The 113,500-nt window shown below is 64.3% G+C and carries 102 protein-coding genes, 1 tRNA gene and 6 pseudogenes (2 of these 109 running past the window's edge); 65 read left to right on the top strand and 44 right to left on the bottom strand.

The features are described from left to right. On the top strand, positions 1–152 hold the 3' portion of the coding sequence (locus J4G43_RS07040; protein ID WP_225004703.1) for a hypothetical protein. 367 nt of this gene lie to the left of the window's left edge; 152 of the gene's 519 nt are visible here — the last part of the coding sequence; its start codon lies beyond the left edge, outside the window; the stop codon is at positions 150–152. Here the strand turns inward: J4G43_RS07040 and istB are convergent. Together istB and istA are read right to left on the bottom strand one after the other, a co-directional pair. Then, a complete protein-coding gene (istB, locus tag J4G43_RS07045; protein ID WP_038952109.1) occupies positions 149–916 on the bottom strand; it encodes an IS21-like element IS1631 family helper ATPase IstB in 768 nt (255 codons plus the stop codon). The two genes, J4G43_RS07040 and istB, sit on opposite strands and share 4 nt — an antisense overlap. A gap of 4 nt (positions 917–920) precedes the next feature. Beyond that, entirely contained in the window at positions 921–2,678 is a 1,758-nt protein-coding gene (gene istA / locus J4G43_RS07050; RefSeq protein WP_100214066.1) for an IS21-like element IS1631 family transposase, read from the bottom strand. A 106-nt stretch (positions 2,679–2,784) separates the two neighbouring features. Between istA and J4G43_RS07055 the strand changes: the two are divergent. Next, positions 2,785–2,934: pseudogene (locus J4G43_RS07055) on the top strand (hypothetical protein); the annotation flags it as partial. A gap of 264 nt (positions 2,935–3,198) precedes the next feature. Here J4G43_RS07055 and J4G43_RS07060 read toward each other — a convergent pair. Then, a complete protein-coding gene (locus J4G43_RS07060) occupies positions 3,199–4,290 on the bottom strand; it encodes a TRAP transporter substrate-binding protein (protein ID WP_208084349.1) in 1,092 nt (363 codons plus the stop codon). 329 nt (positions 4,291–4,619) lie between these two features. Then, positions 4,620–5,711 carry a TRAP transporter substrate-binding protein gene (locus tag J4G43_RS07065; protein WP_208084350.1) on the bottom strand — a complete coding sequence of 364 codons (1,092 nt, stop codon included), beginning with the start codon at positions 5,709–5,711 and terminating at the stop codon, positions 4,620–4,622. Positions 5,712–6,003: 292 nt separating this feature from the next. Here J4G43_RS07065 and J4G43_RS07070 point away from each other — a divergent pair, with 292 nt between their 5' ends. The 6 genes from J4G43_RS07070 (at position 6,004) to J4G43_RS07095 (ending at position 10,258) form a co-directional block, all read left to right on the top strand. Next, positions 6,004–6,789: an NAD-dependent epimerase/dehydratase family protein gene (locus J4G43_RS07070; RefSeq protein ID WP_225004705.1), complete on the top strand. Its 786-nt coding sequence runs from the start codon at positions 6,004–6,006 to the stop codon at positions 6,787–6,789. An 84-nt stretch (positions 6,790–6,873) separates the two neighbouring features. Further along, entirely contained in the window at positions 6,874–7,296 is a 423-nt protein-coding gene (tnpA, locus tag J4G43_RS55875; RefSeq protein WP_018273743.1) for an IS66-like element accessory protein TnpA, read from the top strand. Then, positions 7,293–7,649, top strand: coding sequence for an IS66 family insertion sequence element accessory protein TnpB (tnpB, locus tag J4G43_RS07080; RefSeq protein ID WP_018273742.1), 357 nt, complete (start codon positions 7,293–7,295; stop codon positions 7,647–7,649). The genes tnpA and tnpB overlap by 4 nt, the downstream gene beginning before the upstream one ends. A 50-nt stretch (positions 7,650–7,699) precedes the next feature. After that, complete coding sequence (gene tnpC / locus J4G43_RS07085; protein WP_035681142.1) at positions 7,700–9,250, top strand: IS66 family transposase; 1,551 nt, start codon at positions 7,700–7,702, stop codon at positions 9,248–9,250. Further along, positions 9,247–9,897, top strand: coding sequence for a UPF0149 family protein (locus J4G43_RS07090; protein WP_063712394.1), 651 nt, complete (start codon positions 9,247–9,249; stop codon positions 9,895–9,897). The genes tnpC and J4G43_RS07090 overlap by 4 nt, the downstream gene beginning before the upstream one ends. A 64-nt stretch (positions 9,898–9,961) precedes the next feature. Continuing rightward, on the top strand, positions 9,962–10,258 hold the full coding sequence (locus tag J4G43_RS07095) for a hypothetical protein (RefSeq protein ID WP_225004707.1): 297 nt from the start codon (positions 9,962–9,964) through the stop codon (positions 10,256–10,258). A gap of 204 nt (positions 10,259–10,462) precedes the next feature. On the opposite strand, the gene J4G43_RS07100 is transcribed toward J4G43_RS07095, so the two are convergent. The 7 genes from J4G43_RS07100 to J4G43_RS07130 all read right to left on the bottom strand — a co-directional run bounded on the left by J4G43_RS07100 (position 10,463) and on the right by J4G43_RS07130 (position 17,084). Then, on the bottom strand, positions 10,463–10,840 hold the full coding sequence (locus tag J4G43_RS07100) for a hypothetical protein (RefSeq protein WP_208084351.1): 378 nt from the start codon (positions 10,838–10,840) through the stop codon (positions 10,463–10,465). A gap of 75 nt (positions 10,841–10,915) precedes the next feature. Next, positions 10,916–11,110, bottom strand: coding sequence for a hypothetical protein (locus J4G43_RS07105; RefSeq protein WP_208084352.1), 195 nt, complete (start codon positions 11,108–11,110; stop codon positions 10,916–10,918). 436 nt (positions 11,111–11,546) lie between these two features. Beyond that, positions 11,547–12,854, bottom strand: a complete 1,308-nt coding sequence (locus J4G43_RS07110) for an NAD(P)H-dependent oxidoreductase (RefSeq protein ID WP_208084353.1) — start codon at positions 12,852–12,854, stop codon at positions 11,547–11,549. A gap of 142 nt (positions 12,855–12,996) precedes the next feature. Then, positions 12,997–13,797 carry a phytanoyl-CoA dioxygenase family protein gene (locus J4G43_RS07115; protein WP_208084354.1) on the bottom strand — a complete coding sequence of 267 codons (801 nt, stop codon included), beginning with the start codon at positions 13,795–13,797 and terminating at the stop codon, positions 12,997–12,999. 141 nt (positions 13,798–13,938) lie between these two features. Then, a complete protein-coding gene (locus J4G43_RS07120) occupies positions 13,939–14,616 on the bottom strand; it encodes a GntR family transcriptional regulator (RefSeq protein WP_208084355.1) in 678 nt (225 codons plus the stop codon). 264 nt (positions 14,617–14,880) lie between these two features. Then, positions 14,881–16,137, bottom strand: coding sequence for a M20/M25/M40 family metallo-hydrolase (locus tag J4G43_RS07125; protein WP_208084356.1), 1,257 nt, complete (start codon positions 16,135–16,137; stop codon positions 14,881–14,883). An 89-nt stretch (positions 16,138–16,226) separates the two neighbouring features. Then, entirely contained in the window at positions 16,227–17,084 is an 858-nt protein-coding gene (locus J4G43_RS07130) for a sigma-70 family RNA polymerase sigma factor (protein WP_208084357.1), read from the bottom strand. 99 nt (positions 17,085–17,183) lie between these two features. Here J4G43_RS07130 and J4G43_RS07135 point away from each other — a divergent pair, with 99 nt between their 5' ends. Further along, positions 17,184–17,639, top strand: a complete 456-nt coding sequence (locus J4G43_RS07135; protein WP_208089258.1) for a carboxymuconolactone decarboxylase family protein — start codon at positions 17,184–17,186, stop codon at positions 17,637–17,639. 169 nt (positions 17,640–17,808) lie between these two features. Here J4G43_RS07135 and J4G43_RS07140 read toward each other — a convergent pair whose 3' ends face one another. Both J4G43_RS07140 and J4G43_RS07145 read right to left on the bottom strand, forming a co-directional pair. Continuing rightward, entirely contained in the window at positions 17,809–18,621 is an 813-nt protein-coding gene (locus J4G43_RS07140; RefSeq protein ID WP_208084358.1) for an alpha/beta fold hydrolase, read from the bottom strand. Positions 18,622–18,623: 2 nt separating this feature from the next. Beyond that, a complete protein-coding gene (locus tag J4G43_RS07145) occupies positions 18,624–19,442 on the bottom strand; it encodes an alpha/beta fold hydrolase (RefSeq protein ID WP_208084359.1) in 819 nt (272 codons plus the stop codon). 138 nt (positions 19,443–19,580) lie between these two features. On the opposite strand from J4G43_RS07145, the gene J4G43_RS07150 reads away from it, so the two are divergent. Further along, complete coding sequence (locus tag J4G43_RS07150; RefSeq protein WP_063985757.1) at positions 19,581–20,123, top strand: methylated-DNA--[protein]-cysteine S-methyltransferase; 543 nt, start codon at positions 19,581–19,583, stop codon at positions 20,121–20,123. A 113-nt stretch (positions 20,124–20,236) separates the two neighbouring features. On the opposite strand, the gene J4G43_RS07155 is transcribed toward J4G43_RS07150, so the two are convergent. Both J4G43_RS07155 and J4G43_RS07160 read right to left on the bottom strand, forming a co-directional pair. Further along, complete coding sequence (locus J4G43_RS07155) at positions 20,237–21,781, bottom strand: acyl-CoA synthetase (protein ID WP_208084360.1); 1,545 nt, start codon at positions 21,779–21,781, stop codon at positions 20,237–20,239. A gap of 177 nt (positions 21,782–21,958) precedes the next feature. Next, positions 21,959–23,131, bottom strand: a complete 1,173-nt coding sequence (locus J4G43_RS07160) for an acetyl-CoA C-acetyltransferase (RefSeq protein WP_063985755.1) — start codon at positions 23,129–23,131, stop codon at positions 21,959–21,961. Between the two features lie 237 nt (positions 23,132–23,368). Between J4G43_RS07160 and J4G43_RS07165 the strand changes: the two genes are divergently transcribed. The 8 genes from J4G43_RS07165 (at position 23,369) to J4G43_RS07200 (ending at position 32,577) form a co-directional block, all read left to right on the top strand. Beyond that, the gene (locus tag J4G43_RS07165; protein WP_231143663.1) at positions 23,369–23,947 is read left to right on the top strand and encodes a TetR family transcriptional regulator; all 579 of its coding nucleotides are present in this window, start codon (positions 23,369–23,371) and stop codon (positions 23,945–23,947) included. A 55-nt stretch (positions 23,948–24,002) separates the two neighbouring features. Next, positions 24,003–24,761 carry an SDR family NAD(P)-dependent oxidoreductase gene (locus J4G43_RS07170; protein WP_166082383.1) on the top strand — a complete coding sequence of 253 codons (759 nt, stop codon included), beginning with the start codon at positions 24,003–24,005 and terminating at the stop codon, positions 24,759–24,761. 235 nt (positions 24,762–24,996) lie between these two features. Beyond that, positions 24,997–25,803 carry an enoyl-CoA hydratase/isomerase family protein gene (locus J4G43_RS07175; protein ID WP_208084361.1) on the top strand — a complete coding sequence of 269 codons (807 nt, stop codon included), beginning with the start codon at positions 24,997–24,999 and terminating at the stop codon, positions 25,801–25,803. Between the two features lie 44 nt (positions 25,804–25,847). Next, on the top strand, positions 25,848–27,719 hold the full coding sequence (locus tag J4G43_RS07180; RefSeq protein ID WP_208084362.1) for an AMP-binding protein: 1,872 nt from the start codon (positions 25,848–25,850) through the stop codon (positions 27,717–27,719). 158 nt (positions 27,720–27,877) lie between these two features. Further along, positions 27,878–29,005, top strand: coding sequence for an acyl-CoA dehydrogenase family protein (locus J4G43_RS07185; RefSeq protein WP_208084363.1), 1,128 nt, complete (start codon positions 27,878–27,880; stop codon positions 29,003–29,005). Between the two features lie 119 nt (positions 29,006–29,124). Then, positions 29,125–30,369, top strand: a complete 1,245-nt coding sequence (locus tag J4G43_RS07190) for an acyl-CoA dehydrogenase (RefSeq protein WP_208084364.1) — start codon at positions 29,125–29,127, stop codon at positions 30,367–30,369. Positions 30,370–30,494: 125 nt separating this feature from the next. Further along, positions 30,495–31,739: an acyl-CoA dehydrogenase gene (locus J4G43_RS07195; protein WP_208084365.1), complete on the top strand. Its 1,245-nt coding sequence runs from the start codon at positions 30,495–30,497 to the stop codon at positions 31,737–31,739. A 136-nt stretch (positions 31,740–31,875) separates the two neighbouring features. Next, on the top strand, positions 31,876–32,577 hold the full coding sequence (locus tag J4G43_RS07200; protein WP_208084366.1) for a nitroreductase: 702 nt from the start codon (positions 31,876–31,878) through the stop codon (positions 32,575–32,577). Between the two features lie 97 nt (positions 32,578–32,674). Here the strand turns inward: J4G43_RS07200 and J4G43_RS07205 are convergent, their stop codons facing one another. Both J4G43_RS07205 and J4G43_RS07210 read right to left on the bottom strand, forming a co-directional pair. Then, positions 32,675–33,223: a sigma-70 family RNA polymerase sigma factor gene (locus J4G43_RS07205; RefSeq protein WP_014491704.1), complete on the bottom strand. Its 549-nt coding sequence runs from the start codon at positions 33,221–33,223 to the stop codon at positions 32,675–32,677. Continuing rightward, a complete protein-coding gene (locus J4G43_RS07210; RefSeq protein ID WP_063986724.1) occupies positions 33,223–33,453 on the bottom strand; it encodes a NepR family anti-sigma factor in 231 nt (76 codons plus the stop codon). The genes J4G43_RS07205 and J4G43_RS07210 overlap by 1 nt, the downstream gene beginning before the upstream one ends. A 221-nt stretch (positions 33,454–33,674) precedes the next feature. Between J4G43_RS07210 and J4G43_RS07215 the strand changes: the two genes are divergently transcribed. Then, a complete protein-coding gene (locus J4G43_RS07215) occupies positions 33,675–34,481 on the top strand; it encodes a response regulator (protein WP_014491706.1) in 807 nt (268 codons plus the stop codon). Positions 34,482–34,548: 67 nt separating this feature from the next. Here J4G43_RS07215 and J4G43_RS07220 read toward each other — a convergent pair whose 3' ends face one another. Further along, entirely contained in the window at positions 34,549–34,965 is a 417-nt protein-coding gene (locus J4G43_RS07220) for a TonB family protein (protein WP_225004709.1), read from the bottom strand. A 46-nt stretch (positions 34,966–35,011) separates the two neighbouring features. Then, complete coding sequence (locus tag J4G43_RS07225; protein WP_208084368.1) at positions 35,012–35,551, bottom strand: energy transducer TonB family protein; 540 nt, start codon at positions 35,549–35,551, stop codon at positions 35,012–35,014. Positions 35,552–35,612: 61 nt separating this feature from the next. On the opposite strand from J4G43_RS07225, the gene J4G43_RS07230 reads away from it, so the two are divergent. The 5 genes from J4G43_RS07230 to J4G43_RS07250 all read left to right on the top strand — a co-directional run bounded on the left by J4G43_RS07230 (position 35,613) and on the right by J4G43_RS07250 (position 39,640). Further along, positions 35,613–36,227 (top strand): nuclear transport factor 2 family protein, encoded by a 615-nt coding sequence (locus J4G43_RS07230; RefSeq protein WP_208084369.1) that lies wholly within the window; start codon positions 35,613–35,615, stop codon positions 36,225–36,227. A 264-nt stretch (positions 36,228–36,491) separates the two neighbouring features. After that, positions 36,492–36,917, top strand: coding sequence for a hypothetical protein (locus J4G43_RS07235; protein ID WP_071909388.1), 426 nt, complete (start codon positions 36,492–36,494; stop codon positions 36,915–36,917). 136 nt (positions 36,918–37,053) lie between these two features. After that, positions 37,054–38,931: a molecular chaperone HtpG gene (gene htpG / locus J4G43_RS07240; RefSeq protein ID WP_208084370.1), complete on the top strand. Its 1,878-nt coding sequence runs from the start codon at positions 37,054–37,056 to the stop codon at positions 38,929–38,931. A 127-nt stretch (positions 38,932–39,058) separates the two neighbouring features. After that, positions 39,059–39,337: a DUF3551 domain-containing protein gene (locus J4G43_RS07245; protein ID WP_063985742.1), complete on the top strand. Its 279-nt coding sequence runs from the start codon at positions 39,059–39,061 to the stop codon at positions 39,335–39,337. Between the two features lie 33 nt (positions 39,338–39,370). Further along, a complete protein-coding gene (locus J4G43_RS07250; protein ID WP_208084371.1) occupies positions 39,371–39,640 on the top strand; it encodes a DUF3551 domain-containing protein in 270 nt (89 codons plus the stop codon). A 44-nt stretch (positions 39,641–39,684) separates the two neighbouring features. On the opposite strand, the gene J4G43_RS07255 is transcribed toward J4G43_RS07250, so the two are convergent. Continuing rightward, positions 39,685–40,380: an SGNH/GDSL hydrolase family protein gene (locus J4G43_RS07255; RefSeq protein ID WP_208084372.1), complete on the bottom strand. Its 696-nt coding sequence runs from the start codon at positions 40,378–40,380 to the stop codon at positions 39,685–39,687. Between the two features lie 284 nt (positions 40,381–40,664). Here J4G43_RS07255 and J4G43_RS07260 point away from each other — a divergent pair, with 284 nt between their 5' ends. The 5 genes from J4G43_RS07260 to J4G43_RS07280 all read left to right on the top strand — a co-directional run bounded on the left by J4G43_RS07260 (position 40,665) and on the right by J4G43_RS07280 (position 45,292). Beyond that, positions 40,665–42,479: a long-chain-acyl-CoA synthetase gene (locus tag J4G43_RS07260; protein WP_208084373.1), complete on the top strand. Its 1,815-nt coding sequence runs from the start codon at positions 40,665–40,667 to the stop codon at positions 42,477–42,479. 148 nt (positions 42,480–42,627) lie between these two features. Next, on the top strand, positions 42,628–42,873 hold the full coding sequence (locus J4G43_RS07265) for an acyl carrier protein (protein WP_014491754.1): 246 nt from the start codon (positions 42,628–42,630) through the stop codon (positions 42,871–42,873). Next, positions 42,860–44,242 (top strand): class I adenylate-forming enzyme family protein, encoded by a 1,383-nt coding sequence (locus tag J4G43_RS07270; protein WP_208084374.1) that lies wholly within the window; start codon positions 42,860–42,862, stop codon positions 44,240–44,242. The genes J4G43_RS07265 and J4G43_RS07270 overlap by 14 nt, the downstream gene beginning before the upstream one ends. Then, positions 44,235–44,957, top strand: coding sequence for an SDR family NAD(P)-dependent oxidoreductase (locus J4G43_RS07275; protein WP_208084375.1), 723 nt, complete (start codon positions 44,235–44,237; stop codon positions 44,955–44,957). The genes J4G43_RS07270 and J4G43_RS07275 overlap by 8 nt, the downstream gene beginning before the upstream one ends. Before the next feature lie 125 nt (positions 44,958–45,082). Further along, on the top strand, positions 45,083–45,292 hold the full coding sequence (locus J4G43_RS07280; RefSeq protein WP_155794867.1) for a hypothetical protein: 210 nt from the start codon (positions 45,083–45,085) through the stop codon (positions 45,290–45,292). Between the two features lie 13 nt (positions 45,293–45,305). Here the strand turns inward: J4G43_RS07280 and J4G43_RS07285 are convergent, their stop codons facing one another. Further along, positions 45,306–45,683 (bottom strand): hypothetical protein, encoded by a 378-nt coding sequence (locus tag J4G43_RS07285; protein WP_208084376.1) that lies wholly within the window; start codon positions 45,681–45,683, stop codon positions 45,306–45,308. Positions 45,684–45,906: 223 nt separating this feature from the next. Between J4G43_RS07285 and J4G43_RS07290 the strand changes: the two genes are divergently transcribed. Continuing rightward, positions 45,907–47,052 carry a DUF3095 domain-containing protein gene (locus J4G43_RS07290; RefSeq protein WP_208084377.1) on the top strand — a complete coding sequence of 382 codons (1,146 nt, stop codon included), beginning with the start codon at positions 45,907–45,909 and terminating at the stop codon, positions 47,050–47,052. 150 nt (positions 47,053–47,202) lie between these two features. Here the strand turns inward: J4G43_RS07290 and J4G43_RS07295 are convergent, their stop codons facing one another. The 3 genes from J4G43_RS07295 to J4G43_RS07305 form a co-directional block, all read right to left on the bottom strand. Continuing rightward, entirely contained in the window at positions 47,203–47,637 is a 435-nt protein-coding gene (locus J4G43_RS07295) for a DUF2147 domain-containing protein (protein ID WP_085398981.1), read from the bottom strand. A gap of 106 nt (positions 47,638–47,743) precedes the next feature. After that, positions 47,744–49,129 carry an MATE family efflux transporter gene (locus tag J4G43_RS07300; protein ID WP_208084378.1) on the bottom strand — a complete coding sequence of 462 codons (1,386 nt, stop codon included), beginning with the start codon at positions 49,127–49,129 and terminating at the stop codon, positions 47,744–47,746. Between the two features lie 82 nt (positions 49,130–49,211). Further along, complete coding sequence (locus J4G43_RS07305; protein ID WP_208084379.1) at positions 49,212–49,739, bottom strand: GNAT family N-acetyltransferase; 528 nt, start codon at positions 49,737–49,739, stop codon at positions 49,212–49,214. 232 nt (positions 49,740–49,971) lie between these two features. On the opposite strand from J4G43_RS07305, the gene J4G43_RS07310 reads away from it, so the two are divergent. The 14 genes and pseudogenes from J4G43_RS07310 (at position 49,972) to J4G43_RS07375 (ending at position 66,108) form a co-directional block, all read left to right on the top strand. Beyond that, positions 49,972–50,568, top strand: a complete 597-nt coding sequence (locus J4G43_RS07310; protein WP_063985730.1) for a superoxide dismutase — start codon at positions 49,972–49,974, stop codon at positions 50,566–50,568. Between the two features lie 206 nt (positions 50,569–50,774). Continuing rightward, positions 50,775–51,386 carry a permease gene (locus tag J4G43_RS07315; RefSeq protein ID WP_208084380.1) on the top strand — a complete coding sequence of 204 codons (612 nt, stop codon included), beginning with the start codon at positions 50,775–50,777 and terminating at the stop codon, positions 51,384–51,386. After that, positions 51,383–51,883 (top strand): hypothetical protein, encoded by a 501-nt coding sequence (locus J4G43_RS07320; protein WP_208084381.1) that lies wholly within the window; start codon positions 51,383–51,385, stop codon positions 51,881–51,883. The genes J4G43_RS07315 and J4G43_RS07320 overlap by 4 nt, the downstream gene beginning before the upstream one ends. Positions 51,884–51,927: 44 nt before the next feature. Next, positions 51,928–52,176 (top strand): hypothetical protein, encoded by a 249-nt coding sequence (locus tag J4G43_RS07325; RefSeq protein WP_208084382.1) that lies wholly within the window; start codon positions 51,928–51,930, stop codon positions 52,174–52,176. Between the two features lie 2 nt (positions 52,177–52,178). Continuing rightward, positions 52,179–52,931: a metal ABC transporter ATP-binding protein gene (locus J4G43_RS07330; protein WP_071909401.1), complete on the top strand. Its 753-nt coding sequence runs from the start codon at positions 52,179–52,181 to the stop codon at positions 52,929–52,931. Positions 52,932–52,937: 6 nt separating this feature from the next. Then, complete coding sequence (locus tag J4G43_RS07335) at positions 52,938–53,807, top strand: metal ABC transporter permease (protein WP_071909402.1); 870 nt, start codon at positions 52,938–52,940, stop codon at positions 53,805–53,807. Positions 53,808–53,809: 2 nt separating this feature from the next. Continuing rightward, a complete protein-coding gene (locus J4G43_RS07340) occupies positions 53,810–54,673 on the top strand; it encodes a metal ABC transporter solute-binding protein, Zn/Mn family (protein WP_208084383.1) in 864 nt (287 codons plus the stop codon). A 54-nt stretch (positions 54,674–54,727) separates the two neighbouring features. Further along, entirely contained in the window at positions 54,728–55,771 is a 1,044-nt protein-coding gene (locus tag J4G43_RS07345) for a CobW family GTP-binding protein (RefSeq protein WP_014491771.1), read from the top strand. Next, a complete protein-coding gene (locus J4G43_RS07350; RefSeq protein WP_208084384.1) occupies positions 55,771–56,790 on the top strand; it encodes a WD40 repeat domain-containing protein in 1,020 nt (339 codons plus the stop codon). The genes J4G43_RS07345 and J4G43_RS07350 overlap by 1 nt, the downstream gene beginning before the upstream one ends. 211 nt (positions 56,791–57,001) lie before the next feature. Beyond that, entirely contained in the window at positions 57,002–60,544 is a 3,543-nt protein-coding gene (locus J4G43_RS07355; protein WP_208084385.1) for an FG-GAP-like repeat-containing protein, read from the top strand. Between the two features lie 321 nt (positions 60,545–60,865). Beyond that, the gene (locus tag J4G43_RS07360; RefSeq protein ID WP_208084386.1) at positions 60,866–64,015 is read left to right on the top strand and encodes an FG-GAP-like repeat-containing protein; all 3,150 of its coding nucleotides are present in this window, start codon (positions 60,866–60,868) and stop codon (positions 64,013–64,015) included. A gap of 108 nt (positions 64,016–64,123) precedes the next feature. Then, a pseudogene (locus J4G43_RS07365) lies at positions 64,124–64,839 on the top strand (MgtC/SapB family protein). A gap of 101 nt (positions 64,840–64,940) precedes the next feature. After that, positions 64,941–65,273: a hypothetical protein gene (locus J4G43_RS07370; RefSeq protein WP_208089259.1), complete on the top strand. Its 333-nt coding sequence runs from the start codon at positions 64,941–64,943 to the stop codon at positions 65,271–65,273. 94 nt (positions 65,274–65,367) lie between these two features. After that, positions 65,368–66,108 carry an acetoacetate decarboxylase gene (locus tag J4G43_RS07375; RefSeq protein WP_063985719.1) on the top strand — a complete coding sequence of 247 codons (741 nt, stop codon included), beginning with the start codon at positions 65,368–65,370 and terminating at the stop codon, positions 66,106–66,108. Positions 66,109–66,171: 63 nt separating this feature from the next. Here J4G43_RS07375 and J4G43_RS07380 read toward each other — a convergent pair whose 3' ends face one another. The 5 genes and pseudogenes from J4G43_RS07380 to J4G43_RS07400 form a co-directional block, all read right to left on the bottom strand. Further along, positions 66,172–67,614, bottom strand: a complete 1,443-nt coding sequence (locus tag J4G43_RS07380; RefSeq protein WP_208084387.1) for a homospermidine synthase — start codon at positions 67,612–67,614, stop codon at positions 66,172–66,174. Between the two features lie 66 nt (positions 67,615–67,680). After that, positions 67,681–68,063: pseudogene (locus J4G43_RS07385) on the bottom strand (RidA family protein). A 135-nt stretch (positions 68,064–68,198) separates the two neighbouring features. Next, positions 68,199–68,786 (bottom strand): GNAT family N-acetyltransferase, encoded by a 588-nt coding sequence (locus J4G43_RS07390; protein ID WP_208084388.1) that lies wholly within the window; start codon positions 68,784–68,786, stop codon positions 68,199–68,201. A gap of 145 nt (positions 68,787–68,931) precedes the next feature. Further along, positions 68,932–70,074: a type III PLP-dependent enzyme gene (locus J4G43_RS07395; RefSeq protein WP_063985715.1), complete on the bottom strand. Its 1,143-nt coding sequence runs from the start codon at positions 70,072–70,074 to the stop codon at positions 68,932–68,934. Between the two features lie 674 nt (positions 70,075–70,748). Beyond that, complete coding sequence (locus J4G43_RS07400) at positions 70,749–71,003, bottom strand: hypothetical protein (RefSeq protein WP_041954176.1); 255 nt, start codon at positions 71,001–71,003, stop codon at positions 70,749–70,751. Between the two features lie 137 nt (positions 71,004–71,140). On the opposite strand from J4G43_RS07400, the gene J4G43_RS07405 reads away from it, so the two are divergent. The 4 genes from J4G43_RS07405 to J4G43_RS07420 all read left to right on the top strand — a co-directional run bounded on the left by J4G43_RS07405 (position 71,141) and on the right by J4G43_RS07420 (position 75,647). After that, complete coding sequence (locus tag J4G43_RS07405) at positions 71,141–73,222, top strand: M3 family metallopeptidase (RefSeq protein ID WP_208084389.1); 2,082 nt, start codon at positions 71,141–71,143, stop codon at positions 73,220–73,222. Further along, positions 73,222–73,860, top strand: coding sequence for a DUF1007 family protein (locus J4G43_RS07410; RefSeq protein WP_208084390.1), 639 nt, complete (start codon positions 73,222–73,224; stop codon positions 73,858–73,860). Before J4G43_RS07405 ends, J4G43_RS07410 begins: the two co-directional genes overlap by 1 nt. Then, the gene (locus tag J4G43_RS07415) at positions 73,857–74,987 is read left to right on the top strand and encodes a nickel/cobalt transporter (RefSeq protein ID WP_208084391.1); all 1,131 of its coding nucleotides are present in this window, start codon (positions 73,857–73,859) and stop codon (positions 74,985–74,987) included. Before J4G43_RS07410 ends, J4G43_RS07415 begins: the two co-directional genes overlap by 4 nt. Positions 74,988–75,209: 222 nt before the next feature. Continuing rightward, positions 75,210–75,647, top strand: coding sequence for an acyl-CoA thioesterase (locus J4G43_RS07420; protein ID WP_208084392.1), 438 nt, complete (start codon positions 75,210–75,212; stop codon positions 75,645–75,647). A gap of 7 nt (positions 75,648–75,654) precedes the next feature. Here J4G43_RS07420 and J4G43_RS07425 read toward each other — a convergent pair whose 3' ends face one another. Then, positions 75,655–76,053, bottom strand: coding sequence for an MAPEG family protein (locus J4G43_RS07425; protein WP_063985710.1), 399 nt, complete (start codon positions 76,051–76,053; stop codon positions 75,655–75,657). An 82-nt stretch (positions 76,054–76,135) separates the two neighbouring features. On the opposite strand from J4G43_RS07425, the gene hemH reads away from it, so the two are divergent. The 5 genes from hemH to J4G43_RS07450 all read left to right on the top strand — a co-directional run bounded on the left by hemH (position 76,136) and on the right by J4G43_RS07450 (position 80,550). Then, positions 76,136–77,173: a ferrochelatase gene (gene hemH, locus J4G43_RS07430; RefSeq protein WP_085398394.1), complete on the top strand. Its 1,038-nt coding sequence runs from the start codon at positions 76,136–76,138 to the stop codon at positions 77,171–77,173. Between the two features lie 11 nt (positions 77,174–77,184). Further along, positions 77,185–78,162, top strand: coding sequence for an ABC transporter substrate-binding protein (locus J4G43_RS07435; RefSeq protein WP_208084393.1), 978 nt, complete (start codon positions 77,185–77,187; stop codon positions 78,160–78,162). Positions 78,163–78,238: 76 nt separating this feature from the next. After that, positions 78,239–78,796, top strand: coding sequence for a hypothetical protein (locus J4G43_RS07440; protein WP_225004714.1), 558 nt, complete (start codon positions 78,239–78,241; stop codon positions 78,794–78,796). A 193-nt stretch (positions 78,797–78,989) separates the two neighbouring features. Further along, entirely contained in the window at positions 78,990–79,994 is a 1,005-nt protein-coding gene (locus tag J4G43_RS07445; RefSeq protein ID WP_071909416.1) for an SPFH domain-containing protein, read from the top strand. Between the two features lie 112 nt (positions 79,995–80,106). Then, complete coding sequence (locus J4G43_RS07450) at positions 80,107–80,550, top strand: NfeD family protein (RefSeq protein ID WP_028148102.1); 444 nt, start codon at positions 80,107–80,109, stop codon at positions 80,548–80,550. 187 nt (positions 80,551–80,737) lie between these two features. Here J4G43_RS07450 and J4G43_RS07455 read toward each other — a convergent pair whose 3' ends face one another. Further along, positions 80,738–81,064: a winged helix-turn-helix transcriptional regulator gene (locus J4G43_RS07455; protein ID WP_208084394.1), complete on the bottom strand. Its 327-nt coding sequence runs from the start codon at positions 81,062–81,064 to the stop codon at positions 80,738–80,740. A 71-nt stretch (positions 81,065–81,135) separates the two neighbouring features. Between J4G43_RS07455 and J4G43_RS07460 the strand changes: the two genes are divergently transcribed. After that, positions 81,136–81,690 (top strand): carboxymuconolactone decarboxylase family protein, encoded by a 555-nt coding sequence (locus J4G43_RS07460; protein ID WP_208084395.1) that lies wholly within the window; start codon positions 81,136–81,138, stop codon positions 81,688–81,690. A gap of 157 nt (positions 81,691–81,847) precedes the next feature. Here J4G43_RS07460 and J4G43_RS07465 read toward each other — a convergent pair whose 3' ends face one another. Next, entirely contained in the window at positions 81,848–82,855 is a 1,008-nt protein-coding gene (locus J4G43_RS07465; RefSeq protein WP_208084396.1) for a KpsF/GutQ family sugar-phosphate isomerase, read from the bottom strand. Positions 82,856–83,046: 191 nt separating this feature from the next. Between J4G43_RS07465 and J4G43_RS07470 the strand changes: the two genes are divergently transcribed. Further along, positions 83,047–84,789, top strand: a complete 1,743-nt coding sequence (locus tag J4G43_RS07470) for an outer membrane beta-barrel protein (RefSeq protein WP_208084397.1) — start codon at positions 83,047–83,049, stop codon at positions 84,787–84,789. A 211-nt stretch (positions 84,790–85,000) separates the two neighbouring features. Here J4G43_RS07470 and J4G43_RS07475 read toward each other — a convergent pair whose 3' ends face one another. Beyond that, entirely contained in the window at positions 85,001–86,452 is a 1,452-nt protein-coding gene (locus tag J4G43_RS07475) for a glutamate synthase subunit beta (RefSeq protein WP_208084398.1), read from the bottom strand. Between the two features lie 163 nt (positions 86,453–86,615). Further along, a complete protein-coding gene (gene gltB, locus J4G43_RS07480) occupies positions 86,616–91,349 on the bottom strand; it encodes a glutamate synthase large subunit (RefSeq protein WP_208084399.1) in 4,734 nt (1,577 codons plus the stop codon). A gap of 491 nt (positions 91,350–91,840) precedes the next feature. Between gltB and J4G43_RS07485 the strand changes: the two genes are divergently transcribed. Then, complete coding sequence (locus tag J4G43_RS07485; protein WP_208084400.1) at positions 91,841–92,614, top strand: hypothetical protein; 774 nt, start codon at positions 91,841–91,843, stop codon at positions 92,612–92,614. A gap of 246 nt (positions 92,615–92,860) precedes the next feature. Here the strand turns inward: J4G43_RS07485 and J4G43_RS07490 are convergent, their stop codons facing one another. After that, positions 92,861–93,631 carry an alpha/beta fold hydrolase gene (locus J4G43_RS07490; RefSeq protein WP_208089260.1) on the bottom strand — a complete coding sequence of 257 codons (771 nt, stop codon included), beginning with the start codon at positions 93,629–93,631 and terminating at the stop codon, positions 92,861–92,863. A 155-nt stretch (positions 93,632–93,786) separates the two neighbouring features. Further along, positions 93,787–94,251 carry an Hsp20 family protein gene (locus tag J4G43_RS07495; protein ID WP_208084401.1) on the bottom strand — a complete coding sequence of 155 codons (465 nt, stop codon included), beginning with the start codon at positions 94,249–94,251 and terminating at the stop codon, positions 93,787–93,789. 207 nt (positions 94,252–94,458) lie between these two features. Between J4G43_RS07495 and J4G43_RS07500 the strand changes: the two genes are divergently transcribed. Beyond that, positions 94,459–95,406: an alpha/beta fold hydrolase gene (locus tag J4G43_RS07500; protein ID WP_028148092.1), complete on the top strand. Its 948-nt coding sequence runs from the start codon at positions 94,459–94,461 to the stop codon at positions 95,404–95,406. A gap of 145 nt (positions 95,407–95,551) precedes the next feature. On the opposite strand, the gene J4G43_RS07505 is transcribed toward J4G43_RS07500, so the two are convergent. After that, positions 95,552–98,362 (bottom strand): di-heme-cytochrome C peroxidase, encoded by a 2,811-nt coding sequence (locus J4G43_RS07505; RefSeq protein ID WP_208084402.1) that lies wholly within the window; start codon positions 98,360–98,362, stop codon positions 95,552–95,554. Between the two features lie 190 nt (positions 98,363–98,552). Continuing rightward, positions 98,553–100,348 (bottom strand): annotated as a pseudogene (locus J4G43_RS07510) (adenylate/guanylate cyclase domain-containing protein). A gap of 214 nt (positions 100,349–100,562) precedes the next feature. On the opposite strand from J4G43_RS07510, the gene J4G43_RS07515 reads away from it, so the two are divergent. Continuing rightward, complete coding sequence (locus J4G43_RS07515) at positions 100,563–101,195, top strand: LysE family translocator (RefSeq protein WP_071909427.1); 633 nt, start codon at positions 100,563–100,565, stop codon at positions 101,193–101,195. Between the two features lie 66 nt (positions 101,196–101,261). Further along, positions 101,262–101,672 carry a GFA family protein gene (locus tag J4G43_RS07520; RefSeq protein WP_208084403.1) on the top strand — a complete coding sequence of 137 codons (411 nt, stop codon included), beginning with the start codon at positions 101,262–101,264 and terminating at the stop codon, positions 101,670–101,672. Between the two features lie 3 nt (positions 101,673–101,675). On the opposite strand, the gene J4G43_RS07525 is transcribed toward J4G43_RS07520, so the two are convergent. Next, positions 101,676–102,428, bottom strand: coding sequence for a sulfite exporter TauE/SafE family protein (locus J4G43_RS07525; RefSeq protein ID WP_028148087.1), 753 nt, complete (start codon positions 102,426–102,428; stop codon positions 101,676–101,678). Positions 102,429–102,520: 92 nt separating this feature from the next. On the opposite strand from J4G43_RS07525, the gene J4G43_RS07530 reads away from it, so the two are divergent. Continuing rightward, positions 102,521–103,411 carry a LysR substrate-binding domain-containing protein gene (locus J4G43_RS07530; RefSeq protein WP_166349072.1) on the top strand — a complete coding sequence of 297 codons (891 nt, stop codon included), beginning with the start codon at positions 102,521–102,523 and terminating at the stop codon, positions 103,409–103,411. A gap of 222 nt (positions 103,412–103,633) precedes the next feature. Here the strand turns inward: J4G43_RS07530 and J4G43_RS07535 are convergent, their stop codons facing one another. From J4G43_RS07535 to J4G43_RS07545, 3 genes are all read right to left on the bottom strand, one after another. Beyond that, the gene (locus J4G43_RS07535) at positions 103,634–104,599 is read right to left on the bottom strand and encodes a Bug family tripartite tricarboxylate transporter substrate binding protein (RefSeq protein WP_208084404.1); all 966 of its coding nucleotides are present in this window, start codon (positions 104,597–104,599) and stop codon (positions 103,634–103,636) included. Between the two features lie 33 nt (positions 104,600–104,632). Beyond that, a complete protein-coding gene (gene hisN, locus J4G43_RS07540; protein WP_014491808.1) occupies positions 104,633–105,415 on the bottom strand; it encodes a histidinol-phosphatase in 783 nt (260 codons plus the stop codon). A 547-nt stretch (positions 105,416–105,962) separates the two neighbouring features. Then, on the bottom strand, positions 105,963–106,853 hold the full coding sequence (locus J4G43_RS07545; protein WP_071909430.1) for an N-formylglutamate amidohydrolase: 891 nt from the start codon (positions 106,851–106,853) through the stop codon (positions 105,963–105,965). A gap of 329 nt (positions 106,854–107,182) precedes the next feature. On the opposite strand from J4G43_RS07545, the gene cpdR reads away from it, so the two are divergent. Both cpdR and J4G43_RS07555 read left to right on the top strand, forming a co-directional pair. Further along, positions 107,183–107,542 carry a cell cycle two-component system response regulator CpdR gene (cpdR, locus tag J4G43_RS07550; RefSeq protein ID WP_208084405.1) on the top strand — a complete coding sequence of 120 codons (360 nt, stop codon included), beginning with the start codon at positions 107,183–107,185 and terminating at the stop codon, positions 107,540–107,542. Positions 107,543–107,615: 73 nt separating this feature from the next. After that, a tRNA-Val gene (locus J4G43_RS07555) sits at positions 107,616–107,690 on the top strand. A 458-nt stretch (positions 107,691–108,148) separates the two neighbouring features. Here the strand turns inward: J4G43_RS07555 and J4G43_RS07560 are convergent. Next, positions 108,149–109,772, bottom strand: a pseudogene (locus J4G43_RS07560) (recombinase family protein). Next, a pseudogene (locus tag J4G43_RS07565) lies at positions 109,769–109,972 on the bottom strand (DUF2924 domain-containing protein); the annotation flags it as partial. The pseudogenes J4G43_RS07565 and J4G43_RS07560, both read right to left, overlap by 4 nt. 246 nt (positions 109,973–110,218) lie before the next feature. Here J4G43_RS07565 and J4G43_RS07570 point away from each other — a divergent pair. The 3 genes in view from J4G43_RS07570 to J4G43_RS07580 are tightly spaced (at most 3 nt apart) and all read left to right on the top strand, a layout consistent with a single transcriptional unit that may run on beyond the window. Next, positions 110,219–111,148, top strand: a complete 930-nt coding sequence (locus J4G43_RS07570) for a hypothetical protein (protein ID WP_208084406.1) — start codon at positions 110,219–110,221, stop codon at positions 111,146–111,148. 2 nt (positions 111,149–111,150) lie between these two features. Continuing rightward, entirely contained in the window at positions 111,151–111,819 is a 669-nt protein-coding gene (locus J4G43_RS07575; protein WP_208084407.1) for a trypsin-like peptidase domain-containing protein, read from the top strand. Between the two features lie 3 nt (positions 111,820–111,822). Further along, positions 111,823–113,500: the 5' portion of a trypsin-like serine peptidase gene (locus J4G43_RS07580; RefSeq protein ID WP_208084408.1), read on the top strand. The gene runs 356 nt beyond the window's last position; the window shows 1,678 of its 2,034 coding nt (coding positions 1–1,678); it begins with the start codon at positions 111,823–111,825; its stop codon lies beyond the right edge, outside the window.

Genomic DNA, 113,500 nt, shown 5'->3' on the forward strand with positions numbered 1-113,500 from the left:
AGAAATATGTCGGCACCGAAGCCGTCATCAAGGCGCAGATCGCGCAGGTCCAGGCCGACAAGAAGATGCCGGCCCCCGCGGGTCACTTCAAATTCCTCCGGGTGTGGTCAGTCAAATTCCTCCACCCGCGAGGCAGGACAAGGGACTGTTAGTTTGAGTTTGTTTCCCGGGCAAGAGCTTCAGCGGCTTCTTTGAGCCGATAGCTGCGTCCGTCGAACTCAAGCAGATGGCAATGATGCATAAGGCGATCGAGGATCGTCGTGCTCATAGTGTTGTCCCCAAGGTATGCCCCCCAATCCTGCACGACGCGATTGGAGGTGACGATGACGCTGCGGCGCAGTTTGTAACGCTGATGGATCAGGGTCTGCAGCAAAGTGCCGGCGTCGTCGGGGATGGCGCGTGCGAGGAATAGATCGTCCAGCACGAGGAGATCGCAGTCGATGATGGTTCGCAGCCGGACCTCGCGTTGTGCCGGAGAGTTCAGGGCGTAGCGGTGGAAGAAGTCGTCGGTCTCAAGATACTGGACCTTGTGGCTTTGCAGGATCGCCTGATAGGCAATCGCCTTGGCGATGTGCGACTTCCCGGTGCCAGGTTTGCCAACAAGCAGAGCGTTCTCGCCAGCGGCAATGAACGCCAGGGTGTGGAGCTGGAAGCAGGTCTGACGTGGCAGTTTGGGATTGAAGGACCAGTCGAACTCGGCGAGCGTCAGCTTTTCGTCGAGCCCGGATTGCTGGTATCGCCGCTCGATAAGACGGGACTGACGACGGTCCAGTTCATCCTGCAGGATAAGGGAGAAGGTCTCGAGGAAGGGCTGGTTGGCGCCCTGCGCCTGGAGCACGCGCGTCTGCAGCGTGTCGCGGACACCCGACAGGCGCAGCTGTCGTAGGCAACGCTCAATTTCCGGCATGGTCATCATGTGGCTAGGTCTCCAGTTTAAGGTGAGAAGGTGCAGCGGGAGCGCTCGTGGCGCCGGAGTTGGCCGGGGTTGCGCAGGCGACACGAGCGCGGATTGCCGTGGCGTGATCGTCGTGAGCCTCGGCCTGCCGACCATTGTCGTCGGCGTCGCGCCGCACAGCGCGGCTGAAGAGGTCGCCGTATTCCGCGGGGGTACGGATCAGCGGATGATCCTGGGTGAGCGGCGATGCCGGCTGTGGCGTCACTCCAACCTGCTCGATCGCCTGTTCGAACAACCGCTCGACGGTCGCACGCACGTGCTTGTAGCGGTAGATGCGGTTGTCGATGGCGTGCGCGCAGGCCTGCTCGACCAGCCGCGCCGGATACTTCCGGCCCAGCCCGACAATGCCCCACATCGCGCGCTGTCCGGGGCGCCCTTCGGTGTCGAACACCTGCTGGCACAAGGCCCTGGTCTGCGGTCCGATGCGCTCGGCGCTCGCCAGCAGCACGGCGGTTTGCCGCGACGGGTTGAACGGCCGTTCGCTGGTCGGCAGGACGACAGAACCGGGGTGCGCCATCCGGGAATGAACACGCAGCAGCGCACGGGTGTGGCGATCACGGATCTCGATCGTGGTGGTGTAGATGCGCACGACGACCTGGCTGCCGATCGGCGCGGGCCGCGCGGCGTAATAGCTGTTGTCGACGCGTACGGTGGTGTCGTCGCAGACAGTCCGGACGACTTCGGTGAAGATGCGGAAGGGAGCGACAGGCAGCGGCCGCAGGTGCGGCTTCTCTTCCTGGAACATCGCCTCGACCTGACGGCGCGTGCTGCCGTGGATGCGTTTGGAAGCCCAGTTCTCCTCCCAGTGCCTCAAGAACTCGTTTTGCGCCTCCAGCGTCTCGAAGCGCCGTCCGGCCAGCGCAGTGCCCTGGGTATGTTGAATCGCATTCTCGACGCATCCTTTCCGATTTGGATCGGCCACGCGCGCGGGATCGGCGACCACGGCGTAATGAGCCAGCATCGCGCTGTAAATCGGGTTGAGCTGGGGCTCGTACAAATCCGGCTTGAGGACGCCTTCCTTCAGGTTGTCGAGCACGACATAGCTGGGGACCCCGCCAAAATACCGGAACGCCTCTTCGTGGAGCTGCGCCCAGACTTGTTGGCTGGACTTCCAGACTACCCGCCGGAAGCTGCGCCGCGAGTAGCGTAGCGTCATCACGAACAGGCGGGGACGACGGTACCGCCCGCTCTTCGGATCAACCGTCGGCGCGCCCTCGCCATAGTCGACCTGAGCTTCCTCGCCGGGGAGGAACTCAAGACGATCAAACTGCTCAGGATCAGCGTGCCGCAACCGGCGCACAAACCGCTTGACACTCTGGTAGCTGGACGGAAAGCCAAATTGATCAACCAGGTCCTGGTAAATCGCCTGCGCGTTCCGCTTCAGCCGGACCTGTTCTTCGATCCACGTCCGATGCGCTTCGCAAGCCGAACGGGCCAGGCTGCTGGTGACCGTCGCTTCCGATGTCCCAAAAGCCGGTGGTCGGGGTGGAGGAATTTGGCCGTCCGCGCTCACCGAGCCGGTGGTCACTTCCCCGGGGGAATTTGCCTCCGCACCGGCCCGCAGCGCCTGATAACGCCGGATCGTCTTGCGATCGACACCCGTCAGCCGGTGAATCTCGCGCTGGCTGGTGTTGCGATCAAGTAATGTAAGTACGGTGCTTTGCAGATGTCGCTTCAAGACGTTCAACTCCCCGGCCCCTTGCTGGCTAAAGGGGTCGAACATAAACGTCCTGCCTGACCGGCTACTGCTGTTCAGCGGCGCTGACGGCGATCATCAGGTGGGGGAGTTTCAAGTGACCATACCCGGGGGATTTTGACCGACCCACGGGGTGCCGGCCAAGGACAAGAAGGAAGCGCTCGATGAGCTCAACGAAGCGCTGAAGACGCCGGCGCCGCAGGTCGAGAACAAGGCCAACATCGATCTGGTCGGCAAGTACTACGACAAGCTGGTTGCCGCGCTGGGTGACGATCAGAACTGAGCGCTATTACGGCAAGCGCCCGCCACACTCACAGCTGTCATGCCCCGGCTTGACCGGGGCATCCAGTACGCCGCGGCCGATGTGGCGAGAGCGAGCCCTCCAATATGGGCCTCTGGAGTACTGGATCGCCCGGTCAAGCCGGGCGATGACAGCTTTGGTGTGGTTCGGGCTCTCGCCTTATCGCGCTCTTGATCCCGAAACAAAAAGCCCCGGAGACATCTCCGGGGCTGTCGTCGTTTGTGGCGCTGCGCTTCGCTTAACGCCTCACGTCCGCGTCCGCATCCGCATCATGAAGCTGTCGTAGCTGAGCTCTGCCACCTGCATCCAGGCGAGCGACTCGTTCCTGAAGGCCGACAGGCTCGTGTACATCTTGTTGAAGTGCGGATTGGTCTTGCTGAGATCGGCGTAGATCTCGTTGGCGGCGTTGTAGCAAGCCTCGAGCACTTCCTGCGGGAACGGCTTCAGGATCGCGCCGGCCACCAGCAGACGCTTCAGCGCCGGCGGGTTGACGTAGTCGTATTTGCCGGTGACCCAGGTGAAGGTGTCGCGTGACGCCATCTCGACCACGGACTGATAGTGCTTCGGCAGCGCGTTCCACTTGTCGCGATTTATGACGTTGTGGCCCTGGCCGGTGCCTTCCCACCAGCCCGGATAATAATAGTATTTCGCGACCTTCACGAAGCCGAGCTTCTCGTCGTCATAGGGCCCGACCCATTCGGCGGCGTCGATCGTGCCCTTCTCCAGCGCCGGATAGATGTCGCCGCCCGCGATCTGCTGCGGCACGCCGCCGACCTTGGCGATGATCGTGCCGGCGAAGCCGCCGACGCGGAATTTCAGTCCCCTGAAATCATCCATCGACTTGATCTCCTTCCGGAACCAGCCGCCCATCTGGGCGCCGGTCGAGCCGGTGGGAATGCCGACCGTGTTGTATTCCTTCAGCAGGTCGTTGAGCATTTCCGTGCCGCCGCCGAACAGCAGCCAGGAGATATGCGCCCGCGTGTTCAGTCCGAACGGCAGCGAGGTGCCGAACGTGAAGGCGGGGTTCTTGCCCCAGTAATAATACAGCGCCGTGTTGCCCATCTCGACCGTGCCGTTCGACACCGCGTCGAGCACCTGCAGGCCCGGCACGATCTCGCCGGACGCGAACGGCTGGATCTGGAATTTGTTATCTGTGGCCTCGGCCACGCGCTTGCAGAAATATTCGCAGCCGCCATAGAGCGTATCGAGCGCCTTGGGCCAGCTCGCGGCGAGCCGCCATCTCACTTCCGGCGAAGATTGCGCGATGGCCGGCGCAGCAACCGCTGTGCTCGCCGCCAGGCCAGCGCCTGTCACTTTCAGAAATTCACGACGTTTCATGCGTATCCCTCCGTTGTGCCGATTGCTCGACTAAGGGAACGATCTTCGTGTCGTCTTTTGCTTCGCCGAGAACCGAGCTTGTCTTTGGTGAAGGTGTGAGCGTGTCCGACGGCCCTTCAGGGCTCTTTGTGGATCCCGTACGTTGCGGTTCCGGCCATCAGGATGACCGGTCGCTTTGCGATAATCAAGCGTCGTCGGAACGCTCGCAGTTGCGAAGCCGATTGGGACAACCAGGTTTGGTCCGAAACCAGAACCAAAGCACGTAAAACCCGGAGATGGCAGCATCTCCGGGGCTTCTCCGTCTTTAGTCGTGTGAGCCGCTCAGCGCCTCACGTCTTGGTCCGCATCCGCGCCATGAAACTGTCGTAGCTCAGCTCGGCCACCTGCGTCCAAGGCAACGAGTCATTCTTGAACGCGGTCATGCTCGCATGCATCTTGCCGAAATGCGGATTGGTCTTGGACAGGTCCGCATAGATTTCGTTGGCGGTGTTGTAGCACGCCTCGAGCACTTCCTGCGGGAAGCCCTTGAGGATCGCACCGTTCACGATCAGCCGCTTCAGCGCCGGAGCATTCACCGCATCGTACTTGCCGGTGATCCAGGTGAAGGTGTCGCGTGACGCCGCGTCGATCGCCGCCTGGTAGTGCTTGGGCAGCGCGTTCCACTTCTCGATGTTCATGATGTTGTGGCCCTGGCTCGTGCCTTCCCACCAGCCGGGATAGTAGTAGTACTTCGCGACCTTGGCGAAGCCGAGCTTCTCGTCGTCATAGGGACCGACCCACTCGGCCGCGTCGATGGTGCCCTTCTCCAGCGCCGGATAGATGTCGCCGCCGGCGAGTTGCTGCGGCACGCAGCCGAGCTTGGCGAGGATCGTGCCGGCGAAGCCGCCGATGCGCATCTTCAGGCCCTTGAGGTCGTCGACCGTCTTGATCTCCTTCCTGAACCAGCCGCCCATCTGCGCGCCGGTCGATCCGGTCGGGATGCCGTAGACGTTGTGCTCTTTCAGGAGGTCGTTGACGAGATCCTGTCCGCCGCCCCACAGCAGCCAGGAAATCTGCTGGCGCGTGTTCAAGCCGAACGGGAGGGCGGTTGCGAACGTGAATGCGGGGTTCTTGCCCCAATAGTAATAAAGCGCGGTATTGCCGATCTCGACCGTGCCGTTCGACACGGCGTCGAGCACCTGCAGGCCCGGGACGATCTCGCCCGCCGCAAAAGGCTGGATCTGGAATTTGTTGTCGGTAATGTCGGCGACCTGCTTGCAGAAATATTCGCAGCCGCCATAGAGCGTATCGAGGGCTTTCGGCCAGCTCGTGGCGTAGCGCCACCTGACCTCGGGCGACGACTGCGCGATCGCGGGCGCAGCCACTGCTGTGCTCGCGGCCAGGCCGACGCCTGTCACCTTCAGAAAATCACGACGTTTCATGCGCATCCCTTCCATTGCGTCGATGCATCGACCAGGGAACGATCTTGCTGTCGTCTTGTCTTCGTCGAGGATCGACGTTCTCTTGTTGAGATTTGTTTGAGCGTTTCCGAATGGCCCTGATGGGCTCTTGTTGCTGGAAGCCGAGCGTTGCGGTTCCGTCAGCAAGGATGACCGGACGCCCTGCGATAATCAAGCCTGATGCCTTCCTCGCAAGTGCGAACGCGGGCCAGACGCAAGTCGGAACCATCAGCGATCTGCTACGCGATTAGGCAATAACAAGGGAGGCTCGCGCATGACGGGCAAAAAGGTCGTGGTCGCTGGGGCAACCGGTCTCGTCGGCAACGCCGCGTTGCGACACTTCGGCACATCCGAGCCTTCAGAAGTTGTGGCGCTGTCGCGACGCAAGCCGCGCCACCTCTACGGCGCCCGCCACGTCCCGATCGACCTTACCAGCGAAGCCGATTGCCGCCGTGCCGCGGCCGAGCTTCAGGGCGCCACCCATTTGATCTACGCCGCGCTCTACGAGGCGCCACAGCTCGTCGATGGTTGGCGCGATCCGCAGCAGATCAAGACCAATGATCTGATGTTGCGCAATTTGATGGCCGCGCTCGAGCCGATGGCGCCAGACCTCAAGCATGTCGCCTTGCTGCAAGGCACCAAAGCCTATGGCGTTCACGTCCGCCCCTTGACGGTGCCGGCGCGCGAAGGCCGCTCCGAGATGTACGAGCAGCCCAACTTTTATTGGGCGCAGGAAAATTTCCTGCGCGAGCTCCAGGCCGGGAAAGCCTGGCACTGGAGCATCTTGCGCCCCGTTCTGATCGTCGGCCTCGCCATGGGGGGCGCCATGGATCTGATCCCGCCGCTCGGCGTCTATGCCGCGATGCTGCGCGAGCAGGGCAGGCCGCTCGATTTTCCCGGCGGCGCCGCGCGGGTGGCGCAGGCCGTCGACGTCGATCTCCTCGCGCGCGCGATCGCCTGGTCGGGCGAGGCCAAGGCGGCACAGAACGAAGCCTTCAACGTCACCAATGGCGATGTCTTCACCTGGGAAAACATCTGGCCCGCGGTGGCCGACGGATAGCGGTACGACGACCCCACCTCGTTTAGGTGGACGGGATGAGCGAGACTCGCGCGTGGATTTGACAACGCGAGGGACGCTCGTTCCATGCATCAAGACAGACATCAAGACGGGCATGATGCCGCCTCCTATCAGCGGATCGAGGTGATCACAGGGGAGAGGCGACGGCGCAGTTGGAGCGATGCGGAGAAGGCGCGGATCGTGGCCGAGAGTGCCGATCCGGAGACGAGCATTTCCGAGGTGGCTCGACGCAACGGGGTGAACCGGGGACTGCTCAGTGTGTGGCGGCGCCAGGCGCGGCTCGCGTCGAGCGAAGCGCCGCAGTTCGTGCAAGTCAGGCTCGAGGCCGCCGTCGAGGCGCAGCCGAACGCGATCGATAAGGCGCATGTTCTGACGGATCCGGCCGAGCGGATCGAGGTGATGATCGCGGGCGCGACGGTGCGCGTGCCCGTCGGCGTCGACGCCGCGACGCTGGAGCGCGTGCTGGCGGCGGTGAGATCGACGCGATGATCTCTTTCGGTCCAATGGTCCGTGTGTTCGTCGCGACGCAGCCGATTGACTTTCGTAAAGGCGTTCATGGCCTTGTCGCGCTGGTAGCGGAGGGATTAGGCGGCAAGCCCTACAGCGGTGACGTTTATGTCTTCCGATCGAAGCGATCGGATCGTTTGAAGCTACTGGTTTTTGACGGCTCGGGAATGGTTCTAGCGACGAAGTGGCTGGAGAATGGGGGCTTTGCCTGGCCACCTGTTCGCGAGGGTACGATGCCGGTGACGGGGGCGCAACTGGCGATGCTGATTGAAGGTCTTGCGGAGTGGTCGCGTGTGGTCCCGAAGGTGACGAAGCGGCCGACGAAGGTTGCCTGAAGCGTCTTGTTTTGCTGGCGATTGCGAGTGCGTTCGTGTAGCTCTGCGATATGGCGCTTCGCCCCGAAGATCTCCCCTCTGACCCTGCGGCTCTTGCCGAGATGGTGCTGGCTTTCGAAGGCGAGAACGATGATCTGCGCGCAGAGATCGCCACGTTGAAGAGCCTGATCTTCGGCGCACGATCGGAGCGCGCGGCGATCGTCTGCGCCGAACAGATCGCGTTTGATCTGGAACGGACCGCCGGCTCACAGCTCCCGGCCAATGACGACAAACCGGACGCGCCGCGGCCGGAGCGGCGCAAAGCGAAGCGCAACATCGGCGCGCTGCCGGCGCATCTGCCTCGGGTCGAGCGGGTGATCGAGCCGGCGTCCACGCTGTGCCCGTGCTGCACGGGTCAGATGCATCGGATCGGCGAGGAGAGCAGCGAAGCGCTCGATCGGGTTCCCGCGTGGCTGCGTGTGCTCCGCACGATCCGTCCAAAATACGCCTGCCGCTCCTGTGAGGGCCCGATTGTCCAGGCCCCGGCACCGGCGCGGCTCGTCGAGGGCGGCATGGCAACGACGGCGCTGATCGCGCATATCGCCGCGGCCAAATATGCCTGGCAATCGACGCTCTATCGCCAGACGCAGATCCTGGCGGGTCAGGGTGTCGTCGTCGACCGTCAGACGCTGGCGCGCTGGATGGGGAGCGCGGCGTGGCTGGTCAGGGGCCTCTACGATCTGCAACTGAAGACTATGCACGGCTTCGAGCGGCTGTTCTGCGACGAGACGCCGATGCCAGTGCTCGATCCGGGACGCGGCCGCACGAGGATCTGCCAGTTCTGGGCGCACGCGACGGACGATCGGGCGTGGAAGGGGCCGGCGCCGCCGGCGGTCGCCTACGTGTTCGCAGGTGGTCGCGGCAAAAAGGAGATCGTGGCGCAGTTAGCCGGCTTCGAAGGCGTGCTGCAAGTCGACGGCTATGCCGCCTACGCCTCGCTGGCGGGCGATGCGATGATGTCGGGCCAGATCCAGCTGGCGTATTGTCTCGTTCACGCGCGCCGCAACTTCGTGAGGGTGCACAAGACGACGAACTCACCCTTCGCCGCGGAGGTCATCGAGCGCATTGCGGCCGTCTACGCGATCGAGGAGAGGATCCGCGGTCTCGATGCTGGGGAACGCCGCGCGACGCGACAGGCCGAGACGAAGCCGCTGATGGAGGCGTTGAGGGCCCGTCTGATCGCGGTGAAGGACGGGATCTCCCGCCGCTCGACGCTCATCAAGGCGATCGACTACATGCTCGAACGCTGGCAGGGCCTGACGACGTTCCTGGATGACGGGCGGCTCGAGCCGGACACCAACACGGTCGAACGATCGATCAGGCCAATTGCGATCGGAAAAAAGAACTCGTTGTTCAGTGGTGACGAAGGCGGGGGCGAGACCTGGGCGATACTCGCTTCGCTTCTTAACACAGCGAAATTGAATGGCCTCGACCCCGAGGCGTATCTCGTCGACGTTCTCGATCGCATGGTGAGCGGCGCCACGAAGACCAACCAGCTTCACGAACTTCTGGCCTGGAACTGGAAGGCCGCACGCGAAGCCGAAAAGCGGGCCGTGGCATGACGAAGCCGAAGCAAGGGCGGGGAACGCGAAAAGCACGCAAGACGACGATGGCGGACTATGCCATGTCGTTCGAACGGCTCGGGCAATGGATCAGCAAGCGCGCCAGGTCGCCGACGCTTCGGCATCCGCGGGCGACGTCGCTCTCCATGCTCGATGGCGCGGTGGCCGCGGTCGTCGCCGGGCCGGTCTCGATGGCGTCCGAGGAATGGGTGTGCCCGCTCCTCGGCGTAGATCCCGACGCCTTCAATCACGACACCGAGGAGTTCTCGGCAATCGCCGCCACGCTGATGCGCCACAACGCTATCAGCGAGACGCTGTCGACGAGACCGGAGAGCTTCGAGCCGCTGTTCGTGCGATCACCGGACGGCGAAGTCGACCCGCAGCCCTGGTGCATGGGCTTCTACGCCGTCATGAAGCTTCGGCTTCTCGTCTGGTCGCGGCTTCTCCCCCCGAATGGAACCGAACACCTTATGCTGCGGCCGATCTTGGTCCATTGCATCGACGACGCCGGTCGACCCTTGCTACCCCCGGCCCGGCGCACGCTGGGAACGCAGCCCATCATCCAAAACGCCTGGCGCAACATTCCAGCAACCGTCGAGGCCCTCCGGCAGTTCTGGATGCCTATACGCTTCAAGCGCGGTGCGTAGGCCGTCCGCACCAAGTCCGTGGCTCCGTGGGCCTCTCGTACCGTTTACGGCCGACGCGCTGGAGATGAAGCCCGGCAAGCCGATCCCGCTATCGCTCGCCAAGGAGTTTCCCAATTGGGTCTCTTCTTGGGACGCGTTGCGACGCAAGCATGACCTGGTGTCGCCGGACCTCGCCGACTTCGTCGGCCTGTCGTTCCAATACGCCGATTACAGCATGCGCTACGGCCAGACCGAGTCCGGTCCGCCCTCGATCGTCTCGACCGTGAAGATCAACCGCGCCGGCTTCACCGAGATGATGGACACCGAGGACATGTTCCGGAAGTGGTTCAAGCAAGCCAAAGATAGCCGGCTGCTTCCATAGAGATCGTTACTACGAAGGCCCGCCGCCCGCTCGAAGCACTGGTGACGGTACGCGACCTCGATCCGGAGATCGGGGTCGTTCGTACACCCAGTCGTGCACCCACCGCGCGATCTGGATGCTAATTCTCGGCGAGAGCCACAAGCCAGCACAAAACAGGCGGCCCCTTTGGGGCCGCCTGAGCTGTTTAACGTCAGAGCAGATGACCTACTGGCAGAGATGCTGGAGGCCGTCGCTACCCTTGAAATAGGTGCCGGGCCGGCAGACGATGCCGTTGCGGGCAGCATACGTACTCCAGCTGCCGTTCCAGCCCATCTCGCCGTACGACATGCCGGGCGACATGGCGTAGGAATTGCCCCAGTTGCCGACAGTCGCGTCCGCCGCTGCCGGCTGGCGATATGCCGTTCGCCGAGTTGATGGCCGAACCCGATAGTCGGGGGTGGTCCCCGTTCCAAGACCCGTGCAGCTGGCGAATTCAGCTTGGCATGCGTCCGGATTGGAGTTGTACCACTGCGCCTGTACAGCAGAGCTGGACAGGGCAGATGCCACAACAACGACCGCACCAACAATTTTCAGATTTATCATGGATTGCTCCTTACGGTTGGACCGTGGTGCAAGATGCCACGTGTGTCAGTACCCGTTTTTTTTGCGCGCAAAACATCAAATCGACGTGACACGTTGGGCGAGCACGAACAGAACGAGCATCCCGGTGTCATCCTTCGCGACCATCCTGACACTGCTCGGCCCGGCCATTGGCTTCTCGGGGCTATCAATCGCTGTGACCAGCGCAAGAATTTCGAGGAGGCCGAAGCCAAGGCCATCGTGGTCGAAGAGGACGCAACCTGCTGCGATCATGAGTCCGCATATGGTTGGACATGGCGCGGGCTGCGGCCGATGCCGGCTTTTGATCGAGAAGCCGAACTCATGGTTCAACATTCACCGCTTTGGCATAGCTACACTTCATCTATAATTCTCTCCCGTGGATCAGCTACAGGAGGCAAGAATGAAGCGATCAATTGCCTTGTCAGCGTCACTAATTATTGGCTTCTCAATTGGAAGCAATGCAGGCGCGAGTGCTGCAACTTACTGCCGACACGTTGGCTATCCCGCCAATTGTGGCGTTCGGACCGGCGTCATAGTCGCGCCAACCCGTGATGTTCGCGGATTGCCACCATCAATTGATGCGGGCCCGAGCGGCGTTATAAGGCAGGACTTGTTCGCAAGGAATAATCCGAACAATTTGCGATCGGATTGGCCCAGTCCACCCGCTCAACCGGGGCAGTTCTAGCCGCTATTTCGCGAATGCCGTCTCCATTGCCTTTCGCGTCTTGATCGTCTCGTTGTTAGCGTCGAACTCGACGTCGCTCCAGCGCACGATCTCGCCATGGGCGACGTCGTGCTTCAGCTTCAGGCGATGTGCGAGACCGATCGGTAGGGCGCCTGCCTTCAGGCTCGCGGCCGCCGGCACCAGCTTGCCCCACACGGTGTAGCCGCCTTCGCCGTCCAGCATCTCGCCGGCGCGCAGATTGCGCTTGGCCACGGCGGCAACGTCGCCGCGGAAGCCATAGGGCTGGCCGGTCGGCTCGCCCCGCAGCGCCGCCGACAGGATCGAGATGTTCAGCTCGAGCCCGATCAGATGGTACGGCTTGTACATCGCCGCAAAGCGTCCGCTGCCGTCGGTCTTCAGGCCGTATTGCCTGAAGCAATCAGCGGCATAGTCGTTCGGCGCCTCCAGCACGACATAGACGCCCCAGCGCAAATCGCGAAACACCGGCCGGCCGTCGCGCTCGAGTGACGACACCACCTCCACCACGCCCGACCGTTCCAGCACGCCGCCCTTGTCGCTGGGGCGCATGACATGCGGCAAATCGTCGACGCCACAGGGCGGAAACAGCAAGCCGCTCGCGGGCACGTCGAGCCCGCAGGCATTGGCGATAGCCGCCATCTCGATCGCCGATTTGGTGCCGTCGAGGAAGGAGTTGAACATCTGTGGGTTCATGCCGGCCGACTGCGCTTCGCCCGCGGTCAGGCCGTAATGCTGCCAGACGCCGTCGGGCGTCACGTCGTGATAGGCCGGCAGATACTTCGTGCCCTTGCCGGCCGCGACCACGCGAAAACCGGTGGCGCGCGCCCAGTCGACCATCTCGGCCGTCAGCGCCGGCTGGTCGCCATAAGCGAGCGAATAGACCACGCCCGCCTTCCGTGCTTCCTCGGCGAGCAGCGGGCCCGCCAGCACGTCGGCCTCGACATTGACCATCACGATATGCTTGCCCGCCGCGATCGCAGCGCGCGCGTGCCTGATGCCGACGGCGGGATTGCCGGTCGCTTCAACGACGACATCCATCGCGCCGCCCGCAATGGCGCGTGCGCCATCATCGGTGAAGACGGTGGCCGCGATCCGCTCGGCGCTCCAGCCCACCGTGCGGCACGCTTCACGGGCACGGTCGCGATCGATATCGACGATGATGGGCACCTCCAACCCCGGCGTGTGCGGCACCTGCGCCAGAAACATCGAGCCGAACTTGCCGGCACCGATCAGCGCGACACGGACAGGCTTGCCGGCGGACGCGCGGGCCTGGAGGAGGCGGAAGAGGTTCATGGGGGATGTCCTGAGTGCAACAATCAAATCTCGTCATTCCGGGGCGACGCGCAGCGTCGAGCCCGGAATCCATAACCACGATCGGGAGTATGGATTCCGGGCTCGCGCCCAAGAAGGCGCGCCCCGGAATGACAGTGAGAACTTACTCCGCAGCTTGCCGCGGTGCCCGTGCCAGCCGCACCAGCGCATCATCGTCCACCGTCTTGATCGGCGCAAAATCGCGATGCGCGATGTACTCAGGGCGCGTCGGTGTGCGGATGTAGTTCGAGACCGCGTTCAGCGTCAGGTACACGATCTTGCGCGGGTAGGGCGTGATGTTGCCGGCCGAGCCGTGCACGAGATTGCCGTGGAACATCAGCATGCCGCCCGGCTTGCCTGTGGGCGCAACGATGCCGCCCTGCTTGACCAGCCGCGTCACGGTCTCTTCGTCCAGCGTCCACAGCGGGTAGGACGTCGTCGAGAGATCATGGGAGGCCTGGAGGTCGCCGGCGTTCTGGCTGCGCGGCACCAGCATCAGGGGGCCGTTGATCGGCATCACCTCGTCGAGGAAGATCGCGATGTTCATCGCACGCGGCTCCGGCATGCCGTCGTCGCGCTTCCAGGTGCCGTAATCCTGGTGCCATTGCCAGACGTCGCCGGTGAAGGCCGATTTCGCGTTGATCTTGAACTGGTGCATGTAGACCGGCTCGCCGAACAATTGCTCGACCGGGTCGATCATGCGCGGATGCGCGCCCAGGATGCGGAATGCCTCGTTGTAGAGATGCGCGGCAAAGGCCGTGCGCGGCGCGCCGCTCTTCTCGCGCCAGACCTCGGGCCGATTGGCGTCATAGATGCCGACCGCCTCGCGCGCGAGGAAGTCGACCTCCTCCTGGCTGAACAATTCGGGGAGGAACAGCCAGCCCTCGCGATGGAAGAACTCCAATTGCTCCTGAGACAGTTTCATGGGTCGTCCTCCTATTTTGTTTATTTGTTTTCTCTCGTCATGGCCGGGCTTGACCCGGCCATCCACGTCTTTGCTCCACGTTCGCGAGAAGAACGTGGATGCCCGGGACAAGCCCGGGCATGACGGCGGGCGCGCAAATGGCTACGCCGCCGCCTCGTTCGTCGCCCTCAATTTTTCCTCGGTCATCCGCCCCGCCGTCTGCGCATGGGCCAGCGCCGCGCGCTCGGCGGCTTTCGCATCGCCTGCGAGAATGTGTCCGGCAATCGTCGCGTGCTCGGCCCATGCGCTGCCGCGATAATCGAGCTCGGAGAGCACCGTCGCCATCGAGCGGCGCATATGCGGCCATTGCGGCGCGATCGTCTCCTCGATCACGGGATTGCCCGCGAGCTGATAGATCGCGCGGTGAAAATCGACGTCGAGCACGATCAGCTCGGCGAGCGAAGTCTTGCGGTCGATGCGGCGTCCGGCGGCGAGGGCTGCGTCCAACCGCGCGCGTCCCGCCGCGTCGCTTGCGGCGCGCTGAGCGGCGAGCCGCGCGGCCAGCGCGTCGATGGCGCCTCGCACCTCGTAGAGCTGGCGGATGCGCGAGGGGTCGAGCTGGGTGACTTCAAAACCGCGACGGCCGCTCTCGGCGACGAGACCCTGCCGGTGCAGCAGATGCAGCGCATGCGACACCGGTTGGCGCGACACGCCGAGCTTGTTGGCGAGTTCGTTCTGCCGGATGCGCTGGCCGGGTTGAAGCGTGCGGTCGGAGATCGCCTCCAGGATCCGCGCATAGACCTGGTCGATCAGGTTCGGGAGCGGGTCGAGAGGGATCACGCCGGCAGCTCCGAGACATAAAAGGGAATACGGAATTCCGTATTCGAAGGTATCGCAGGAGGGGGAGGGCGTCAAGGCGGGCCTCAGGCTGCCGTTTCTGGACTCGCTAAGCCATTGATATCGCTAGGACCGTCTACTGTGCATGGGGTTGTTTCCGCCAAAATGGCCCACACCCTCGTGCCCGGGACGCAGCGCAGCGCTCCTTCAGCGGTGCGCTGCAGAGCCGGGGCCCATCCCGCCGGGATTGAGCCGGGACACGAGAACCTATTTCTTCTTGCCCTGCTCGATCAGCGTCCGGCTCATCAGATAGAGCCGCGGCACGATCGAGTTGGTGTCGATGAATTCGTCCCGGGCGTGATAGCCGAAGCCGGCGAGGCCAAAGCTCTCGACCACGACCGCCTTGCCGCTGCGGTTGGCATAGCCGGCGTCAGTGGCGCCGCCGGTCATCTCGGCGATGTCGAGCTTGCGGTCGATCTCGGCATAGATCGCCTGCCCCTCCTGCGCGAGCGCGCGGCCGCGATCGCTGGCGACGAAGGGCGGGCGGCCCGCCGTGATCGTCACCGTGGTCTCGGTGTCGGGCACGAACTTGTCCTTCACCTTCGCGTCGAGCGCCGCCTGCAATTTGGCGATGCCATCGGGGATGGTGAGGCGGATGTCGGCGCCGGCCTCGGCCTTTTCCGGAATCTGGTTGCGCACCGTGCCGGCCTGCGCCGTGGTCCAGTTGAGCTGCGTGCCCGGGATCGACTTCGCCACGTCCTTCGTCTGCTGCAATTGGTGCGCGAGCTCGATCAGCGCGTTGCGGCCGAGATCAGGCGCGGCGCCGGCATGCGAGGCGCGGCCCTTCACCTCCATCTTCGCCGTCGCAGTGCCGCTCGCGCCCAGCAGCAGCCCGTCATTCTTGGCGATCGGCGCGGCGACCGTGGGTTCGCAGGAGAGCACGACGTCGTGCTGGTCGGCGAGCTCTGCAATGATCTCGCCCGACCCGATCGAGCCGACCTCTTCATCCGGATTGAAGGCCACGGTAAGCTTGGCGTAGTCCTGCCAGCCGGCGTCCTTCAGGATCTTGAGCGCATGCAGGACCACGGCGATGCCGCCCTTGTCGTCGGCGATGCCGGGGCCGTAGATGCGGTTGCCATCGATACGGTACGGCTCGCTTGCGAGGATGCCGCGCTGATAGACCGTGTCCATATGCGCGATCAGCATCAGCTTGCGCGACCCGGTGCCCTGGAAGGTGGCGATCACCATGTCGGCGCCGGTACCCGCGGTGGTCTTGCGCCGCTCGATGGTGGCGCCCAGCGCCTTCAGGCGCGCCTCGGTGAAGTCGGCCATCTTCTTCAGGCCCTCGGCATCGCTGCTGCCGCTCTCGATCATCACCATGTCGTGCAGGGTCTCGATCAGCGGCGCCTTCTCCTGCTCGGCCGCGGCCTTGAGCTTCTCGTCGGCGGCCGCAAGCGCGATGGTGCTGCCGGCGGCGAGGCCGAGCAGGGACAAGACGAGCAGGGGAATGAAGCGGGCTGTCATGGAAATCGTCCTTTCGCGTCTTGAGCGCCGTCACCGCGCGCGATTGCGCGGAAAGCCTAGCATCCGGAAAGACGCGATGCCACGTCCCGCTAGCGCTCCAGCACCTCCACCTCCATCGTTGCGATCTGGTCCGCGTCGGCCACCGCCTCGATCCCCGCGATCCGGTCGCCGTTGAACGTCACGCGCAGCGCGATGCGCAGACGTCCGCCGAAGATGACAGCGACGCCGATCTCGCCATCGACCAGCGCCGTCCGCGCAGCCTGGGCACGGCCCTTGTAGAGCTGCGCGACCGCATCCGCGCCGCGGATCTCCGGCAGCGTGCCGAGCCGCATCGCGGCGTCGTCGGCGCGGAACACGACGTCGGGATCGAGCACGGCCAGCAGGCCCTCGAAATTGCCCTCGCGCGAAGCCCTGAGGAAGGCATCGACGATCGCGCGCTGGTGCGAGATGTCCGCCTCGGGCACCGGCGCACCCTGGACGCGCCGACGTGCGCGGCTCGCAAGCTGCCGTGAGGCGTCGACCGAGCGTCCGACGATCGGCGCGATCTCCTCGAAGGGGACTGCGAACATGTCGTGCAGCACGAAGGCCAGCCGCTCCGCCGGCTGCAATGTCTCGAGCACGACGAGAAGGGCCGCGCCGACGGAATCGGCCATCTCCGCCTCGCGCTCCCGCGTCTCGTCGACCGGCTCGGGCACGTGCGGGCCCATCGGGTCCTCGCGGCGCGATTTGCGCGCGCGCAGCATGTCGAGGCAGATGCGCGCGACCACGGTGGTCAGCCAGCCGCGCAGGTTCGCGACATCGGACGTGTCGTAGCGGCTGACCCGCAGCCAGGCCTCCTGCACGGCGTCGTCGACCTCGGCGCTGGAACCCAGCATCCGGTAGGCGACCGCACGCAAATGGTCCCTGCTGGCCTCGAACTGGCGGCTGAGAAAATTTTCTTCGCTCATCGGTCACATTCCCTCGTGGTCATCCGTCATCCCCATGACGAAGCCAATCCGGCCGATGTGACCGGAACCGTCGAAATTTTCAAACGGAGACGCAAGATGATGCACGCCCGCATGAACCACCCGGTCATGGTCCTGCCGGAGGCCATGAATGTCCTTCAGTCCCTTGGCAATTTGACCAAGCAGGGCCTGCCGGAAAAACTCCTCGAACTGGTGCACCTGCGCGCCAGCCAGATCAATGGCTGCAGCGTCTGCGTCGACATGCATCCCAAGATCGCCCGCAAAGCTGGCGAGACCGACGAGCGCCTGTTTGCCGTGTCGGCCTGGCGCGATGCGCCCTATTTCAGCGACGCCGAGCGCGCCGCGCTGGCGCTGACCGAAGCCGTCACGCGTCTCGCCGATCGCGAAGACCCCGTGCCGGATGCGATCTGGAACGAGGCCGCCAAGCATTTTGACGAGCGCGAGCTCGCAACTCTGATCCTCTCGATCGCGACCATCAACGTCTGGAACCGGCTGAATGCGACGATCAAGATGCCGGTGGGTGTCTGGAAGGTGTGAGTTTCTGTGCCCTCTCCCCTTGCGGGAGAGGGCAGCGCCGCTGGGAGACACGAACTCACTTGGGTGAGGGGTATTTCTCCGCAGACTCATTTGCAGATGTGATCCTTCTCCCACATCCGCCTTCGCCTGAAGGCTTCGGCGGACAAGAGAGGGAAAGGAAAAAAGAAAGCTACTCCGCCAGAAACCTGTTCACGACCTCGCCGAACTCAAGCGGCGCCTGCTCGAACATCCAGTGGCCGGCATTCGGGATCACGGCCGTCCTGCTGCCCGCGATGTGCTCGGCCAGTACGCGCCACATCACCGACAGGCTGCCGGTCGTGGCGCCGCCGCCGATCAGCAGCGTCGGCGTCCTGATCGCCTGCGCATCAGCGAGCGTGTAGGGCCGGCGCTGCTCGTTGATCTGGCCGAGGAAGGTGAGCGTGTTGTCGCGCAGCTGTTGCTTGGCCGCCGCCGGCACGCGCCGCCACGAGCCGTCGCCTTCGATGCCCTCGTAGAAATTCTGCAGTGCGCCGTCGATGTCGCCGGCGCGGATCATCTCGACCGATCTTATCGTCTTCGCAGCGAGCGGCGGGTGCGCGGGCGTGCCTTCGGGCACCGGCAGGCTGGCGTCGAGATCGCCGCCCGGCTCGGCCAGCACCAGCTTGCGCAGCAGGTCAGGCCGCGCTTGCGCGACACGAAACGCGATATGGCCGCCGCGCGAATGGCCCATCAGGTCGACCGGCCCGGGTTTGACCTGCTCGATGAAGGCGATCGTGTCCGCGACGTGCTGCGCCATCTTGTAGTCGTCGCCGACGGCGTCCCAATGCTCGGGGAAGAAGTGCCGCAGGCTGACCGAGATGACGCGATGGGACTTCGACAGCGGGCCGAGCACTGAATACCAGGTGCGGAAATCACCCAACGTGCCATGCACGCAGACCAGCGGCGGGCCGTCGCCGACTTCGAGATAGGCCATGTCGTAACCGTTGACGCGAAAGCTCTGCATGATCAGCTCGCCAGGAAATCCAGAACCAGTTCGGAGTATTTTTGCGGCGCCTGCTCGAACATCGGATGCGTTGCGTTCGGGATGATCGCCGTCTTCGAATAGGGCACGTGCGCAGCCAGCGCATGCAGCACCTTTGGCAGCAGGCCTTTGGTCCGCGCACCCAGGATGAACAGCGTCGGCATCCTGATCGATTCCGCATCCGCCTTCGAGAAGGGCGGTCGGTTGTCGCGGACCTGCCCGATCAGGGTATAGGCGTTGTCGCGCAGATTCTGCTTCACCATCGCCGGCAGCCGCGGCCAGGTGCCGGCTCCCTCCAGCGTGTCCACGAAGACCGCGAGGCCGCCATCGACATCGCCGGCCGCGATTTTCTCGGCCGAGGCGGTGAACCGCGCCAGCAGCGGCGAGGGGCCACCGACGTAATCGGGATCGAGGCTCGCATCGAGCTCGCCGCCGGGTTCGGCCAGGATCAGCCGCCGCAACAGGTCGGGGCGCGCCTGCGCTACGCGGAAGCAGATGTGTCCGCCGCGGGAATGGCCCATCAGATCGACCGGGCCGAGGTCGAGCTTCTCGATGAAGGCGATGACGTCCTGGACATGCTGGGCGATCGAATAGGTGTCGCCGACGCCGTCCCAGCGGTCGGGGAAGAAGTGCCGCAAGCTGACGGCGATCACCCGATGCCGCTGCGTCAGCGGTCCGAGCAAGCAGCCCCAGACGCGGAAGTCATTGAGCGAACCATGCACGCAGACCAGCGGCGGCCGGCTCCTGTCTTCGCCCACGTCGAGATAGGGCATGTCGTATCCGTTGACGTGGAGGCTTTGCATTCGGGGCTCGCGGGAGGGGGCAGGAACTCCTGTGCAAGATTCCCGGAAACCGGGTGGATCGCAACTATTTCCAAGCCTAGATTTGGGCATGGATCACAATGGGGGCATGCGATAAGGACGCAAGCCAGGAACCAAGCCATGACCGATCAGCATTTTGCCCTGTTCGACACCAGGATCGGCCTCTGTGCCATCGCCTGGGGCCCGCGTGGTATCAACGGCACGCAGCTGCCCATGGGCGGGGAGGAGAAGATCCGCACCCGCATCAGCCAGCGCCATGCCGACGCCACCGAGGCCGAACCGACCGCCGAGGTGCGAGAGGCGATCGACCGCATCACAAAACTGCTCGCGGGCGAGCCGGATGATCTCACCGACATTCCGCTCGATCTCGACGGCGTGCCCGACTTCAACCGCGGCGTCTACGAGATCGCCCGTGCTATCCCGCCCGGCAAGACCATCACCTATGGCGATATCGCCAAGCAGCTCGGCGGCGTCCAGCTGTCGCGCGATGTCGGTCAGGCGCTCGGCCGCAACCCGTGCCCGATCGTCGTGCCCTGCCATCGCGTGCTGGCTGCCGGCAACAAGCCCGGCGGCTTCTCGGCCAATGGCGGCGTGGTGACGAAGCTGAAGATGCTGGAGATCGAAGGCGCGCTGGTGAACCACACGCCGAGTTTGTTTGATTGAGAGGGCTAGTGCGGGAAGCGTAGGGTGGATTAGCCGAAGGCGTAAACCACCACTTTTGGTCCGGCGCGAGAAGAGGTGGATTACGCTTCGCTAATCCACCCTACGAATCGCCCTTAGATCTTCGCCGCCGTCTTCGGCCAGTACCGGTCGCGCAAATGCCGCTTCACCAGCTTGCCCGTCGGCGTGCGCGGCAGCTCGGCTTCGAAATCGATCGAGCGCGGGCATTTGATCGCCGAGAGACGCGTCTTGCAGTAGGCGATCAGGTCGGCTTCGAGCGCCTTGCCGGCGCGGCTCATGTCGTGCGGCTGCACCACCGCCTTCACCTCTTCGCCCATCTCCTCGTTCGGCACGCCGAACACGGCGACGTCGGCGATATCAGGGTGAGTGATGAGCACGTCCTCGGTCTCCTGCGGGTAGATGTTCACCCCGCCGGAGATGATCATGTAGGACTTGCGGTCGGTGAGGAACAGAAAACCGTCCTTGTCGAGGTAGCCGACGTCGCCGAGCGTCGACCATCCCTTGGCGTTGTAGGCCTTCTTCGTCTTCTCGGGATCGTTGTGATAGGTGAAAACAGGCGCATCGGCGAAATAGACCGTGCCGATCTCGCCCACCGGCTGCTCCTCGTCGTTCTCGTCCAGGATCTTGATCTTGCCGACCACGGCGCGGCCGACGCTGCCGCGATGCTCCAGCCATTGCTGCGAATTGCAGACGGTGACGCCGTTGCCTTCCGAGCCGGCGTAATACTCGATCAGGATCGGCCCCCACCATTCGATCATCTTTGCCTTGACGTCCACGGGGCAGGGGGCAGCGGCGTGGATCGCGCCCTTGAGCGTAGAGACATTGTACTTGGTGCGGACGTCATCCGGCAGCTTCAGCATGCGCACGAACATGGTCGGCACGAGTTGCGACTGCGTGACCTTGTACTTCTCGACCAGCTTGAGGAAATCCTCGGCGTCAAAGTGTTCCATGATGATGGAGGTGCCGCCGAGCACGATCGCCATCATGTTGAAGCGCAGCGGGGCCGCGTGATAGAGCGGCGCCGGCGAGAGATAGGTGCTCTCCGCATTCATGCCGCACATGTCGGCGCAGAGGACGCGCAGGAAGGCGTTCGGCACGTCGATCTTGTTGCCTTCGAAGGCCCTCTTGATGCCCTTCGGTCGGCCGGTGGTGCCGGACGAATACAGCATGTCGTAGCCGGCGACCTCGTCCGCAATCGGCGTTGTCGGCTGTGCCGACGCTTCCTTGTCGTAGGAGCGGAAGCCGGGCTGGGGTTCGTCGACCATGTAGAAGATCGGCTCGCCTGCGGTCCCCTTGATCAGGGCCCTGATCTGGTCGGCGCATTTCGGCGTGGTGATCACGACCTTGGCGCCGCAATCGCCGATGATGTAGTCGATCTCGTCCTGCTTCAGATAGCGGCTGATGGCGGTGTAATAGAGCCCGCTGCGTTGCGCGGCCCAGCAGATCTCCATGAACGCGAGACGGTTTTCCATCAAGAGCGCGATGTGGTCGCCGGCCTTCAGGCCGAGCGAGCGGAACAGGTTTGCGCCCTGGTTCGAGAGCTCGTCGAGCTCGCGATAGGTGATCGCCTTGCCGGTCCCGGCCATCTGGTAGGCGATCTTGTCGGGCGTGGTTTTGGCGTAGACGGACGGATGGGTCATAAGCGTAGGTCCCAAGGCACACGAGATGTCGTCCCGGCGAAAGCCGGGACCCATAACCACAGGGCGTCGTTTGGCAGAGGATTGTCGTTCGGTACTGCGACCAACCACAATCGATAGATTTCGCGGTATGCGTCCCGGCTTTCGCCGGGACGACACCGTTAGTGTGGCAGCAGCAGCTTACAGCCGCTCCACGATCGTTACATTCGCCATGCCGCCGCCTTCGCACATAGTCTGCAGGCCATAGCGCTTGCCGCGCTGGTGCAGGGCGTGGACCAGTGTGGTCATCAACTTGGTGCCGGAGCCGCCGAGCGGATGACCGAGCGCGATGGCGCCGCCATTGACGTTGAGGCGGGCTGGATCGGCGCCGGTGGTCTTGAGCCAGCCGGTCGGCACCGAGGCGAAGGCCTCGTTGACCTCGAACAGGTCGATGTCGTCGATCGTCATGCCGGCCTTCTCCAGCGCGCGCTTGGTGGCGTGCAGCGGAGCATCGAGCATGATGACGGGATCGCCGCCGGTCATGGTCATGTGATGGATGCGCGCCAGCGGTGTGAGTCCGAGCTGCTTGAGGCCGCGCTCGTTCACCACCATGACACCGGAGGCGCCGTCGCAGATCTGGCTGGCGCTCGCCGCCGTCAGCTTGCCGTTCTCGGCAATCAGCTTGACGCCCTTGATGCCGTCGAGCGTGGCGTCGAAGCGGATGCCTTCGTCGATGTGATGGGTGTCCTTGCTGCCGTCGGCGCGGGTGATCTCGAGCGGCACGATCTCCTTCTTGAAGTGGCCGGCTTGCGTCGCTGCGATCGCGCGCTGATGGCTGTTGTAGGAGTATTCGTCGAGATCATTCTTCGACAGGCCGTACTTCTCGGCCATCATCTCCGCGCCGGTGAACTGGCTGAACACGATGTTCGGATATTTGTGCTCGATGCCCGGGCTCTTGTAATTGCCAAAGCCGTTCTTGGCCGGGAGCTGCGAGGACAGGCCCATCGGCACGCGCGTCATCGATTCCACGCCGGCGGCGATCACCACATCCATCGTGCCGGACATCACGGCCTGCGCTGCGAAGTGCAGCGCCTGCTGCGAGGAGCCGCACTGCCGATCGATCGAGGTGCCCGGAACGCTCTCCGGCAGCTTTGAGGCCATGATCGCGTTGCGCGCGACGTTGTTGGACTGCTCACCGACCTGCATCACGCAACCCATGATCACGTCCTCGACCAGGGCGGGATCGACCTTGGTGCGATCGACCAGCTCGTCCAGCACCTTCGCAGCGAGATCGGCCGGATGCCAGCCGGCGAGGCGGCCCCCCTTGCGCCCGCCCGCGGTACGCGCAGCGGCGACGATGTAAGCCTCGGCCATGTCGGTCTCTCCCTGGATTGTTCTCTATCGAGTTGGATTGTCGGCGCGGATTTAATGGGCGCGATATCGTTTAGTCAATCGATCAATTAACTCTTGTGATGAGGCGCTGCTTCGGCTTATCTGCGGCCGCTTCAAGCGGCGAGAACAGGGAATTCCGTGACTACCAGCGTACCGAACAGGCTCCCGAGCGGAAAGAATTCCACGGCAGAGAAATTGCTCGTGGCCGCGAGCGACCTGATGATCGAACGCTCGTCGATCGAGATCTCGCTGTCCGACATCGCCCAGAAGTCGGGCGCCAATGCCGCGCTGGTCAAATATCATTTCGGCAACAAGGACGGCCTCTTGCTGGCGCTGCTCGCGCGCGATGCCGCGACCGAGATGTCCAATCTGGAATATCTGCTGGCGCAACCGATCACATCGACGGCGAAGCTGAAGCTGCATATCGCCGGCATCATCCGCGCCTATTACCGGTTCCCCTACATGAACCGGCTGATTCATTATCTGCTGCATGAGACCAATGCCGGCTCTGCCGACGAAGTCTCAAAATTCTTCGTCGCGCCGCTGCTGGACTTCCACCGGCGCCTGCTCACTGAGGGCGTCAGCCGCGGCGAGTTCCGCGCCACCGATCCGGTGCTGTTCTACACCAGCCTGATCGGCGCCTGCGATCACCTGTTCTTTGGCCGGCACGCGATGTCTCGCGCGACCGGCGTCGGTCCGGTCACCGATGACGTCTGCCGGCAATACATCAAGCACATGGAAACGCTGATCTGCGGTGGCATCCTCACGCAAGCCGAGGAAGCTGCCGCGGCCGGATAATCCGGCCGAGACGTACAAGTCTAGAGAAGAAACGCCCAAGGAAAGGTAGCCTGTCATGGAATTGAAAGACGTAGCCGTTCTCATCACCGGTGGTGGTTCGGGTCTTGGTGAAGCGACCGCGCGCGCCATGGCCGCCAAGGGCGCCAAGATTGGTGTGATCGATCAGAACAAGGACAATGCAGAGAAGGTCGCTGCCGAAGTGAAGGGCGTCGCGCTTCATGCCGACGTCACCAGCGAGGAGCAGATCAAGGCAGCAATCGCGAAGGCGGAAGCCGCGCACGGCGTCGCGCGCGTGCTGATGAACTGCGCCGGCATCGGCGGCTCTCAGCGCATCGTCGGCCGCGACGGCATCTATCCGCTCGAAAAGTTTGCGCGCATCATCAACGTCAATCTGATCGGCACCTTCAACTGCCTGCGTCTGTTCGCCGAGCGCCTAGTCACGATCGAGCCCGTCGGAGAAGAGCGCGGCGTCATCATCAACACGGCTTCGGTTGCTGCCTACGAAGGCCAGATCGGCCAGATCGCCTATTCGGCCTCGAAGGGCGGCGTTGTCGGCCTGACACTGCCGGCCGCGCGCGACCTCGCCAGCCAGAAGATCCGCGTCAACACCATCGCGCCCGGCCTGTTCTTCACGCCGTTGCTGATGGGTCTGAACGAGGAAGCGCGCAAGAGCCTTGGCGCCCAGGTGCCGCATCCCTCGCGCCTCGGCGATGCCAAGGAATACGGCTCGCTCGCGGTGCACATCGTCGAGAACGCGATGCTCAACGGCGAGACCATCCGTCTCGACGGCGCCATCCGCATGGCTCCGCGGTAGTAGATGCGCTCTTCCTTCTCCCCCTGTGGGAGAAGGTGGCATAGGCGGCCTTTGGCCGCCGTCCTTAAAAGGACGCCGATGCTTCGCATCGGCTATGGCGCCGGATGAGGGGTCTCTATCCGCGGAGACAGACCCCTCACCCAAGCGAGTTCTTGGTCAGCGACGTACATGCCCTCTCCCACAAGGGGAGAGGGCGCAATAACCGCCAATCAAAGAGCGGATGCAGGAGCGCCCCATGTCCCAACCGCTGCTGATCGAGCACAACGATGGCGTCGATACGGTGACGCTCAATCGCCCTGAAAGCCTCAATGCCCTCGATCCCGCGCTGATCGATGCGCTCAACGTCTATTTCCAGGGCCTCCAGCGCAACCGCGACACCCGCGTCGTCGTGCTGCGCGGTGCCGGCAAGAATTTTTGCGCCGGCCTCGACCTCAAGGCCGCGATGGCCCGCCGCGCCGGGCAGCAGGAACTACCCGGCGTCACCGAGTCGCTCGACTCGCAGCGCCGCATCGCCGACATCGTGATGCTGATGCGGCGTTGTCCGCAGCCGATCATCGCTCTGGTGCAGGGCGCGGCGGCCGGTGGCGGGTTTGCGCTGGCGCTGGCCTCCGATATCCGCATCGCGACCAAGTCGGCGCGCATGAACTGTGCCTTCATCAAGCTCGGCCTTGGCGGCTGCGACATCGGCACCAGCTACTTTCTGCCGCGGCTCGTCGGCGTCTCAGTCGCATCCGAGCTGATCCTGACCGGACGCTTCATCGGCGCCGAGCGTGCGCTCGCGGTTGGGCTCGTGTCCGAGGTCGTCGATGAAGATAAGCTCGATGCTGCTGCTGCGCCCTACGTCGATGCGATGATGACGGCCTCGCCCGTGGGGCTGCGCCTGTCAAAAGAATGTCTCAACATGAGCGTCGATGCGGGATCGCTGGAAACCGTTATCGCGATAGAGGACCGCAACCAGGTCCTGTGCAGCCGCTCCGAGGAATTTTCGGAAGGCATCAGGGCCTTCCTTGAGAAGCGAAAGCCTGTCTATATCAAGCGCTGAAACGAGAACGATCCGCAAAGGACGATAATTCCGGGAGACGCAAAATGAGTGGAAGTGCGGCGGCCGTAATGACGAAGCCCGCCTTTCGCAAGGTCGAGTGGCTCGCGCGCGATATCAACGTCGAGCGCCGCGACGACGGCACGGTGGTGCTGAAGTCGCGCATTCCGCTGCAAGCCTACGAGACCCATCTTCCGGCCTCGCTGGCGAAATGGGCGAGGCAAGCGCCCGAGCGCATCTGGCTCGCGCAGCGCGGCGGAGCGAACCGCGAATGGCGCAAGGTCTCCTACGGCGAGGCCAAGCGCACCGTGGATGCGCTGACGCAGGCGCTGCTCAATCTCAAGCTCGAGGGACGCCCGGTCACGATCCTCTCCGGCAATTCGATCGAGCACGCGCTGATGACGCAGGCCGCGATGCAGGCGCGCTCGCCGGCGGCCCCGGTGTCGCCGGCCTACTCCTTGATGAGCCATGATCACGTCAAGCTGAAATATCTGTTCGACCTGATCAAGCCGGCCGTGGTGATGGTGCAGGACGGTCCGACCTTCGAGAAGGCGCTGAACGCGCTCGACCTCACCGGCGTCACCGTCGTTCACGTCGTGCGTCCCTGCGACGGCATCAAGAGCGTCAGCTTTGCCGAGCTCGCGGCAACGTCCGTGACCGCCGATGTCGAAGCATCGATCGCGAAGATCACGCCGCAGACCGTGGGCAAGCTGTTGTTCACCTCCGGCTCGACCGGCATGCCCAAGGCGGTCATCAATACGCAAGAGATGATGTGCGCCAATGCGGCGATGATGATGCAGGTGCGACCGCGCGATCCCGGCGGTCCGATCTCGACCATGCTGGACTGGATGCCATGGAACCACACCATGGGCGGCAATGCGGCGTTTCATCCGGTCCTGGTTGACGGCGGCACCCTCTATATCGATGACGGCCGGCCGATGCCGGGCCAGTTCGAGGAGACGCTGCGCAATCTGCGCGAGATCTCGCCGACCTATTATGCCAACGTGCCGGCGGGCTATGCCGCACTCGCGGCGGCCATGGAGAAGGACGATGCGCTGTGCCGCTCGTTTTTCAAGAACCTGTCGATCATGGCCTATGGCGGCGCGCGGCTGCCTGACGATCTCTATGAGCGCATGCAGGCCCTCGCCGTGAAGACGACCGGCGAGCGCATCGTGTTCTACGCCGGCTGGGGCTCGACCGAGACGGCGCCGACCTCGACCGGCACCTATTGGGACACCGAGCGCGTCGGCCTGATCGGCCTGCCGTTCCCCGGCGTCGAATTGAAGATGGTGCCGTGCGGCTCGAAATTCGAATTGCGCCTGCGCGGCGTCAACGTCACGCCCGGCTACTTTGGTCAGCCCGACCTGACGAAGAAGATGTTCGACGAGGAAGGCTTTTACTGCATCGGCGATGCCGGCATTTTTGTTGACGATGCCGATCCGGTGAAGGGCATCATCTTCGCCGGCCGCGTCGTGGAGGACTTCAAGCTCACCACCGGGACCTTCGTGCATGTCGGTTCGCTGCGCACCGATGCGATTGCGGCGGCGACGCCTGTGGTGCATGACGCGCTAGTTGCCGGGCAGGATCAATGCTCGATCGGTCTGCTGGCGTGGCCCAATCTGCACGCCTGTCGCCAGCTCGTCGGCAATGCCGATTTGAGCTTCGAGGATGCTGTAAAACATCCCGAGGTGATCGCCTGCTTCAGACGTGGCCTCGAAGCACACAACACGGAATGTGGCGGCGCTAGCAGCCGCGCTATCGCGCGCGCGATGCTGATGGTCGAGCCGCCCTCGATCGACGGCAACGAGCTCACCGACAAGGGCTACATCAACCAGCGTGCCGGCCTGGAGCGCCGTGCCGCGCTGGTGAAGCGGCTCTATGCGGACAAGCCGGATCAGGACGTGATCGTGCTGCGATGAATGCGCAACTCTCTCAACTCGTCATTCCGGGATGGCCCGAAGGGCCAGGCCCGGAATCCATAACCCCGGCTGGTGGATATGGATTCCGGGCTCGCGCTCCGCGCGCCCCGGAATGACGGCGCAGATAAATGACAACGAATAAGCAGAGGTAGTCCGCCATGAACTTCGATTTCTCCGACGACCAGAAACAGCTCCGCGACCAGGCGCGCAAATTCCTCACCGAAAAATGCTCGCCCAAGGCGGTGCGCGTCGTGCTCGACGGCAAGGTTCCTTACGACAAGGAGCTGTGGAAGGGGCTCGCCGAGATGGGTTTTCTCGGCGTCGCAATCCCGGAAGAATATGGCGGTGCGGGCGCGGGCCATCTCGAGCTCTGCGTGATCGCGGAAGAGATAGGCCGGGCGAATGCGCCGGTGCCGTTCTCCTCGACGGTGTATCTTGCCGCCGAAGCGCTGCTGATCGCGGGCAGTGATGCCCAGAAGAAGAAGTGGCTGCCGGCGATTGCCTCGGGCGAGGCGATCGGCACGCTGGCGCTGTTCGAGGGCAAGGGCAATCCGTCGCCGAAGAACGTCAAGCTCACCGCTGCGAATGGCGTGCTCAACGGCGTCAAGAGGCCGGTCGCGGATGGTGCGATCGCCGACTTCGCTGTCGTCGCCGCGCGCACCGGATCGAGCGGTCGCGACGGCGACATCTCGCTGTTCCTCGTCGACCTCAAGGCCGGTGGCGTCGAGGTGAAGAGCCTCACCAATCTCGATCCGACCCGCGGACAGGCCGAGATCACGTTTAAGGATTGCAAGGCCGAGCCGCTGGGAGCTGCGGGTGAAGGCTGGAGCATTTTGACCCAGGTGCTCGATCGCGCGGCGGTGCTGTGCGCATTCGAGCAGGTCGGCGGCTCCGACCGCGCGCTCGAAATGGGCCGCGACTACGCCCTCGACCGCATCGCCTTCGGCCGCCAGATCGGCTCGTTCCAGGCGGTCAAGCATATGCTGGCCGACATGTATGTCTCGGCGACGCTGGCGCGCTCCAACAGCTATTACGGCGCCTGGGCGCTCTCGACTAACGCGGCTGAGCTGCCGGAAGCGGCAGCCGCCGCACGCATCAGCGCGACGCAGGCGTTCCAGCACTGCGCCAAGAACAACATCCAGGTTCACGGCGGCATGGGCTTCACCTGGGAGTTCGACTGCCACATGTACTACCGCCGCGCCAACGCCATGGCGCTGGGGCTCGGCAGCCTGTCCTATTGGGAAGACCAGTTGATCGACCGCATGCGGAAGAAGAACGCGGCGTAACGACAGGTGATTTGTAGGATGGGTAGAGCGTAGCGAAACCCATCATGACGCGGGTGGTCTGACAGATGGGTTTCGCTTCGCTCTACCCATCCTACGACGCCGGCGAAGGATGACAGACCATGAATTTCGACGACACCCCGCAGGAAGCCGAATTCCGCGCCACCGCCCGCGCCTGGATCGGCGCGAACGCGCCCAGGCAATACGAGGAGGATCTGCGCAAATCCTCGCTCGGCCGCACCCAGCTCAAGAACGCCAATATTCTCGAGGTCGCCAAGGCCTGGCAGAAGAAGAAGGCCGATGCCGGCTGGGCCTGCCTGCACTGGCCGAAGGAGTATGGCGGGCGCGGCTCGTCGCCGATCGAGCGCGTGATCTGGCAGCAGGAAGAGGGGCCGTTCGGCCAGCTGTCCCGCATGTTCATCATCGGCCACGGCATGTGCGGGCCGACCATGATGGCGTTCGCGCGCGAGGAGCATAAGCGCACCTACCTCCCGCCGCTCGCCTCCGGCGAAAAAGTCTGGTGCCAGCTGTTCTCCGAGCCGGCCGGCGGCTCCGACGTCGCTGGGCTGCGCACGCGCGCGGAAAAGGATGGCGACGACTGGGTGATCAACGGCCAGAAGATCTGGACGTCGGGGGCGCATTATTCCGACTACGGCATCCTGCTCACGCGCACCGATCCGACCGTGCCCAAGCACAAGGGTCTGACCATGTTCTTCCTGGACATGAAGAGCCCGGGCGTCGAGGTGCGGCCGATCAAGCAGGCGAGCGGCGCCTCCGACTTCAACGAGGTCTATTTCACCAATGTCCGCATTCCCGACCATCAGCGCCTCGGCGAGGTCGGTGACGGCTGGAACGTCTCGCTGACCACGCTGATGAACGAGCGCAGCGCGATCGGCGCGGCCGTCTCGACCGGTTTCCCGGAGCTGTTCGAGTATTGCTCCAGCCTGATGCTCGACGATGGCCCGGCGATCGAGGATCGCGCGGTGCGTTCGAAGCTTGCGAACTGGGCGGCGAAGGCGAGCGGGCTGAAGTACACCAGCATGCGCGCGATCTCGGCGCTGTCGAAGGGCGAGCGCCCGGGTCCGGAGAATTCCATCGGCAAGCTGGTGGCGGGCTCGATGATCCAGGACGTCGCGACCTACGCGCTGGACCTGCAGGGCGCGAGCGGCGTGATCAGCGGCGAGGATGCCGAACTCGCCGGCCGTTTCCAGGCGATGCTGTTACGCGCGCCCGGCACGCGCGTCGAAGGCGGCACCGACGAGATCATGCGCAACATCATCGCCGAGCGGGTGCTAGGCCTGCCCGGCGATATCCGGGTCGACAAGGACGTGCCGTTCAACAAGATCCCGACGAAGGGAAGAGGTTAGAATCGTAGGGTGGGCAAAGGCGCGTCGCGCCGTGCTCACCAATTCTTTGTCGAGAACGAGGGAAGGTGGTGGGCACGCTTCGCTTTGCCCACCCTACGCACCGAGCAAGAATTGAGAGGTTCGCCATGAATTTCGACGACACCCCGCAGGAAGCCGCTTTCCGCGAGACTGCGCGCAAATGGGTCGAGGCCAATGCGCCTAGGGAGTTGCATGCCGAGCTGTCAAAATCCTCGCTCGGCCGCATCCGGCTGGCCAATCATGACATCGTCGATGTCGGCAAGGCCTGGCAGAAGAAGAAGTTCGAGGGCAATTGGGCCTGCCTGCATTGGCCGAAGGAATATGGCGGCCGTGACGCCACGCCGATCGAGAAGGTGATCTGGCAGCAGGAAGAAGGCGTCTACGGCAAGCTGACGCAGCCGTTCCAGATCGGCGAGGGCATGTGCGGCCCGACCGTGATGGCTTTTGGCAGCGAGGACGCCAAGCGCCGCCATCTGCCGAAGCTCGCCTCCGGCGAGGAGATCTGGTGCCAGCTGTTCTCCGAGCCGTCCGCCGGCTCCGACGTCGCGGGCCTGCGCACGCGCGCGGAGAAGAAGGGCGACAATTGGGTCGTCAATGGCCAGAAGATCTGGACCTCGGGCGCGCATTATTCCGACTTCGGTCTTTTGATCGCGCGGACCGATCCGAATGTGCCCAAGCACAAGGGTCTCACCATGTTCTTCCTGGACATGAAGAGCCCGGGCGTCGAAGTGCGGCCGATCAAGCAGGCCAACGGCATGCAGGAGTTCAACGAGGTCTATTTCACCGATGTGGTGATCCCCGACAGCCAGCGCCTCGGCGCCGTCGGCGAGGGCTGGAGCGTGTCGCTGACGACGCTGATGAACGAGCGGATGTCGATCGGCTCGCGGCTTGCGACCGGCGTCCCTGAAATGTTCGAGTTCTGCTCCAATCTGATGCTGGAGGACGGGCTCGCCATCGACGATCCCGCCGTGCGCTCGAAACTCGCGAGCTGGGCGGTGAAGTCGAGCGGGCTGAAATACACCAGCTACCGCGCGATCTCGGCGCTCTCGAAGGGCGATCGCCCGGGGCCGGAGAATTCGATCGGCAAGCTCGTCTCGGGCATGATGCTCCAGGACATCGCGACCTACGCCATGGATCTTCAGGGCGCGGCTGGTGTTCTCACCGGCGCCGACGAGGAGACGGTGCAGGGCCAGTTCCAGCAGATGCTGCTGTCCTCACCCTCGATGCGCATCGCCGGCGGCACCGACGAGATCTTGCGCAACATCATTGCCGAGCGCGTGCTGGGATTGCCGGGCGACATTCGCGTCGACAAGGACGTGCCGTATAACAAGATCCCGACCAAGGGTCGGTGATCCAGCCTCTCGCTGTATCGCGTAGGGTGGGCAAAGCGAAGCGTGCCCACCATATGCAGATGCGCCGGGGCAAGTCTGTCGGTGGGCACGGCGCTATCGCGCCTTTGCCCACCCTACGAGGAGCGCGAGCTAATTCATGGATGCAAAAGTGAGCCAGACCCAAGACCGCATCGGCGTGCTCGAAGAGCTCCTCAACGAGCGCTACTCCGTCCGCGCCTTCTTGGCCAAGGAGGTCGACCGCGCGACCATCGAGCATGTGCTCGCCACCGCGCAGCGCACCGCGTCCTGGTGCAACAGCCAGCCCTGGCAGGTCATCATCGCCAGTGGCGCGGCCAAGGAGCGCTTCCGCCAGGCGATCTACCAGGAAGCATCAGGCGGATTGGGTGACGATTACGACTTCACGCCACCTCGCGAATATGTCGGTGTCTATCTCGAGCGCCGCCGCGAGAGCGGTTTTCAGCTCTACAACACGCTCGGCATCGCGCGCGGCGACAGAGGCGCCTACGCAAAACAGGCGCTGGAGAACTACAATTTCTTCGGCGCGCCGCATGTTGCGATCATTCACACCAACGAGCCGCTCGGCATCTACGGTGCGATCGATTGCGGCGCCTATGTCTCGAATTTCATGCTGGCCGCGCAGGCGCTCGGGCTCGGCACCATTCCGCAGGCGGCGCTCGCGCGCCATTCCGGGCTGATCCGCCGCCACTTCAATCTGCCCGACGACCGCCGCGTCGTCTGCGGCATCTCGTTCGGCTATGCCGACGACGCCGACAAGGTCAACAGCTACCGCACCTCGCGCGCGAGCGTCGCCGACACCGCCACGTTTGCGGACGAATGATCCCGTCTCGCGCGCGCCATCCGGCTTTCACGCACGCGCAAAGGCGGCCGCAGAAACGGCCGCCTTCACATTCGTCGCGGTCCGGTTGACGCGGCCGTTATCCGCCGCTGCCGCCGATCACGGCGCGCACGGTCTCGTCGGGCCCGAAGTCCTCGGCGCCATCGACATAAAGCAGCGCAGCGAGCTTCGAGCGCGCGCGATTGACGCGGCTTTTGATCGTACCGACTGCACAGCCGCAGATCGAGGCTGCGTCCTCATAGGAGAAGCCGGAGGCGCCGACCAGGATCAAGGCCTCGCGCTGGTCCTGCGGAAGCTTCTCGAGCGCGCCGCGGAACTCCTCGAACTCGAGATGCGCGTTCTGCGACGGCTGCGTCTTCAGCGTCTTGGCATAGTTGCCCTCGGCATCCTCCACCTCCCGCCGCCGCTTGCGATAGTCGGACCGGAACAGGTTGCGCAGGATCGTGAACAGCCATGCCGGCAGGTTTGAGCCGGGCTGGAACGAGTCGATGTTGGCGAGCGCACGCAGAAGCGTTTCCTGCACCAGATCGTCGGCGCGGTCGGCATTGCCGCTCAGCGAGATCGCGAACGCGCGCAGACTTGGCACGGCCGCGAGGATGTCGTCACGAAGGGAGTCCGTGAGAGGCATTAATCCCTCCCATTGTTGTCGTTGGAGCCCCTGTCAGGTTCCACTTGGGGTGCGCCTCCCGGCGCATCAAGCTTCTTGATCAGTTCCGCGAACCGGTCCGGAACCCCCTGCCGCACCACGTCGTCGTACATGGCGCGCAGCTGGTGGCCGATCCGGGACTGAATCTCCGGAGTGAGGCCTCCCTTGCCGGGGGTCGTGCTTTTGCTGGCTTGAGACTTGAGATCTTTCATGACCTGTTCCACGTTTCCCCGAGTTAAGTAACTGTAAAATCGAGAAGTTCTCTCAACCGGGAGCCGTTCCCTGAATAGGCACAATTCCAGGTTCGACAAAAAGTTCCCAGATAAGCGGAACTTTTCTTGGCGTGAGGCGTAGACAGCCCAGCAGGGGAACCCGGGCCTCCCCGCTTGTTGCGTGGTTCGTCAAGGTCGGCCCGAAGAAGAATGGAGTGGGGATGTCCCGTTCGCAGCTTGTTGCTGAACACTTGCCGTTGTTGCGCCGGTACGCGCGCGCCCTGACGGGCAGCCAGGCCTCCGGTGACGCCTATGTCGCAGCCATGTTGGAAGCGATGCTCGGAGATCCGTCCGTGCTCGACGAGAGCCACGGTCCGCGCGCCGGCCTGTTCCGGCTGTTCACCCAGATATGGAATTCGGTCTCCGTCAACGACGATGCCGAGGTGACGACCTTGCCGATGCCGCCGGAGCGGCGGCTGTCGAACATCACGCCGCTGCCGCGGCAGGCATTCCTGCTGCTCTCGCTCGAAGGATTCTCGGAAGAGGAAGTCGGCTACATCCTCGGCACCGACGTCGCCGAGACGCGGCGGCTTGCCGATGCCGCAGGACGCGAGATGGCGGCCGAGATTGCGACCGACGTGCTGATCATCGAGGACGAGACCTTCATCGCCATGGACCTCGAGAGCTTGGTGAAGAATCTCGGTCACAATGTCGTCGGCGTCGCGCGCACCCATGCCGATGCGGTGGCGCTGGCCAAGAACAAGCGGCCGGGCCTGATCCTCGCCGACATCCAGCTTGCCGACGGCTCGTCGGGCCTGGACGCCGTCAACGAGCTGCTCCGCACCTTCGAAGTGCCGGTGGTATTCATCACCGCCTATCCGGAGCGCTTCCTGACCGGCGAGCGCCCTGAGCCCGCGTTCCTGATCTCAAAGCCGTTCCAGCCCGCGATGGTGTCGGCGGTGGCGAGCCAGGCGCTGTTCTTCCAGCGCAACTCGCGCAATCGCGCGCCGAAGGCGCCCGCGGCGTAAGCCAGCTTGAGGGAGAATTCGACACGGCGCGTCGAAAGACGCGCCGTTTTTGTTACCGATACCCTGTTCAACAGCCCCGGCAGACGCTGTTGACCTTGGCCTTTACCTTGGCTTCGTCCGCCCATGCTCCGCCCATCGGCGGCGCCCCGTCATACCTGATGAGGACGGTCATTCTCTGCAGGTCGTCCTTCGCCGCAGCGGGCGGTTTTGGGAACGGCACGGACCGCTCAACCATGGCGAGCGTCGCGGCATCCAGCGGCGCGAAGCCCGTGCTTTCCACCAAAGTATTCGAGATCAATTTACCTGACCGATCGATCACGAACGTGACACCGGCATCGGCTCTCTGACCGATTGCCTCCGGAGGAAACACCCTGTTGCGCCAGACATGCTCGGTGACCGTCTTGCGCCAGGCGGCAATGGTATCGGATTCCGCTACGGCAGGCACTGACGCGCCCAGCGCCAATCCGAAGAGGCCGGCGATCAAGAGATGTTTGATCTGCATCTTTTACCGCGCGCGTGCCCGGGATGTCTCAGCAGCCGCGGCAGATGCTGCGCAGCGTGGAATTCAATCGGGCGTCGTCCTTGTCCGACCTCGGCGCTTTTGCATTCTCTTTGGCCTGGTCCTCGATCCAGGACTGAAGCCTTTTTTCGTTCTCGGGCGATGGCTGCGGGTAGCCCCTGAAGACAATAGGCACGATGAATCCAAGCATGTCTTCCTTCACCTCGGGAGGAGGCTCGGGGAATGGCGCGGCACGCTCGACGATCGCCAAGGCTGCGGCATCGAGCGGCGGGGAGCCGGTGCTCTCAATCAGCACTCGAGAGATCAATTTGCCGGACCGGTCGATGGCAACCCTAACCTTGGCCTCGCCCGTTTGACCTGTCGCCTCGGGCGGAAACACTTTGTTGCTCTCTATGTGCGCTGCCAGTCTTTGTATCCAAGCCTTGGCGGCGGGTTTGTCCGCATACGAGGAGGTTGGCACAAGGATTGTTGCTCGTATCACGCTTGCGCGGCTGTGGGCAATCGAAGGGCCGCGAAGCTTCGCGTGCTTGACGGCAACCAAATTGCCCATTTGATACGTCGGGCCGATGACACCCCCATCGCAGCTTCAAGCCGTCAGGAGATTTCGCATCATGGACCAGCAACTCCTCGACCGCCTCGCCATCCGCGACCTCGTCGAGAACTGGGCGGTGTGGCGCGACGCCGGCGACTGGGAGCGTTTCGCCACGGTCTGGCATGACGAGGGCTGGATGTCCGCCACCTGGTTTCAGGGGCCGGCGCGGGATTTCATGCGGGTCAGTCAGGAGGGGTTTGCCAAGGGCGTGCGCATCCTGCATTTCCTCGGCGGCACCAGCATTGATCTCGCAGGCGCGCGCGCCATTGCGCAAACCAAGATGACGATCTCGCAGCGTGCCCTGGTGCATGACGTGCTCTGCGACGTCGTCTGCACCGGACGCTTCTACGATTTCCTGGAGAAGCGGCATGACCAATCAGGTATTAGCCAATGGGGCATCGTCCGCCGCCAGCCGATCTACGAGAAGGACCGGATCGATCCGGTCGATCCCGCCGCAACACTTCGCCTCGACCAACAGGCGCTCGCCGCACTGCCCGAAGGCTACCGTCACCTCGCCTACATGCAGGAGCTGATCGGCTACAAGGTCAAGCGCGACATGCCGGGCCTGATCGGCACTGAAGTCGAGAAGCTCTATGGCGAGGGGCGGGACTGGCTCGCGGGGAAGCCGAAGTGAGGCTCAGACAAAAGTAAGGCGCGACTGGCATCACCACAGTCGCGCCCTACGTCGCCGGCTTATGGGGCAGGGGGGAATAGCCGGCTGTTGAGACGACTCTCGGGCCTGAGAGTCGTTCCAGGCGGGTGAAAATTTTTTTGTGCGGCCTTTTTATGCGGCCTGCGGTGAATTTCGCACACGGTTAAGTGATCTTAACAGCTGAGAACTGCCGGTCCTCCCATCGCGTTGTTCCCGCGATCGCCATGGGGCGAGGGATCGACAGCCATGTTGCAGATGCAAAAGGTATTTTTGGGTGTTGTCGCGATTGCCGCGACGCTTGGTGCCGTCCAGGTCGGTGCCGTCCAGCTGGCCTCTGGCCATGATCTGGCCGACCGCTGGCAGGCGGTCGCCGACAGGCCCACGCAAGATGCGGGTCACAACGTCAACCGTTCCGGCAAGGCCGACCGGTTCGCCGACGTCAAGCAGGCCCCGGTTCCCACCCGCACCGTGTCGATGCGGCTGAACGATCTGGCCGAGACGTCGGTGCTGCTGCGGGTCCGCGCGGTCATCGAGACCGGCAACGCCAAGCCGCCGGTGCTGCTCCAGAACCGGAAGCAGGGTCCCAAGAGGCCGACGATTGCCTGCGAGCCGATGGTCAGCTCCCTGACCGAGGTCGCAAAGCTGCTCCAGCCCGGCCGCTGTGTGACCTGATTCGTCTTCGCCGCCCTTGGCCGCCACGGACAAATCGCCTTCCCGCCGGGAGGGCGATAGTTCACGTCCACTTGATCCCCTATCCCCTCGCGTTATATCCCGGGTTTCTTTCCCCTTTGATTGACCGGGTAAACGCATGACGACGTCAGATACGGCCACGCATACGCAGCCTTTCCAGGCCGAGGTTTCCGAGCTTTTGCACCTCATGGTGCACTCCGTCTATTCCGAGACCGACATCTTCCTGCGCGAGCTCGTCTCCAACGCATCGGACGCCTGCGACAAACTGCGCTATGAAGCCATCGCCAGCCCGGCGCTGCTGGGCGAGGGCGACGCGCTCAAGATCCGGATCATCCCCAACAAGACGGCCGGAACGCTCACGATCGCCGACAACGGCATCGGCATGGAGCGCCAGGAGCTGATCGACCATCTCGGCACCATTGCCCGCTCCGGCACCAAGGCGTTCGTCTCGAAGCTGAAGGAGGCCAAGGACGGCCTCGGCCTGATCGGCCAGTTCGGGGTCGGCTTCTATTCCGCCTTCATGGTCGCCGAGAAGATCGTCGTCGTCAGCCGGCGTGCCGGCGAGAGCGACATGTGGAGCTGGACGTCCTCCGGCGGCTCCGGCTTCGAGATCGCGCGCGCAAGCGATGAGGACGCGGCGCGCGTGGCGCGCGGCACCGAGATCGTCCTGCACCTGAAGGACGACGCGAAGAAGTATCTCGAGACCTACGAGATCGAGCGCATCGTCAGTGCCTATTCCGACAACATCCTGTTCCCCATCGAGCTGGTGCCGGAAGAGGGTGAGCCGCGCCAGATCAACTCGGCGAGCGCGCTGTGGCAGCGCTCCAAGTCCGAGCTGACGGCCGAGGATTACAAGAAGGCCTATCAGCAGATCGCCTCCGCCTTCGACGATCCCGCGATGACGCTGCAATACCGCGCGGAAGGCCGCTATTCCTACGCCGTGCTGCTGTTCGCGCCGTCGACGAAGCCGTTCGACCTGTTCGAGCCGAACCGCAAGGGCCGGGTGAAGCTTTACGTCCGCCGCGTCTTCATCACCGACGATGCCGATCTGCTGCCCGGCTATCTCCGCTTCATCCGCGGCGTGGTCGACAGCGAAGATCTCCCGCTCAACATCTCGCGCGAGATGCTCCAGAACAATCCGCAACTCGCGCAGATCCGGAAAGCCGTGGCGACCCGAGTCGTGTCCGAGCTGGAAAGCCTTGCCGATAAGGACCCGGAGAATTTTGCCAGGATCTGGGACGCCTTCGGTGCAGTGCTGAAAGAAGGCATCTACGAGGATTTCGAGCGGCGCGAAAAGCTGCTGTCCCTGTCGCGCTTCACCACCACCTCGGGCGAGAAGCGTTCGCTGAAGGACGTCATCGCCGGTTTCAAGCCGAACCAGACCGAGATCTATTATCTCGTCGGCGACAGCATCGAGCGGCTGAAGTCCAATCCGCGGCTGGAAGCCGCGACCGCGCGCGGCATCGAGGTGCTGCTGCTGTCGGATCCGGTCGATGCCTTCTGGACCTCGATGCCATCGGAGTTTGACGGCAAGCCGCTGAAATCGCTGAGCCAGGGCGATCTCAATCTCGACCTGATCCCGCGCACCGACGAGGCCGACGAGGCGAAGAAGGAGGAGCCGCAAGCCGACGAGGCCGCCACCATCGCGGTGATCAAGGCCGCGCTCGGCGAGCGCGTCAGCGACGTCAAGGTCTCGACGCGCCTCACCAGCTCCGCCTCCTGTCTCGTCGCCGACAGCCAGGGCCCGAGCCGCGAGCTCGAGCGCATTCTGTCGCAGCAGAACCGCGGTATGCGCACCAAGCCGATCCTCGAGATCAATCTGCGCCATCCGCTGGTAGCGGCGATCACCAGGGCGCAGGCCGGCTCCAGGGCGGTCGACGATCTCAGCCTGCTCCTGCTCGAACAGGCGCAGATCCTGGACGGCGAATTGCCCGAAGACCCTGCCGCGTTTGCGGCAAGGCTCAACCGGCTGGTCCTGCAGGGGCTGGGCGGGTAGCGCGCGCAGCGCACCCTGCTCACCTTGCCGTCATCCGCCGGAGGAACAGTCGCCTCCGGCGTGGTGTTATGCCATAGGAGGACGTCGGCATCAGATCCGACGCCGCCATCGATTCGAGGATGTCTCCATGCGCCTGCCTGTCCTGACCCTCACCGCGATTGCCACGCTGTTCGTGGCGGCAGATGCCGACGCCCAGACCTATGATCCGCGCTATCCGGTGTGCATGCACGTCTATACTTCGGGCGGCCGGGGCGGTGGCGGCGACTATTACGACTGCTCCTTCACCTCGATCCCGCAGTGCCGGGCCACGGCGTCGGGCCGCGCGGCGAGCTGCGATGTCAATCCCTATTACGCCTACAACGAACCGCCGCCGCCCCCGCGCAAGCGTCACAAGAAGGTGCAGTAGTTGTTCGCGATGCGGCACGCAGCAACATCCCTCATGCGTTTCTCATCCGGCCTGATCATCACCGTTGGCGCGCTGACCGCAGCTGCGCCGTCGCATGCGCAGACCTTTGATCCCAGCTATCCCGTCTGCATGCACGTCTATTCCGGAGCGAACGGCGGCGGCGGGGAGTGGTACGATTGCTCCTTCATCTCGCTGCCGCAGTGCCGCGCTACGGCGTCGGGCCGCGCCGCGACCTGCGATCTCAATCCGTATTATCCGGTCAACGTTGCGCCGCCGCGCCCACGCTACAGGCGAGGCGGCTAGCGCCGATCGCTCGTTCGGCGCCCGATCCAACGGAGCATGCAGAACTAGGTGTCGTGAGGCGTCGCCGCGAAGATCGCGTCGGTCAATTGCCAGGTCATCTTGTCCGTGGTCCAGTCGCTGGCGTGCAGCCTGGTGTCGTCGCCCGGGTCGACCAGACGGTCGAACGAGATCCTTGCGACCTCGTGCCAGGCCTTCATCAGCGCGAAGCGGCGGAAGACGTTGACCTGTTTGTCGTACGCGATCTGGCTGATCGCCTCGACCATGGCGTCTGCTTTCTGGCACTTGGCCGGTGTCAGCACCGCAGGCACATATTGAAGGTCCATCAGGATCACGTCGATCCGCTTCGCGCCGAGCAGCTGGTCGACACCTTCGCGGATGGCCTTCGTGGTGTCCGTAAACGAGGGACCGTCGGCTTGCCACACCGAATTGGTGCCGACCTGCCAGATGACGAGATCGGGATTGAGATCGAAGACGTCGTGCTCGAACCGCTTCAGCTCCAAAGGAGCGTCTTCGCCGCCGACGCCCCGGTTGATCACCTCGATTCCGACATTTGGATATTTGATCCGAAGATCCGCCAGCAGCCGCTGCGGATAGGGCGCGATGCCTCCTTCGCCCGCCGTGGTCGACGAGCCGATCGCAACCACCCTGGCCTGCCCACCCTTCACGCGGTCGGCGAAATTCGTCAGGCGCTGCTCGAACGGCGCGGCCTGGACCGGAAACTCTGACGGATCGAGAGCCACGGACGCCTCCCTTTCGTAGCCATGACAACGCAGGGTAGAAAAGCATAGCCCGTTTACCAGGGGGCGCCTAGCGTCGGCGAGGCCGGATCGCTGCTCCTTCCTGATCCCCGACAACTCGACCAGCTTGCGCCGGCGGTCGGTCGCCGCCGTCTGCATGCCGCCGAACTCGCCCGCGTCGGATGGCCAGAGTTAATCACCTACTAACCTGGCTTTACCTTGTCTCTTAACACCTGGGCAGGGCGCGCGAGCTAAGCTTGGGGAAACAGCAGATACGTTCCGAAAGAATGGACGGCATGACCACCGGCGTCATCGAGCAACCGAAAGTCGCGCGCGCACCTTCGGCTTCAAAGATCTGGCTGAAGGCGATCGAGCTCACCGCACGCATCGAGACGCTGCCGGGCCGGCTGTTCGCCGACGTCGTCGACGATTGGGCGCAGCGTCAGCCCGATCGCACCGCGCTGGTCGCAGATGAGACAACGATCGACTACGCGGGCCTCTCGAAGCGCATCAACCGCTATGCGCGCTGGGCGCGCTCGGCCGGCGTGGCCAAGGGGGATGCCGTCGCGCTGATCATGCCGAACGGCATCGACTATGTTGCCGCGTGGCTCGGCATCAGCCGGGTCGGCGGCGTGGTCGCGCTGATCAACACCAAGCTCGTCGGCCAGTCGCTCGCGCATTGCGTCGATGTAGCCAGGCCGTCGCATGTCATCGTCGCGCACGAGCTCGTAGAGGCGTTGGACGGCGCGTCGCCGCACCTGAAGACAGAAGCAAAAGTCTGGACCCATGGCGATGCCCGCGGCGAGCGCGCGATCGACGTCGCACTTGCCGCGCTCGAGGACGGGCCGCTCTCGCCGGACGAGCATGGCAATGTGACGATCAACGACCGTGCCCTGCTGATCTACACCTCCGGGACCACCGGCCTGCCGAAGGCGGCGAGCATCAGCCACCGCCGCATCCTCAACTGGGGCTTCTGGTTCGCCGGCCTGACCGGCGCCACGCCGCAGGACCGGCTCTATGATTGCCTGCCGCTGTTCCACTCGGTCGGCGGCATCGTCGCGCCGTGCAGCATGCTCGCCGCCGGCGGCTCCGTGGTGATCGCGGAAAAATTCTCGGCCTCGAACTTCTGGCCCGACATCGTGCGGCACGATTGCACGCTGTTCCAGTACATCGGCGAGCTCTGCCGCTACCTTCTGAAGGCGGCGCCGTCCGAATACGAGAACCGTCATCGCCTGCGGCTCGTCTGCGGCAACGGCCTGCGCGGCGACATCTGGGAGGATTTCCAGAACCGCTTCGCCATTCCGCGCATCCTCGAATTCTATGCGGCGACGGAAGGCAATTTCTCGCTGTTCAACGTCGAGGGCCAACCGGGTGCGATCGGCCGCGTTCCGCCGCTGCTCGCGCATCGCTTTCCGGCGGGTCTCGTCAAGCTCGATCCTGATAGCGGCGCGCCGCTGCGCAATGAAGAAGGCTTTTGCGTTGCGTGCGCCCGGGGCGAGGCCGGCGAAGCCATCGGCCGCATCGGCACCGCGGATGAAGGCGGCGGCCGTTTCGAGGGCTATACCGACGCGGGCGAAACCGAGAAGAAGATTTTGCGCGACGTCTTCGCCAAGGGCGATGCCTGGTTCCGCACCGGTGATCTGATGCGGCTCGACGACAAGGGTTTCTTCCATTTCGTCGACCGCATCGGCGACACCTTTCGTTGGAAGGGTGAGAACGTCGCGACATCGGAAGTCAACGACGCCGTGCGCGATTTCACCGGCGTGATCGATGCCACCACCTACGGCGTCAGCATCCCCGGCACCGATGGCCGCGCCGGCATGAGTGCCATCGTCGTCAACGAGGGGTTTGACATCGAGGGGCTGCCCGCCCATCTCGCGCAGCGCTTGCCGGCTTACGCCCGCCCCGTCTTCATCCGTATTTCGCGCGAGCTCGATGCGACCGAGACGTTCAAGCAGAAGAAGGGCGAACTGGCCCGGGAGGGCTTTGATCCGGGGCTGATAGGCGAGCCGCTGTTCATGCTCGACCCGAAATCCGGCGGCTACATCGCCTTGGACGCGGACGTGTACGCAGGGATCATCGATGGCGCGATCAGGTTTTAGCCGCACGAAAATCCGCCAGATAGGTCCAATTTTATCTGAATTGTCCAAGAAGCCATTTACTTCTGTCGGGTAAACAACACGGGCCTTGGGGAGGCGGTCATCAAGAGCCGCTGCAACACGAACCATCAATAACAAGAGTGAGCCAGCCATGTCGGTAAGGTCTAAGGTCATCGAAGCGATCCAGCAGATCGCCAAGGAGCAGCACGTCACGCTTCCTGCACTCTCGGACGATCTGTCCCTGCACGAGACGGGTTTCGATTCCCTCGCCTTCGCGATTCTGGTGGCGCGCCTCGAGGACGAGACCGGCGTCGATCCCTTCACCATTTCCGAGGACGTTGCGTTCCCCGCCACGGTGGGCGATTTCGTGCGGGCCTACGAAAATGTCCCCGCGTGAGATTTTTGCGCTCCGCGACTATCTGAGCCCGGAGCTCAAGGGCCGCACGATCTCCGATGCCCATCATGTGGTGTCGCTGACGGATGTGCTGCCGCATACGGTTCTGGGCGGCCGCCTGCGTGAGCTGGCGGGCCGCTCTGTCCTGCTGAAGCTGTCGGACCAGCTCAAATCGGGCCTCGCCATGATCGAGCTCGATGGTGTCGCGCGGCGCATGCTGCTGTGCCCGCCCGATCTCAATCCGGCGCATCTCGACGCGCTGATCGCGGACGCCGAGATCGATGCCGTCGTCATCGACGAGCCCGCGCAATGGGTCGCAAAGGCGGTCGCGCTCGTCGTCACCGCGCAACTGCCGCTTCAGGCCGCCACGCCGGCCAAGACCGAACGCGCCACGGAATGGCTGATGCTGACGTCCGGCACGTCGGGCGTACCAAAAATCGCCGGCCATACGCTGGAAGCATTGACGGGTGCCATCGTCGCCGAAGGCCCTGCGCGCGGACCCGCGCCGGTCTGGGCGACATTCTACGACATTCGCCGCTATGGCGGCCTGCAGATCTTCCTGCGCGCGGTTCTCTCCGGCGGCTCGATGGTGCTGTCCGATCCGCATGAAGCGCTCGGCGACCACGTCGCGCGGCTGAACGCGCGCCGCGTCACCCATATCTCCGGCACGCCCTCGCACTGGCGTAAGCTCTTGATGAGCGGCTCGGCCGCACAGTTCGCGCCGGGATACGTCCGTCTGTCCGGCGAGATCGCCGACCAGGCGGTGCTCGACGGCCTGAAGGCCGCGTTCCCCAAATCCTCCGTCGGTCACGCCTATGCCTCGACCGAGGCAGGCGTCGGCTTTGCCGTCAATGACGGGCTGGAGGGCTTTCCGGCTGATTATCTCGGCAACCGCAACGGCGTCGAGATGAAGGTCGTGGATGGCTCGCTGCGCATCCGCTCGACGCGCACGGCGCATGCTTACATCGGCCGCAATGCGGCCGCGCTGACCGATGACGACGGGTTCGTCGATAGCGGCGACATCGTGGAGCTGCGCGGTGACCGCTATTATTTCGTCGGCCGCCGCGGCGGCATCATCAATATCGGCGGGCTGAAGGTTCATCCCGAGGAGATCGAGGCGGTCATCAACCGCCATGCCGACGTGCGGATGTCGCGGGCGAAATCGCGCCGCAGCCCGATCACCGGCGGCATCGTCGTCGCCGATGTGATCCTTGCCGACGGCACCGATCAGGCGCGGGTGAAGGAGATCCGCGACCAGATCCTGGATCAGTGCCGCGCGCAGCTCGCGTCCCACAAGGTGCCGGCGGTGATCCGCTTCGTCGAGGCGCTCGACGTCACCCCGGCCGGAAAACTGGCGCGCACCGATGCATAATGTCCTCGTCACCGGCGGCAGCCGCGGCATCGGCCTTGCGATCGGCAGGCGGCTGGCTGATGTCGGTTATAATGTGATTGCGGCGGCACGACGCGAGAGCGAAGAGCTCAGGGCGGCGATCGGCCTCTCCGAAGGGCGCCTGCATTTCCGCGCCTGCGATCTCGCCGTGATCGACGCGATCCCGGCGTTCGCGAAGCTTATCCGCGACGAGTTCGGCCCGATCTACGGCCTCGTCAACAATGCTGGCCTCGGCACCGAAGGCCTGCTCGCCACCATGCACAATTCCGAGATCGAGGCGCTGGTGCAGCTCAACGTGCTGTCGCCGATCATCCTCTCCAAATATGTCGCGCGCCAGATGATGGCCGACGGCGCCGGCCGCATCATCAATATGTCCTCGATCATCGCGACCACGGGCTACAACGGCCTGTCCGTCTACGGCGCGACCAAGGCCGCCGCCACCGGCTTCACCCGCTCGCTCGCGCGCGAGGTCGGCAAGCTCGGCATCACCGTGAATGCGATTGCGCCGGGCTTCATCGACACCGAGCTGACCCACAATCTCTCCGACGAAGGACGCAAGCGCATCGCCGGCCGCAGCGCGCTGCGTCGCCTGCCGGAGACCGATGATGTCGCGCGCATGGTCGAATATCTCCTCGGCGAGGGCGGTCGCAACGTCACCGGCACCGTGTTCACGATCGATGCGGGGAATACGGCGTAAGCGGAACTCCGCCGCCACAATTGAGTTGATCCGGGCGATGACATCAAGCCGGAATTGGTCGTAAGATGCCCCGCAATCGGTTGGGTTATGTCAATCGATCTGCCCCAATCGACAGGGAGCAGTCCATGGCCACTTCAAACATGACCGCTTCAAATCAAGCCCGGATCGAGGAGCCTCGCGCGAAGCCGGACGATGTCCATTGCCCCCCGATGACGCATCAGAATTCCGGCGGACACGGTCATGAAATGTATCCGCAGCAATTCGTGCGCCTGGTCGGCTGCCACGACCTCTCTCTCGACGCCCTGCGCAAGCGCGAGGACGAAAAGCTGCACTAGGCGTTCACGTCCGTTACTTCGGCAGGTCAATCCGCTCGCGTGAAAATTCCGGCGGCCCTTCGGTCAGGCGGCGGATGCGGCGTTCGCGTTCGTCCGTTGGCAATGCGGGGTCGAGCAGCCGCTCGATCTCGTGCACGGCCAGCGCCTCGATCCTGGTGGCGTCGGATGCGACCGGCTGGGCCGACAAGAATGCCGGGGGCGCGACCTTCAGGCCCAGTTCGACCAGCTTGCAGATCGCAGCCGAACGCGACAAGTGATGAGCTTCAGCCCAGGCGTCGACAGCCGCGGTCAGTGCTTCCGGCATCTTCACCGCGCTGAGCGGATCGAGCCCCGTGCGCCGGCGCACCGGAGCCGTCGAGTCCTTGTTGCCGAAGTCGGGCACTTCGATCATCCCATGTAATCTCTGGATATGCCCCGACCATAGCCGCTCTTCCGGCCGGCTGTTTGACGCCGATCAATGACGGATCGCGCCATTCGCGCCGGCGCGATCTTGTTGTCCGGGTGCATTTCGGCCAATGATCGGGAATCGAAAGAGGGGCGCCGGCCGGCGAACCCGGATCGATCCTGCCTCGTATCTTCCTCGGACGCGCTTCCCAACCATCCGGCATCACTCGATGACATCAGGCGAATCCTTCTACGGCAGCATTCCCGTCTTTCGCGGCTTCACCAGCCTGATGGACCCCGCGCTCTATGCGCCGCTGCCGGATGATTGGAACATCGGCGTCGCCGATATCGTCGATTCCACCAAGGCGATTGCGGCGCAGCGCTACAAGGCGGTCAACATGGCCGGTGCGGCCGTGATCGCGGCGGTGACGAACGCATTGGAGGGGCGCGAATTCCCCTTCGTGTTCGGCGGCGACGGCGCGAGCTTTGCGGTCGCGCCTTCTGATGTCGAACGCGCCCGCGAGGCGCTGGCCGCGACCGCAACCTGGGTGCGGGAAGACCTCGATCTGAAGATGCGCGTCGCGCTGGTGCCGGTGAGTGCGATCCGCGCCCAAGGGCTCGACGTGCGCGTCGCGCGCTTCGGTCCGTCGGCCAATCTGTCCTATGCGATGTTTTCCGGCGGCGGGCTCGCCTGGGCCGACGCCGCCATGAAGCGCGGCGAGTTCGCGGTCGCCGAGGCGCCCGCCGGCACGCAGCCCGATCTTTCCGGCTTGTCCTGCCGCTTCGAGGTGATGCCGTCCGCGCGCGGTCTGATCCTGTCGGTGCTGGTGATGCCGGCGCGCGGTGTCGATCCGCATGCTTTCCGCAAGGTGATCGAGGACATCATTCATCTCGTCGAGCGCAGCCCGGATGGCGGCCGCCCGGTGCCGCCGCAGGGGCCGCCGCTGAAATGGCCGCCGCAGGGGCTGGAATTCGAAGCCCGCACCAAACGCGGCGGTCCGCTGGTCGCGCGCCGCGCCCGCGTGCTGGCCTACACGCTGTTCGTCTATCTGATCATGCGTTTCGACCTCAACGTCGGCGGTTTCGTGCCAAACGTCTACAAGCGCCAGGTGGTCGAGAATTCAGACTTCCGCAAATATGACGACGGCCTGCGCATGATCCTCGACTGCACCCCGCAGCTCGAGCGCGCGTTGAGCGACCGTCTCGCGGCTGCGGCGCGCGACGGCATCGTGCGCTACGGCCTCTACCAGCAGGACGCCGCGATGATGACCTGTTTCACGCCGTCGGCGCTGCGCAGCGACCACGTCCATTTCATCGACGGCGCGCGCGGCGGCTACGCGTCGGCGGCGACGGCGTTGAAGGCGATGATGGCCTAACGCCGCTCTCGTGCCCCGGACGCAGCGCAGCACGTAGTGATGCGCTGCAGAGCCGGGGCCAATGTCTCGCTGTGTACTATGCCGCCTTCTGGGTCCCGGCTCTGCGCAGCGTCACTGCGTGCCGCAGCGCGTCCGGGACACGAGAGAGGGTTACCGTCCCGCGCGCGTCCAGGTCTCGCCGCCACAGAGCGCGCCGACGCAGCCTTCGACCCGCAGCGAATCCGCACCAGTCACGGAGACGTTGCTCGCATATGTGCTGCCGTCATCGGCATTGTAGATCTGGCCCGACCATTTGTTCGGCCCTGAGGGCTCCATGCCGCTGAACAGCGGTAAGCCGATCATCGCGCGTTTGGCGAGCGCGGGATTGGGATTCTTGCTGTCGGTCGCAGGCTGGCCGGTCGCGGTGTCATAGGGCTCGCGCAGCCAGACGATATGGCCGCAGATGCCGCCGCCGCATTTGCTGATCTTGACGCGCGCATCGCCGGCCTGGGTCAGCCAGGTCCCATCGGCGCTCTGCGCGTGGGCGGCAGTCGCACCAAACAGCGTAGTCAGGATGACGGAAAGGATGGCGAATCTGCCGAACATAGAGAGCCCCCGAAAATGGAGGCGCCTCAATAGCAGTCCGGCAGGATAGTGCAACGCTGGATGGAATCACATTCCTGCGTTTATCTGCCTGCTTATTTGCCTGCGCTCATTTGCCCCAGCGGGCGAAGGCGACCGAGGCTGCGGTCGAAAGTCCGAACACGACCATGGCGCCGCCGACCAGTGCGAACAACGTCCAGGCCGGCGCCTGCGCCATCATCAGGCCGACGCCGCCGATCGCGACGATCAGAAGCCGCGCCGTGGAGGCGAGCACCGGACCGCCGACGCGCGCCGCGCCTTGCGAGGAAAAATACAGCGACACGCCCATGCCGAAGAACACGAAGGCCGGACCGGCCCAGTGGAAATAGCTGTGCGCCGCCGCGGTGACGCCGGGATCCCCGGTGAAGAGCGATACCCACAGCGCCGGATCAAGCGCGATGACGAGGCCGATCAGGCCGACGGTCAATCCCGAAGCCGCGGCCGCGGTCCAGGCGACACGCCGCGCGCGTTTCACATGTCCGGCGCCCATCGCCATGCCGACCATCGGCACCGAGGCGATGCCGAAGGCGAAGGTGATCGGGATCAGCAGGAATTCCAGCCGCGAGCCGATGCCGTAGCCGGCCAGCATCTCGGTGCCGAAGGTCGCGAGGATTTTTGTGAAGATCAGAATCGTGAGCACGGTCTGGAGCGGCGACAGGCAGGCGACCGCGCCGACCTTGAGGATGTCCAGGAACATCGCGCGTTCGAAATGGAAGGCGCGGACCTTCAGCGGCAGCCGGCTGCGGCCGGACAGGAGATACCAGAGGAAGAAGATCGCCGCGCAGGTGAAGGCGATCAACTGGCCGGCGGCGACACCGGGCATGCCGAATTGCTTCACGCCGAACAGGCCGAGCCCCAGCGTGCCGCCGAGCGCGATCTGGAGCGTGCTCGCCCCGATCAGAATCATCGAAGGCAGGCGCATGTCGCCGGTGCCGCGGATCACCGAGGCCAGCGTGTTGACGAGCCAGATCGCGACCGCGCCGGAGAACAGCATTTGTGAATAGCCGCTGGCTTCCTCGAGCACGCGCTCGCGTCCGCCGAGCAGCGTGAAGAAGCTGCGGCCGAAAGCTAGCATCATCACCGTGAAGAACAGCCCGCCGCAGAGGCCGATGATGGCGGCATGCAGCGCCAGCGTCGCGGCGCGGTCACGATCGCCTGCGCCGAGCGCGCGGCTGATCGCGGACGAAACGCCACCGCCCATTGCGCCCGCGCTCATCATCTGCGTCAGCATCGCGAACGGAAACACCAGCGCGATCGCCGCTAGCGGAATGGTGCCGAGCCGGCCGATATAGGAGGTCTCGGCAATCGCAACCAGCGTGCTGCCGACCATCGCGATCATGTTGGGGATCGCGAGCCGCAGCAGTGTCGGCAGGATCGGCGCCGTCAGCAGGCTCGCAATGGGGGAAGCGACCGGTGCACGTGGCGGCGCGGCGTCTGCGGAGGCGTCGATCGTCATGTCCACCGGGCGGAATATTGGATGATGATCGACATCTTATCGGGCGCAGCATCTTCGCGCCAGTCCTCCCCTCACGCAGGGCTCACCACGGCAGGCCGCATAGGTCGATGGTGCCCAGCGTCGGCGCGCGGACGATGTTGAAGACGTAGGGCGCCATGTAGTCGAAGCGGATCTGACCCTCCGGCTGCTCGCAATAGACCTCGCCCTTGAAGGGCAGCCAGCTGCGGGCCTCGTAGAACGCAAAATTGTTCAGTTCGGAGAACAGCAGCCCGAAACGGACCGCCTCGTTGGCGCGCATGGTGTGGATGGCTGCGTCGATCGCCATGGTCGCGTAGCCGCGGCCGCGCCGGTCCTCGCGGGTGCAGACCCCGCCGATGCCGCCGATGTGAACCTTCTGTCCATTCCAGGTGACGGTACGGAAGTAGATGCCGACGTGGCAGACGAGGCCGTCCTCGGGCGTCTCGATCAGCACGCGAAGGTCGGCATTGGCCCATTTAACGTGGCTCCACGACGGCTTCTCGGCGGCGTCGCGTCCCCAGACCGCGCTGAGCAGGGGCTGTGCGATCCGCCACGAAGCGTCGCCGTTCAGGATGTCGATCTCGATGCTCATTGCTTTCTCTTTTGCGTCTCCCCGCCGTGGTGCGTTCGTTCCGCCATAAGCGCCTCAAAGGCAATGATATTTTACGGCCTGTCGAAGCGCGCCCCACGATGCGTCGATTTTATGCAATCCGGCCAATCGGCCGCATCACGCAATTTCGCAAATTGGCGGTATTTAACGGCGGTGGAACCTTCTATAAGAGTCCCCGTTAAGCCAGTTCCCCATCAGTCGCGGACAACAACCCATGACCTTTACGCTGCCCCCACTCCCTTACGCCTATGACGCCCTCGGCCAGTTCATGTCGAAGGAGACGCTGGAATTCCACCACGACAAGCATCATCAGGCCTACGTCACCAACGGCAACAACGCGCTTAAGGGCACCGAATGGGAAGGCAAGTCCCTTGAGGAGATCGTCAAGGGCTCGTTCGGCAAGAACCCGGCCGTGTTCAACAATGCCGGCCAGCACTACAACCACATCCACTTCTGGAGCTGGATGAAGCCCAATGGCGGCGGCACCAAGCTGCCGGGCAAGCTCGAGAAGAAGATCAACGAGGACCTCGGTGGCTTCGAGAAGTTCAAGACGGACTTCCAGGCGGCCGGCGTTGGCCAGTTCGGCTCCGGCTGGGCCTGGCTCCAGGTCAAGAACGGCAAGCTCGAGATCGCCAAGACCCCGAACGGCGAGAATCCGCTGGTGCACGGCGCCACCCCGATCCTCGGCGTGGACGTCTGGGAGCACTCCTACTACATCGACTATCGCAACCGCCGTCCGGACTATCTGAAGGCGTTCGTCGAGAACCTCGTGAACTGGGAATACGTCGAGTCCCTGTTCGACAAGGCCTGAGCCATCACACTTTCCGGGTGCGGCGTCGCCGCTCCGGGATGACGAACTCGAAAAGGCGGTCGCATGCGCGGCCGCCTTTTTGCTGTGCGGAATTCGGTTGCTGCTTCGCATGGGCCTGCGCGAGGTGCGCATCGCTTCCCGTCCTTGCATCGCGTGGGCGGCGCCCTTAATCAGGATGGGCATCACCCTCGAGCCCACCGAGCCCGTTGTCAGAGCCTTCCCCGAACAATCCTGCGCCTGCCGAGGACGCGGAGTCCGAGCCGCGGCCGGGGCGTGTGCGCAAGCCGATCGGCTGGTCGACCATCATCATCGCGGTGCTGGTGGCGGTGAGCGCGGGCCTGGTCTGGCGGCGTGATGGCACGGTCGGTGTCCTGGAGATTCTTACGCACGACCTCTCGCTGTTCGGCGGCATCCTGCCGCGCGTGCTGGCCGGCTGCCTGCTCGGGGCCTTCATCTCCGAAATCCTGCCGCACGAAAAAGTCTCGCGCTCGCTCGGGCCGAAATCCGGCCTGATGGGCCTTCTGATCGGCACCGCCTTCGGTGCGATCCTGCCGGGCGGACCCTTCACCGCCTATCCCGTGGCGAGCGCGCTGCTCGCCGTCGGCGCCGATTTCGGCGCCACCATCGCCATGGTCGTGAGCTGGACCCTGATCGGCTACGGCCGCGCGGTGGCCTGGGAAATCCCGATTATGGGCACCGACTTCACGCTGTGGCGGATCCTGATCTCGTTGCCGCTGCCGGTGCTCGCCGGCGCGCTCGGCCGCTTCGTCTATGTCCGGATCTATCCGCAGCCGGCCGCGAAGGACGACGAGAATTGAGCGCCGCGCTTCTGATCGACATCCTGCTGTGGGGCTCGGTGTTCGGCGTCGGCCTGATCGCGTTCCGCCGCGGCCCACCGGTGTTCAAGGCCTCGCTCCGCGAAGGCTCCATGGACTTCATCAACATCGTGCCGCGCATTGCGCTCGGAGTGATCGGTTCCGGCTACATCGCCGCCATCATCCCGCAGGAGGTGATCACCGGCTGGCTCGGGCCGGACAGCGGCTGGCTCGGGGGTGCGACCGCCGTGGTCGCCGGCGCCGCCACGCCCGGCGGACCCGTGATCGGCTTCTCCATCGGCACGGTGGCGCTGAAGTCGGGCGGTGGGGTGCCGCAGGTGGTCGCCTATGTCGTCGCCTGGGCCCTGTTCGCCTTCCAGCGGGTGATTTTATGGGAAATCCCGTTCATGCCGGCCCGGTTCGTCTGGTTCCGCTGCGCCGTCTCGGTGCCGTTCCCGTTCGTCGCCGCCGCCATCGCGATGGTGATCGGCAAGCCCTGAGCCGGCCGTGGACAGAGGTAATGTTATAATATAACGTCGTCGGCATGGTTCCCGCCGCGTCCCACGCTCATCACCACGACCGCGTTCATGGCCAGTCCCATGACCATTCTCATGGCGACGGGCATTCGCATGGGCACGACCACACCCACGCCCATGTCCATGATGCGGCCTCGCCCCATCCGGCGCAGGACGCGCCCTGGTCGATCCTGCGCATGACCATGGCCGGCCGCCTCGCGGCCGCGCTTGCCGTCTGCGCCGTGCTCTGGGGCGTGGTCTTCCTGGCGATGAGGTGACCATGGCGGCCGTGCACTTCCATAATGTCACGCTCGGCTACGACCGGCATCCGGCCGTGCATCATCTCAACGGCGAGGTCGCCTCCGGTGCGCTGGTCGCCGTGATCGGCCCGAACGGCGCCGGCAAGTCGACGCTGTTGCGCGGCATCGTCGGCATCCTCCGGCCGCTCGACGGCAGCATCCATCTCGGCGGGCTCGATAGCCGCGATATCGCCTATCTGCCGCAGAGCGCGGAGATCGACCGCAGCTTCCCGATCTCGGTGTTCGACTTCGTCGGCACCGGGCTGTGGCGCGACGCGGGCCTGTTCGGGGGCATCGGCAAGGCTGCGCGGGAGAAGATCCTGCGCGCGATCGCTTCCGTCGGCCTCAACGGCTTCGAGAACCGCCCCATCGGAACGCTCTCGGGCGGGCAGATGCAGCGCATCTTGTTCGCGCGCGTGCTGCTCCAGGACGCGCGCCTGATCGTGCTCGACGAGCCCTTCAACGCCATCGACAGCAAAACCACGGCCGATCTGCTCGCGCTGGTGAAGCACTGGCACGGCGAAGGCCGCACCGTGCTCGCCGCGCTGCACGACATGGAAATGGTGCGCAACCATTTCACCGAAACACTGGTGCTGGCGCGCGGCCCCGTGGCCTGGGGACCGACGGCGGAGGTGCTGACGCCGGAAAACCTGCTGGTCGCGATGCGGATGTGCGAGGCTTTTGACGATAGTGCCACGGCTTGCGCCGAGGACGGACACTCGCGGGCGGCGTGATCGCAGATGATCTATGACGCGCTGATCGGCCCGTTCACCGAATTCGAGTTCATGCGGCGCGCGCTTGCCGCCGTGATCGCGCTGTCGCTGGCGGGCGCACCGATCGGCGTGTTCCTGATGCTGCGGCGGATGAGCCTCGTCGGCGATGCCATGGCGCATGCGATCCTGCCTGGAGCGGCGGTCGGCTTCCTGCTCTCCGGCCTAAATTTGTTCGCGATGACGGCCGGCGGCCTGGTTGCAGGCTTTGCCGTCGCGATCCTCGCCGGCGTGGTCGCACGCTCGACCGGGCTCAAGGAGGACGCTTCGCTTGCGACCTTCTATCTGGCGTCGCTGGCGCTGGGTGTGACCATCGTCTCGATCAAGGGCACCAATATCGACCTCCTGCACGTGCTGTTCGGCAACATCCTCGCGATGGACGACCAGACGCTGCTGGTGGTGGCCTTCAACGCCACGGTGACGCTGCTGGTGCTCGCGGTGATCTATCGCCCGCTGGTGATCGAGAGCGTCGATCCACTATTCCTGCGCACCGTCAGCCGTGCCGGCGGCCCCGCGCATCTCGCCTTCCTCGCGCTCGTCGTGATCAATCTCGTCAATGGCTTTCAGGCGCTCGGCACCTTGCTGGCGGTGGGCTTGATGATCCTGCCGGCCGGCATTGCCCGGTTCTGGTCGCGCGATCTCACGGTCATGATCTGCATCGCCGTCGTCGCTGCCGCCGTCGCGGGCTATTTGGGCCTTGTGCTGTCGTTCCAGACCCGCGTGCCGTCGGGCCCTGCGATCATTCTGGTGGCGACGGTGCTTTACATCGTCTCGGTGCTGTTCGGCCGCGTCGGCGGCATCGTCCGGCAAATGTTTCCCGGTCGGCATCTGGAAGCGTGACGATGCGGCGTCTCCTGCTTTGTGTGCTCCTGCTGATCGCCTCGCCGCTGCATGCGGCCGAGCGGCTCAATGTCGTCGCGAGCTTCTCGATCCTCGGCGATTTCGTCCGGAACGTTGGCGGCGATCGGGTCGACGTCACGACGCTGGTCGGCCCCGACAGCGACGTCCACGTCTACACGCCCGCGCCAAGCGATGCGAAGCGGATTGCGGATGCAAAGCTCGTCATCGTCAACGGGCTCGGCCTCGAAGGCTGGCTGCCCCGTCTGGTGCAGTCGGCAGGAAGCAAGGCGCAGGTGGTCACCGTGAGTGCCGGCATCGCACCGCTGAAGCTCGGCTCGGCCGCGGATCCACATGCCTGGCAGTCCGTCCCCAACGCCAGGATCTACGTGAGCGACATCGCCAATGCGCTGGCCGCGGCCGACCCTGACGACGCCGAGTTCTTCCGCGCCCGGGCCAACGCCTATCTGGACAAGCTCGAAGCGCTCGACCGCGAGGTGCGGGAGGCCGTGGCGAAAATTCCGCCGGAGCGGCGCAAGGTGATCTCCACCCACGACGCCTTCGGCTATTTCGCCGCCGAATACGGTGTCCAGTTCGTGGCCCCCTTGGGGGTCTCCACGGAGACCGAGCCCAGCGCGCGGGACATCGCCGCCATCATCGGCCAGATCAAGACCCAAAAGATCCCGGCTGTGTTCCTGGAAAACATCAGTGATGACCGGCTGATCCGGCGGATTGCGGCCGAGACCGGGTCCAAGGTCGGCGGGACCCTGATTTCGGACGGTTTGACCGGCGAAAAGGGGCTTGCACCCACTTACATTGATATGGTCAGGCACAATATAAAGGCCCTGACCAGCGCGCTTGACCACTAGGGCAGGGGGCCACCCCGCCTCGCGTCGCGCGGAAAAGCCCGACCCGGAGTTGCTATGTCTGAAGCGTCCCAAAAAATTCCCGTGACCGTGCTGACCGGCTATCTCGGCGCCGGCAAGACCACGCTGCTGAACCGCATCCTGTCGGAAAACCACGGCAAGAAATACGCCGTCATCGTCAACGAATTCGGCGAGATCGGCATCGACAACGACCTCATCATCGGCGCCGATGAGGAAGTGTTCGAGATGAACAACGGCTGCATCTGCTGCACCGTGCGCGGCGACCTCGTGCGCATCATGGACGGCCTGATGAAGCGCAAGGGCAAGTTCGACGCCATCATCGTCGAGACCACCGGCCTTGCCGATCCCGCGCCTGTCGCCCAGACCTTCTTCGTCGACGAGGACGTGCAGAAGAACGCGCGGCTCGACGCCGTCGTCACGGTCGCCGACGCCAAATGGCTGTCCGACCGGCTCAAGGATGCACCCGAGGCCAAGAACCAGATCGCGTTCGCCGACGTCATCGTGCTGAACAAGACCGATCTCGTCACCAAGCCGGAGCTTGCCGAGGTCGAGGCCCGCATCCGCGCCATCAACCCCTATGCCAAGCTACATCGCACCGAGCGCTGCTCGGTCGCCCTGGCGGACGTGCTGGATCGCGGCGCCTTCGACCTCGACCGCATCCTCGACATCGAGCCGGATTTCCTGGAGGCCGATGATCATGACCACGACCATGATCATCACCATCATGGCCACGACCATCACCACCATGATCACGGCCACGGCCTGAAGCACTATCACGACGAGGACATGCAGTCGCTGTCGCTCAAGACCGACAAGCCGCTCGATCCGAACGTGTTCATGCCCTGGCTCCAGAACCTGGTGCAGGTGGAGGGCGGCAAGATCCTGCGCTCCAAGGGCATCCTCGCCTTCCACGACGATGATGACCGCTATGTCTTCCAGGGCGTCCACATGATGCTGGAGGGCAACCACCAGCGGAAGTGGAAGGACGGCGAGCCGCGCGAGAGCCGCCTCGTCTTCATCGGTCGCGAATTGCCGGAAAAGGCCATTCGCGAGGGCTTTGAGAGCTGCATCGTCTCGTGATGAAAGAGTTTACGCCGGCCCCCGATTCCGCCTCGATCGTCTCCGTCACCGATCGCGTCAAGCCTGTTACGCTCGGGATGGGCGTGACCTCGGTGTATTTCCTTGGGCCCCGCGCCGCCTTCGTCGGCGGCGAGGAGAATGTCGCGTTCGTCGACGCCAAGGGCGAGATCACGACGGTCGCCGTGCATAGTAGCGGCATTCTGTCGACCGCCTCCGATGGCAAGCGCCTCGTCATGGGCGGCGACGACGGCAAGGTCGTGTCGCTCGACGCCAAGGGTGAGGTGGCGCTGCTCGCGACCGACCCCAAGCGGCGCTGGATCGACGCGGTGGCGCTGCATCCCGACGGTGCCTATGCCTGGTCGGCCGGCAAGACGGCCACCGTCAAGAGCGGCAAGGCCGAGGAGAAGTCGCTCGAGGTGCCCTCGACCGTCGGCGGTCTCGCCTTCGCGCCAAAGGGCCTGCGGCTCGCGATCGCGCATTACAACGGCGCGACGCTGTGGTTTCCGAACATGGAAGGATCGGCCGAATTCCTGCCATGGGCCGGCTCCCATCTCGGCGTCACCTTCAGCCCGGACAACAAGTTCCTGGTGACCACGATGCACGAGGCGGCGCTGCACGGCTGGCGGCTTGCCGACAACAGGCACATGCGCATGACCGGCTATCCCGGCCGCGTCCGTTCGATGTCCTGGAGCGCGGGCGGCAAAGGGTTGGCGACTTCGGGTGCCGACACAGTCATCATCTGGCCGTTCGGCAGCAAGGACGGCCCGATGGGCAAGGAGCCCGCGATGCTCGCGCCGCTGCAGGCGCGCGTGTCGGTGGTCGCCTGCCATCCCAAGAACGACATCCTCGCCGCCGGTTACAGCGATGGCACCGTGCTGATGGTGCGGCTCGAGGACGGCGCCGAGATCCTCGTTCGCCGCAATGGCACGCCTCCGGTCGCCGCGATTGCCTGGAACGCCAAGGGCACGCTGCTGGCCTTCGCCGACGAAAATGGGGACGGCGGTCTACTGGAGCTATGAGGCCGACTATCCACAGCCTCTCCCTGTTATGTTATTTTTGTTATCGTGTAACATAACCGACAAGCAGCCTCTGTAGGGTCGCAGATGTAGAGAGCACGGCGTGCAATTTCGAATTGCTGCCGCGCGATCGAATGTGCCTGGCGCCGGTTTGTCCGGGGCCAGTGTGCATTTCGAATCCTCGCATCAACACGCGCCACCGCAGGGAATTCAGATGCCCGTCATCCCCGATCTTCCGACCATCACCAGCATCACAGCGACCGATCCGACCCAGACCGACGCCGGAACGGTGCACTACACCGTCACGTTCTCGAAGCCTGTTCTTGGCGTCACGATTGATCAGTTCAGCCTTGCAACGAGTGGCAGCATCGGCGGCGCGGGCATCACCGACGTGACACCGGTCGCCGGCAGCAACCTTTCGAGCTATACGGTCACGGTGAATACCGGATTCGGCTCCGGCTCGGTGGCGCTCCAGTTCACGGGAAGCAACGTCCACGATACCAATGGTTACTATGTCGGACCGTACCGATCCGAATCGAAGCTGACCGTAAACAGCCCGACGTCCTTCGCGATCGGCGACGTCAACGGAGACGGGAAGCTGGACGTCGTGATGGGGACAAACTTTTTCATCAACCCGAGCTACGTCAGCGTGGCGCTGAACGACGGCACCGGTCACTTCTCCTCAGCCTCGAACACCTCGAGCCCAGGCCTATTGCCCTTGCTGGCGCTTGCCGATCTGAATGGCGACGGCAAGCTGGACATCGCACAGGTCACCCTCGACGGTACCGTGACTGTTCGTCTCGGCAACGGTAACGGCACGTTCGGGGCCAACACGAGCTATTCCGCCGGCAGCGGCGTCTATCAAACACCTAAAGTGATCGACGTGACCGGCGATGGCGTGCTCGACATCGTCGTCGGCAGCACGGTCCTGCCAGGAAATGGCAACGGTACGTTTGGGACTGCCATCACCACGAATCTCGGCGTCGGCTCCATCGCCTATGGCGACTTCAATAGAGACGGCAAGCTCGACCTCGTGACGAGGAATTCGACCAATCTGGCAATAGCGCTGAGCTTCGGCAATGGTGACGGCACGTTCCAGGCTCCGTCGTCCCCGGTCGGGACGGCGACATCTGTCCTCACCGGCGATTTCAACGGTGACGGCAAGCTCGACATGGCGGCCGTCAGCAGCGCCACAATCTCGATCCTGCTCGGCAACGGCGACGGCACTTTCACCTCGTCCGGGACGACTCTTCAGGCGGCGGGTACGATCGGATCCGGCGCGGTCGCCGACATCAACGGCGATGGCGTGGCTGATCTCGTGGTCGTCGGAACCAACAACACGCTCTCGACCTTCTTCGGTCACGGCGACGGCACGTTCGGGCAAGTGAGGATCTCGCCGCTCGACAAGACCGCCGGGCAGATCGGCGCTGGTGACCTGAACGGCGACGGCAAGGCCGACGTTCTGATCGGATATCAATTCGGCACCAATCCTTTCACTCAAAGTTCGGGCACCGATATCCTGCTGACCGGTTCATCCAGCGAGACGGGACCGGCGTACACGATCGTACGGACGTCGCCGGCTCTGACCATCACCGACGGGGACGTCACCCTCGGCGCCGACGGCAACAATTACATCAACGCGGCGCATTTCCATGGTGGGGCGACGACGTTGGCCGGCACCGGCAATGCCGGCGACACCATCTCGGTCACCGACGCCATGACTCACGCAGTCGTCGGCACGGCCAAGGTCGGCCAGAACGGCACGTGGAGCCTCGGCGTGTCCGGCCTGCAGGACGGCACCACTTACAGCTATGTCGCGGCTGCGACCGACTCCCACGGCAACAGCAGCGTCGGCCCGGCGTTCACCTTCACGGTCGATGCGACCGCATCGCTCGGGATCACGGGCATCAATTTGTCGGCCGACTCGTCGGTGTCAAACCCGAAGGTCACCCTGCAGGGGACGACCGACGTGCCGGCGCAGGTGACCGTCTCGATCGGAGGGACCGACGTGATCGTCTCCAGCGCGACCGGATCGTGGCAGTTCAATAGCCAGGTCGTGCCATACGGAATGACGACGATCGTGGCTAGATTCTCGGATGCCGCAGGCAATGTCGGCGCCTCGCCGACCTATACGCTCATCAGGGGCAACTATACGCTTGTCTCCAGCACGCAGCTCGCCAACGCGGTGGTTGTCGACAGTTTCTTCACCGTGGATTCCAACGCCGCGGAGACCGGCGCGATCGTTCTCTCTGGCGCGGGCGAAATCGTCCGCGGGACCTCGACCGGGGCAACGATATACAATGGTGGGAGCCAAGGGCTCGAATACGGCACGGCGACCGGGACCCTGGTGCAGGCTGGCGCCACTCAGCTCGTGAGCTTCCAGGGGACCGCCAAGGACACGGTGCTTTATGGCACGCAAACGGTCGGCAACACGGCGATCCACACCACGATCAAGTCGGGCGGACTCCAGAACATCTACGTCAACGGCAGCACCTACGGCACCGTCATCGAGGCTCTTGGCACCCAAAGCACGGCCGGCGCCGACCACGATGCGACTGTCTTCGGTACGCAATATGTGACGGGCAGCAGCGCGAATGCCACGATCGGCTCGGGTGGCAATCAATACGATTACGGCACGGCAACCGGTGCGCTGGTCCAGAGCGGCGGCTCCCAACACGTCTATCAGGGCGGCAGTGCCAGCGGCACCACCGTTGCTGCGGGCGGCTATCAGGACGTCTACCAGGGGACGGCCACCAACACCGTGCTCGCCGGCAATCAGCAGGTGCTTGCCGGTGGCCAGGCTGCCCGCACCGTCATCAATGCCGGCGGGCGGCAATATGTCGGCTCCGGTGGCGCGACCACCAATACGACCATCGCGACCGGCGGCTTCCAGTATGTCGACGCCGGCGCCACCGACAGCGGTGCGACCATCGCTGGTGGCCGGCAGTACATCGTCGGCTCGTCGACGAGCGCGACCGTTGGCGCAGGCGGCGTTCAGTACGACTACGGGACGTCTACCGCGGCTCTCGTCGAGAGCGGCGGCATTCAGCATGTCTATCAGGGCGGCAGTGCCGATGGCACGACCGTTGCAGCGGGCGGCTATCAGGACGTTTTCCAGGGGACAGTCACCAACACCGTGCTCGACGGTGAGCAGCAGGTGCTCACAGACGGCCATGCCGCCGGCACCGTCATCAATGCCGGCGGGCGGCAATATGTCGGTTCGGGCGGTGCAACCACCGCCACGACCATCGAAACCGGGGGCTTCCAATATGTGGACTCCGGTGCCACCGACGGCAGTGCCGCGATCAGCGGCGGCTACCAGTTCGTGACGGGCACGGCGACCGGCGCGACCGTCAGCGGCGGCGGCGAGCAGGATGTCGGCGCAACCGGCATGGCTGCGAATACGCATCTCGACGGCGGCAGCGAGCATGTCTACGCCGGCGGCCTGCTCCAGAACGTCGATTTCGGTGGCTCGAACGGCGCAACACTGGTGCTCGACGCGCCGACGGGCCTGTCTGGCGCGATCGCCAATTTCGGCGCTGACGACACCATCGACTTCCGCAACACGGTGGTCAGTAGTGTCGATGTCGACAGCGCGAACAATCTGACGGTCACGACCGACGGCGGCCAGAGCTACTCCTGGGCGCTGCTGGCGCAGTACGCAGCTTCGTCCTTCCTGCTCGCGGCCGACGGCAACGGCGGAACGATGCTGAGCTATGTGCCGCCACAGCAGACCTTGCTCGCGGCCGCTCACTAAGGCAGGCAAAACCAAGACGGACGGGCATTGGCTTCCATAGCGCCGATGCCCGTTCAAATTGACCGCGGCGCAACTCTCGCATGGATCGTCTGTCGATCTTGCGAGGGACCGGTTTCTGCGAGGCACAGGCTCCCTGCGTTATGTTGTTTATCGTTAATGTGTAACATAACCGACAAGCAGTCCCTGTAGGGTCGCAGATGTAGAGAGCACGGCGTGCAATTTCGAATTGCTGCCGCGCGATCAGTTGCGCTTGGCGTCGGCCTGTCCGGAGCCGGCGTGCAATTCGAATCCTCGCATCAAGCGCCACGCCAGGGAATCCCCATGCCACTCATCCCCGTTCTTCCGACGCTCGTCAGCATCACAGGCACCGATCCGTCGTCGACCGACGCGTTCGTCGTGCACTACACCGTCACCTTTTCGAAGCCGGTGTCCGGCGTCACGGTCGATCAGTTCACCCTCGCCACGACGGGGAGCATCAATGGTGCCGGCATCACGGACATCACGCCGGTGGCTGGCAGCAACGGCGCGAGCTACACGGTCACGGTCAACACCGGCTCGGGCAGCGGTTCGCTGGGGCTGCAACTGACCGGCACCAATGTGCACGATTCCAGCGGCTATTATGTCGGGCCGTTCCAGTCCGAAACGCAGATGAGCGGTCCGCGCTTCAGCATCATCAACACGGCGGCGGTCGGCGACGTCAACGGCGATGGCAAGCAGGATATGGTGTACATCCGAACCGTCAGCGCTTCCGCATACTTTCTCGATGTCAGGACCAATGACGGCACGGGCCAGTTCACGCAAACCTCGCTGACCGGCGCCTCGGAGCTGGAATCGTCGATTCGACTCGGCGACGTCAATGGCGACGGCAAGCTGGACGTCCTGATGGGCAACATCTTCACCGGGACCCTGGACGTCAGGCTGGGCAATGGCGACGGCACGTTCGCGGCGGCGACGAAGTATGCGACGGGTGGCAGCACTGGCGGCAATATCAGGGCGTTTGCCGACTTCAACGGCGACGGCAGGGCCGACGTGATCATGTCGAACAACATCGGCACGTCGCTGCTGCTCGGTAACGGCGATGGTTCTTTCGGATCGCCCATTGCCACGAATGCCTCCAACGCCTTCGCGAGCGGAGATTTCAACGGCGATGGAAAGATCGATCTGCTTGTGCAGGACTCGTCAAGTTCGCCGGTTGCCGTGCGGCTTGGCAACGGGGATGGCACGTTCCAATCCCCGATCACGGCCGGCACCTCATCCAGAACGATCAGCGGCGACTTCAACGGCGACGGCAAGCTTGATCTTGCACTCGGAACCAACAACTCGATTGCGATCCTGCTCGGCAACGGCGACGGCACCTTCGCGTCGCCACAGACCTTCCTGACACCGGCGCCCATCTGGAACTTGGCGGCCGCGGACTTCAATGGCGACGGTAAAACGGACCTCGCCGTGGTCGCTAGCAGCAACAATACGCTTTCGACCTTCTACAGTCGCGGTGACGGCACGTTCGGCCCGGCGGTGACGTTGCCGCTCGCTTCGGGCGCCAACGGAATCACCGTCGGTGACCTCAATGGAGACGGAAAAGCCGACGTGGTGGTGGAGTGGACAACGAGCAACTCCTCGACCGGCGAGGATGTTTTCCTCACCGCGCCGAATTCGACCACCACGCAATATACGATCAGCCGCACGCCTCCGGCCCTGACGATCGTCGATGCGGACGTGACGCCGGGTGCGGACGGCAACAATTACATCAACGCGGCGCACTTCCATGGCGGGATGACGACCCTGTCCGGCTCCGGCAATGCCGGAGACACCGTCACGGTCACGAATGCCGGCGACAATTCCGTCGTTGGCGTCACCACGGTTGGCAGCGACGGCAGCTGGAACCTCGGCGTGTCCGGCCTCCAGGACGGCTCGACCTACAGCTACGCCGCGACCGCCACGGATAGCCTGGGCAACCATAGCAACCCCGGGCCCGCATTCACCTTTACGGTCGATGCGACCGCCCCGGTCCTCGCGATCACGAGCATCGAAAATTCCGATGCAACGCCCTTTTCGATCACCGTCCGGGGCACGCTCGACCTGGCTGACGCGACCTCCGCGCTCACCTTGTCGTTTGGTCCAACGGATCACGCAGTCACCAGCGCCGCCGACGGCACCTGGCGGCTGGACAATCTGTCTCCGGCAACCGGACTTTCCTATGTGACGGCCCGTCTGCGCGACGCCGCCGGCAATACCGGCGTGTCGCAATCGATCCCTCTCGCCTTTGGCTACACGCTGGCGAGCGGCGCCTCACTTGAGAACGCGATCGTCGCGGCGGCCTCCTCGTCCTTCAACCCGAGCCTTGTTGTCCGCGGCACCTCGGTCGGGGCGACCGTCTTGCGCAACGGAATCGAAGAAGACTACGGCATCTCGACCGGATCGGTGGTCAAGAACGGCGGCCAGCAGCATGTTTTTGGCACCGGCACGACCGGCGCGATGATCGAAGCCGGCGGCTATCAGGACATCCGCGCCGGTGGGCGTGCGACAGATACCCTGTTGTACGGTTTCGGGCAGGTCTACGCTAACGGCGCCTCGGCCCACACCACGATCAAGGCTGGCGGACTGCAGTCCGTTGCCGCCGGCGGCCGCGACGTCAACTCGACGATCGACGGCGGAACGCAATATCTGAGCGGAACGGCGACGGGCACGACGGTGGGCGCCGGCGGCAATCAATACGATTACGGCACGGCGAACGGCGTCGTGGTCCAGAGTGGCGGCTCCCAGCACGTCTATCAGGGCGGTAGCGCCGCCGGAACGACGGTCGCGGCGGGTGGCTACCAGGATGTTTATCAAGGTACCGTCACCGACACCGTGCTCGACGGCAATCAGCAGGTGCTCGGCAATGGCCACGCTGCCGGCACCGTCATCAATGCCGGTGGGCGGCAATATGTCGGCTCCGGTGGCGCGACAACGGGCACGACGATCGCAGCCGGCGGCTTCCAATACGTGGACGCCGGCGCCACCGACGGCGGCGCGACGATCAATGGCGGCTATCAGTTCGTCGCAGGTGCTGCGACCGCAACGACGGTCAGCGGCGGTGGCGAGCAGGATGTGGGGGCGGGCGGCAACGTCTCGAACGCGCATCTGGATGGCGGCAGCGAGCGTGTCTACGCTGGCGGCCTGCTCCAGAACGTCGATTTCGGCGGCTCCGACGGCGCAACGCTGGTGCTGGACATGCCGGCGGGCCTAACCGGCTCGATCGCCAATTTCGGCGCCGATGACTCCATCGACTTCCGCAACACCGTGATCAGCAGCGTCGATGTCGACGGCTTGAACAATCTGACGGTCACGACCGACGGCGGCCAGAGCTACTCCTGGGCTCTGCTGGCGCAATACTCGGCCTCGTCCTTCGTGCTCTCGGCCGACGGCAATGGCGGCACCGTGCTGAGCTATACGCCGCCCCAGCAGACGTTGCTCGCGGCCGCCCACTAAGGCGGAGAAAACAAGACGACCGGGCATCGGCTTCCACAGCCGGTGCCCGTTCAAATTGACCTCGTCGGCACTCTCGCATAGATCGTTTGCCAACCCGTGCGAGGGACCATGCGGTTTTTGACGACCTTCCAGATTGCTGATTTCGCGGACACGCTGGTCAGCCTGTTCACGGCCTTCGTGCTGGGCACGCTGATCGGCGCCGAGCGGCAGTACCGCCAGCGCACCGCGGGCCTCCGCACCAACGTGCTGGTCGCGGTCGGTGCCGCCGCCTTCGTCGATCTCGCCATGCACCTGACCGGCGCCGACGGCGCGGTCCGCGTGATCTCCTATGTCGTCTCGGGCATCGGCTTCCTCGGCGCCGGTCCATCATGAAGCAGGGCATGGACGTCCGCGGGCTCAACACCGCGGCGACGCTGTGGGCCTCGGCCGCGGTCGGCTCCTGTGCCGGCGCCGACATGGTCGCGCAGGCGGCCGCGCTGACCGTGTTCGTCATCGCCGGCAACACCATGCTGCGCCCGCTGGTCAACGCCATCAACCGCATTCCGCTGAACGAGAAGGCCTCGGAGGCGACCTACTATTTCAAGCTCGCCGTCGCGGCCGACGCCCTGCCCGACATGCGCGACCGCCTCGTTGATAAGCTGGAGGCCGCGAAATATCCGGTGGCCGATATCGACGTGGTCGAGATCGGGGATGACATTCTCGAGGTCGTCGCAAAGCTGGTTGCGACCGCGGTCGATCCGAACGAGCTGAACGCGGTGGCGACCAATCTCCAGCACCTGCCGGGCGTGCGCCACGCCACCTGGGAAGTCAGCACCTCAGACTGAGCGCGGCGTTTTGGCGCGCGAAGGCACGGTTCCCGCCTCGTCCGGCACGGAACCGCAGTCGGGCAAGTTCGTTGATCCCGCGGATAAAGGCGGTGATCGACATGCCCGGCCCAAATGACAAGCGCAGACTGAAACGCGACCTGATGATCGCCTGCTCCCTGTTCGCAGCAGGCGCCGTGGTGTCGGGTCTATCGCTGGCGCAGATCCGGGCCGAGAGCCGGATGCAGACGGCGCAGGCGACGCAACCGCTCCAGGGCACGCCGTCCAGCGATCAGGACAAGACGCCCGCGCAGGCCAAGCCCGGTGGCGACCGGCCGACCACGCCGGCCCCCGAGCCCGCGCGCCCCGACCCGCAGACGCAGGGCGCGGCGACCAAGCCGGCACTGCCGGCGGCGCCCGCGGAGAAGATCGCGCCGCCGATCAAGGAGAAGTAGCCCGGCGGCCGGCGCATTGTGACGCGCATTTGATCTCGCCTCTGCAGACGGCCCGATCCATAATCTGTCGCGCCAACGACAGATGGGGCCTCCCATGAAGATCGAAGACGTCCGCCGCACCGCTTATTCGATGCCGCTTACCAACCCGGCATTCCCGCCGGGGCCATATCGCTTCTTCGACCGCGAATATTTCATCATCACCTACAGGACCGATCCCGAAGCCCTCGCCGCCATCGTGCCCGAGCCGCTCGAGGTGGCGGAGCCGGTGGTGAAATACGAATTCATTCGCATGCCCGACTCGACCGGATTCGGCGATTACACCGAAACCGGGCAGGTGATTCCGGTTCGCTTCAAGGGCGAGGAGGGCGGCTACACCCACGCGATGTATCTGGACGACGAGGCCCCGATCGCCGGTGGCCGCGAGCTGTGGGGCTTTCCGAAGAAGCTCGCAAGGCCCAAGATCGAGATCGAGAGCGACGTCCTGGTCGGTTCGCTGCATTACGGCTCGGTCCTCTGTGCTTCGGCCACGATGGGTTACAAGCACCGCAAGGTCGACCACGACATGGTGCTGAAATCGATGGCGGCGCCGAACTTCATCCTGAAGATCATCCCGCATGTCGACGGCAGCCCGCGGATCTGCGAGCTGGTGCGGTTTCATCTCGACGACGTCGTGCTGAAGGAAGCTTGGACCGGCCCTGCCGCGCTCGGCCTGTTTCCCCACGCACTCTGCGACGTCGCCCGCCTGCCGGTGCGCGAGGTGGTCTCGGCGCTGCATTTCAAAGCGGACCTGACGCTCGGGCTCGGTAGCGTGGCGTTCGATTACTTGGCGAAATAGGTCGGCAAAAAGAAATGCCCGGCACAAGGCCGGGCATCGCTATCAACCGGAAGCGCTGAGAGGTCAACGCACCAGGACATTCCGGAACTGCCAGGGATCGCTCGTGTCGATGTCTTCCGGGAACAATCCCGGACGATCCGTCAGCGGCGTCCAGTCGGTGTAGAAACCCTTCACCGGGCCGAGATACGGCAGCTGGATCTCCAGCAGACGGTCGAAATCCATCTCGTCGGCTTCGACAATGCCTTCGTTCGGGTTTTCCAGCGCCCACACCATGCCGCCGAGCACGGCGGAGGTCACCTGCAGGCCGGTGGCGTTCTGGTAGGGGGCGAGCTTGCGGGTTTCTTCGATGGAGAGCTGCGAGCCGTACCAATAGGCATTGTTGTCGTGGCCGAACAGCAGCACGCCCAGTTCGTCGATGCCGTCGACGATTTCGTTCTCATCGAGGATGTGGTGCTTTTCCTGCATCTTCGCGGCGCGGCCGAACATTTCGTGCAGCGACAACACGGCATCGTCAGCCGGATGGTAGGCGTAGTGGCAGGTCGGCCGGTAGACTGCCGTGCCCGATGCGTCGCGCACCGTGAAGTAATCGGAGATCGAGATCGACTCGTTGTGGGTGACGAGGAAGCCATACTGCGCGCCGCGGGTCGGGCACCAGGTGCGCACGCGCGTGTTGGCGCCGGGCTGCATCAGATAGATGGCGGCGCCGCAGCCGGCTTCGTGGGTCCGCGCATTCTCGGGCATCCATTTTTCATGGGTGCCCCAGCCGAGCTCGGACGGCTGCACGCCTTCCGACAGGAAACCTTCCACCGACCAGGTGTTGACGAAGACGTCCGGCTCTTTCGGTGACTTGGAGCGCTGGGTGTCGCGTTCGGCGATGTGGATGCCCTTGATGCCGGCCTGCCGCATCAAATCGGCCCACTCGGCCTTGGTCTTCGGCTTGGGGGCATTGAGCTTCAGATCGGCGGCGACATTGAGCAGCGCCTGCTTGACGAAAAAGGAGACCATGCCGGGATTGGCGCCACAGCAGGAGACGGCCGTCGTCGAGCCCGCCGGGCGCGCCTTCTTGGCGGCCAGCGTCGCTTCGCGAAGCGCGTAGTTGGAGCGCGCCTCCGGGCCCTTCGAGGAATCGAAATAGAAGCCGAGCCAGGGCTCGTTGACGGTATCGATATAGAGCGCGCCGAGCTCGTTGCAGAGCTCCATGATGTCGGTGGAGCCGGTATCGACCGAGAGATTGACGCAAAAACCCTGGCCGCCGCCTTCGGTGAGCAGCGGGGTCAGCAACTCCCGGTAATTGTCCCGGGTCACGGCCTTCTGGATGAAGCGGACGTTCTGCTTCTCGCAATGCGCCTTGCGACCCTCGTCCTTGGGATCAATCACGGTGACGCGCGACTTGTCATAATCGAGATGCCGCTCGATCATCGGCAGCGTGCCTTTGCCGATGGAGCCGAAGCCGACCATGACGATGGGACCAGTGATCTTCGCGTAGATCTGCGAGGGGTGGCTCATGGGATGGTTTCTCCGGAACGTGCTGGCAGACAAAGGGTGAGGGTGGATCAGGCGCTGCGGCGCTTGTCAGACGCTGCGGCGCTTGGCGGTGACTTCGATCTCGACCTTCATCTCGGGCTTGGCGAGGGCGCTGACGACCAGCAATGTCGCAGCCGGCCTGATATCGCCGAGAACCTCGCCGCAGACGGCGAAGTGGGCATCGATGTAGCTGGCGTCGGTGACGTAGTAGGTCGCACGGACGATATCGGCCATCTCGAATCCGCCCTCCTTCAGGGCGGCTTCGATGGTCTTGAAGCAGTTGCGTACGTGACATCTGATGGCATCGTCATCGTCGTGTAGTCATAGCCGGTGGTTCCGGCGACGAAGGCGAACTCGCCGTCGATCACGGCGCGGCTGTAGCCGACGGTCTTCTCGAGGGGAGAGCCGGTGGAGATCAGGCGACGGGACATGGTCGTGGGCCTCGACTGAAGGGGGTGTTTGGCGGGTTAAAGGGCGTTTCTCAGGCTCGCGCAACCCTAAAGGAATGGGCACGCGCGGGCGTCGCCGCGGAATGCGGCTTAAGTCGTCGCCATCATGGCAATCCCTTAGGCCGCGTGCGCCTGGAGGGCGCGAACTACCCTCCGTTTGGGCAGGGCCGCGCCGGTCGGGACGATCATCCCCTCAACGCCATCCAGCGCACCGGCCTGGAATTCGATCGCCAGCAGGCGATCGCGCTCGAACGGGCCGGGCAGCATCAATGCGCCGGTCTTCTCGGGCGAGAAGCCGAAGCGGGCGTAGTAGGGGGCATCGCCGAGCAGGATCACGGCGGCATGCCCGCGTGCCCGGGCGGCGGCCAGCGCTTGTTGCATCAGCGCGGCGCCGATCCCGAGCTCGCGGAAGGCAGGGTCCACCGCCAGCGGTCCGAGGACCAAAGCGGGTCTGCCTCCGGCGCTGACGTGCCACAGCCGCACGGTTCCCACGAGTGTCCCCTCGCGCACAGCCGACAGGGCAAGGCCTGCGGCAGGTGCACGTCCGTCGCGCAGGCGCTGGCAGGTGCGGTCATGGCGGTTCTCGCCAAAGCTTGCATCCAGCAGCGCTTCACGGGCGGCGACGTCGGCAGCACGTTCCGCACGGATCGCGAACGGAGCGGCTTTCGAAGTGAGGGCGACTTGTGGCTTCCGAAAAGCAGTCATGGCGCGTCAGTCCCCGCTTGAACCCGCGTGCGAGAAGCACGCCGGCTCAAGACGTCGTCAGAATGGCAATGTCAGGAAGGGAGCCGGCGGACCGGCTCCCGGGTTCATCAGGCCTCAGAACGAGAGGCGGGTCAGATGCGGCAAATCAGATGTGGTACGTCTTCAGCGGCGGGATGCCGTTGAACGCCACCGCCGAGTAGGTCGACGTATACGCCCCGGTGCCTTCGATCAGCAGCTTGTCGCCGATCTCGAGCGTGACGGGAAGCGGATACGGGCTCTTCTCGTACAGCACGTCGGCGCTGTCGCAGGTCGGGCCTGCGAGCACGCACGGCGTCATGTCCGCACCGTCATGCGGGGTGCGGATGGCGTAACGGATCGACTCGTCCATGGTCTCGGCGAGACCGCCGAACTTGCCGATGTCCAAATACACCCAGCGTACCTCGTCCTCGTCGCTCTTCTTCGAGATGAGCACGACTTCGGATTCGATGATGCCGGCATTGCCCACCATGCCGCGACCCGGCTCGATGATGGTCTCCGGAATCTGGTTGCCGAAGTGCTTGCGCAGCGCGCGGAAGATCGAGCGGCCGTAGGTGACCACCGGCGGCACGTCCTTCAGGTACTTGGTCGGGAAGCCGCCGCCCATGTTGACCATGGAGAGGTTGATGCCGCGCTCGGCGCAGTCGCGGAACACCTGCGAGGCCATCGCCAGCGCACGGTCCCACGCCTTCACCTTGCGCTGCTGCGAGCCGACATGGAAGGAGATGCCGCACGGCTCCAGGCCCAGGCGCTTGGCAACGTCGAGCACGTCGACAGCCATTTCCGGGTCGCAGCCGAACTTGCGCGACAGCGGCCATTCGGCGCCGGCGCAGTCATAGAGGATGCGGCAGAACACCTTCGCGCCGGGAGCGGCACGGGCGACCTTCTCGACCTCAGGAACGCAGTCGACCGCGAACAGCCGGATGCCGAGCGCGAAGGCGCGCGCGATGTCGCGCTCCTTCTTGATCGTGTTGCCGAAGGAGATGCGGTCGGGCGTCGCACCCGCGGCCAGCGCCATTTCGATCTCGGCGACCGTCGCGGTGTCGAAGCAGGAGCCCATGGACGCCAGCAGCGAGAGCACTTCCGGCGCCGGGTTCGCCTTGACGGCATAGAACACGCGGCTGTCGGGCAGCGCCTTGGCAAAGGTCTGGTAATTGTCGCGCACGACCTCGAGGTCGACCACGAGGCAAGGCTCGGTGTCCCGGCCCTCGCTGCGGCGGTTGCGCAGGAATTCCTGAATACGTTCGGTCATAGCACTCTCCCAAACGGCCCAGCGACGGGGATCCGTTCAAAAAATGTCGTCGGATAAGAGCGCTCCGGCCAGATCACGCGATGGAGGCGTGACGAGCCAAAGACTCACATCAGACTGTGCTGCCGTGGATTGGTTGGGAATTTCCCGCCCGCACACCTGGCAATGAAGGACAAGCCTTTTCAGTAGCCCGCGCCGGCGTTGGACTGCCGGTAGAGACCAAAAAAGCCCGATCCGTCGTTGCTTTAAGTCGCGTCCCCCGTTGAGAGCGGGGTGCGCCGGTTCGCCTCCGGCTGCCAGTCACGGTTGCAAAAAGTGAAGTCACCTTCGACTAGGCATCTCTTTGAGAGAGATGCTGGACGCTCCGGGTTTGCTTCCTCGTCCGACCTTTCGGTCTCGCGACTTCCGCACTTCCGAAGAGCCCCTCGGCTTCTTCACCCCTTGGCGGCTGTCCGGCCTCTTGTCCGGATACCTACCGACTGACACACGACCACAGGCACGTGCGAAATTGGGCAAGAGCGCACATAAGCGTTTTGACTCAGCTTCGCAAGAATTTTTTTAGGCTGAGGACAGAATTGCCTAACATCTGCTTGCGCAGTGTTGCGCGAGCGGCGCGGAAGATGAACGCGCGTTAAGTTTTCTCAGCCGTGCGCGCGTCTTGCGCGCGCGAGGAAGCGTCAGCGGCGCTTCGTGAACGGCTCGACGCGCTGAGCCGCGCGGATGAACGCGGTCATCACGAGCACGCCGAGCGCGAACAGCACAGCCTGGAGGATGTGCGTGCCCTGATCGCCGAGCCCGAACAGGATCGCGAGCGCCCAGCCGCCGGCGAACGCGGCGCCGAATACTTCGGCGCCGATCAGGATGGCCGCGCTGACGACAGTGATGACGCTTGGCCAGACGATCTGACGGGAAGAGGAGGCAGGCGCGTTCATGAGCTCTGGGGTCCGTGGCTTCGAGGGCCGCAATCTCCCCGAAAAGGCGGCCGGGAGCAAGGGCAAATGGCCCAAAAAAGCCCCATCGCGTGCTATAGCTGACCCCAACAATCGAGCCACAAAAACCGGGACTTGCGATGTCAGACCCCCGCCAAACCACGGACCCCGAGACCAACCCGCTGCTGAAGGCCTGGGTGACGCCGTTTGCGACCCCGCCCTTCGACGAGGTCAAGCCCGAGCACTTTCTGCCGGCCTTCGAGCAGGCCTTCGCCGATCACTCCGCGGAGATCGCGGCTATCACCAACGATCCGGCGGCCGCCGACTTCGCCAACACCATCACGGCGCTGGAGCGCTCCGGCAAGCTCCTCACCAAGGTCGCGGCGGTCTTCTACGACCTCGTCTCGGCGCATTCCAACCCGGCCATCCTGGAGATCGACAAGGAGGTCTCCTTGCGGATGGCGCGGCACTGGAATCCGATCATGATGAACGCCGTGCTGTTTGGTCGCATCGCCCATCTGCACGAGAACCGCGCCGCTCTTGGTCTTTCGCCCGAGCAGCTCCGGCTGCTGGAGCGCACCTACACCCGGTTCCACCGTTCCGGTGCCGGCCTCTCCGAAGAGGCGAAGGCGCGGATGGCGGAGATCAACGAGAAGCTCGCCCAACTCGGCACCGGCTTCAGCCACCACCTGCTTGGCGACGAGCAGGAGTGGTTCATGGAGTTGGGGGAGGCCGACCGCGAGGGCCTGCCGGAGAGCTTCGTCGCAGCCGCCAAGGCTGCGGCGGAAGAGCGCGGCATGGACGGCAAGGCCATCGTCACGCTGTCGCGCTCCTCGACCGAGCCGTTCCTGAAGAGCTCGGCCCGCCGCGACCTGCGCGAGAAGGTCTACAAGGCCTTCACGGCGCGCGGCGACAACGGCAATGCCAACGACAACAACGGCACCATCGTCGAGATCCTGCAACTGCGCGAGGAGAGCGCCAAGCTTCTGGGCTATCCGACCTTCGCCGCCTACCGGCTCGAGGATTCCATGGCCAAGACGCCGGATGCGGTGCGCGGCCTGCTGGAGCGGGTCTGGAAGCCGGCGCGTGCGCGTGCGCTCTCCGACCGCGACGAGATGCAGGCGTTGATCACGGAAGAGGGCGGCAATTTCAAGCTCGCGCCCTGGGACTGGCGCTTCTATGCCGAAAAACTCCGCCTCCAGCGCGCCAATTTCGACGACGCCGCGATCAAGCCGTATCTTACGCTCGATCACATGATCGCCGCCGCCTTCGACTGCGCCACCCGCCTGTTCGGCATCACCTTCGAGGAGCGCAAGGACGTGCCGGCCTGGCACCCGGATGTCCGGGTCTGGGAGGTGAAGGGCCCTGACGGCAAGCACAAGGCGCTGTTCTACGGCGACTACTACGCTCGGCCGTCGAAGCGCTCCGGCGCCTGGATGACCTCGCTGCGCGACCAGCAGAAGCTCGACGGCGAGATCGCGCCGCTCGTCATCAATGTCTGCAACTTCGCCAAGGGCGCCAACGGCGAGCCCTCGCTGCTCTCGCCCGACGATGCCCGTACCCTGTTCCACGAGTTCGGCCACGGCCTGCACGGCATGCTCTCCAATGTGACCTATCCGTCACTCTCGGGCACCGCGGTGTTCACCGACTTCGTCGAGCTGCCCTCCCAGCTCTACGAGCACTGGCAGGAGCGGCCGGAGGTGCTGCAGCAGTTCGCCCGCCACTACCAGACCGGCGAGCCGCTGCCGGACGATCTGCTCCAGCGTTTCCTCGCCGCGCGAAAGTTCAACCAGGGCTTTGCCACGGTCGAGTTCGTCTCCTCGGCGCTGGTCGATCTCGAATTCCACACCCAGCCGGCTTCCGCCGCACAGGATGTCCGCGCCTTCGAGAAGAAGGAGCTGGAGAAGATCGGCATGCCCGAGGAGATCTCGCTGCGCCACCGGCCCACGCAGTTCGGCCACATCTTCTCCGGCGACCATTATGCCGCGGGCTATTACAGCTACATGTGGTCGGAGGTGATGGACGCCGACGCCTTCGGCGCCTTCGAGGAGGCCGGCAACATCTTCGATCCTGCGGTGGCAAAGCGCCTGCACGACGACATCTACTCCTCGGGCGGATCGGTCGATCCCGAGGCCGCCTATGAAGCCTTCCGCGGCCGCCCGCCGGAGCCCGACGCGCTGCTCCGCCGGCGCGGCCTGCTCGATGGCGCCAAGGCAGCCTGATGGGCATGCGTGCCCTGTTCGGCCTGTTGCTCGCCGCTGCGATGACGTTCGCAGCCGGCGCGGCGAGGGCGCATCCGCATGTCTGGATCACCGCGACCAGCGAGCTGCTCTATGCCGCGGACGGCTCGATCACCGGCGTGCGCCACGCCTGGACCTTTGATGACATGTTCTCGGCCTATGCCCTGCAGGGGCTCGAGAGCAAGACCAAGGGCGCCTACACCCGTGAAGAGCTGGGGCCGCTGGCGCAGACCAATGTCGAGTCGCTGAAGGAATACGCCTACTTCACCTTCGCGCGAGGCGACGGCAAGAAGGAGCGTTTTAATGAGCCGGTCGACTACTTCCTCGACTACAAGGATACCGTGCTGACCCTGCACTTCACGCTGCCGCTGAAGACCCCGGTCAAGCCCAAGCAGCTGGTGCTCGAAGTGTTCGACCGCTCCTACTTCATCGACTTCCAGATGGCCAAGGACAATCCGGTCAAGCTGGTCGGCGCGCCCGCCGGCTGCCAGATGAAGCTCGATCGTCCCAACGACGGCTCCGCCGCCGCGCAGAAGCTCAACGAGCAGACCTTTCTGAACGGTGAGAACTCGAATTTCGGCATGATGTTCGCCAACAAGATCACGGTGGATTGCCCTTGAAGCCGCAACTCTCCCCGTTCGCACGCGGGCTGCTTGCCTGCGCTGCGGCTGTCGTCGTGCTGGGTGTGGCGGACGCCGCGCTTCACGATCTCCTCGCGCAAAATCCGTTCGGTGCACCACGCCCGGCGCAGGCCGCGGAGCCCGAGGCCAGCGGCGTCATTGGCTGGCTGTTGGCAAAGCAGTCGGAATTCTATCGCCAGATGTCGGCGACCATTCGCGCCGCGAAGTCCGACGGCTCGGCGGTGTGGACGCTGCTCTTCATCTCCTTTGCCTATGGCATCTTCCACGCCGCCGGCCCCGGCCACGGCAAGGCGGTGATCGCCTCCTATCTCGTCGCCAACCGCGAGACCGCGCGGCGCGGCATCGCGCTGTCGTTTGCCTCGGCGCTGATGCAGTCGCTGGTGGCGATCCTGATCGTCGGCATCTCGGCCTGGGTGCTGAACGCCACCGCCAAGACCATGTGCAAGGCGGAAGGCGCGATCGAGATCGCGAGCTACGGCCTGATCGCGCTGTTCGGCCTGCGGCTGGTCTGGGTCAAGGGCCGCACCTTCATCCGCGCGCTGCAGGCGGTCCAGCCGGTGCCGGCGATCGCCGGCGTGCCGCATGACCATCACGATCACGGCCATCACCATGATGCCCATGACCATCATGACCACGATCACGGTCATGATCACCATCATCACGACCATGGTCACGCCCACGCCCATCACCACCATGCGCATGACCACGTCCATGACGAGCATTGCGGCCATTCCCACGGTCCGACGCCGAGCGAGCTCGCCGGCCCCGGCGGCTGGCGGCGCGGGTTCGCTGCGATCCTGACCGTCGGCATTCGGCCCTGCTCGGGTGCGATCCTGGTACTGGTGTTCGCGCTCGCGCAGGGCCTGTTCTGGGCCGGCATCGCCGCGACCTTGCTGATGGGGCTCGGCACCGCCATTACGGTCGCGGCCATCGCCGTCGTCGCCGTCTCCGCCAAGGACATCGCCGCCCGCCTCAGCGCCGGGCGCGACGGCGGCGGTGCGCTGTTCATACGCGGCATCGAATTCGGCGCCGCCGCTCTCGTGCTGCTGTTCGGCGCGGGCCTGCTGTTCGGCTACATCGCCGCCGAGCGGACGACATGTTTCTGAGCCCCGCTCTCGTGCCCCGGACGCAGCGCAGCGTCCCTTCGACGATGCGCTGCAGAGCCGGGGTCCATCTCTCCCTACGGTAGCGTGTGGCTTTCTGGGTCCGGCTCTGCGGAGCAGGGCAATAGCGCTGCACCGCGTCCGGGACACGAGAGCGGCGGCTTTCCGAACTCTCTCCGGTCGGCTATTCAATCGATCAATCAACAAGAATGGTCGGGGGATTCAATGTCGCGCGAAAACTTTCGGTTCTTTCATCCGTTTCGGGTGCGCTATTCCGAGATCGACGGGCAGGGCGTCGTCTTCAACGCGCATTATCTCACCTATTTCGACACCACCATCACCGAATATTTCCGCGCGCTGGGCTTTGACCAATATGCGGACGCGCAGGCGAGCGGCATCGATTTCCACGTCGTCAAATCGCTGATCGAATACAAGGCACCTGTCCGCTTCGACTGGGAGCTCGACGTCGGCGCACGCGTCGCGCGGATCGGCAATTCGAGCCTCGTCTTCGAGCTCGCCATCTTCCTGAAGGACGGCACGGATGCACTGGTGACCGGCGAGATCGTGTGGGTCTACACCAACCAGGAAACCCATCGTCCGGTCACGATCCCGGCATCGATGCGGGCGCTGATTGCGACGCGGGAGCGGCATCTGTCGGAGTGAGGCCGCCTCACACGGGCAAGAACCGCTTCAGCGCCGGCATGAAGAAGATCCCGAGATTGATCGCAAAACCGATGCTCCAGAGGATGGAGCGCAGCGTCGGGCGGTTGCCGAGATAGGTCAGCACGTAGGCGATCCGCACGATCAGGAACAGCACGGCGAGCTCGTCGATCAGCCGCTGCGGCGAATCCCGGAATTCGGCAAGCAGCACCGCGAAGGCGAAGAACGGAAAGGTCTCGATGCCGTTCTGGTGGGCACCAAGCGCGCGCTGCGCCAGCGCATCCTCGAAGAAGGCGGGGTCGCGCGGCCGGGAATTGTCGAAGATGCGAAACCGCGTCCATTTGATCGAGACGATCGTCGCCAGATAAAGCAGCAGCGCTCCCAATACGCAGAATTCCGCGAGTGTCATCAGCCCCTCCCCGCTTGGGCGCGACCCTAGCGAAATCGACCTCATCTTGACAAGTTCGGAGCAACGCGCGACGCAACTGATCATGACGACAATTGCCCCCATCGCAGCGCAAAAGCCCGCCGTCCGGTCCAGCCTGCGGCGCGTCGGCGTGCTCCTGGTCAATCTCGGCACGCCCGATACGGCCGATGCGCCCGGCGTGCGGGTCTATCTCAAGGAATTCCTCTCGGACGCCCGCGTTATCGAGGACCAGGGGCTGGTCTGGCAGTTCGTGCTCAACGGCATCATCCTGCGCAGCCGTCCCCGCACCAAGGCGCTGGACTACCAGAAGATCTGGAACAATGAGCGGAACGAGTCGCCGCTGAAGACCATCACGCGCTCGCAGAGCGACAAGCTTGCGGCTGCACTGTCTGACAGCGACCACGTCGTCGTGGACTGGGCGATGCGCTACGGCAATCCCTCGATCAAGTCCGGCATCGATGCGCTGATCGCGAAGGGGTGCGACCGCATCCTCGCCGTGCCGCTCTATCCGCAATATTCCGCCTCGACCTCGGCGACGGTCTGCGACGAAGTGTTCCGCGTGCTCGCCCGCTTGCGTAACCAGCCGACGCTGCGGGTGACGCCGCCTTATTACGAGGACGAGGCCTATATCGAGGCGCTCGCGATCTCGATCGAGACGCATCTGGCGACGCTGCCGTTCACGCCGGAGCTGATCGTGGCGTCCTTCCACGGCATGCCGAAATCCTATGTCGACAAGGGCGATCCCTACCAAAGCCACTGCGTCGCCACGACCGAGGCGCTGCGCCGCCGGCTCGGCATGGACGAGACGAAACTGCTGCTGACCTTCCAGTCGCGCTTCGGCAATGACGAGTGGCTCCAGCCCTACACCGACAAGACCATGGAGCGCCTGGCCAAGGAAGGCGTGCGCCGCATCGCGGTGGTGACGCCGGGCTTTTCCGCCGACTGCCTGGAGACGCTGGAGGAGATCGCGCAGGAGAATGCCGAGATCTTCAAGCATAATGGCGGCGAGCAGTTTTCGGCGATCCCCTGCCTGAACGACAGCGATCCCGGCATGGACGTGATCCGCACCCTGGTGTTGCGCGAGCTTCAGGGCTGGATCTGATGGTGTGTCCCATGAACCGCCGCGAGACTTTGGCGCTTCTTGGGACGATCGCCGCGCTGCCGGCCTCGGTGCTGGCGCAGCAGCCGAACGCCACGCGGCGGCTCGGCGTGCTCTCGGTCACGGCCGCGGATGACGCGATCGGGCAGGCCCGCAGCACGATCCTGGTCGAGACGCTCGCCGCCCATGGCTGGAAGGAGCACGACAACCTCAGGATCGATTGGCGCAGCGGCGCCGGCGACCGGGCACGCATCGCGCGCCTCGCCGACGAACTCGTGGCGCTCAAGCCGGACATCCTGCTCGCGGTCGGCACGCCCTCGGTCGAGGAGCTGCGCCAGCGCACCACGACGATCCCGATCGTGTTCGCCGTCGTCACCGATCCCGTCAGCCAGGGCTTTGTCAAAAACCTCGCCCATCCCGGCGGCAACATCACCGGCTTCACCGATTACGACGGCCCGGTCGCCGGCAAATGGCTGGAGATGCTGACGCAGGTCACGCCAAAAGTGTCCCGCGTCTTCGTCGTCTACAATCCTGCCACCGCGCCGTTCGCGCCCCTGATGCTGCGCACGATCGAGGACGCCGCACGGACGCTTCATGTGACGGTCGAGGCCGCGCCAGTTCAGGACGCTGGCTCGATCGCCGCGCTGGCTTCGCGGAAGGACGGCGGCCTTTTGGTGCTGCCTGACTTCTTCACCATGGCCAATCGCGCCCAGCTCCTGGCTGCAATCGGTGAAGCCCGCGTGCCGGCGGTGTTCTGGAGCCGCACCTTCGTCGACGAGGGTGGGCTGATGTCCTACAGCACCGACAGCGCCGAGCAGCTTCGCCGCGCCGCCAACTACATCGATCGCATCTTGAAGGGCGCGCTGGCAGCCGACCTGCCGGTCCAGAATCCCACCAAGTTCGAGCTGGCGATTAACCTGAAGACGGCGAGGGCGCTGGGGCTGACCATGTCGCCCTCGCTGCTTGCGCTCGCCAACACCGTGGTTGAATAGGGGCGCCGAAGCTACCTTCAACTGGTGATTCCGGAATTCCTGGGGCAGAATGACGGTGGGGATGTTGCCGCGAGCGATGCGGCTCGAACGGGGCGGGCGCGATTACATGCGGGGATTGTTGCTTGTAGCCGTCGTGGCCTGCGGACTCGCTGGCTGCAACACGACCGGGGACGTTGCGTCGACCATGTATCCGGAAGCGGTGCGGGCCGGCGGTGCCGTCAAGAGTGATACGGCCATTGTCCTGGTCGCAAACGGCGGCAGCGAGACGATCAACTATCTTCAGTTCGTTCACAACGGTTTTCCCGCGATCAATGCGCGAGGGATCAGCGTTGCTCCGGACGGCTTTGTTGCGATTCCGGTCGCGGTCGGAACGACAGGGCTTGAGCTGCAAAACTATACGACGACGGGGCGCCCGGGCACCTATCTCCCGAATGGCGCGTCGATGGGATTCGTGCCGGTGCATACGCCCAAGATCGATCTTCCCGCCCCCGGACTGTATTACGTTGCGACCGTCTTTCCGGGGCAGCAACGCAGTTTCGAGACAAGGCCGACGGCCGTCCAACTGGCGAAGCTGCGAAAGGAGCGGCCCGAGCTCGCCGCGCTGAAGCCGGTGAATTTTACATGGTCCAACTAGGACACCGGCCGTTGCTAGGTTGCCTCCGTGCCCTTTCAAGGGCTTTCTCACAATACTTATCGGCGATCGTTCCGCCTCCGTACTTCTTGTGGAAATGTCGCCCCGCGCCGACGTGAATGGTGACCGCTGAACCGGTAAGGTCGCGTTCCCGACCAATGACAGCGCGGGAAAGGGCTTCCGCCTTGGAGGAAGTATGAGCGGTTTCGATGTTTTCGCGATTGTTCTGGTTTTGCTCGTCATCGTCACGCTGGTTGCCGGCGTGAAGACGGTGCCGCAGGGCTATGACTGGACCATCGAGCGGTTCGGCAAATACACCCAGACGCTGAGCCCCGGGCTCAATCTGATCGTGCCCTATTTCGATCGCGTCGGACGCAAGATCAACATGATGGAGCAGGTGATCGACATTCCCGAGCAGGAGGTCATCACCAAGGACAACGCCACCGTGACGGTGGACGGCGTCGCCTTCTACCAGGTGTTCGATGCCGCCAAGGCGAGCTACGAGGTCTCCAACCTGACCCAGGCCATCACGGTGCTGACCATGACCAACATCCGCTCGGTGATGGGAGCGATGGATCTCGACCAGGTGCTGTCGCATCGCGACGAGATCAACGAGCGCCTGCTTCGCGTCGTCGACGCCGCGGTCTCGCCCTGGGGCCTCAAGGTCAACCGCATCGAGATCAAGGACATCGTGCCGCCCGCCGACCTCGTCGAAGCCATGGGCCGGCAGATGAAGGCCGAGCGCGTCAAGCGCGCCGACATTCTGGCCGCCGAAGGCCAGCGCCAGTCCGAGATCCTGCGCGCCGAGGGCGCCAAGCAGGGCCAGATCCTCCAGGCCGAGGGCCGCAAGGAAGCTGCGTTCCGCGACGCCGAGGCTCGCGAACGTTCCGCGGAGGCCGAGGCCAAGGCGACGCAGATGGTCAGTGAGGCCATCTCCAAGGGAGATGTCGCCGCGCTGAACTATTTCATCGCCGACAAGTATATCAAGGCGTTCGGGCAACTGGCCGACTCGCCGAACCAGAAGGTCATCATGCTTCCGGTCGAAGCGATGAGCATGCTGGGCTCGCTCGCCGGCATCGGCGAGATCGCCAAGGCAACGTTCGGCGAAAGCGCGGCGTCCGCGGCCGCTGCCGCCCGCCGCGGCGGCTCGGTGCCGACGACCGGCCCCACGCCGCCGGCGGTACCGCCGCGGCAGGGGTAATCAAAGCGCATGCACTTTCGAAAAGTGCATGCGGCAATTTAAAGCGCATGCCCCGGAAAAGTGGGGACCGGTTTTCCGATCAGGGCATACGCCAGCATAAAGAGGTCGTGTCATGACCGACATGTTCGTATCGCTCGGCACCTGGAATTGGCTGATCTTCGGTTTCATCCTGATGGCGCTGGAAGTGCTGGCGCCGGGCGTATTCCTGTTCTGGCTCGGGCTCGCCGCGTTGCTGGTCGGCCTGATCTCCTTTGCTGTCGCCGTGTCGTGGCAGATCCAGCTCGTGATGTTCGCAATCTTCGCGGCCGCCGCCGTGCCGGTGTGGCGCCGGCTGGCGCGGCCGAAGCTGGACGCAAGCACCAGCCCCTTCCTGAACAAGCGCAGCGAGGCATTGCTCGGCCGCGAGTTCACACTGGAGAAGCCGATCATCGACGGCAACGGCACCGTGCGCCTCGGCGACACGGTGTGGCGCGTGGCCGGGCCCGATACGCCGGCCGGGACGCGGGTGAAGGTGGTGCAGGTGGACGGTGCGAATCTGACGGTGGCCGCGGCGTAGTTTGTTTCCCTCCCCCCTTGTGGGGGAGGGTGGCTCGCCGCAAAGCGGCGAGACGGGTGAGGGGTATCTCTCCGCGAGTGAATCTCTTGCTTCTGAATTCGCGGAAGCAACCCCTCATCCGGCGCTTCGCGCCACCTTCTCCCACAGGGGGAGAAGGAAGATTGGAGCGCGCGGCTGCGTCCAGATTCTACCTCTTCCACCTCTCCGCAAACCGGTGCAGCGGCATGAACGTCTCGCACAGCTCGCGCCCCAGCACCGTCAGCCCGTAACCTCCACCGTCGCCCAGCTCCACGAACCCCGCGTCGCGCAGCTCCGTCAGCCGCGCCTGCAGCACTGTCGGCGAGGCCTCGTCGCAGGCCGTGCGCAACGCGCGGGAGGTGAGGGCTTGATCGCGCAATTCCCACAGGATCCGCAGGCTCCAGCGTCGGCCGAGGAGGTCGAGCAGCGCCATGATCGGCCGGCCGGTGCGTGAACCGCGGACGGTCCGGCTCCCTGATGCTGCCTGTTTCGCCATCCCGGCCTCTTGCGTGATGCTACAAATAATGTAGCGTGTTGCTACGATAATTGTAGCAACGGAGGCAGCTGATGTCCCAGGCCACGCCGCGCATCGCGCCGCTTGTCCCGCCTTATCCCCCGGAGATCCAGGCGCAGTTCGACCGCATCATGCGCGGCGCGCCGCCGCTGGCGCTGTTCCGGGTGATGGCGGGCCACGCCCGCGCCTGGGACAAGTTCCGCGCCGGCGGCCTGCTCGATCCCGGTCCGCTGTCATTGCGCCAGCGCGAGATCGTCATCGACCGGACCTGCGCGCTGACCGGATGCGAATATGAATGGGGCGTGCATGTCGCGATCTTCGCCGGGCCGGCGCGGCTCAGCGAGGAGGAGGTGCACGCGACCGCGCGGGGCGATGCGACGTCACCGTGCTGGTCGCTGGCCGAGCAGGCGTTGATCGCCGCCGTCGACGCGATGCATCACCGTGCGACGTTGGACGACGCCGAATTCGGCGCGCTGTCGGCGCATTACGACGAGGCCCAGATCCTGGAGATCATGCTGCTGTGCGGCTTCTACCGCACGGTGTCGTATCTGGCGAACGGACTGAAGCTGCCGCTGGAGGAGAAGGCTGCGCGGTTTCCGACGGTCTAACCGCCGTCATTGCGAGCGTAGCAGTGCCGCTCTTGGTTCCTCATCCTGAGGAGCGCGGAACGCGCGTCTCGAAGGATGAAGGCCCGGCCGGTGGCCTCGCCCTTCGAGACGCGCGCCGTTGGCGCGCTCCTCAGGGGGAGGGTCAAGACAGCGCGTCCTAAGCCACGCCCGCCCGCAGCAGATCGTGCAGGTGCACGATGCCCACCACCTTGTCGGCTTCGGTCACCACCAGCGTCGTGATCTTGCTTGTGTTCAGCACCTCGATCATCTCGGTGGCGAGCATCGAGGGCGGCACGGTCTTCGGCTGCCTGGTCATGATGTCGTCGACGGACGCCGTCAGCAGATCCGGCCGCATGTGGCGGCGCAGATCGCCGTCGGTGATGATGCCCGCGATCCCGCCGGCATCATCGACGATGCAGACGCATCCCAGGCCCTTGGCGGACATCTCCATCACCGCGTCCGACATCTTGGTGCCGAGCGGCTTGAGCGGGATCTCCGCGCCCGTGCGCATGTAGTCGCGGACGAATTTCAGCATCGCGCCGAGCTTGCCGCCCGGGTGGAAATGCGCGAACTCCAGCGCGGTGAAGCCGCGGCCTTCGAGCAGCGCGATCGCGATGGCATCGCCAATCGCGACCTGCATCATCGTCGACGTGGTCGGCGCCAGATTGTGCGGGCAGGCCTCGCGCGCCTTCGGCAGCTCGATCACGATGTCGGCCGCTTGGCCCAGCGAGGACGCCGCGTTCGACGTCACCGCGATCATCGGGATCGCGAAGCGCGCCGAATAGTTCACCAGCGTCTTCATCTCCGGCTGCTCGCCGGACCAGGACAGCGCCATGATGACGTCGTCGGTGGTGATCATGCCGAGGTCGCCATGGGCGGCTTCCGCGGTGTGGACGAAGAAGGCCGGCGTGCCGGTCGAGGCCAGCGTCGCCGCGATCTTGCGCGCCATGTGGCCGGACTTGCCGAGGCCGGTGACGATGACGCGGCCCTTGGCGTTGCGGATCAGGTCGACCGCCTTGGCGAATGTCGCGCCCAGCGGACCGCGCAGGGCGGCGGCGAGCGCATTGATGCCGCCGCTCTCCGTCTCCAGTGTGCGGAGCGCGGATTCGACGCTGTCGGGAGTAGGGCCGGATGATGAGGTCATCAGCGGTTTCGAGCTCGGCATTTTCAGGTCCAGGGAGGAGGGGCGCTCGCCCGTTCGCGCCTGCTTAGCATGGCCAGACCGGCGAGGCGACGAGAGCGCCAGGGCCCGAAACGGGTCATTAACCATAATTGTTTTAACTCCATTAACGATGGTTCCCGCCCGCCGGCGGAGGTCGTCGTGGAAGTCTTTGATTTCGTTGGAGTTATTACATCGTGGGGGCGCCTCCAGGCACGAGCCGGAGCAAACGCGGGCATTTCCTGCGCGCGGCTTTGCCGTGCCTCGCGCTGACCGCCCTGCAAAGCGCGCCGGCGGCCGCCCAGAGCCTCACGCCCGACCTGTTCAATCCCAATCGCGGCGGCTTTGCCGCGCCCGACACGCTGCCGACGCGCCGCACGGCGGCCGTGCCGCAGGCGCCGTTGGATGCGCTCCCGGCGCTGCCCGATCCCAATGCCGATCCGCGCAAGCGCCAGCAGGCGCCGGCGACCTCGCGCGTCGGCCAGGTGCCGACCTACGGCCTGCCGGCCGCCAACGGCGCCAGCGGCTCCGGCTACGACTCGCTCAATCGCAAGCGGCAGCAGCCAAAGCTCTATCCCGGGCAGCCGAAGCCGAAGCGCCCGGTCGGACCCGGCTCGCCGGTGCCGCCGGCAACGCCGGACCGGACGCTCGGGCCGCCGCGCATCGCGCCGCCACCGTCGGAAACCGCAAACAAGGCGCCGGTGCCGCGGGCGATGGCAGGCACCGTGCCCGGCCAGCCGCTGCGCCGCCGCCTCAAGGCCGACGACGATGCGTTCGGCGCGGTCGGCGACTATGCCGGCAGCTTCCTGATCAAGGGCGGGCTCGAGCTCTCGGCCGGCTACGACACCAATCCGGCGCGCCTGAACAAGCCGGTCGGCTCGCCGGCCTATGTCGTCGCGCCCGATCTTCTCGTGATGTCCGACTGGGAGCGCCACGCGCTGGTCGCGGATCTGCGCGGCTCGTTCTCCGGCTACACCAACAACATGCCGGCGACGATCGACGGCTTTGCCTCGCCGTCGCCGGTCGAGATCGACCGCCCCGATTTCACCGGCCATGTCGACGGTCGTTTTGACGTCAGTCGCGACCTCAAGCTCACCTCGCAGTTCCGGCTGCGGGTCGCGACCGACAATCCCGGCAGCCCGAACGTGCAGGCGGGCCTGCAGAAATATCCGATCTACGCCAGCTATGGCGGCACCTTCGGCTTCGACCAGACCTTCAATCGCTTCCAGGTGGCCGCCGGCGCCACCGTCGATCGCACCGCCTACACCGATTCCAAGCTGACCGACGGCTCGACCTTCAGCAACGACGACCGCGACTTCAACCAGTATGGCGGCATCGGTCGTTTCTCCTACGACCTCAAGCCGGGGCTGAAGCCGTTCGTCGAGATCGAAGGCGACAGTCGCGTGCACGACCAGCCCGCCGACCGCAACGGCTATTTCCGCGATTCATCGGGTGGCTACGCCAAGGTCGGCTCGAGCTTCGAGTTCTCGCGAATCCTGACCGGTGAGATCTCGGTCGGCTATACCGCGCGCAACTATGTCGACCCGCGCCTCAGCCAGCTCGCGGGCTTCCTCACCGCGGGCTCGCTGATCTGGAATGCGAGCGGCCTGACCACGGTGAAATTCGCCACCGACACGCAGATCGCGGAGTCCACGGTCCCCGGCTCCTCCGGCGTGCTGGTGCACACCTACGGGATCGAGGTCGATCACGACTTCCGCCGCTGGCTTACGGCCGTGGGCAAGTTCACCTACGGCACCTACGACTACCAAAACCAGAATCGCAACGACAAGACCTACTCGCTCGAAGGCAATCTGATCTACAAGCTCAACCGCAACATCTGGATCAAGGGTACGCTGCGCCACGACATCCTGAACTCGAACCAGCCGGGTTCGAGCTCGCAGGGGACGGTGATGTTGGTGGGGGTGAGGTTGCAGAATTAGCGGGCATGGCGGAGCGCGTTTGAGCGTATGCGTGTGCGGCTTAGTTGGCTCCGCTCTCGCCACCTACTCCGCTGTCATGCCCCGGCTTGACCGGGGCATCCAGTACGCCGCGGCCTATCGTTTCAATTTCAACTGTCTCTGGAATGCTGGATCGCCCGGTCAAGCCGGGCGATGACAACGTTTGTTGATATGGCAGCAGAACCAGCCGCGGTTACCGCGGCAGATCCGTCTTCCCCATCAGGAACGTGTCGATCGACCGCGCACACAGCCGGCCCTCGCGGATCGCCCACACCACCAGCGACTGGCCGCGGCGCATGTCGCCGGCGGTGAACACGTTCGGGCGCGAGGTCTGGTAGTCGAGCGTGTTGGCCTTGACGTTGCCGCGCGGGTCGAGATCGACCGAGAGCAGCTTGAGCAGGCCCTCGTGCACGGGATGCACGAAACCCATCGCGAGCAGGATGAGCTCGGCATCGAGCTCGAACTCGGTGCCGGCAATCGGCTTGAACTTGTCGTCGACGCGCACGCAGTGCAGCTTCTTGACCTTGCCGTTCTCGCCGGAAAACTTCTGCGTCAGCACGGCGTATTCGCGGATCGCGCCTTCGGCCTGGCTCGACGAGGTGCGCATCTTCAAGGGCCAGTTCGGCCAGGTCAGGCCCTTGTTCTCGCGCTCGGGCGGGGCGGGCATGATCTCGAGCTGGGTGACCGAGAGCGCACCCTGGCGCAGCGAGGTGCCGATGCAGTCAGAGCCGGTGTCGCCGCCGCCGATGACGACGACATGCTTGCCGCCAGCCAGGATCTCCTGGACGCCGCCGAGCGGCTCCTCGGAGACGCGGCGGTTCTGCTGCGGCAGGAAGTCCATGGCGTAGTGGATGCCTTGAAGATCGCGGCCGGGGATCGGCAGGTCGCGCGGGGCTTCTGCGCCGCCGGTCAGCGCGACGGCATCGTAATCGTTGAGCATCTCGCGCGGGTCGACATTGCCCTCAGCGCCGACATGGCTGTTGTAGTGGAAGGTGACGCCTTCGCCTTCCATCTGCTTGACGCGGCGGTCGATGACGCCCTTCTCCATCTTGAAGTCGGGGATGCCGTAGCGCAGCAGGCCGCCGGCCTTGGCGAACTTCTCGAACAGATGCACGTCGTGGCCGGCGCGCGCGAGCTGCTGCGCGCAGGCCATCCCGGCCGGACCCGAGCCGATCACGGCGACCTTCTTGCCGGTCTGGACGGCCGCCACTTCCGGCTTCAGCCAGCCATTGTCCCAGGCGCGGTCGACGATCGCGCATTCGATGGTCTTGATGGTGACGGGGTTGTCGTCGATGTTGAGCGTGCAGGACGCTTCGCACGGCGCCGGGCAGATGCGCCCCGTGAACTCCGGGAAATTGTTGGTCGAGTGCAGGTTGCGCGAGGCCTCTTCCCAATTGCCCTGATAGACGAGGTCGTTGAAGTCGGGGATCTGGTTGTTGACCGGGCAGCCGGGCGTGCCCGGCGCCACCGAGCCGGTGCCGTGGCAATAGGGGATGCCGCAATTCATGCAGCGCGCGGCCTGGTCGCGCGTTTCCTTCTCGGTCAAGGGAACGACGAACTCGTTGTAATGCTTCACGCGCTCGGCGACCGGGGTGTACTTGCGGTCATGCCGTTCGATTTCGAGAAAACCCGTGATCTTGCCCATTAAACCCGAAGTCCCTGCCGCCTAAATTCGTCTTCTCTCTAGCCAGACCCTCATCCTGAGGAGCGGCGCACTGGCGCCGCGTCGCGAAGGATGAAAGGCCCCGCTGGTGACCTCATGGTTCGAGACGCAGCTATCGCGCTCCTCACCATGAGGGCTTATCGCTCTACGCGCCGATCGCGATTTTCGGCTCGGCGTCCGCGTTGGCGGCCATTTCGCGCAGCGCGCGCCGGTATTCGACCGGCATCACCTTGCGGAATTTGGGCAGCCAGTCCTTCCAGTTGGCAAGGATGTCGGCGGCGCGCTTGGAGCCGGTCGCTTTGGCATGGCGCGAGATCAGGACGTGCAGGCGCTCGACGTCGGAGTCGAGCAGGTTCTTGAACACGTCGACCCGGCCGTGCGCCTCGAGGTCACCCGAGTGGTTATAGGTGCCGGCGTTGATCAGCTCTTCCGACAGCACCGGCTCGAGCTCGACCATCGACATGTTGCAAAGCTTGTCGAAGTCGCCGGTCTCGTCGAGCACATAGGCGATGCCGCCGGACATGCCGGCCGCGAAGTTGCGCCCGGTCTTGCCGAGCACGACCACGATGCCGCCGGTCATGTATTCACAGCAATGATCGCCGGCGCCTTCGACGACCGCCACCGCACCCGAGTTGCGCACGGCGAAACGCTCGCCGGCGACGCCGCGGAAGTAGCACTCGCCCTGGATGGCGCCATACATCACCGTGTTGCCGACGATGATGCTCTCTTCCGGCACGATGCCGCTGTTGGCGGGGGGCTTGACGATGATCTTGCCGCCCGAGAGGCCCTTGCCGACATAGTCGTTGGCTTCGCCTTCGAGCTCGAAGGTGACGCCTTGCGCCAGCCACGCGCCGAACGCCTGGCCGGCGGTGCCCTTGAGGCCGACATGGATCGTGTCGTGCGGCAGGCCGGCATGACCGTAGATCTTGGCGACCGCGCCCGACAGCATCGCACCCGCGGAGCGGTTGGTGCTGTTGATCCTTGCCTCGATCTTCACCGGCGCGCCGCGGTCGAGCGCAGGCGTCGCCTTCTCGATCAGCGTGCGGTCGAGCACCGCCTCCAGATGATGGTTCTGGCGCTCGGAGTGATAGATCTTCTGGCCCTTCTCTTCCTTCTGCTTGACGAAGAGCTTCGAGAAATCGAGGCCCTTGGCCTTCCAGTGCGCGACCAGCCTGGTCTGGTCGAGCAGCTGAACCTGGCCGATCATCTCGTTGAAGGTGCGGAAGCCGAGCGATGCCATGATCTCGCGGACTTCCTCGGCGACGAAGAAGAAGTAGTTGATCACGTGCTCGGGCTGGCCGGTGAAGCGCTTGCGCAGGACGGGGTCCTGGGTCGCGACGCCGACCGGGCAGGTGTTGAGGTGGCACTTGCGCATCATGATGCAGCCGGCCGCGATCAGCGGCGCGGTGGCGAAGCCGAACTCGTCGGCCCCTAAAAGCGCGCCGATCACGACGTCACGGCCGGTGCGGAACCCGCCGTCGACCTGGACCACGATGCGGCTGCGCAGCCGCTCGCGCACCAAGGTCTGGTGGGTTTCGGCAAGGCCGATCTCCCACGGTGAGCCGGCATGCTTGATCGAGGTCAGCGGCGAAGCGCCGGTGCCGCCCTCGAAGCCCGCGATGGTGACATGGTCGGCGCGTGCCTTGGCAACGCCGGCGGCGACCGTGCCGACGCCGATCTCGGAGACCAGTTTGACCGAGACGTCGCCCGTCGGGTTGACGTTCTTGAGGTCGTAGATGAGCTGCGCCAGATCCTCGATCGAGTAGATGTCGTGATGCGGCGGCGGCGAAATCAGGCCGACGCCCGGCGTCGAGTGACGGACCTTGGCGATGGTCGCGTCGACCTTGTGGCCGGGCAGCTGGCCGCCTTCGCCGGGCTTGGCACCCTGCGCCATCTTGATCTGCATCATGTCGGAGTTGACGAGATACTCCGTGGTGACGCCGAAGCGGCCCGAGGCGACCTGCTTGATCGCCGAACGCATGGAATCGCCGTTCGGCATCGGCTTGAAGCGGTCGGCTTCCTCGCCGCCTTCGCCGGTGTTCGACTTGCCGCCGATCCGATTCATGGCGATCGCGAGCGTGGTGTGCGCCTCGCGCGAGATCGAGCCGAAGCTCATCGCACCGGTGGCGAAGCGCTTGACGATGTCCTTGGCCGGCTCGACCTGGTCGATCGGGATCGGCTTGCGCTTCTCCTCGTCCGCGTTCTTGATCCGGAACAGGCCGCGCAGCGTCAGCAGACGCTCGGACTGCTCGTTCAGGATCTTTGCGAAGGCGCGGTAGCGTTCCAGCGAATTGCCGCGGGCGGCGTGCTGGAGCAGCCCGACCGACTCCGCGGTCCATGCATGGTCCTCGCCACGGCTGCGATAGGCATACTCGCCGCCGACGTCGAGCGCGGTCTTGTAGACCTGCGCCTCGCCGAACGCGTCGGCATGACGGCGCACCGCTTCTTCCGCGATCTCGGCAAGGCCGACGCCCTCGACACGGGTGTGGGTGCCGGCGAAGAACTTGCCGACGAAGTCCGCCTTGAGGCCGACGGCGTCGAAGATCTGCGCGCCGCAATAGGATTGGTAGGTCGAGATGCCCATCTTGGACATCACCTTGAGCAGGCCCTTGCCGATCGACTTGATGTAGCGCTTGACGATCTCGTAGTCGTCGAGCGAGCCGGGCAGGCGGTCCTTCATCGCGATGATGGTTTCGAACGCCAGATAGGGATTGATCGCTTCGGCGCCGTAGCCGGCCAGGCAGGCGAAGTGATGCACTTCGCGCGGCTCGCCGGATTCGACGACGAGGCCGACCGAGGTACGCAGTCCGACGCGGATCAGATGATGATGCACGGCGGCGCAGGCCAGCAGTGCCGGGATCGGCACCCGGTCGCTGCCGACCATGCGGTCGGACAGGATGATGATGTTGACGCCCTCGCGGACGGCAGCTTCCGCACGCGCGCAAAGCTCGTCGAGCACCTGGTCCATGCCGGCCGCGCCGAGACCGGCGTGGAAGGTGGTGTCGAGCGTGCGCGACTTGAAGTGCGACTCGGCCACATCGGAGATCGAGCGGATCTTTTCAAGGTCCGCATCGGTCAGGATCGGCTGGCGCGCTTCGAGACGCTTGGTGGTGGCAAGGCCCTGCAGGTCGAACAGGTTCGGCCGCGGTCCGATGATCGAGACGAGGCTCATCACCAGCTCCTCGCGGATCGGATCGATCGGCGGGTTGGTGACCTGCGCGAAGTTCTGCTTGAAGTAGGTGAACAGCGGCTTGGCCTTGTCCGACAGCGCCGAGATCGGCGTGTCGTTGCCCATCGAGCCCGCGGCTTCCTCGCCGGTGGAGGCCATCGGCGTCATCAGGATGGATATGTCTTCCTGGCTGTAGCCGAACGCCTGCTGTCGATCGAGCAGCGACAGGTTGGAGCGCACGCCGGTGGTCGGCACCTTCGGCAGCTCTTCCAGCACGATCTGGGTCCGCTCCAGCCACTCCTTGTAGGGATGGCTCCGGGCGAGCTCGGCCTTGATCTCGTCGTCCGGGATCAGGCGGCCCTGCTCGAGGTCGACCAGCAGCATCTTGCCGGGCTGCAGCCGCCACTTGGTGATGATCTGGTCCTCGGGGATCGTCAGCACGCCCATCTCGGACGCCATCACGATGCGGTCGTCCCTGGTCACGAGATAGCGCGCCGGCCGCAATCCGTTGCGGTCGAGCGTGGCGCCGATCTGGCGGCCGTCGGTGAAGGCGATCGCGGCGGGGCCGTCCCACGGCTCCATCAGCGCGGCATGATATTCGTAGAAGGCGCGGCGCTTCTCATCCATCAGGGGATTGCCGGCCCACGCCTCCGGAATCATCATCATGACGGCGTGCGGCAGCGAGTAGCCGCCCTGCACCAGGAATTCGAGCGCGTTGTCGAAGCAGGCGGTGTCCGACTGGCCTTCGTAGGAGATCGGCCAGAGCCGGTTGATGTCCTTGCCGTAGAGCTCGGAGCTCACGGAAGCCTGGCGCGCCGCCATCCAGTTGGTGTTGCCGCGCAGCGTGTTGATCTCGCCGTTATGCGCGATCATGCGATAGGGATGCGCCAGCGACCACGCCGGGAAGGTGTTGGTCGAGAAGCGCTGATGCACCAGCGCCAGCGCGCTCTCGAAGTCCGCCTCGTGCAGATCGGGATAGTACTTGCCGAGCTGGTCGGCGAGGAACATGCCCTTGTAGATCACGGTGCGGCACGACATCGAGCAGGGGTAATAGCCCGCGAGGCCGCGGTCGCGGCGCTGGTAGATCGCCTGCGAGATCGACTTGCGCAGGATGTACAGCCGGCGCTCGAAATCGTCCTCGGTCTTGGCGGTGCCGTTGCGGCCGATGAACACCTGCATGCAGGCGGGCTCGGTCGGCTTCACGGTGACGCCGAGCGAGGAATTGTCGGTCGGCACGTCGCGCCAGCCGAGCAGGGTCAGGCCCTCTTCCTTGATCTGGTCGGCGATGATGCTCTTGATGACGTTGCGCCAGGCGGTGTCGCGCGGCATGAACAGCGCGCCGATGGCGTATTCGCCCGGAGCCGGCAATGCAAAGCCGAGCTCCTTGGCCTTGCGGCTGAAGAAGGCGTGCGGGATCTGTACCAGGATGCCGGCGCCGTCACCGGCGCGCGGGTCGGCGCCGACGGCGCCGCGATGCTCGAGGTTGCAGAGGATGCTGAGCGCGTCCGCGACGATCTCGTGGGACTTCTTGCCCTTGATGTTGGCGATGAAGCCGACGCCGCAGGAATCCTTCTCCAGGCTCGGATCGTACAGACCTACAGCCGGCGGGCGCGAATTGTGTTCCTGAATCGGATCAGTCGTTTTCGAGGCGACCGTCGCCGACAGTTCTTCTGCCACGATGTTTGCGCGCTCGAATTGCGACCCGTTCATTGTTCCAATCCTCTCCATGCGGCAAGCTGCCTCACCGCTATCTTCGGCGCACCTTGGGCGTTCCGCGGCACCCGCCTCTGGGTCACCGCTCGTCCGCTGCGAGCCGCATTTTCTTAAATTCAGGCCAAGGCGTTCTTCGTCCCCGAGAACGGCTTTGCCTGTTGCCTTCCTGGCGCTCGAAAGCACCGACTTTCGTTCCAATCCGTATGCCGGAACTGCAAGCAAAATTGAGACAGTCTTCCTGTCCTAACCATCACCTTGCCAAATTTTTGTCTATCACACAAGCGCACGGAAGTCCCGATTCCCAGAGTGTCAATCAGCGCTTTCCGCATGGCACGCGGCCCCGGTTTTGAAGCAAACGCGCCCTGATCCCGCCCTGCCGACGCCGAAATCCCGAATGAAGCTTCGGATCAGCCCTTCGAAAGGCGCGCCACGCCGCAAGAAGCGAAAGAGCGCGAGGCATTCGGGGGCCTGACAGGAGCGTGTCGACCATGAAGTTTTTCACAGGATGTGTGGCCGCTGCCACGCTGGCGCTGGTGGCAACGGCCGCCGAGGCACAAGTTCCGGCAAACGGCGCTGCGCGGGGCGCCTATTTCGCGGTCTCGGATTTCGACGGACCCTATGGGCCGCCGGAGGCCGCGCCGCCACCGCCGCCGCGTTACGGTTACGGCTATGGCTACGAGGAGCGCGGCCCGGCGCCGGCGCTGCTGCCGCCGACCGAGGTCTACGCGGTGCTGCGCGACAACGGCTTCTCGCCGCTCGGCATCCCGCGCCTGCGCGGCGGCGTCTACACCATCGCGGTGATCGACCGCCGCGGCGACGACGGCCGGCTGGTGATCGATGCCCGTTACGGGCGAATTCTGCGCTTCATGCCGGCCGCCGACGCCTTCGGCATGGCGCCCAGCGATGAAGTGCCGACGGTTGCACCTTACCGTCCGCAAAGCGCGTTGCCGCCGCCGACCATGGTCCGCAGCGGTCCGCCGCGTCCGCCGGCCTCGATCCCGCATGTCGCCAGCCGCAACGTGCCGCTGCCGAAGGCTGCCCCGCGCCGCGGCGAGGCGCCTGTCGCCGCCGCCAAGCCGGCCGCGCCAGCTGCGCAGCAGGCAGAAGCGCCGCAGGCGCAGCCCGCCCAACAGACCGCTGCGGTGCAGGCAAAGCCCACTGAAGCCGCACCTCAAACCGCCGCGCCAACCGTCGGTCAGGCCAAGCCGGCTCCGACTATCATGCCGACGCAGGAGATGCCGGCGGCGCAGGGGCTGGACTAGCGCGTTGCTGATTTGACGCGACGGTGCGGGTTACAGATTCGGTGTCGTCCCTGCGAACGCAGGGACCCATACCGCGTGATCTATCGACGGGGATGAGGTGCGAGTCCCGAACGACGAGTCTTCGCCAAACTTCTCCCTGGGGTTATGGGTCCCTGCGTTCGCAGGGGCGACATCGGGGAGAGGCCCCTGAGCAAAACAAAAGCGCCCGAGATTCTCGGGCGCTTTTTCATTGCGGCGATCGCGCGCTCAGCTGCGCGGATACCCCGCGGCTTCCAGGATCAGATTCGCCACGTCCTTCGGATGCGACACCAGCGAGAGGTGGCCGGCATCGAGCTCGATCGTGGTTGCGTTCATGCGCTTGGCGAGGAAGCGTTCGAAATCCGGATTGATGGTGCCGTCGTTCTTCGACACCGCGTACCAGCTCGGCTTCGCGTGCCATGCAGCTTCCGTGGTGCGGCCGGCGAAGATCGAGGCGGCCGTCGGCCATTGCACGGCGTAGAGCTCCCTGGCCTGCTCCGGCTTCACGCCATTGGCAAAATACTTCAGGAAGGCGTCTTCCGAGAGCTTTGTGTAGCCGTCGCGCTCGACGATGCCGGCGCGGGCCGGGCCTGCCGGAAACTGCTTCGACAGCGCGACGAAGTCTTCGTTCGCATCGGGCGCGCGTGCGGCGACGTAGACGAGGCCGGTGACCTTCGGGTCGTTGCCGACCTGGCTGATCACGGTGCCGCCCCAGGAATGCGCGACCAGCACGGTCGGACCATCCTGTTCGGCCAGCGCGCGCTTGGTCGCTTCGACGGAGTCCGCAAGCGACGACAGCGGATTTTGCACGGCTGTGACGTGCAGGCCTGCGGCCTGGAGGATCGGGATCACCTCCGACCAGCTCGATCCGTCGGCCCAGGCGCCGTGCACCAGCACGACGTTCTTCGCCTTCACCGTCTGCGGCGTCTGCGCGTGAGCAAGGCCGATGGGGGCCGCCAGCAGGCTCGCTGCGACGAAAAGGCTGCGCCAGAGTGTCACGATCATTCTCCGTATTGTTTTGGTTTCGATGTCCAAAGGACGGAGTGCGGGGTCGCGGCGTTACATGTCCTCACCGTTCTGTGATGCGATGCAAAACGAAAAAAAACGCCCCGGGGCACCGGGGCGTTTTCGCAACTTGGCGGCTGTCGGCGTGCTTAGGCGCAGGCGACCGAGCTCTCGATCACCTGCGCCTTCGGCGTGCCCGCGTTGATGGCGATCTGGCGCGGCTTCTTGGCTTCGGGAATCTCGCGCACGAGGTCGACGTGAAGCAGCCCGTTCTCGAGCGAGGCGTCCTTCACCTGCACGAAGTCGGCAAGCTGGAAGGCGCGCTCGAAGGCACGCGCCGCGATGCCGCGGTAGAGCACTTCGGACTTCGAGTTCTCGTTGGCGACTTTCTCGCCCTTGATCGTCAGCGTGTTTTCCTTCGCGACGAGGGAGAGCTCGTCCTTGGCGAAGCCGGACACCGCAACCGTGATGCGGTAGGTGTTCTCGCCGGTACGCTCGATGTTGTAGGGGGGATAACCGGGGCTGCCGTCCGAACCGGCCTGATCGAGCAGGCTGAAGAGGCGGTCGAAGCCGACGGTGGAACGGTAAAACGGAGTCAGGTCGTAGCTACGCATGGTCTAGTCCTCCATTGAGCGACTGTTGGCAACCCGCCCGCCAATCGGGCCGGGCTTTAGTCTGTGTGCAGCCTGATGTTCCGGTTCCGAAACACTGGTAGCGGCCTGCACCATGGTGATATGGGTTCAGGGGAACGGCGTTCAAGAGGGCGGCAAGTTGCGCCTTTTCGGCGCTCCAGCCCCTTGATTTGCAGCATTTTTCGCCCAATGACGCTGATCTCGATTCCGTCCAATCCCGTTCCCGAAGACGTCGTCAGCGGCACCATCAAGACACCCGATGGCGCCGAGCTGCGCTTTGCGCGCTGGGCGCCGCCGGCGAACCGCAAGGGCACGGTCTGCGTCTTCACCGGACGCAGCGAGCAGATCGAGAAATATTTCGAGACCGTGCGCGACCTGCGCGACCGCGGCTTCGCGGTAGCGATGATCGACTGGCGCGGGCAGGGCCACTCCTCGCGCCGCCTGCGCGATCCGCGCAAGGGCTATGTGCGCGACTTCTCCGATTTCGAGATCGACGTCGAGACCTTCGTGCAGCAAGTGGTGCTGCCGGATTGCCCGCCGCCCTTCTTCGCGCTCGCCCATTCCATGGGCGGCACGGTGATGCTGCGGGTGGCGCACGCGGGCAAGCGCTGGTTCGACCGCATGGTGCTGTCGGCGCCGATGATCGACCTGCCCGGCCGCGCCACCTCGTTTCCGGCGCGGGCGCTGCTGAAGACGATGCGCCTGATGGGGATGGGCGGTCGCTATGTCCCCGGCGGCAGCGACCACATCACCGGGCTCAATCCCTTCATCAACAATCCGCTGACCAGCGATCCCGTGCGCTATGCGCGCAATGCCGCGATCCTGGAGGAGGATCCGACGCTCGGGCTCGCATCACCGACGGTCGCCTGGGCCGATACCGCCTTCCACGCCATGAACACCTTCAAGGGCAAGAACTACCCTTCCCAGATCCGCCAGCCGATCCTGATGCTGGCGGCCTCCAGCGACACCGTGGTCTCGACCGCGGCGATCGAGGAGTTCGCCTATCACCTGCGCGCCGGCTCCCATCTCGTGATCGCCGGTGCCAAGCATGAGATCCTCCAGGAGCAGGACCGCTACCGCTCCCAGTTCTGGGCCGCCTTCGACGCCTTCGTGCCGGGCACGCCGCTGTTCAAGTGAGGTGACGGAAACTTCCTGAGGACGGCTGATCGTTCCACAATCTCCGTCATGCCCGGGCTTGTCCCGGGCATCCACGCCTTGCTGCGCGATCAAAGAACGTGGATGGCCGGGACAAGCCCGGCCATGACGATGAACCTTCCCAGCCTCACAGCGTCTTCAGATACTCGATCAGGTCGTAGCGCTCTTGCTCCTTGAGCACGCGGCCAATGGTGCCGTCCTTGCCGGGGCCCGGCGTGCCATCGAACGAGTGGCCGGCATTGCTGTTGCCGAAGGTCTCGGTGCCATCAGCCGCTCGCGTCGAGAAGCGCGACTGCCCGGTCTTGCAGCTCTCGCCGTCGACGACCGCGAAGCCGACCTGCTTCGGATCGTAGTCGCGACCACCACCCATGCAGAACGATTTGGGGCGCTCGGCCGCGGGGCTCAGCATCCAGTAGAGCGAGGGCACCGATCCGTTGTGCAGGTAAGGCGCGGTGGCCCAGACGCCGTTGAGCGGGCGCGCGCGATACCAGGGCGGCGGCTCCTTCGCCTCGGCCGGCTGCGGACCGGGATTCGGGCAGTTCTTGCGCTCACCCCACCAGGCCTGCTGGACCTTCGGGTCGATCTTCGCATCGTCCATCGCCTTGCGGCTGACGATGTCGACGAGCACCATCAGCCCGAGCGAGTACGGCATGTCGGTCGAAGAGACATCCGGCAGGTTGCAGCTCCACCAGGCATTGAGATTCTGCGTGGGATCGAGCTTGAGAAAGCCCGGGACCTGAACCGTCCGCGTCGCCAGCACGCTGGCCTGAGCGGGATCGGTGCCCATGCCTTTGACGCTTTTCTGGACCTCGTTCAGGAATTTGTCTTTGCCGATGGTCTCCCAGCGCGACGAGGACCAGATGCTCTGGTCCGGAAACTCGGTGTCGAACACGGGATCGTTGACCGGCCCGAGATGGCATTCGACGCAGATCTGCGCGTAGAGCTTGCGGCCGTTCTTGACGCGCTCGCCATCGATCTTCCAGGCGTTATCGCCGAAGATATCCGACGGCCATTTCGGCGATGTCAGTCCGGAGAGCTGCTTTTTCGGATAGGGCGCCGACCCCTTCAGCAGATCCTCGATCCAGTTCAGGTTCTTGATATCCATCGACGAGCGGAACAGCGTGTCCTTGGGGGTATTGTCGGACAGATTGAGCAGCGCCGTCACGCCCAGCGCTTCGCCGGCGTTGCGGATCAGCGGTTGTTCGATGGACGCGTCATATTGCGCGAATTTGAGCCAGGGCACGGTCCAGATCGGCGGGAAGCTGACCGGCGCGTCCTTGGCATGCAGATTCTTTTCGAAGCCGCTGAGGCCGCTGAGCGTCATGTCCTGGGCGAAGACCTGATTGCCGATGCGGTTGAGCGCGTCGAGACGGCCGTATCCTTCCTCGGTGTCCTGCTGCTTCTCTTCCCGCTTCGTCTTCTCATTGAACCTCGTCTTGCCGTCGATGGTTTTCGCGTAGGTCTTCTCCCAGTCGATCAGGAACGTGCTGATCGTGCGCAGCTTCTGCTTCAGCGCATCGCGATCCGCATCGCTGGCGGAGGGGCCGAGCACACGGTCGGCGAAGCGGGTAAAGCGACCCGGCACGAGCAGCGTGTAGGCGATCGACAGACCCGTCGTGACCTCGAGCTTCCTCAGGTCGGTCATCGCCGGGCCGCCGTCGAAACGGATGTCGATGCCTTTGTAGTGAATCTGGCCGGTGTGGCAGGCGGCGCAGGTCAGGCCGATCCGGTCGTCGCCGACCTGGCCGGTCGCAGGATCGGGTACGCCGGTCATGCGCGCAAAGCCGACGGGCAGGCCGTCGACGTTTTCAGCCTGGGCGCCCCAGTTAACCGGCGGATCCCAAAGCCGCGTCGGCACCGGCTTGGTCTTGTCGTAGACGTTGTCATAGCCGAACCGGCGCAGCGTGGCGTCGTCGGTGTTGATCGTCTGCGGGCTCGGGATGAAGCCGAAGCGCTGCAGATGGTCGCTGTCATGCAGCATCCCGGGCTTTGCGAAGAAATGAAGCCGCGGCTGCTCGAGCGCCATGAACCAGCTGTGGGGCACCGGGAAGGTCGCGGTGCCCTGGCTGGCGTGATGAAACCAGTGCCGGTCCTCCAGAGCCCAGTTTTGCTCGAGCCAGTACGCGGCCCGCGGTTCGACAAGCTTCGGCAATGGCGGCGCCACGAGGTCACCGAGGATGCCGGGCAGCATCGGGTGGAATTGATCGGGAAAGCGCAGCGCGACGACGCCAAAGACGAGGAGCGCGGCGACTAACCCGCCGGCAACGCGCAATATGAGTGAGGGCGGTTTGACCGGCTGGCTGACGACCCGCTGCGTGATCCTCTCAGGGAATTTGCGCTCGTTGAACAGCGTACGCACGTCGGCGATGCCGAGGTAGCGGTTCTCGCCTTCGCCCTTGCCCATGATCTTCAGCAGGATGGGCCATTCGAACTGCATCAATATCCGATAGTACCAGCGCGCAGCGCTCCCGGCGCGCTTGAGGTTGTCGCGCATGTAGGTTTGTATTTCCGACGCGTTGATGCCGGGCTCGGTGCCGCCGCCGTTGGGATCGGTATAGTCCCTGCCGAAGCTGGCCAGGCGGGCGATCTGATCCTCGTTGACCTTGCCGTCGACGCCGAGGATGCGCGAACCGGCGCCGCGCTTGTCCAGGGGGCCGCCGCGCAGCGCATCGAGCTGTGCGCCCGAAAAGATGCTCTTCAGGATGTGACCGAAGCCGTTGGCGATCAGCGCGATGCCGCGGGTCTCGACGCGGGCCACCGTCTTCATCAGCCCCTTGTCGCCGCTCGCATTCGCGATCGTCTGCGATAGCTTGCCGATCGGGACGGTCCCGCCGTCGACGAAACCTTCGCCGACGAGGCCGCGCAGGAAGGGGCAGGGATTGTCTGGCGAGACCTGGATCGAGGGATCGAAGGGAGGCTTCGAGGCGGGGTCGTTCATGGCCCAAAATCCTGAAAACAGCGAATCGTGAAATGAAGACGCGCCGATAGAGCGCGGAAAGTCCTAACAAACCGACAGCAGTTTATACTACTTCAGCGTGTAAAGAAGTGTGGCTGAATTCACGGTCGTGTCAATAAAAGCCGGCGCGAGGTTGCGAAGGGACTGGGTCGGGACCGAGAAGGCCCGCCTGTCAGGACTCGGCCGCGCGTTTGATGTCGCTTTGCACCAGGGTCAGCTTGCTGAGCGGCACGCCCGCGTTCAGAAGCCCCTCGCGGTAATGGGCGAGGTCCTCGGGCCGCTTCCAGTGGAAATTGCGCAAGTGACGATCGACATTCAGCGTCGGGTAGTTGCGCATCAGCACGCCGACGGCCTCGCCCGCCTCATCGTCCCGACCCAACTGTGCCAGCGCCGCGGCACGGATCGCCAGCGCCTGCATGTGGTTCGGGTTGATGTAGAGCTGCTCGCGCGCCCAGGACAGGGTCGCGTCGTATTGCCCCAGCAGATAATGGCTGAAGGCGTTCAGCGCGGCCCATTGGTAGCGCGGGTCGCTGTTGTCGCGCTGCGCGGCCATCGAAAACAGCTCGATCGCCTCGCGGTGCTCGCCGATGACGAAATGGCAGATGCCGAGCACGCCGCGTGCGCCGTTGTCGTAGGGGTTGAGCGCGACCGCGCGCTTGGCGGCGTCCATCGCGGCCTCGTAATGCGCCTCCATGGCATGGGCCCAGGACAGGATCGAGAAGGCGAAGGAGGAGCGCGGGTCGAGCCGGACGCTGGTCTCGGCGAGGGCCATCGCCTCGGCCCACATCTCGCGTGTGCCCTTGACCCACCCGAACTGGATGCTCTGGATCTGGATCGTGGCGAGATAGGCGTGCGCGATCGACAGTTTGGGTCGAGGCTGATGGCTTCGCGGAACAGGTCGACGGCGGTGGCCAGGTCCTCCTTGGTCTGCCGGTAGTAGTGCGACAGCCCCTTGAGGAAGCGGTCCCAGGCGGTCACGTCGGTGGAGAGCCGCGCCGGCGCCGAGGCCTCGGCACGGACGATCTCGGTGGCGATGGCGGCGGACAGATTGGTGGTGATCTCGTCCTGCATCGCGAACAGTTCGCCGATGTCGCGGTCGTAGCGGCCGGTCCAGAGCTGCTCGCCGGTCTCCGGCGCGACCAGCTCGGCGGTGACGCGGATCTTGGCTCCGGCGCGCCGCACCGAGCCCTGGATCAGATAGGTGGCATCGATCTCGCGCGCGATCAGGCGGGTGCTGGTGTTCTTGCCCTTGAACGCGAAGGTCGAGTTGCGGCTCAGCACGCGATAGAAGGATTGCAGCGACAGCGCGTGGATCAGATCCTCGGTGAGACCGTCGGAGAAATATTCGTCCTGGGCGTCGCTGAGATTGGCGAAGGGCAGCACGCCGACGATCGCTGTGCGGTACTGCTGCGACAGCGTCGACGCCTCCCGGAGCTCGGGCGCGAGCGCCGGCGCACCCTCGGGCATCCAGGTCCAGACCCCGATCGGGTCCTTGATGTTCTTGAAGCGATGGTTGCCGGCATCGACCAGCAGCGCGGTCAGGTGCTTGCTCGCCTCCCGGTAGGCCTTGGCCGAGATGGCGAAGCCGCCGGGGCTCGCCACCGCTTCGAGGCGGACGGCAATGTTGACGTCGTCACCGAATACCTCGTCCTCGTCGGCGATGACGTCGCCCATGTGGATGCCGAGGCGAAACTGCATGGCGCGCTCGGCAGGCAAGTGGTGGTTGCGCTCCGCCATCAGCGTCTGCATCGCGATCGCGGCCTCGACAGCGCCGACGATGCTCGGGAACTCCAGCAGGAAGCCGTCGCCGGTGTTTTTGACGACGCGGCCGCCATGGTTGAGGATGATGGGATGGATCGCGCTGCGATGGGCCTTAAAGGCGGCATGGGTGCCGGCCTCGTCGCTGCCCATCATGCGCGAATAGCCGGCGACATCGGCGCAGACGATGGCGGCCAGACGTCTTTCCATAGTCCGGAGCTCCAAGGGATCGATGACCGGCCCCCGCGTGGCAGTCGCCTCGAATCCCGCATTTCCAAGAACACTGCCTTTATAGAGCAGATAAGGCCGAGCGAAAGCATGATCCGCATTGCAAATTTGAGGTAAATTCTCCGCAATCCTGGCGGTGGACGGCGGCGGCCGAACCGAATAAGCCCGCCTTTCAAGGCTGACGGGGGCACCTCACATGCTGGGCATTCACGAGATCTGGCTCTTCATCCTGTCGGGCATATTGCTCAACATCACGCCCGGCCCGGACTCGGTCTACGTGATCGGCCGCAGCATGCAGATGGGCTGGCGGGGCGGCGCCGCGGCCGCGCTCGGCATCAGTTTTGGCTGCTTTTTCCACGTCGCGGGCGCGGCAATCGGCCTTTCGGCGCTGCTGATGGCCTCATCGACCGCCTTCTCGATCCTGAAGCTGGTCGGCGCGGCCTATCTCGTCGTGACGGGACTTCAGATGCTGTGGTCGCGCCCGGCGCTGGCCGCAGCCATCGACGAGCCGGAGCGGAGCCCGCTGCGGCGGGTCTTCCTCCAGGGCGTCTTCACCAACGCGCTCAATCCCAAGGTCGCGCTGTTCTTCCTGGCCTTCCTGCCGCAATTCGTCGCAGCCGATTCCCCGCACAAGCCACTCGCCTTCCTGACGCTCGGCCTGATCTTCATCTTTACGGGAACGTTGTGGTGCCTGGTGTTGGCGGCATTCGCGGCAAGGGCGGCCCACCGGCTGCGCAAGTCTGAGGGCGCGATCGCCTGGGTCAACCGCGCGCTCGGCGGCCTCTTCATCTATCTCGGCATCCGCGTCGCCATGCTGGAGACGCGGTAACTCATTCGAACGGATGACTGGTACGGCATGCAGTCGGCCCGATAGAGGCCGCGCGGGGAGGTTTCGATGGTTCGTGGAAGCTGCCTATGCGGCGCCGTGCGTTTCGAGATCGATCAGGTGCGTGCGCTCACGCATTGTCATTGCGCCAATTGCCGCAAGCTGACCGGTGCCGCCTTCGCCACCTACGCCCATGTCGATGCCGACAAGTTTCGCTTTGTTGCCGGCGAGGACATGACGGTGGCTTACGAATCCGCGCCGGGGAGCTTCCGCCATCGCTGCAAGACCTGCGGCTGCCTGACGCCGGGCAAGGCGAGTTATCTGCCGACCGTCAGCATTCCCGCCGGCCTGCTCGATGACGATCCCGATGTCAGGCCCCGCCTCCACGTCTTCACCTCGTCGCGCGCACCGTGGTGGACGATCCAGGACGATCTGCCCCAGCACAAAAAATGGGTGCCGGGATACGAACCCAAATCGTAGGCCTCAGGCGAACTCCTTCAGCAGCGCGCTGCCCGCGAGATAAACGCCGAGCAGGATCATCGCGATCAGGAACCAGCGGCGAAACGCTTCCGCCGGCATCCGCGCCCGCACCGACTGGCCGACGAACATGCCGGCAAAGGCCATGGCCATGCCCACGGCGCCCGGCACGGCATTCGCCGGCGTCAGCAAACCGCCGGCGGTGAGATTGAAGGCGAGCGCCAGCGTCGCGGTCGTGAAGAACACGCCGAGCGCCTGCACCAGCTCGTCCTTCTCCATGCCGATCGCCTGCATGAACGGCATCGAGGGGATCACCTGCACGCCTGTCGAGGCCGAGATCACGCCGGTGATCACGCCGACCACGCCGCCGACCCATTTCTCGTTCTGCGGCGCGACGTGGAACTTAAATTTGCTGAGCCCGATGATCGCGTAGATCACGAGCAGGATTCCGAGCACGATCGTGCCGTAACGGGCATGCGGGCCGGTCAGCGCGCCGGCATTGAGCCAGCATCCGATCACGGTGCCGATCATCAGCGGCCACAGCCGCCTCAGGATGTCGCGCAGATAGGGGCCGGCGAAGGTCTGCCAGATATTAGTGACGATGGCGGGCACGATCACGATGGCGATCGCGCGGCTCGGCGCCATGTTCACCGCGAGCAGGCCCATGGACACGGTCGGCAGGCCGAGCCCGACCACGCCCTTGACGAATCCGGCGATCAGGAAGACGGCGGCGATGAGGATGAGGAGCGGGTCAATCATATCTTGCACATTGACCGAAGCCGCGCGCGGGCACAATCTGGAGGTTACGGAGACAGCCTTCGTTCCTGGCGGAGGCTGAGGAGAATCCAGCCATGCGCTTCGACCTCGTCGACCTCCAGCTGTTCATCGCGGTTGCCGACCAGCGCAGCATTACGCGCGGCGCCGAGCGATCGAATCTCGCCTTGGCCTCTGCCAGCGCGCGCATAAAAGGGCTCGAGGACGCGCTCGGCGTCGCGCTGCTCAAGCGCGGGCGGCGCGGTGTCGAGCTGACTGCGGCGGGCGAGAGCCTGCTCGATCATGCACGGGTCGTGATGCACCAGGTCGACGCCATGCGCGGCGATCTCGCCGGCTTTGCCAGCGGCGTGCGCGCGAGCGTGCATTTTCTTGTCAACACCTCGGGGCTGTCGGAGCATCTGCCGAAGGCGCTGGCGGGCTTCCTGCGCGAGCATCGCGACGTCGCCATCGACATCGAGGAGCGCGAGAGCACCGATATCGCGGCAGCGATCACCGCCGGTGCCGCCGATCTCGGCTTCGCCGCCGAGCACGCGCTGCCCGACCATATCGAGCGCTTCGTCTTCAGCGAGGACCACCTGACGCTGGTGACGTCCAGGCGCGGTCCGTTCGCCGGCCGCCGCCAGATCGATTTCCAGGAGACGGGGGATTGCGAATTCGTCGGGCTCACCAGCGCCACGGCGCTCCAGATGCACATTTCGAAGCACGCCGCCCGGCTCGGCATGCGTCCGCATTACCGTGCGCGTCTGCGCGATTTCGACGCGATCTGCCAGATGGTCGCCGCTGACGTCGGCATCGCCCTGGTGCCGATATCCGCCGCCCGCCGCTGCGCCAAGCTGATGCCGCTGGCCATGGTCCGCCTGCGCGATGCTTTCGCCAACCGCAAGCTCGTGATCTGCGCCCGCAGCTTCAAGGCGCTGCCAAGGCCGGCCAAGATGCTGGTGGAGCATTTGCGGGCGGCGGCGGTGTAAGAGGCCTGTTGATGTGAGCCTGCGCTGCGGCTGTGCGCACAACTGCGCTCCCTCCCCCCTTGCGGGGGAGGGCGGGGGAGAGGGGTGGCCCAGGAAAAGGTATCGCTGTCGCGAAGAAGAGAGATCGATGGAGTCCCCGTGTGGACCCCTCTCCCTGGCCCTCCCCCGCAAGGGGGGAGGGAACGCACCTGTCGCGTTGTGAGTCCGTTCGCCTACCGCGCGCTACTTCGCCGTCTCGACGCCGGCGTCCTTGATCACCTTCGCCCACTTCTTCGTCTCGTCCGCGATGAAGCTGCGAAAATGCTCCGGCTCGTCGCCAACCAGGGTCGCGCCTTGGGCGGCGAGCTTTTCCTTTACGGCCGGATCCGCCATGGCCTTCGTCGCCAGGCCATGCAGCGCGGTGACGATCTCCTTCGGCGTGCCCTTCGGCGCCACCATGCCGTACCAGTTCTCGATGCGAAGATCGGCAAAGCCCGCTTCCGCGGTGGTCGGCACGTCGGGCGCGGTCGCGGAGCGCTCCGCCGAGCCGACCGCGATCGGCTTCAACGCGCCGGCCTTGACCTGCGGCAGCAGCACCGGAAGATCCAGGAAGGTCATCTGCACCTGCTGCCCCAGGAGATCGTTCACCGCGGGAGCTGCGCCGCGATAGGGCACGTGGACGATGTCGATCTTGGCCGTCAGCTTGAACAATTCGCCGGCGAGGTGCGGCAGGCTGCCGGGGCCGGAGGAGGCGAAATTGAGCTTTCCGGGCTGCGCCTTGGCGAGCGCGATCAGCTCGCCGATGTCCTTTGCGGGCACGTTGGTGGCAACCACCAGCATTTCCGGCACGGTCGCAACCAGCGTCACCGGCGTGAGGTCGCTCGCGGTGTCGTAGGCGACCCGCTCCATGCTCGGGCTGATCGCGAGCGCGCCGGCTGAGGAGATGGCGATGGTGTAGCTGTCGGGCGCGGCCTTGGAGACCGCGTCGGTGCCGAGCACGCCGCCCTGGCCGCCGCGGTTGTCGATCAGCACCGGCTGGCCCGATAGTTCCGACATGCGCTGGCCGATCACCCGCGCGATGATGTCGTTGGGACCGCCGGCCGGGAACGGCACGATCAGCTTGATCGGTTTTGCGGGGAAATTCTGCGCGGAGGCGAGGGCGGGAAACAGGAGCAGGAATGCGAGGAGGAGCTTAGGCCAGTTGTTCATGCAGGCTCTTTTCATGCACGCTCCTTGGGGCGCTTATCCGTTGAGCAGTTTCAGTGCTTCTTCGTGAACTCTGGCGTCGCCGGCCGCGATGATGCGGCCGCCGCCCTGGGCCGGCTTGCCTTCCCAGGTGGTGACGACGCCGCCGGCGCCGGTCACGATCGGGATCAGGGCTGCGATGTCGTAAGGCTTCAGCTCGGTCTCGACCACGAGATCGACGTGACCGGCCGCCAGCATGCAATAGGAGTAGCAGTCGCCGCCATAGCGCGACAGCCGCGCGCCCTGTTCGATGCGGCTGAAAATGGCGCGGTCGCGTTCGTTCATCAGCAGCGGGCTGGTGGTATAGCTCGTTGCTTCCGACAGCGAGGCGCAGCGGCGGACCTGGAGCCGGCGCTCGCCGGACGGGCCTTTATAAGTAGCCGAGCCGTTGTCGCCGGAGAAGCGCTCGCCGATGAAGGGCTGGTGCATCATGCCGTACACCGGCGCGCCCTTGTGCAGCAGCGCGATCAGCGTGCCCCAGATCGGAAAGCCGCCGATGAAGGATTTCGTGCCGTCGATGGGGTCGAGCACCCAGACATAATCGGCGTCCTCGCGCTCATTGCCGAATTCCTCGCCGACGATGCCGTGCTGGGGGAAGCTCGCCTTGATCAGCCGGCGCATCACCGCCTCCGCAGCGCGGTCGGCCTCCGTCACGGGGTCGAAATCCTTGGTCTTGCTCTTGTCGTCGATCGACAGCGAGGTGCGGAAGAACGGCAGGATGGTTTCGCCGGAGGCGGTGGCGAGCCGTCCGATGAAGGCTGAGAAGTCGATCACCGTCACGGCGCATCCTCAAAACGAAAGTCGGGTGAAGCTCGCTCCTGCCTAGCTCAATTCGCTTCTCGCGTGCAGCGCTGAGTCGGTTTGCTCCCTGGTATTTTGGATGCCGCAACCGGCTGCCCCATCCCAGTCATATGCTGGCCAAATATCGATCATAGAGTTGAAAACTTAGTTCCGAGTATGCCTCGTTCGTATGCAAACGGTTATCAACCCATTGAATTTCCTTATCAAAGAAACTGAATCTGGGTTTCGCTATAAGCAATTGAGCCATGTGCATATTGCATGGGAAACGGCTCAAAAGCCCTTGCACTTTGTGCGTCGCGGCCGCATATTGTTGCGGTGCGGTAGCGCTCTGCGTTACCGCTGCCCTCCTTGGGCGTTTCCTCCCTAGACTTGGGCCGCTTCTTCATCAGAAGCGGCCCTTTTTTCTTTGAGCCTCGATCTTCACTTCGAGCGCGCGAAAACGCGAAGCGAAGATTCGACGCACGATACGCTGGCAGCTTGATCTGATGTTTGATCGGCGACGCGATCGCGCGGCGACGGCTCGCTATTATTCCGCCGCGGCCTGGAACGGGCCGAGATCGCCGAACGGGATCGTCGTCGCCAGCACGTCGGCGAGCACACCGAAGTCGGTTGCCACTTGCGCAAAGCGCGGACTGCGCTCGCGCCGCCGCTCGTCCATGTAGATCGCGCGGTTGAGCTCGAGCTGCACCGCGTGCAGCCCGCTCGCGGGGTTGCCGTAATGCTCGGTGATGAAGCCGCCGGCATAGGGCTTGTTGCGGCCGATCGAATAACCGAGCCCGCCCATGGTCTCCTCGACCCTGTCCGGAAGCAGCGGCGTGCAGCTCGTGCCGTAGCGGTCGCCGATCACGATGTCGGGCCGCCGCGGCTCGTCCCTGCTGACGCCGACCGAGGGCATCGAGTGGCAATCGACCAGCACCACGGTGCCGAACATCTGGTGCACCTTGTTGATCAGCCGGCGCAGCGCGCGATGATAGGGCTTGTACAGCGTCTCGATCCGCGCCAGCGCATCGTCGACCAGGATGCGTTCGCGGTAGATCTCCTGGCCGTCGCCGACCACGCGCGGGATGGTGCCTAACCCGCCGGCGACCCGCATCGAGCGGGTATTGGCAAAGCTTGGCAGCCGTCCGGTGAACATGCGGGGATCGAGCTCATAGGGCTCACGATTGACGTCGACATAGGAGCGGGGAAAGTTGACCCGCACGGTCGGAAAGCCGCGCTCGCTCAAATGGCCGATCAGCTCGTCCATGAAGGAATCTTCGGATCGCCGCAGTGTCGTCAGGTCGATCCTGGAGGCGCTGAGGAATTCGTCCGGATAGGTCGAGCCGGAATGGGGCGAGTTGAAGATGACAGGCGCGCGCCATTGCGCGGGCTCCACGATCTCGAAGGCGGGCGACACGTCGCCGTCAAACCGGGTCATCTTCTCAGGCTTAGTCCCTTCGCGCCGCGGGATCCGGGTCTCGGATCGAATTGATTCGGCCGGTGGAGCGGCTCTTATGTGTCGTCATTGTCTGGAATCGCAACCATTCTGCCAAGCGAAAAGATGTGATCGGCGCTGGAACATGTCTTAACCGTGTGGGCAGGGAAGCGGGGATGCGCCGGCGCGGCTCGATTGATTCGTGCCGCATTCGGGTTCACAAGGGACCGGCAGCGCAGCCAGCCCAGGGTAAAGATTTTCACCCCAAATTTACCCTCTGTCGGGCTTAGTAACCTCTGCTGATATCCTCTGGGGATTTGACGTTTCCTGCCATGCCCAAAATCCTGCTCGCCGAAGACGACAACGACATGCGCCGTTTCCTGGTCAAGGCGCTGGAAAACGCTGGTTTTCAGGTCTCGTCCCATGACAACGGCATGGCCGCCTATCAGCGGCTCCGGGAAGAGCCGTTCGAGATGCTGCTGACCGACATCGTAATGCCGGAGATGGACGGCATCGAGCTCGCCCGCCGGGCCGCGGAACTCGACCCCGACATCAAGATCATGTTCATCACCGGCTTCGCCGCGGTCGCCCTGAACTCGGATTCGGACGCCCCCAAGAACGCCAAGGTGCTGTCCAAGCCCGTGCATCTGCGCGAATTGGTCAGCGAAGTGAACAAGATGCTGGCGGCCTAAATCGGCCCCCTTCGGTCCTTGCACCGGCTCCCCTGAGCCGTTATAGGGACCCGACCCGATCTAGAGACATCTAGGGCGCGTAGCTCAGCGGGAGAGCACTACCTTGACATGGTAGGGGTCACAGGTTCGATCCCTGTCGCGCCCACCACCCACTCTCTGTAGTTGTATAGAGAGTGGGACGCTCGCAGTAGCGCCGCAATTTCAAAGACATGTCTGCCGAAATCTCTGGCTAGCACAGTCTCTGCTCCTGCAATCGAGCCGAATGAGCCCATTTCGCCAGCCTGTCTCCGCAGCAAAAAATTCCGTTCCTGGCCCGAGTTTCAAAGACTGGTTCGATGACTGCGTGGGGAGCATGCAGTTTGGTCCAGATAGTCTCAACCATTCTATCTTCGTCGAAGCGGACGTCTTTGACCGGACGAAAAGCGCGTTTCTGTTAGCTTTCCGAGGGACAGGTTCCGGAATTCCGGTCTCTGTCGCGTAGCTCGCCCGTCGCAGGGCGATATCCGGCCTCTGGTCTCTGCACCAAGAAATTCCGTTCCCGGCGGGTTTGGAGTGGGATAGAGGCGGCCGGTGGGACTCGGATGCCGATTTCTGATTCCGCGGCGGTTATTGCGGATTGAGTCCGAGCACTTCGAACTGCCGGCGCCACTCCGCGGGCGCCTCGCGCAGCCGTTCCACACCGATGCCGCGGGGCATGCGACCCTCGACGGCGGCCTTGACCAGATCCGGGGCGAGGAAGGCGAGCGAGATCGTCATGTTGACCTGACGGACGCTGCAGCGTTCACGCGACGCGATCTGGTCGACGCCGGTGATTGAACCGGAGACAATTTCGGCGAGCCAGCGCCGGCCACGCGCAATCGCGGCCACAAGCCGGGCGCGGCGCTCGGCGCGTTCCGGCCGCACTGCATTGCGAGAGACGCCGTGCGGCAGCAGGATCTGTCGCGGCCTTTTGGATGGCGGCTTCTGCCATGGGATCGAGAGATGATGCCCATCGCGGGAGCTGGCGTCGGCAAGGTCTGCTGGATGATCGGATTTGAGCCGCACTAGCAGTCGATCGCGGTAGACATCGATGCGCTCGACCCATTCGAGAATTGTTTGGCGATCAGAGGCGCGCGCAACATCGGGTGCGAAGGCCCCATTTTCTGTGGACCGATGTTCCTTTAGCGATTTGACCACAAGCTCTTCAATATTGGCCGCTGGAACGCGGGAGACCGATCCGAGCGTTGCCGACTTGGATTCGCCATGAAGATGCGGCGACGAGACATAGTAGCGATAGCGGATGCTAGCCTTGGTCGCGTGGGTTGACACCATGCGGTAGCCGGCATCGTCGAATAACAGGCCGGCCAGCAAAGGATCGGAAGCGTTGCGTATCGCCGAGCGGGTCGACCATTGATCGGTCAGCTTCTGCTGGACGGCATCGAACGTGAGGCGGTCCATGATCGGCGGCTGCTCCCCCGGCAGGATCTCGCCCTTGTATTTGACTTCCCCGATGTAGAAGCGGTTCCTCAGGAGGTAGAACAGCGTCCCGCGCCCAAACGGAATGCCGCCCCTGGTGGCACCGGTGGCGAGGCCTGGTCTTGGTCCGGATATCCCGCTGCCTGAGATCCCGAACCAGCGCGTTGACGCCGCTGAGCTCGCGATAGCGTTTGAAGATAAACCTGACCCGTTCGGCTTCCTCCTCAACGACGATGACCTTGCCGTCCTTCATCTCGTAGCCGAGCGGCAGCGGGCCGCCAACCCACAGCCCCTTCCGCTTGGAGGCGGCAATCTTGTCTCGAATCCGCTCCGAGGTGACCTCGCGCTCGAACTGGGCGAAGGACAACAGCACGTTGAGGGTCAATCGGCCCATCGAGGTCGTGGTGTTGAACTGCTGGGTTACCGAGACAAACGACACCGCGTGGGCATCGAACAATTCCACAAGCTTGGCGAAGTCGGCCAACGACCGCGTCAGGCGATCGACCTTGTAAACGACGATGACGTCGATCTTGTGCGCGCGGACGTCATCAAGCAATTTCTGCAGATTGGGACGGTCGGTCGATCCACCCGAGTAGCCGCCGTCGTCGTAGCGTGATCGGATCTGCGTCCAGCCGGCATGAGCCTGGCTCTTGATATAGGCGGATGCCGCCTCGTGCTGGGCATCCAAGGAGTTGAACTCCTGGTCGAGCCCATGCTCGGTCGAGACGCGCGTGTAGATCGCACAGCGGACCGCCTTGCGTAAGCCCGCCTTCACGGCCGGGCCTCCACCGTCGAAGGTGTTTTGTCCCGCAAGCCAAAGAAGCGCGGCCCGTTCCATTTGGTGCCGGTGATGGCGAACGCGACCTTCGACAGGCTGTCATAAGTCTGCCCGTTCCAAGTAAACCCGTCCGCCATCACCATCACCCGCTGCGGCCTGCGGTCCCACTCCCGCACGAGGACAGTGCCAGGCGTCAGCACTGTGCGCTTCTGGTCCAGGCCTGCCAGCTGCGTGGCGATTGAGACGCCCGGTTGCGACGCCCCGGTACGGCCCCAATCTTGTTCAAAGCCCAACGGCGAAGACTGAACGCGGGTGATATCCGGCCATCGCTTCAGCGGATGTTTCTGCAGTTGTGATTTCGTCTAATTCCAGGGGATCTTCGATCGGCGATTAATCCGCGGGCGTATCGCCGGACCCAGCTTTAGGAAGCCAAAAAGCGCGCCGTGAACGTTCAAGAGCTATTTCGCGCGGCGCTCAAGGCAACCGTAAGAACCCCGGATGGATGGCAAACGCGCGTAAATGGTGCTGGGATCGTTGATGCTCATGCACTGCTTCGGCTTCCCCTTTCAGACATCCAGCTTTTGCCCGGTGTCGTCGAGATGGCTGCTCCGGCGGCGCTAGATGAAGGCGATCGAGACATCGAGGAAATTTTCAAGCTCGCTGAAACTCGCTTGAATCAGGATGGTTTCGATTGGGCACGATTTGGTGCCGAGGCGTCATTCCTTGCCGCCGACGAGCGCCGCAGAACCGACCCCAAGAAAGCCGGCCTGGTTGAGTCTCGCATTCGACCCAAGCCTTCTCGCGCTGTCGCGGCTTCGGCACCGCCCGTACTGAATCGGGTGCTTCTGCGTGCCCGCTCCGGACCAGAATTGGTCCGCCCCATCGAACTCCCTCTGCTCGCTGCTCGGCACAGGCTGAAACTGCTTGGCAAGCGCCGCGGCAAAAACGAAGCTTCGGTCGCAGCCGCGCAAGCGTATTTGACCAAGGGCGGACGGGCCGAGATCCTGCGCCAGGCCGAGAGTTTATTCAACTCGATCGATGCAAAGCCGGGAGTATCGCCGGAAAGCACGAAGGCGCGGCGAAGAGTCCTCGGCGACGCCGACCGAATCTTACTGGACCTTGCAAACAACAACGGCTCCGGTATCAGTGGCCCTATTGATGTCGTCAATCTTGAGGCGCTCGTCATGCTGAAGGGAAGACCCGCTATCAAGATTACAGACGGCGTCTTCGATCCAGACTCGCTGATGGGGAGTGATTGGGAAGGCCCTTTCGCCATTGCTCCTGACGAACTAAAGGAGATGGCTGGTCGGGTCGGTGGGTCGATATCGATGGCGACCATGTCGGAACGGGGTTCGTCGTCGGTGACGGCCTGATCATGACCAACCGCCATGTTGCCGAGGCCGTTGCTGATCAAGTTGGAAATAAATGGATCCTGCAGGACGACGTCACGATCAATTTCGATGATCGGGGCGAGGGTGATGAGAAGCGGTTCAAGGTCAAATCGCTCGTCTACGCGGGAGCGGATCCCATTGTTGATGTCGTCAACTTTGCACATCTCGATCTCGCAATCTTTGAGGTCGAGACATCGAACGCATCGAAAAGCAAGTTTCCGTCTCCCATGCAGTTGTCGAAGAGCACAAAGAAGCCGACGACAAAGGATGTGATCGTCGTGGGCTATCCCGCCAAGCCCGACATAGCCGCCCTCGAGGACCCGACCACGCACGAGGTCAATATGGATATTGCTAAGCGGCTCGGCGAAATATTCGGTCTCGACTATGGGCGAAAATATCTGGCGCCAGGACGGATCGACAAGATGGTCGGTACCGTACCCACTGACACGGCCATGTGGGTCTTCACGCACGATTGCACGACCCTTGCCGGCAATTCCGGGTCGATGGTCTCAAGTTTCACGGACGATTTCCCGGTGATGGGACTTCACTTCGCAGGACGAACGCTCACGGCAAATTTCGCCCATGCAATGTCGGCGGTACGGGCCTCTGAGAAAATGCCGCTGGAGTTGGTCGAGAGGTTGTCCTGGACCTAGCGAATGGCGAATTCTTCCACGAACCGTATCAAGCCTGCCGCCCTCGCGTCTCGAGTAAAGGCAACGCGGAGCTTCTTTAGGCAATGTTACGACCAAGTCGCCGAAACGCGCGGCGCCTTGCTTTTTTATCCACTGGCACAGCGTCGGCAGAGGAGGCAGCCTCTGCAAGCGGGTCCCGAACAGGACGCTGCGGACTTCCAGGCAGCATTTGAGGAAGCACAAAAGTATGGCTTCCTTGAACTTCTAATTGAGACCAGCGGCGACCGAATCCTGCATACGTCGCAAAAACGCAAAAATAAGCCGGTTCCGGCCAAGGCAATCATTCCTGCACTTGCGGCGCGAAATCCGATTAGCCGGCAAATGATTGTCGCCACCTTTCAGAAGGTGATGTCCGATCGGAAATTTCAGAAGCCGGACGAAGTAACGAGCGGCCTGATGCGAGCCCAGCGCAGTACATGCAAGATCCGCGTGGGCGAGGACGAGGGAGAGGGGGAAGCAGGAACCGGATTTTTGATCGGGCCAAGATTGGTCCTGACCTGCTGGCACGTCGTTCAGTCGTTACTTGATCCGGCACCGAGCGGCTTGCCGCTGGACCATCCCGGCAAGGAGAAGCAAGGATCTCGAGCCAAATTGCGTGTCGAGTTCGATTTCTTATCGCGTGTTGCGCCGGACGGCAGCGATGCATCGTGTGGCGTCACTGAGAACTGGCTCGTCGCCGGGAGTCGTGCGGCTCCACCTGAGCATCGGATAGATCAAGGCCAACACAAACGGCTTGCCTGGCCGACAGAGCAGCAGGATCTGAAGCAGTATCTGGATTTTGCGGTTATCGAGCTTGATGCGTATGCAGGTCTGGATCGGATCTACTACGACATCACTTCAACGCCGGTGAAAGAGCCCACAGGAAGCGTGATCGTTCTTCAGCATCCTGCTGACTTTCCGATGCGTATGACATCGGGCACATTTGACGTTTCCCAAGTCGTGAAGACTGATTTTGCCGCCGTGGCGGGCAGTCCGTTTCGGGTGCTGCACGACGCCAGCACGATCGCCGGCTCGTCGGGAGGATTGTGTCTCAATTACGAAATGGAGCCGGTCGCTATACACCAAGCGGGTCTGGAGACGATCGTGATGGCCAACGGTGAGGCGTCACGCGAAAGCAAAGTCAACGTCTCGATCCCCCTCTCTGTGATCGTTGCTCGCGCGGGCGGAGCTATCAGGGATCGCATAGGCGATTTCAAGTCGAGCCGGTGTCGGCTATCGAATGGCCGAGCTCTGATTGGGCGAATTCCTCTACAAGAAGCTGTAGCGTCAGCTCGCGCTGGACTCAGCAAGATACTGGTCGTGCAGATTGGATACGATCGGCAAAACAATCCGCCTCGGCAAATCGGAAAGACTTTTTCGACTGAAATCCTGATGGACTCTCTCAACTTCTCAGTCGATCAAGTCGCGCGCGTGGGTGCCGAGAAAGTAAAAGAGAGTGCGTACAGTACCGCAATTTCGATGCTGGAAGCTGTCTCCACCGGTCTTTCATCAAAGCTTCCGACCGAGAAGCAACTTGCTGATGAAAGTCAATCGACGGATCTGAATGATAGGATCAAGAAACTTGCCAGCAAAGTTGGCGATATCCTCGATCAAGCTGCAACCCGTCGGAAGCTCTGGATCGTGATTGATGAGCTGGACAAGC

The sequence above is a fragment of the Bradyrhizobium barranii subsp. barranii genome (assembly GCF_017565645.3).
Classification (GTDB): Bacteria; Pseudomonadota; Alphaproteobacteria; order Rhizobiales; family Xanthobacteraceae; genus Bradyrhizobium; species Bradyrhizobium barranii.

What these genes read in the sequence shown, in the direction of transcription:
- J4G43_RS07150 (WP_063985757.1), top strand. Translation starts at nt 19,581, where the DNA reads ATGACCGATCAGCATTTTGCCCTGTTCGACACCAGGATCGGCCTCTGT.
- J4G43_RS07125 (WP_208084356.1), bottom strand. Translation starts at nt 16,137, where the DNA reads ATGACAGCCCGCTTCATTCCCCTGCTCGTCTTGTCCCTGCTCGGCCTC.
- J4G43_RS07065 (WP_208084350.1), bottom strand. Translation starts at nt 5,711, where the DNA reads ATGAAACGTCGTGATTTTCTGAAGGTGACAGGCGTCGGCCTGGCCGCG.
- J4G43_RS07495 (WP_208084401.1), bottom strand. Translation starts at nt 94,251, where the DNA reads ATGCGTAGCTACGACCTGACTCCGTTTTACCGTTCCACCGTCGGCTTC.
- J4G43_RS07530 (WP_166349072.1), top strand. Translation starts at nt 102,521, where the DNA reads ATGCGCTTCGACCTCGTCGACCTCCAGCTGTTCATCGCGGTTGCCGAC.
- tnpB (WP_018273742.1), top strand. Translation starts at nt 7,293, where the DNA reads ATGATCTCTTTCGGTCCAATGGTCCGTGTGTTCGTCGCGACGCAGCCG.
- J4G43_RS07350 (WP_208084384.1), top strand. Translation starts at nt 55,771, where the DNA reads ATGAAAGAGTTTACGCCGGCCCCCGATTCCGCCTCGATCGTCTCCGTC.
- J4G43_RS07300 (WP_208084378.1), bottom strand. Translation starts at nt 49,129, where the DNA reads ATGACGATCGACGCCTCCGCAGACGCCGCGCCGCCACGTGCACCGGTC.
- J4G43_RS07325 (WP_208084382.1), top strand. Translation starts at nt 51,928, where the DNA reads ATGGTTCCCGCCGCGTCCCACGCTCATCACCACGACCGCGTTCATGGC.
- J4G43_RS07445 (WP_071909416.1), top strand. Translation starts at nt 78,990, where the DNA reads ATGAGCGGTTTCGATGTTTTCGCGATTGTTCTGGTTTTGCTCGTCATC.
- J4G43_RS07185 (WP_208084363.1), top strand. Translation starts at nt 27,878, where the DNA reads ATGAACTTCGATTTCTCCGACGACCAGAAACAGCTCCGCGACCAGGCG.
- J4G43_RS07285 (WP_208084376.1), bottom strand. Translation starts at nt 45,683, where the DNA reads ATGATCGAAGTGCCCGACTTCGGCAACAAGGACTCGACGGCTCCGGTG.
- J4G43_RS07090 (WP_063712394.1), top strand. Translation starts at nt 9,247, where the DNA reads ATGACGAAGCCGAAGCAAGGGCGGGGAACGCGAAAAGCACGCAAGACG.
- J4G43_RS07525 (WP_028148087.1), bottom strand. Translation starts at nt 102,428, where the DNA reads ATGATTGACCCGCTCCTCATCCTCATCGCCGCCGTCTTCCTGATCGCC.
- cpdR (WP_208084405.1), top strand. Translation starts at nt 107,183, where the DNA reads ATGCCCAAAATCCTGCTCGCCGAAGACGACAACGACATGCGCCGTTTC.
- hemH (WP_085398394.1), top strand. Translation starts at nt 76,136, where the DNA reads ATGACGACAATTGCCCCCATCGCAGCGCAAAAGCCCGCCGTCCGGTCC.
- J4G43_RS07330 (WP_071909401.1), top strand. Translation starts at nt 52,179, where the DNA reads ATGGCGGCCGTGCACTTCCATAATGTCACGCTCGGCTACGACCGGCAT.
- J4G43_RS07380 (WP_208084387.1), bottom strand. Translation starts at nt 67,614, where the DNA reads ATGAGCCACCCCTCGCAGATCTACGCGAAGATCACTGGTCCCATCGTC.
- J4G43_RS07130 (WP_208084357.1), bottom strand. Translation starts at nt 17,084, where the DNA reads ATGAGCGAAGAAAATTTTCTCAGCCGCCAGTTCGAGGCCAGCAGGGAC.
- J4G43_RS07265 (WP_014491754.1), top strand. Translation starts at nt 42,628, where the DNA reads ATGTCGGTAAGGTCTAAGGTCATCGAAGCGATCCAGCAGATCGCCAAG.
- J4G43_RS07410 (WP_208084390.1), top strand. Translation starts at nt 73,222, where the DNA reads ATGGGCATGCGTGCCCTGTTCGGCCTGTTGCTCGCCGCTGCGATGACG.
- istA (WP_100214066.1), bottom strand. Translation starts at nt 2,678, where the DNA reads ATGTTCGACCCCTTTAGCCAGCAAGGGGCCGGGGAGTTGAACGTCTTG.
- J4G43_RS07280 (WP_155794867.1), top strand. Translation starts at nt 45,083, where the DNA reads ATGGCCACTTCAAACATGACCGCTTCAAATCAAGCCCGGATCGAGGAG.
- J4G43_RS07060 (WP_208084349.1), bottom strand. Translation starts at nt 4,290, where the DNA reads ATGAAACGTCGTGAATTTCTGAAAGTGACAGGCGCTGGCCTGGCGGCG.
- J4G43_RS07450 (WP_028148102.1), top strand. Translation starts at nt 80,107, where the DNA reads ATGACCGACATGTTCGTATCGCTCGGCACCTGGAATTGGCTGATCTTC.
- J4G43_RS07245 (WP_063985742.1), top strand. Translation starts at nt 39,059, where the DNA reads ATGCGCCTGCCTGTCCTGACCCTCACCGCGATTGCCACGCTGTTCGTG.
- J4G43_RS07160 (WP_063985755.1), bottom strand. Translation starts at nt 23,131, where the DNA reads ATGGCCGAGGCTTACATCGTCGCCGCTGCGCGTACCGCGGGCGGGCGC.
- J4G43_RS07340 (WP_208084383.1), top strand. Translation starts at nt 53,810, where the DNA reads ATGCGGCGTCTCCTGCTTTGTGTGCTCCTGCTGATCGCCTCGCCGCTG.
- J4G43_RS07440 (WP_225004714.1), top strand. Translation starts at nt 78,239, where the DNA reads ATGCGGCTCGAACGGGGCGGGCGCGATTACATGCGGGGATTGTTGCTT.
- J4G43_RS07115 (WP_208084354.1), bottom strand. Translation starts at nt 13,797, where the DNA reads ATGAAACTGTCTCAGGAGCAATTGGAGTTCTTCCATCGCGAGGGCTGG.
- J4G43_RS07355 (WP_208084385.1), top strand. Translation starts at nt 57,002, where the DNA reads ATGCCCGTCATCCCCGATCTTCCGACCATCACCAGCATCACAGCGACC.
- J4G43_RS07575 (WP_208084407.1), top strand. Translation starts at nt 111,151, where the DNA reads ATGACCAACCGCCATGTTGCCGAGGCCGTTGCTGATCAAGTTGGAAAT.
- J4G43_RS07500 (WP_028148092.1), top strand. Translation starts at nt 94,459, where the DNA reads ATGACGCTGATCTCGATTCCGTCCAATCCCGTTCCCGAAGACGTCGTC.
- J4G43_RS07405 (WP_208084389.1), top strand. Translation starts at nt 71,141, where the DNA reads ATGTCAGACCCCCGCCAAACCACGGACCCCGAGACCAACCCGCTGCTG.
- J4G43_RS07435 (WP_208084393.1), top strand. Translation starts at nt 77,185, where the DNA reads ATGAACCGCCGCGAGACTTTGGCGCTTCTTGGGACGATCGCCGCGCTG.
- J4G43_RS07395 (WP_063985715.1), bottom strand. Translation starts at nt 70,074, where the DNA reads ATGACCGAACGTATTCAGGAATTCCTGCGCAACCGCCGCAGCGAGGGC.
- J4G43_RS07345 (WP_014491771.1), top strand. Translation starts at nt 54,728, where the DNA reads ATGTCTGAAGCGTCCCAAAAAATTCCCGTGACCGTGCTGACCGGCTAT.
- J4G43_RS07375 (WP_063985719.1), top strand. Translation starts at nt 65,368, where the DNA reads ATGAAGATCGAAGACGTCCGCCGCACCGCTTATTCGATGCCGCTTACC.
- J4G43_RS07110 (WP_208084353.1), bottom strand. Translation starts at nt 12,854, where the DNA reads ATGAACCTCTTCCGCCTCCTCCAGGCCCGCGCGTCCGCCGGCAAGCCT.
- J4G43_RS07100 (WP_208084351.1), bottom strand. Translation starts at nt 10,840, where the DNA reads ATGATAAATCTGAAAATTGTTGGTGCGGTCGTTGTTGTGGCATCTGCC.
- J4G43_RS07335 (WP_071909402.1), top strand. Translation starts at nt 52,938, where the DNA reads ATGATCTATGACGCGCTGATCGGCCCGTTCACCGAATTCGAGTTCATG.
- J4G43_RS07515 (WP_071909427.1), top strand. Translation starts at nt 100,563, where the DNA reads ATGCTGGGCATTCACGAGATCTGGCTCTTCATCCTGTCGGGCATATTG.
- J4G43_RS07175 (WP_208084361.1), top strand. Translation starts at nt 24,997, where the DNA reads ATGTCCCAACCGCTGCTGATCGAGCACAACGATGGCGTCGATACGGTG.
- J4G43_RS07465 (WP_208084396.1), bottom strand. Translation starts at nt 82,855, where the DNA reads ATGCCGAGCTCGAAACCGCTGATGACCTCATCATCCGGCCCTACTCCC.
- J4G43_RS07420 (WP_208084392.1), top strand. Translation starts at nt 75,210, where the DNA reads ATGTCGCGCGAAAACTTTCGGTTCTTTCATCCGTTTCGGGTGCGCTAT.
- J4G43_RS07070 (WP_225004705.1), top strand. Translation starts at nt 6,004, where the DNA reads ATGACGGGCAAAAAGGTCGTGGTCGCTGGGGCAACCGGTCTCGTCGGC.
- J4G43_RS07310 (WP_063985730.1), top strand. Translation starts at nt 49,972, where the DNA reads ATGACCTTTACGCTGCCCCCACTCCCTTACGCCTATGACGCCCTCGGC.
- J4G43_RS07170 (WP_166082383.1), top strand. Translation starts at nt 24,003, where the DNA reads ATGGAATTGAAAGACGTAGCCGTTCTCATCACCGGTGGTGGTTCGGGT.
- J4G43_RS07180 (WP_208084362.1), top strand. Translation starts at nt 25,848, where the DNA reads ATGAGTGGAAGTGCGGCGGCCGTAATGACGAAGCCCGCCTTTCGCAAG.
- J4G43_RS07165 (WP_231143663.1), top strand. Translation starts at nt 23,369, where the DNA reads ATGATCGAACGCTCGTCGATCGAGATCTCGCTGTCCGACATCGCCCAG.
- J4G43_RS07520 (WP_208084403.1), top strand. Translation starts at nt 101,262, where the DNA reads ATGGTTCGTGGAAGCTGCCTATGCGGCGCCGTGCGTTTCGAGATCGAT.
- J4G43_RS07155 (WP_208084360.1), bottom strand. Translation starts at nt 21,781, where the DNA reads ATGACCCATCCGTCCGTCTACGCCAAAACCACGCCCGACAAGATCGCC.
- J4G43_RS07215 (WP_014491706.1), top strand. Translation starts at nt 33,675, where the DNA reads ATGTCCCGTTCGCAGCTTGTTGCTGAACACTTGCCGTTGTTGCGCCGG.
- J4G43_RS07205 (WP_014491704.1), bottom strand. Translation starts at nt 33,223, where the DNA reads ATGCCTCTCACGGACTCCCTTCGTGACGACATCCTCGCGGCCGTGCCA.
- J4G43_RS07460 (WP_208084395.1), top strand. Translation starts at nt 81,136, where the DNA reads ATGTCCCAGGCCACGCCGCGCATCGCGCCGCTTGTCCCGCCTTATCCC.
- J4G43_RS07225 (WP_208084368.1), bottom strand. Translation starts at nt 35,551, where the DNA reads ATGGGCAATTTGGTTGCCGTCAAGCACGCGAAGCTTCGCGGCCCTTCG.
- htpG (WP_208084370.1), top strand. Translation starts at nt 37,054, where the DNA reads ATGACGACGTCAGATACGGCCACGCATACGCAGCCTTTCCAGGCCGAG.
- J4G43_RS07305 (WP_208084379.1), bottom strand. Translation starts at nt 49,739, where the DNA reads ATGAGCATCGAGATCGACATCCTGAACGGCGACGCTTCGTGGCGGATC.
- J4G43_RS07140 (WP_208084358.1), bottom strand. Translation starts at nt 18,621, where the DNA reads ATGCAGAGCTTTCGCGTCAACGGTTACGACATGGCCTATCTCGAAGTC.
- J4G43_RS07475 (WP_208084398.1), bottom strand. Translation starts at nt 86,452, where the DNA reads ATGGGCAAGATCACGGGTTTTCTCGAAATCGAACGGCATGACCGCAAG.
- J4G43_RS07275 (WP_208084375.1), top strand. Translation starts at nt 44,235, where the DNA reads ATGCATAATGTCCTCGTCACCGGCGGCAGCCGCGGCATCGGCCTTGCG.
- J4G43_RS07370 (WP_208089259.1), top strand. Translation starts at nt 64,941, where the DNA reads ATGCCCGGCCCAAATGACAAGCGCAGACTGAAACGCGACCTGATGATC.
- J4G43_RS07230 (WP_208084369.1), top strand. Translation starts at nt 35,613, where the DNA reads ATGGACCAGCAACTCCTCGACCGCCTCGCCATCCGCGACCTCGTCGAG.
- gltB (WP_208084399.1), bottom strand. Translation starts at nt 91,349, where the DNA reads ATGAACGGGTCGCAATTCGAGCGCGCAAACATCGTGGCAGAAGAACTG.
- J4G43_RS07260 (WP_208084373.1), top strand. Translation starts at nt 40,665, where the DNA reads ATGGACGGCATGACCACCGGCGTCATCGAGCAACCGAAAGTCGCGCGC.
- J4G43_RS07210 (WP_063986724.1), bottom strand. Translation starts at nt 33,453, where the DNA reads ATGAAAGATCTCAAGTCTCAAGCCAGCAAAAGCACGACCCCCGGCAAG.
- J4G43_RS07295 (WP_085398981.1), bottom strand. Translation starts at nt 47,637, where the DNA reads ATGTTCGGCAGATTCGCCATCCTTTCCGTCATCCTGACTACGCTGTTT.
- J4G43_RS07505 (WP_208084402.1), bottom strand. Translation starts at nt 98,362, where the DNA reads ATGAACGACCCCGCCTCGAAGCCTCCCTTCGATCCCTCGATCCAGGTC.
- J4G43_RS07195 (WP_208084365.1), top strand. Translation starts at nt 30,495, where the DNA reads ATGAATTTCGACGACACCCCGCAGGAAGCCGCTTTCCGCGAGACTGCG.
- J4G43_RS07535 (WP_208084404.1), bottom strand. Translation starts at nt 104,599, where the DNA reads ATGAACAACTGGCCTAAGCTCCTCCTCGCATTCCTGCTCCTGTTTCCC.
- J4G43_RS07190 (WP_208084364.1), top strand. Translation starts at nt 29,125, where the DNA reads ATGAATTTCGACGACACCCCGCAGGAAGCCGAATTCCGCGCCACCGCC.
- J4G43_RS07455 (WP_208084394.1), bottom strand. Translation starts at nt 81,064, where the DNA reads ATGGCGAAACAGGCAGCATCAGGGAGCCGGACCGTCCGCGGTTCACGC.
- J4G43_RS07485 (WP_208084400.1), top strand. Translation starts at nt 91,841, where the DNA reads ATGAAGTTTTTCACAGGATGTGTGGCCGCTGCCACGCTGGCGCTGGTG.
- J4G43_RS07545 (WP_071909430.1), bottom strand. Translation starts at nt 106,853, where the DNA reads ATGACCCGGTTTGACGGCGACGTGTCGCCCGCCTTCGAGATCGTGGAG.
- J4G43_RS07145 (WP_208084359.1), bottom strand. Translation starts at nt 19,442, where the DNA reads ATGCAAAGCCTCCACGTCAACGGATACGACATGCCCTATCTCGACGTG.
- tnpC (WP_035681142.1), top strand. Translation starts at nt 7,700, where the DNA reads ATGGCGCTTCGCCCCGAAGATCTCCCCTCTGACCCTGCGGCTCTTGCC.
- J4G43_RS07390 (WP_208084388.1), bottom strand. Translation starts at nt 68,786, where the DNA reads ATGACTGCTTTTCGGAAGCCACAAGTCGCCCTCACTTCGAAAGCCGCT.
- J4G43_RS07290 (WP_208084377.1), top strand. Translation starts at nt 45,907, where the DNA reads ATGACATCAGGCGAATCCTTCTACGGCAGCATTCCCGTCTTTCGCGGC.
- J4G43_RS07250 (WP_208084371.1), top strand. Translation starts at nt 39,371, where the DNA reads ATGCGTTTCTCATCCGGCCTGATCATCACCGTTGGCGCGCTGACCGCA.
- istB (WP_038952109.1), bottom strand. Translation starts at nt 916, where the DNA reads ATGATGACCATGCCGGAAATTGAGCGTTGCCTACGACAGCTGCGCCTG.
- J4G43_RS07135 (WP_208089258.1), top strand. Translation starts at nt 17,184, where the DNA reads ATGCACGCCCGCATGAACCACCCGGTCATGGTCCTGCCGGAGGCCATG.
- J4G43_RS07200 (WP_208084366.1), top strand. Translation starts at nt 31,876, where the DNA reads ATGGATGCAAAAGTGAGCCAGACCCAAGACCGCATCGGCGTGCTCGAA.
- J4G43_RS07425 (WP_063985710.1), bottom strand. Translation starts at nt 76,053, where the DNA reads ATGACACTCGCGGAATTCTGCGTATTGGGAGCGCTGCTGCTTTATCTG.
- J4G43_RS07270 (WP_208084374.1), top strand. Translation starts at nt 42,860, where the DNA reads ATGTCCCCGCGTGAGATTTTTGCGCTCCGCGACTATCTGAGCCCGGAG.
- tnpA (WP_018273743.1), top strand. Translation starts at nt 6,874, where the DNA reads ATGCATCAAGACAGACATCAAGACGGGCATGATGCCGCCTCCTATCAG.
- J4G43_RS07360 (WP_208084386.1), top strand. Translation starts at nt 60,866, where the DNA reads ATGCCACTCATCCCCGTTCTTCCGACGCTCGTCAGCATCACAGGCACC.
- J4G43_RS07105 (WP_208084352.1), bottom strand. Translation starts at nt 11,110, where the DNA reads ATGATCGCAGCAGGTTGCGTCCTCTTCGACCACGATGGCCTTGGCTTC.
- J4G43_RS07095 (WP_225004707.1), top strand. Translation starts at nt 9,962, where the DNA reads ATGAAGCCCGGCAAGCCGATCCCGCTATCGCTCGCCAAGGAGTTTCCC.
- J4G43_RS07400 (WP_041954176.1), bottom strand. Translation starts at nt 71,003, where the DNA reads ATGAACGCGCCTGCCTCCTCTTCCCGTCAGATCGTCTGGCCAAGCGTC.
- J4G43_RS07235 (WP_071909388.1), top strand. Translation starts at nt 36,492, where the DNA reads ATGTTGCAGATGCAAAAGGTATTTTTGGGTGTTGTCGCGATTGCCGCG.